The sequence below is a fragment of the Streptomyces dioscori genome (genome assembly GCF_003024195.1).
Taxonomy (GTDB): domain Bacteria; phylum Actinomycetota; class Actinomycetes; order Streptomycetales; family Streptomycetaceae; genus Streptomyces; species Streptomyces dioscori.
Genome location: NZ_KZ679040.1, coordinates 230,687 through 345,602 on the forward strand (window position 1 = coordinate 230,687; position 114,916 = coordinate 345,602).

Sequence of the window (114,916 nt, forward strand, 5' to 3'; positions counted from 1 at the left end):
GCCGAGGCGGACAACGTGGACGTGGTGCGTTCCTGGTGGGCGGACGAGGACACCGTCAGGAGCCTGCATCTCGATCGAGAGAGTGACGACCCCGGTACCTCTTTCCTCATCGTCGGGGCGCACGATGTCGCGAGCCTCGCGGGCGCCCGGTCCGACGGCGACCCGGGCGACGACGAGGACAGCCTGGAACGCATGCACAGACGGCTGGTCCAGGCTCTCGGTCGTAACTTCTGGGCGGCGATGACGACGGGCGGTGACCGACAGCCGCTCCTGGAGGCGTCGGTCCGTACCCAGCGCAACGGCGACGAGTTCCTCAAGGAGGAGCGGGTCGACCCGGTGATCTACCAACCGGCGCGCTCCCGGGCCCTGCAGGCTTTCCTCGGGGGGAACACGGTGGAGCGGATCACCGAAGTGGGCCAGGTGGCCGCTGTCACCGTGCCGCTGAAGGTGCCGGACATCGAGGGGCGTCCCGGCTCGGGCGGTGAACACCGAGCCGTGCTGCTCGTCACCGACGCCTCGGACGCCGACGGCAGGCCGAACCAGGTGACGGCGATGCGCGGCAACCGGATGACGGTCAAAACCAGCAGGGTCCCCGACCTTCCCCTGGGGACCGACCCGTTCCAGGCGGTCCTCCTCGCGGGGCGCGCCGCTGGCGACGGCGCCCCGTTCGCCGCGGAAGCCGAGGAGTTCCTGCGTACGTCGGAGCCCCCCGAACACAACAAATGGAGTCAGACGGAGGAGTTGCGTATGCGCTACTCGCCGTCGGCCCACCGCCGGATCGCGGCGCTGACGACGGCGACGAACAAGGCCGTCAAGGAACTGGTCGCCGTTCAGAAGGAGAAGAAGGACAGCAACGGCACGGGGAAGGTCCGCAAACGGCTGAAGGTCTCCGGTAAGGCTGCCGCCAAGGGCAACACGGCCGTGGCGCTGCCGAAGCTCGACGATCTCGATGCCACGGTCGGCGCCGACGGAGCGTGGCAGGTCACCGCCGAGGTGAAGGTGCCCACGGGCGGAGATACCTGGCACATGAGCCCGGTCGCGAAGTTGGACGTCAGGTCCGGTCCGCGACCTGTGGTGCGATGGGCAGAACTCGTCGCGGTCAGCAACTGTGAAGTGGTGGACGGCGTCCTGCACTTCGCGCCCGGCGCGCGCCGCGCCTCCTTCCGGGGAGTCACCGACGTGTCCACGCACACCGTACGGGCCGCGCTGACCGGTCTCGTCGTCGAGCTCCACACGGGTAGGGGAGACAGCGCATGAGGGCCTATCCGTACCCCCGGCCGTCCGGCCCCGTGACCATGCGGGTCACGGCCGTACGGCTGAGCGGGCCCGACGAGGCACGGGAGGATCTGGACACCAAGGGTTACTCGGTCGTCGAGCAGGTCGTGGCCCTGGGGCGGGCCGAACGCTCGGACTGGGAGACGGCTCGGTTGAAGCTGTCGGCGACCGTGCCGGCCCGGGAGATGGAGACCAAGGGGCACTGGTCCGAGGTGACGGTCGTCGCCGTCCTGGCTGAGAAGGCCACCAACGCCCGGACCGTCGCCCGGCTGGAGCCGGAGGGACCGGCCAACCGGGAGTGGACGGGAAGCATCATGCTTGTTCGGCCCGACCACCTGGACAGGGCGACGCTCTCCGTCCACGTGGTGGCCACCGTCGACGGCGTACCGGGTCGGATCATCGCCTCCTCGGAGCGGGACTGGATGGTCGACGTGACGGCCGACGTTCCGCTGCGGGACCGGCAGTTGGACGTCGTGACGGTCAGCTTCGCGCGTGCGGCCGAGTGGCTGCGCCCCTTCCGGGACGCTCCATGGATGGTGGACACGTCGGGCCGGATGCCGACCGTCCGTCTGAACACCGACTTCGACGGCCTCACCGCGTTGGTGCAGGGAGCGGGGACCAAGGTCGAGAGTCTGGTGGGCGAGATGCTGCTCTCCCAGTTGTGCACCGACGTATGGACCGCCGTTTTCCATACCGCCATCGGCGACTTGGAGATCGAGGACGACGGGACGCCGCTGCTTCCACCCGATTGGCGGGGCGAGGTGCTGCGCGAGATGCTGCCGGACGTCGTGCCCGGGCGCTCCGTCGAGGACGCGCTGCGCGAGGTGCACGCCCGACGTACCGGGGACGGGACCTGGGCCGAACTCCAGCCGCGCATCCACTACGCCGCCACGCGCCGTGCCGAGGTGCCCAAGGCGCTGGGCGAGACCGTCCGGGGCATCGAACGACTCGACCAGGAGGCCACCGCGTGACCGCAAGACCCGAGCACCTGCCGGAGCGGCTGGCGCTGCTCGCCGACATGCAGGCCGCCACGTACATCACCGAGGGTCTGCTGACGGGCCGTGAGGACGTGCCGTCGATCGCGTTGAACAAGACCACGGAGGAACTGCCCGTCGACGATGCCCGATTCCGCCTGCGGCGGGTGCGGGACCTGATCGACGACGTCATGTACAAGGTGCAGGCGGAGGAGAGACCCGTCACAGCGGCGGACGCCTGGTTGGCTCCCCGCTTGCACGCCACGCTCCGGCTGACCCGCCGGGAGGCGGCGGACGCACGGCTGTGGAACTACCTGGCACTCGGAGTGGCACCGGACTACGTCGTCCGGCGCCACCTGCCGACGACACCGAAGAAGGACGGCGGCGCGCCGAGCGTGGCCCGGGCCAGGTTCCGTGGCGTCCACTACACGCAGGCGTTCGCTCGGCTGTGGTGGACGGCGGAACTGTTCCGCAACGGCCCTGACTACACACCCGTCGTGGTCGCGTGCGGGAACCAGGACATGCTCAACACCGCCCTACGGATGGACGTCGTCGACCACCGTCCGACGGCTCTGGCGCTCGTCCGCCTCATCGAACGCGAGGTGATACGTACCGGCCGTGAGGCCAACGCGTTGGCCTCCGCGGTCAACGCGTCGGCAGCCACGCTGATGTACGACGTGGTCGCGCAGGACTCCGAGCGGGACGCGGAGCCTCTGCGCGACTGGATCGCAGCAGCGGAGGGAGCCTCCCCTGTCAGTCGGAACGCGCTGCCCGAGGGGCCGGAGGAGGAGCGGGCGCCGGAGACCTCGGTGGATGTGCTCACCGACTACTTCGAGGGACTCTTCGCGGATGCTCCGGTGCGGGGGCGTGAGGTTGTGGAGGAGTCCTCGGCAGGCTGATCGTAAGGGTGCCCGGTCGGACAGGCTCGCTCCGGCGGACACCCTCCGAGCCGGAGATCTGCGCTGCGTAGGGCATCGACGGAGCCGCCCCATTCGAGGTTCAGCCCGTCCGGGAAAGAGGGGGCCAGACCGAGCGCCGCCCCGAGGACGTGCATGCCGAACACAGGTGGCACCGCATTACCGACCTGCTGCGCCTGGTCTTTACCGCACCATGGAAAATCTCCGGGGAACGACTGGAGGACGCCGGCCTCGTGAATGGTGAAACGAGATAGCGGTTTCCCGCTCGCGTTCATCGGTCGGTTGCGAGAAATCTTTCCCGTGACTGTGAATGAAGGTTGGTCCCAGTGTCGGATTCCCCGATTCTTTGGATCCCCACCGGAACCGTAGTTGGAGACCACGTAGAATTTCGAATCACGCGAAATCGAATGGTGGGAGGCGTCCAGCTCCTTCTTTGCGGCGAACAATGCAGTGTGCATAGAGCGCCACGGCTTCTTTGAATTTGTTTCGGGTTCCTTTGATTCGACGGGAAACAACGTCGCGTCGTTCCCGGTAGATTTCTGCCTGAGCGTGATGAAACGGTCATGTGTAGGGTCGGGCAGCTTCAAGGGCTCATCAGGGTGCTGCTCCCCGTCGATGAGGCGAGCGACGAGGACTGCTCGTTTACGCGTCTGTGGGACGCCGTACTCCTCGGTACGCAGTACCTCGTAATCCACCTCGTACCTCACCTCGTCGTTCTGGACCTGTCCGGAACTGTCGAGGCGTGGCCGCTTGATCGCGCCGCCGGCGAGCACCCTTGCGTAAGCATCCCAGACCGCGTAGACCGCGGGTACCTGCTCCAGGACGATGTATCGGTACGGTCCCCTGCCGGAGTTTATTGCCTTCAGCAGGTAGCGCAGCGGCTCCAATACCAGGCCGGTACGCGCATCGAGGTCTTCGAGCTTCTTGTCGACGAGCTGACCTTCTGGGTCTTCGATCAGCTCGTCGATGAGTTCCGTGACCGTATCCAGAGCTTCTCGCCCGGCACCTTTCCCCGCGATGGAGAATGACTGGCAGGGCGGTCCACCTGCCAGAACCCTTGTGTGCGGGACCTCGTCATAACGCTCCTTGCGCATGACGGTCACATCGGCATGAATGGTCGGCAGGCCGGCCCGGTAACGCGTTTCACATGCGTTGCCGTCCAACTCGATACCGACGCTGGTGAGACCCAGGAAGTGCGCTGCGACATCCAATCCACCAGGGCCGGCGAAGAGGTCGAGGACGTCGTAGTCAAATGATCTGTCCTCGGAGTCGTGCGTCTGCGGTTCCGGGTTGCTCATGTGGCCGAAGTGTAGCCGGCCGGTGGGTGTGATCGTCGCCCCAGTGCCTCGGCCACCGCACGCCCCAGAGCCTCACCGACCGCAGGTGGGGCGGCGTTGCCCACCTGCCGGTAGCGAGCGGTCTTTCCACCGGCGAAACGCCAGTCCTCGGGAAAGTCCTGGAGCAGTGCCGCCTGCGCCACGGTGATCTTCACCAGCCCTTCGTCCCCCAGAGCCGGGTCCCACCTGAAGTCGTGATCGGGGATCTCGTCACCGAAGGACTTCGTGTAGACCCCCATCCGTTCCCACCGGGCCTTGGTGCCGCGCGGCCCGAAGTCCGCGCCTCCTCGCGCCTTGGAGCCGCCCACCAGCGTCGGTGCGACATGTACGGCTTGTGCTGCCCAACGGTCGGCGTCCGACCAGCCCCGGGACCGCATCGACCGTGCCAGCGCCTGCCCCACCGATACATGTCGGCGAACGGTGGGCGCAGGTGGCTGAAACGCCGCGGCCCACCGGCGCTTCACAGCCACGAGGACACCCGACTCGCGGTCCTGTGGCACTCCGAAAGCCGCGGCGTTCAGGACGAACCAGCGTAATTCGTAGCCGAGGTGCTCCAGTTCGCCGCGCAAGAAGTCCCGTACGGGTGCGAAGGAATCCTTGTCGACCAAGGTGCGCATGTTCTCGATGACCAAGGCCCGCGGTTGTACGGCGTGGGTGAGGTACGCGGTGGCCTCGATGAGCCGGATCTCTTCGTCGGACGAGTCGCGTGTCACTGTCGCGCTCGACTTCACCCGGGGAAGCCCGGCCGTGAGCACGTCCACGTCGTACGCTTCCGGGTGCTCCGAAGGGTCGAATTCCAACAGGTCTTCTTGCACCACATTCCAGTGCGGGCGGTTCATCAGGAGTGTCTCGCACGCATGTGGGTCGATGTCCAGGACCAGCTTCGGCTCGAAGCCGGCTCTCTCCAGCCCGAGCGCGAGACCCCCCGCGCCCGAGCAGACATCGACGAACGTCAGCTCATCCATCCTTCCGCACCCCCCTGTTGCCGTGCCGCTGCCGGTCCACTGCCGCCGCCACCCGCTCCGCCACGTCCCCCGGCGCCTCGTGCTCCCAGAACCGCAATACCGTCCATCCCGACGACACCAGGTGCCGTGTCGTCTCCGCGTCCCGGGCCATGTTGCGGTCCAGCTTCTCGCGCCACCACTCTGCGTTCGCCTTCGGCCGGGTCGCGTGCTGCGGGCAACCGTGCCAGAAGCAGCCGTCCATGAAGACGGCCACCTTGGCACGGGTGAAGGCGATGTCGATCGTGCGCCGGGACATCCCCGGGACCCGGACGTTGAGGCGGTACCGACGACCTGCGGCATGGAGCAGTTTCCGCACGGCCACCTCGGGTGCGGTGTCCCGTCTCGCCTGCTTGCTCATCCTCGCGGAGACGGCGGACGAGGACGGTTTCGCGGTGTTCATGGACGTTTCCCGTGCTCAGCTGTCCTGGAGATCGACGATCGCGTGGCCGCTCCTGCCGTTGTCCCGGGCCCGGAAGCGCAGCAGGCCGCGTCCCGCCCGTGCGGAGTCACCCGGTGCGACCAGGGTAAAGGCCATGACCAGACGACGGGGGTCGATCGAGCCGTCGGTGGAGAGCACTGGATCGCCCTCCACGACCGGGTACAGCACGACGGCGCCGCGTCGGGGACGGACGAGTGACTCCACGGTTTCGTTGCCGTGTGGTGCCTCGCCGGACCCCGCGATGCGTAGCACGGAGGGACGGTGCTTGGGCTCGCTGATCGCACCGAACAAATCGTTCCTGCGCCGCGTACGACGGGCCAGCGACAGCGGCCGTGATCCCAGCACACGCCCTTCGGTACGGCGGCCCGACGTCTGCTGCGGAGCGATCACGACCCAGTCGTCGATGGGCGCGTTGAGGTTACCCGCCTCGACAAGGGATTCCAGGTGGGGCGAGAACTGACGCGGCTCCGACCAGCGCAGCTCGCACAGCACCTTGAGGAGCGTGTCGTGGTCGACGGTGGAGACGAGTGCCTCGTACGTGGTTCCGCCACCGGCGAGGGTGACCGGCGGAGCGTCGAGGCGGTCGAGTACCGGCTTCCACATCTCGACGTTGTGACGCAGGTCGGCCGCCGCGCCGGCAGCCGGGTAGGCCGACGGCTCCACCCACTCGCCCGGCGACCTGATCTCCACCAGCTCCGCGTTGAACATCTTGTTCCGCGCCGACGGCTTGAGCCACGGCAGGTGCTGGGCGACCAGGGGCGGCACCTGCGAAGGCGTCAACTGCGGACGGCCGTCCACCAACTCCGCGTACCGCGCCAACTGCCCGCGGAACAGTTCCTCGTCCCGGCACACCGCCTCGAACGCCTCGTACAGGTCCGCCGTCTCGTTGCGTCTGTACGCCTCCTCGCGGCCGATGTACAGGCGTACGAGGTCGCGGTAGCCGGGGCGGAAGCCGAACCAGCGACCCATCTGCATCAGGGTGTCCGCCTGCTGGGTGGTGCGGCGGTAGTAGGTGACCGTCAGGCCCTCCACCGTGAAGCCGCGCGAGAGCTTCGTGCCGCCGACGAGGATCTTCCAGACGTTCGGCGTGCGGTCGAAGTCCAGGTCGAGCTGGTCGAAGTAGCTGTCCGAGTCGCCGTTCACGACGATGACGGGTCGGCTTCCGGAACCGATGAGCTGGCGGGCGCGGCTGACGTGCGAGCGCAGTTCCTCGTACGAGGCCGGCACGGGCAGGCCGGCCGCGCGGGCCTCGCTGACCTTCGCGTGGTCCGACTCCCACAGCGCGGCGAGCCGCGTGTGACCCGCTGTGGACGCGTAACCCGCCTCGTGCCACATGGAGTTGATGCGCAGCGCGAGCTCCGCGTGGTCGTCCTTCTTCACCGACTCGTGCACCAGCATCGTGTGGTGGCGGAACGGGCCTTCCGGCACACCGTGCGCCGCCCGGTACAGCTTGAGCGCGCCGGACAGGACGAACGCGTCCATCGCCTCCTGGAGGCGGTCGCCCGTGGAGTCGTAGATGCCGCGGACGTGTGCCTTCTCCTGCGAGTCGGTGTACGTCCGCTCCTCGTGCGGCACCGCCGAGTCCAGGTCGTGGAAGTCCTGCACGCCCATGTAACCGGCCGGGCGGGGGAGGGAGATGAGGAAGTCGGAGGGGAAGATGTCGTCGCCGTCGCTCGGGTCCACGAAGACGTTGGCGAACGGGGTCGCCGTGTAGCCGACGTACTGGGCGCGCGGCAGCAGGCCGAGGAGCTCGGATATGAGCTTGTTGATCGCGGTGCGATCGGTGCGGCCCTGCTCCCACTTCTTCGGGTTCGACGTGTTCACGGACGCCTGGTCGGACTCGTCGTCGATGATCAGGGCGGGCAGCTCGCCGAGGATGCCGTGGATCTGCTTGAGGTCCTTGACCAGTTTCTCCAGGACGCCCTTGTTCTTCTTGACCACCATCACGCGGGCAGCCGCGTGGTGGAGGTTCGACGGGTCGTGCAGCGGGCGGGTCGGTTCGCGCTTCTCGAACTCCAGGGCGCGGATGCCCTGCGCGAGGCTCTTGTAGTCGTTGTCGCGTGTGGTGAGGCGTTCGATGTCGAAGGCGCCGCGGGTCGAGGGGCGCCCACCGTGCCGGACGAACTCAGGCCACTCCTCGTCGTCGCCCACGTAGTCCACGCCGACCAGGCTGTCCACGTCGTCGGGGTCCGCGCCGCGCAGGATGTTCTCCTGCCCGATCAGCTCCATGTCGAGGCGACGCTGCGTCTGAGCGCGCAGCATGTTCAGGGTGCCGCCGAGAACGATGACCAGGCGGTATCCCGCGTCGACGGCCTTCGCGGCCACACCGGTGAAGTTCGCGGTCTTGCCGGACTGCACGTAACCGACGACCAGGCCCTTCGCCTTCCGCGCGGCAGTCTGCTCCGGGTCGGACAGGCGCTCGACCACCGCGCGGCTCGCCTCGTCGAGACCGGCGACCGCCTCCGGCGACCAGCCCTTTGCGCGCAGCTTGCGTTCGTACGCCCGCCAGTAGAACGAGCGGGCCTCCGCACGCTCCGGGGTGTACCAGGGGGTGAACTCCCGGGTGATGACCGTCGCGCCGGGCACCTCGGACACCCGTACCAACTCGTCGAGCACCTTGCGCAGGTCCTCACCGAGCCGCAGCCGGTCGTACGCGGCCGCGCGCCGCTGCGGGGTGCGCGGCGGGACGTCGGGAGCCCAGGGGGCGGACTCGGCGAAGTCCCAGTCGTTGAGGTGACGGCTCCACAGGGCGAGGAGCGCCTCGTCGCCGGTGGTGAGCCGGACGCGGAACGTCTCCTCGGTCAGATCGGCGTCGGGGTGGTCCTCGTCGGCGGCCAGCGCCGCCCACTTGGCGAAGTGCTTCGGGCCGCCCGTCATGCCGGACAGGGCGGAGGTGTGGATGGCGAGGAGGTCGTCGTCGCTCACGGAGGTCCTTAGACGATCGGGGTGGTGGTCACGGTGACGGGCACGGTGGCGGGAGGATCAGGAGACGCCGCGTTCGCGGCGCTCGCGCTGGACCCGTACCGACGCCAGCAGGATCGTGTTCCAGTAGTCGACGCGGTCCTGGCGCGTCTTCTCCCAGCGGCCGAGGCCGAAGCAGTCCTCAAGGAGGAGATAGAGGAGCGTTTTCGTGACCGGGGCGTCGTTCGAGCCGCCGCGCCGGCCGTCGTTGAAGTCCTCCCGGAACGATCTGTTGAGGAGGACGGCGTTCGCCTCGCGGTCGAGGTCGAAGAAGCGGTCGTGCGGCAGAGGGGCCCAGCGGAACTCGATGGGCTCCTCGCCGGGCTTCTCCGGCAGCTCCTCCTTGACGACCCGTTTGACCTTCGGGTCGAAACCCTTGCCGGGCGGCGTCACCGGCTTGCGGGTGATCTCGGCGCGCTTCGAGCCGTCGCGGTACGCCGCCTCCGCGTCCGAGAGGTAGGCGAGGAAGGTGTGGCCCGCCGCGTCCACCGCCTCCTCCACGCCGAGCGTGAAGGCGGGGGTCACGGTGACGCCCTCCTTCTTCACGTCGAGGCTGAAGACACCGTTCGGCGTGGTCGGCAGGTCCACCTCCACGCGAGCCAGGACGAGGTGGCCCTCCGGACTGCGGAGGCCGTTCCACCCGCCCGCCTGCACGAGCCGGTCGTTGCGGTAGAAGTAGAAGCCCTGCCGCTCGGCCAGGGCACCGATCTGCCGGAAGCCCGCCTGCTTGGACTTGGCGGCCCAGATGTGCGCGGTGAGCGTCACCTCGCCGGCGCCCTCGACCGTGGCCGTGAACGATCGGGGGTAACCCGCCCGCCCCGGCACCTTGTAGCCGAACGGGTCGAGTGGCTCGACACTGATGTGGTCCAGCTCCTCCCACTGCCCGCCGTCGCCGTCGCCGACGTCCCACACGGCGATGTCCAGCTTCAGGCCCTTGCGCAGGAACCGGTGGAAGTAGAGGCCGAGGTGGGTCTCCAGGCGGGATATCGCCTTCGACAGGTACTGGTCGCTCTGTCCGCGCGCGACCGTCTCGAAGGTCCGCACCTGGTCCCAGCGGACCACCGTGCCCTGCCACTCGATGACGCCGTCGTAGCGGTCGACGAGGTCCTGCGCGTAGCGCGGGTCGACGGTGTCGCAGCGGAAGCCGTCCTCGATGCCCTCGGCCGTGAGGCGGCGGCCCGCGGCACGGGTGCGCCGGGTGCGGCTGACGACGGTGAGCGAGGAGGCGTGGGAGAGGGAGGCGGCCTTCAGGCCGGTGCCGTACATGCCGAGGGAGTCGTCGTCGTAGTCGCGGAGCTTGCCGACCGTCATCGCGGCGTCCAGGCCGGCGTCGTCCATGCCGCGGCCGTTGTCGATGATCAGAAGCGTCAGGATGCGCTCGGCGTCCCGCAGGAAGTGCACCACCATCTCGTCGGCGCCCGCGTCGAGGGAGTTGTCGATCAGGTCGGCGACGGCGACCTCGAAGCCGTACCCCTGGTTGGTGAGCGCCTTGCCGTATCCGGAGTTCGGGGGCAGGTGCGTACTGCCGGTGGTGGGGACGTCGTACTGCCAGGCTGCGCTTGATTCGTAGGGCATGAGCTTCCTCGCGCACACAGGTCGGAGCCTGCGTGGGGGGAGGAGCAGCCCGACATACCGATCGATGATGTGACGGTACTGCAAAGGTCGGACACCGGAACCGTCTGTACCGAAATCGAGACGGAGAGTTCCCTGTGGCCCTTGTCCGGGCGGCCGAGGGCTCCGGTCTGAGCCCTCGTCGCCGGGGACGGGCGTACGGCGCAAGGCCGCCTACAGGTCCGCCCCATGACAGTCCCCATACCCCCGCCCCGACCCACACCAACAACCCGCCCCCCGCTCCGGCGGCCAAGCCACAGCCCGTCCCCTCGCCGCCAAGGTCGTCGCATACTGCGGTAGCAGCGACGCGTCGCCCGGTGAAGCCAGTTCCGAGGCTGCGAAGGCCTCGTACGACGGGACCGTGCCTGTCACGATGCCCAGGTTCGGGGTGCCCGAGGACGACAGTTCGCGCAGCGACGCTTCTATCGTCGACAGGTGTTCCTCGTGGGACGGGTATTCCGCGGTCAGGGTCGGGTACGCCGTCAGGAGTTCGGTCAGTTCGGGGGCCGGCCAGTGGAGGACCGCCACCGGGAACGGGCGTGACAACGCCTCGCGGAACGTGCCCAGTTCGGCGCGCAGGCGGCTGATCTCCGCCTGCAGTTCCGCCGGGTTGTCCGAGCCCAGCGACCACACCCGCTTCGGGTCGTGCAGCTCGTCCAGGGTGACCGGGGAGGAGTTGAGCGTGTCCGCGAGGGAGTCCCAGTCGTCGTGGGACAGGCCCAGCATGCGACGTACGCGATGGCGGCCGAAGAGGACGGGGTGCGTCGCGTACGGCGGCTCCGGGACGTCCGTCAGGAGGTGGACCGCCGCCTCCGTGAACGTCTCCTGCGCCGCCTCCAGCTCGTCGTGGGACTCCAGGGACTCGGCGACGATCACCCAGGGGGCCGGATCGCGCGGTGCCGCCACGCGGACGCCCTCGATGATCGCCCTGGCCTCCGCCTCGTGGCCGTACTCCCAGAGGTTGGCCGCCTTCAGGGCCCGTACCAGGAACGGGTTCTCCAGCGGGGTCGTGCCGGAGAGCAGGCTGTCGTAGAGAGAGGTGGCTCGCGGGCGGTCGTCGGCCAGTTCGAGGTGGGCCGCCGCCTGCACGAGCAGGTGTTCGGCGTCCTCGGGATACAGGCCGGCTGTCCGCTCCAGGCGTGCTGCTTCGGCGTTGTGGTCGACGTACTCGGCAGACGTGTCGGGGCGCATGAGTGACACCGTACTGCCGACCGCCGACAGAGGTGAGGTATGTGCAGGCCAGGGGTCGGATCGGCGTGCAGTGTTCAACTGCTTGTCCAGCCGCCTGTCCCGCCGCTTGTCCAGCCGCTCGTTCAGCTGGGCGCACGTGGGGATGGTGAGTTGAGGGCCCAGCCCTTATCGTGCGGGGCCGGTCCCGGCCCCGGTCCTTGGGAGGAGGCGCGCGCGTGCGCGTTCCCGTCGTCCATCAGCAGGGTCGGCGGCGGCGTGCGCGGTACGCCCGGCTCCTCTGGAACAGCGCCGAAGTCGTCGTCACCCTCGGTGTCGTCCTTCTCCTCCTCGTCGCCCATCAACTGTGGTGGACCAACCGCCAGGCCCGGGAGGGCGCCGAGCGCAAGGTCCAGGCCCTGGAGCGGCAGTGGGAGGGAGAGGGAGAGGGGGACGGGGATGGGGAGAGCGGCGGGGCTCCTTCCGTGGCGCGTTCCGGCTCCGGGGGCGGGGCGGGGTCCCAGTCCGGCTCCGGTGAGCGTCATACCGGCTCCGGCACCGTCACCGGCACCGACTCCCGGCCCCGCTGGGACCAGGCCTACGCCGTCCTCGGCATCCCCCGGCTCGGGCTCCGCGTGCCCGTCGCCGAAGGGGTGAGCAAGTCCGGTGTGCTGAACAAGGGGTACGTCGGGCACTATCCGGGCACCGCCCAGCCCGGCCGTGTCGGGAACTTCGCTCTCGCCGGGCATCGGAACACCCATGGCGAGCCGTTCCGGTATCTCGACCGGCTGCGGCGCGGGGACCGGGTCGTGGTAGAGACCCGGGACGCCGTCTACACGTACGTCGTCGACCGGACGCTGCCGCGGACCTCGCCCGGGGACGGCGGGACGATCCGGGCGATTCCGCGCAGTACGGTCAAGCCCGCGTACGGGTACACCGCACCCGCGCACTATCTGACGCTCACCACCTGCACACCCCAGTACACCTCCAAGTACCGCCTGGTCGTCTGGGGCAAGCTCCGTTCCGTAAAGCCCCGTTGACCCTCAACCCCTAGACCTCTCACCCCCTCAACCCCCCAACCCCCAACCCCCGATCAGGGCTTCCTCACCTTGTCGTAGTGGCCCAGGAACACCGGCGCGCCGTTCTCCACGCGGTGCAGGAACAGGCTGTTGACCCAGCGGAACTGCTGGGTCACCGGGTCGAACTCGATCGTCTTGGCGAGGCCCCGGTGGGTGGTCCCGCGGAGTCTGCGGACCAGGGCGCCCCGTTCGGGCTCGACGCCGCCCAGCTCGCGCATGGCCTGGGCGACGAAGAGCAGCGCGTCGTACGCCTCCACCGCGTACCGCTCGACCGTGCGTACCCCGAAGCGTTTCCGGTACGTCTCCACGAAGCGCGCCGCGGCCGGCACCTCGGCCGGGTCCACATAGGTCGTGGTGATCACCCAGCCCTCGGCCGCCGGGCCCGCCTCCTCGATGAACGCGGTCTGCAGTACGGGTTCCGGGGCCATGCGCGTACCCCGGAACCCGGCCCGTGCCAGGGCGCGGGCGCAGCGTGCGGCCCGGTGCGGGGAGGTGCCGGCGTAGACGACGGCCTGGGCGTCCGCGGCGAGCACGGCGGCGGCCACCGGGTCGAAGTCCTCGCTGTCCGCGGGGACGGGGTGAGTCGTGGTCGTGCCCTGGGAGGGTGGGTACGCGCTCACGTCCTTGACGATCTGCCAGCTGGTCCTGCTCGCCGCCCGGTCGTCGATCAGGGCGGTCCTGCGGCTCTTCTCGACGTGGGTGAGGTAGTGGATGAAGGGCGTCGCCAGGGCGTACTCGTCGGGTCTGAGGTGGAAGTACGCGCGGGTGGCTGTCGTGGAGAACAGGTCGGCGCCGGAGGAGACGGACACGAGGGGCAGCAGGGCCTTCTCGTAGCGGGACACGGCGACCGCGGTCGCGGCGGCGCCGGTCGCGGCGATGACGGCGTACACGTCACGGTCCGCGACGAGGTCGCCGGCCACCTCCTCGGCCCGCTTCGCCTTCCCGGCGTCGTCCAGGACCTTCAGCGCGAGATCGAAAGGGCGGTCTTGGCGGCCGTCGCGGCTGTCATGAGGGGAACGGGTTCCACGGGAGCCGGATCCGACAGCGGATCCGCTGCCGGACCCGTTGGGCCGGGAGTCGTCGGGGCCGGATTCGAAAGCGCCCGAGTTGAAGTCCGACACGGCGATCCGCGCGCCCCGTTCCTGCGCCCGGCCCGTCGCCCTGTCCGGTCCTGACAGGTCGGCGTGCAGGCCGATGACGTACCGGGGGAGCGGTCCCGAGCCGGCCGAGCCGTCGCGGCCGGCCGCGGATCTGGCGGCTGCCCAGGCCGCGAGGCCGCCGCCGGTCAGTACGACCCCGGCTGCCGAGCCCAGCGTCAGCACGCGGCGCCGGGAGAGGGCGGGGCGGGACGGCTCCCGTACGACGTCGGGCTGTACGAGCGTGCCGGAGCCGGAGCCGGAGCCGGAGCCGGAGCCCTGCCCCTTTCCCGGTCCCAGGCCGGGGTCGGGGTCGGGGTCGGGCAGGGACAGGACGGCCGACGAGCGTTCCGCGATCAGGCGGGGGAGCGAGGGCGGCAGCCAGTCGGGCTCACGGCCGCTCCCGCTGTCCCCGTTGCCCCCCTCTCCCCCCTCTCCCCCCTCTCCCTCGTCGACCCCGTCGGTCAAGGCGTCCCGCACCTCCTGCGCGGTCGGCCTGGCCTGCGGGTCCTTGGCGAGGCAGGCGGACAGCAGCGGGACCAGGGTCCACGGCACGGCGTCCAGGTCCGGTTCCTCGTGGACCGTACGGAAGATGACGGCGGCCACGGTGCCGGTGCCGAACGGGCGGCGGCCGGTCGCCGCGTACGCCAGCACGCAGCCCAGCGAGAAGACGTCGCTCGGCGGGCCGACCCCGCCGCCACCGGCCCGTACCCGCGCCTGTTCGGGCGAGAGATAGCCGGGCGAACCGATCACCACGTCGCTCGCGGTCAGCGCGGTGGCGCCGGTGGAGAGTGCGATGCCGAAATCGATCAGGCGGGGTCCGTCGAGGGCGAGCAGGACGTTGCCCGGCTTGACGTCCCGGTGCACCAGGCCCGCCGCGTGCACCTCGGTGAGCGCCTCGGCCAGCCGTGCGCCCAGGGCCCGTACCGTACGGTCCGGCAGCGGGCCGTGCAGGGTGACGGCCTCGGCCAGCGAGGGGCCCGGTACGAAGGCGGTCGCCAGCCAGGGTTCGCGGGCCGCCGGTTCCGCCGCGGTGACCGGCACCACCCACCGCCCGGTGAGCCCGCCCGCCGCCTCGGCCTCGCGGCGGAAACGGGTCCGGAAGTCGTGGTCGGCCGCGTACTCGGCGCGGATCACCTTCAGGGCGACCAGCGTCCCGCCCGCCGAACGGGCCAGGTAGACCACGCCCATGCCGCCCGCGCCGAGCCGGCCGAGCAGCCGGTGACCGCCGACGGAGAGCGGGTCGCCCGGCCTGAGCGGGCGCAGTCCCGCGAACCCCTCCGCCTGCGGTCCGCCCACCGTCACACCTCGGAGGGGGCTTCGCCGAGGTAGCGGAACCTGCCGCCCTCGACCTGGTGCAGGAAGATGCCCCAGCCGGCGAACGTGCCGTCCTCCGGCTTGAAGGAGAACTCCTTGGTGATGCCCTTGTAGCGGCTCGCGCGCAGCAGCTCCACGAGCTTGCGGCGGGTCGGGGGACGGGCGGCCGCCGTACTCGCCGTGCTTCCCGTACCACCAGTGCCACGCGTGGTCTTCAACAGCTCCTGGATGACGAGGTTGACGGTGTCGTACGCCTCGGCGGCGTAGTAGCCGGGCGCGGCGTCGTAGCGCTTGCGGTACGCGGCGGTGAAGGCCTTCGCGGCCGGCACGGAGGCCGGGTCGACGAAGGACGCCGTCATCAGCCAGCCCTCGGCGGCCTCCCCGGCGCTCTTCAGGAACGCCGGGTCGATCACTGCCTGCGAGGCGAGCCGCGGCCCGTCGAAACCGGCCGCCGCCAGTTCGCGGGCCACCCGGGCCGCGCCCGGCGCGTATCCGGCGTAGACGAACGAGCCGATCCCGGCCCGCAGCATGTCGGTGACGACGGGCCCCATGTCCCGCGTGCCCGCCGGGACCACCCGGGGGTAGGCCGGGCGGCCCAGACTGCGCATCATGGTGGCGTTGATCCCGGCGGACTCCTGGGCGTACGTCTGCGCGGTGCGGTCCTGGAGCAGACCGGCACGCAGTGCCGGTGCCCGCTCTGTGGTCTTCGTGTGCTTCATGAGATAGACGCTCATGGGCAGGGAGAGGGCCGCGTCGCTGGGGCGGCAGTGCACGAAGGAGCGGTACTCCTTCGAGGTCAGGAGCAGTCCTCCGGCCGACACCGACAGCAACGGCAGCAGCGCCTCGTCGTACGTGCCGAGGACCGCGCGGGCCGCCTCGTCGGTGGTGGGGCCGAGCACGGCGAGCACCTCGGTGTCCTGGATCAGCTTCTTGGCCGCGCCCGGCGCCCGCCCCGCGCTGCCGCCGTCGTCCACGGCCTTCAGAGTGAGCTCGAAGGGCTTGTTCTTACGGGAGTTGTACTGCTCGACCGCCAGCCGGGCGCCCCGCACCTGCGCCTCGCCCGCCGTCCGGGAGGAACCGCTCAGATCCGCCTGTACGCCGATGGCCCAGCGGCGGGTCCCCGACGTGCCCGGGTTGTCGTCGCGCAGGGCCGCCCAGGCCGCGGTTCCGCCCGCCGCCATGAGGAGCGCCGCGCCGGAGGCGAGGAGCAGCCGTCGGCGGCCGGGGGAGGCCGGCTCCGCGTCCTCGGGGCCTGCGCCCGGGTCCGGGGCCGTGTCCGCTTCCGTGTCGGGGGCCTGGGTTCCGGCGACCGTCGGCTCGATGTCGGGCAGCGCCAGCATCTCGGCGGAACGGTCGGCGATACCGCGTACGACGTCCTCGGGCAGCCAGGCGAGCTGCTCGCCCCGGGGGACCGCGTCCTCGACCAGCAGGACCGTGCCGATCTGGTCGGCCGTCGGACGGTCCGCCGGGTCCTTCGCCAGGCACAGGCGCAGCAGCGTCAGCAGGTCGACACCGCCGTCACCATCGTCACCGCCGTCACCGCCGTCACCGCCGTCACCGCCGACGGGACCGGCGGAGGCGTCGGATTCAGTGGACGCGGTGGACGCGGTGGACGCGGTGGAGTCGGTCGAGTCGGTGGGGATGCCGGACAGGTCGGGTTCGTCGTGGACCGTGCGGTAGAGCAGGGCGTCCGCCGTACCGGAGCCGAACGGCGGTCGGCCGCTCGCCGCGTACGCCAGCAGACAGCCCAGCGAGAAGATGTCGCTCGCCGGGCCCACCGCCGCGCCGCGCGCCTCGGCCTGCTCGGGCGAGAGGAAACCGGGCGTGCCGACGACCAGATCGGTGGAGGTGATCGCCGTCCCGTCGGTCGCGCGGGCGATCCCGAAGTCGATCAGGCGGGGGCCGTCCATGGCGAGCAGGACGTTGGCGGGCTTGACGTCGCGGTGGACCAGCCCGGCCGCGTGCACCTCGCGCAGCGCGGCGGCGAGCATCCTGGCCAGGGCGAGCACGCTGCGGGCGGGCAGCGGGCCGTGCCGGACGACCGACTCCTCGATCGAGGGGCCCGGTACGAAGGCGGTGGCCAGCCACGGCTCGTCCGCGTCCGGGTCCGCACCGGTGACCGGGACCGCCCAGGGGCTGCTCACCCGGCGGGCCGTCTCGACCTCGCGGCGGAAGCGGGCGCGGAAGTCGGGATCGTCCGCGTACTCGGACCGGACGACCTTGACGGCGGCCAGGGCGCCGGCCTCGGTGCGGCCGAGGTAGACCACGCCCATGCCGCCCGCGCCGAGCCGGGCCAGCAGCCGGTGACCGCCGATCCGTGCGGGGTCGGTGGGCAGCAGCGGCCCGCTCATGACGCCGCCTCCAGTTCGGTCTCGACGCGGCTCAGCATCTGGCCCGCCCCCTGTCGCAGCGCGGCGTCGACGTCGTCGCTGGAGCGGCCCTTCGCGCCCCGGCCGACGACGGCCACGGTGACCTGGCCCAGGCGGCTCTGCACCCAGTAGTAGTAGTGGGGGCCGCCGAGTGCGTCGCTGTAGTACTTGCCGCCCTCCGTGAGCGAGTCCTCGGAGGTGAAGTTGGCGAGCAGCCCGTAGGCCGCGCCCTGCGAGAGCAGTCCGGTGATCCGCTCGCCCTGGCGGAGCTGCTGGTCGGGACAGCGCAGCGCTTCCTCCAGCGTGCCGGCCATCTCCCAGTCGGCGTCGTCGGTGGTTCGGTGCACGGTGACCACGGCGGTGACGCGGATCGGGCCCTTGCCGCCCTCCGCGGGCAGTTCGCTGTTGCGGGTGAGGCTGGCGAGCACCGACGCGGGCTGCGGCTCGCGCTCCCACACGCAGTCGGAGTCGAGTACGGGCCAGGAGCCGGGGTCGCTCTCGTACGGGCTGCGCCGTACGTAGCCGGGACCCCAGTCGATGGGCGCCGCCGCGACCGTACGGGCCAGGCGCAGGCCCTCGGCGCGGGTCTTCGGCGCGCGGCCGGGATCGGGGGCGAACCCCAGGGTGGAGGCGCTCGCGCTGGGGGCGGTGCCGGTGCCGGCACCCGTGCCTGTGTCGGTATCGGTGGTGGTGGGGGCGGTGCTCGGGGGTGGGCCGGAGCGGGTGGGTCCGGCGGAACCGTCACCTCCGGTTCCCGAACAACCTCCCAAGCCCCCCATTAACAACCCGGTGGCCAAGACACCCGTGAACAGCCGCACGGGTCTCCGATATCCCATCAACGCCCCCATCCGCACACGCGTTCCCCGCGTTCCCCGTTGGGAGGGTACCGACTATGCCCCCGGGGTACTACGGGCGTGCTGGAGTCCGTCCGGTGGCTCCCCGGGGCGGATCCTGTATAACGGCAGGAGGCCATGGAGCGCGGCGAATCCGCCGATCCTGGAGGAACAGAGGGGAGGGAGCAGCCGATGACACGGACCTGGGCGCAGCTGAAGCCCGCCGTCCTGCTGCTCGTCCTCGTTCTGCAGGTGGCGTTCCTGGACACCGGCAGCCTCTCCGGAGCCGTCGCCGTCACGTTCGCGGCGACCGCCGCGGCCGGCTCCGCGCTCGCCGCCTGTTCCCTGATCTCCTCGCGCCTCGCGCCCGCCGTGCCCCGGACCCGGATCCGTACGGCCCTGCGCGACCGTGAGCAGCGCACGGCGTTCCTGCCGCAGCGAGATCCCGACGCCAGGGGGCGCAGGCGTCCCCGAGCCCCGGGCCGGTCCCTCCCGACGGCCGCGTAGGGACCTCGCAGCAGGGTTCACCTGATCTTCCTGATCGTTCTCTTCTGCTCCTGCTGCTCCTCCTGCTTGCGCAGTGCCCCTCGCGGGCCGTCATGCCGACGCACGTCACGTCCCACTCCGACGCACGTGCCGTCTCACGTTGACGCACGTCACGTCATATCTCCTCGGCATCGACGCAGCACGAGACCCACGGAGGGCTCACCCATGTTCGCCACCTTCATGTCCGCTTTCGCGAGTCTCGTGGAAGGGCTCGCCGATCTGCTCGGCCCGCTCTTCCACGACTCGGCGACGGCCGCCGCGATCGTCCTGTTCACCGCGTTCGTACGGCTCCTCGTGCACCCCCTGTCGCGGGCCTCGGCGCGCGGGCAGCGGGCGCGGGCCGCGTTGCAGCCACGCATCGCCGAGCTGCGCAAGAAGCACGGCAAGAACCCCGAGAAGCTGCAGAAGGCGGTGATGGAACTGCACGCGGCGGAGAAGGTGTCCCCGCTCTCCGGATGCCTGCCGAGCCTCTTCCAGCTGCCGGCCTTCTTCCTCCTCTACCACCTGTTCTCCAACTCCCGGATCGGCGACGAGGCGAACTCCCTGCTCGACCACCAGCTCTTCGCGGCGCCGCTGGGGGACCGGTGGGCGGACGCGCTGGGGGACGGCGGGGTCTTCGGAGCACAGGGGCTGGTGTACGTCGGACTGTTCGTGATCGTCGCCGTCGTCGCGACCTTCAACTACCGCCGGACCAAGCGGACGATGGCGGCCGGGGCGGCGGCGAACGCGGTCGCCTCGGCATCCGGCGACGGGCAGCCGCAGGTGCCGGGGATGGGCGCGATCACCAAGGTCATGCCGCTGATGTCCTTCTTCACACTGCTCACCGTGGCGTTCGTGCCGCTGGCCGCCGCGTTGTACGTCGTGACCAGCACGACGTGGAGCGCGGTCGAGCGGGCGGTGCTGTACCGGGACATGCCGGGGGCCTTGCCGGCCGCCGCGGTGATGGGCTGACCCTGGCTGGTGCTGGTGCTGGTGCTGGTGCTGGTGCTGGTGCTGGTGCTCGTGCTCGTGCTGGCGCCGGTACCGACGCCCGTGGTTACGGTCCAGTCCGTGAACCGGGTATTGCGGACTGGACGCCGACCTTGGAGGATCGACCAGTCCTCCGATGGCTGCACCCGTCGGTCGGCCGCCCGCGATCAAGGGAGACACTGCTCATGAAGCTGCTGCGAGTCGGTACGGCGGGGGCCGAGCGTCCCGCGCTGCTCGATGCCGACGGAGTCCTGCGGGACCTGTCGGACGTCGTGCCGGACATCGACGGGGCGCTGCTCGCCGACGACGTGGCGCTCGGCCGGATCCGTACCGCCGCCGAGGCCGGGGAACTGCCCGCGCTCGACGCGGACGGACTGCGGGTCGGGCCGCCGGTCGCCCGGATAGGCAAAGTCGTCTGCATCGGCCTCAACTACCACGACCATGCGCGCGAGACGGGGGCCGAGCCGCCCGCCGAGCCGGTCATCTTCTTCAAGGCCGCGGACACGGTGGTCGGGCCGCACGACACGGTGCTTGTGCCGCGTGGTTCGGTCAAGACCGACTGGGAGGTCGAACTGGCCGTCGTCATCGGGCGTACGGCGCGCTACCTCGGCTCGCGCGAGGAGGCGCTCGCGCATGTCGCCGGGTACGCAGTGGCGCACGACGTGTCCGAGCGGGAGTTCCAGATCGAGCGCGGCGGGACCTGGGACAAGGGGAAGAACTGCGAGACGTTCAACCCGCTGGGGCCGTGGCTCGTGACCGCCGACGAGGTGCCGGATCCGCAGGCGCTCGGACTGAAGCTGTGGGTGAACGGGGAGTTGCGGCAGGACGGCAGCACGGGCGATCAGATCTTTTCCGTGGCGGAAGTCGTGCGGTATGTGAGTCAGTTCATGACTCTCTATCCGGGGGATGTCATCAATACCGGGACGCCTGCGGGGGTTGCGCTCGGGATGCCCGAACCCAAGCCGTTCCTTCGGGCGGGGGATGTTGTGGAGTTGGAGATTGGGGGGTTGGGGCGGCAGCGGCAGGTTTTTGCTTCCGCGTAGCCGTTCCATCAGGGGGCGGGGAACATCGGCGCGTTGTTGTCTGCGGCGCCGTTGTGGCTGGTCGCGCAGTTCCCCGCGCCCCCGAAAAGATTGCGCCGTTCCCCGCGCCCCGAAGGGCAAAGGCAAGAGGCTGCGCCGTTCCCCCCGCCCCTTGGGGGCTGTGCCCCCTGAAAGATTGCGCCGTTCCCCGCGCCCCCTATGGGGTCAGGAAGCGGGTCAGGGCTTCCACCACCATCGCGTGGTCCTCCAGTTGGGGGAGGCCCGAGACCACCACCGTGCCGACTACGCCCGTGTCCTTCACCGTGATCGGGAAAGCGCCGCCGTGGGCCGCGTACGTGTCGGGGTCCAGGCGGGAGGAGGCCTCGAACGTCGTGTTCTTGGCGCGGAAGCGGGTGCCGACCAGGAGGGACGAGGCGGCGTAGCGCTCGACCACCCGGCGCTTGCGGTCGATCCAGGCGTCGTTGTCCTGGGTCGAGCCGGGGAGCGCGGCGTGGAAGAGCTGCTGGCCGCCGCGGCGGATGTCGATGGCGACGGGCGCCTCGCGCTCGCGGGCCAGTTCGACGAGGAGCGAACCGAGGGTCCACGCGTCGTCGTGGGTGAAGCGGGGGAGCGTCAGGCGGCGCTCCTGCTCCTCCAACTCGGCGACCGTCGGGGCCGTGGAGGGTGTGGAGGGCGTGGAAGTGCTCACAGGGTCACCGTCACGTTCTCGTGGGCCGAGCGGTACGCGGCTTCCAGGACGTCCAGGGCCGCGGCCGCCTCCAGCGCGGTGACCGGGTTCTCGCCGGTGCCGCGCAGGGCCTCGGCGACCGCCGCGTAGTACGCGGGGTACGCGCCCGGCACGGTCGGGACCGGGGTGCCGCCGCCGGTCAACGGGGACTCGCCGGAGCCGACACGGCCCCACAGCTCCTCCGGCTCCACGCCCCACTCCTTCTCGCCGCCCGCGACCGGGCGTCCGCCGTCGCGCAGGGTGGCTTCCTGCGGGTCGAGGCCGTACTTCACGTAGCCGGCCTTCGAGCCCAGCGTCCGGAAGCGTGGGCCGAGCTGGGCCGTCGTGGCGGAGGCGTACAGGTGGGAGCGGACGCCGTTCGTGTGCGTGATCGCGATGAACGTGTCGTCGTCGGCCTCGGCGCCGGCGCGGCGGACGACCGACTCCGCGTACACGGTGGCCGCCGGGCCGAAGAGGACCAGCGCCTGGTCGACCACGTGGCTGCCGAGGTCGTACAGCAGACCTCCGATCTCTGCGGGATCGCCGGACTCGCGCCAGCCGCCCTTGAGTTCGGGGCGCCAGCGCTCGAAGCGGGACTCGAAGCGGTACACGTCGCCGAGTTCGCCGTCCGTGATCAGCTTCTGGAGCGTCAGGAAGTCGTTGTCCCAGCGGCGGTTCTGGAAAACGGAGAGCAGCAGACCGCGTTCGTCGGCGAGGGCGGCCAGCTCGCGGGCCTCGGCCGCCGCGCCCGCGATCGGCTTGTCGACGACGACCGGCAGGCCCGCTTCGAGGGCGGCCCTGGCGATCGGGACGTGCGTCTTGTTCGGGGACGCGATGACGATCAGGTCCAGCTCGTCCGCGCGCTGCCAGAGCTCGTCCGGGGACGTCGCGAAGCGCACGTCGGGGAACTCGTCCCTCGCCTGTGCCTGCCGGTCCGGGTTCGCCGTGACGACCGTGTCGAGGACGAGGCCCTCGGTGGCGGCGATCAGCGGGGCGTGGAAGACGGAGCCCGCGAGGCCGTAGCCGACGAGACCCACGCGGAAGGGGCCTTCGCGGCGGGGGTCCGGGAGGAGGGAGGTGTCAGCACCTGTGCCAGTCATGCCCTCCACTTAAACAACGCTGTTGCCAAAGTGCAAGCGCGAGAGACAATGGGGTGTGGGACGCGAAGAGCGCACGGGCGCCGGGAGCGGTGCGGCGCGGCGAGGCGAGCAGTGTGTCGAGTGCGAGTGCCAGTGCGAATGCGGAGGAGTGGCGAGTGGCTGGGATCAGGGCCGCGGGATCCAGCGGTGCGGTCAGCGGGGTGAATCTGCTCTCGCTGCGCAGCCACAACGCCGCGCTGCTGCTCGACCTGCTGCGCGGCGCCGGGCGGGCCGGGATGAGCCGCCTCGAACTCGCCGAGCGCACAGGGCTGACCCCCCAGGCCGTCAGCAAGATCACCGCTCGGCTGCGCGAGGACGGCCTGATCGCCGAGGCGGGCCGGCAGGCCTCCACCGGCGGCAAGCCCCGGACCGCGCTGCGGCTGGTGCCGGAAGCCGGGCACGCGGTGGGACTCCAGGTCGACCGCGACGAACTGCGCGCCGTCCTCGTCGACCTCACGGGCGAGGTCGTGGCCGAGCGCCGGGCCGCACTCGACCTGGGAGCCGGCGCGGAGGCCGTGCTGGACGTGGTCGTCGACGAGGCCCAAGTGCTGGTGGAGGGGCCCTCCAGCACGGCCGTCCTCGGGGTCGGCGTCGCCATGCCGGGGCCGCTCGACCACACGCACGGCGTGCTGCACCGGGTGACCGGGTTCCCCGAGTGGGACGGGTTCCCGCTGCGGGACGCCCTGGCGCGGCGGCTGGGGGTGCCCGTGGTGCTGGACAAGGACACGAACGCCGCGGCGCTCGGACTGGCCGTCGGGGGCGAGGTCGGAGCTTTCGCGTATCTGCATCTCGGTACGGGGCTGGGGGCGGGCCTCGTCCTGGGCGGGGCCGTGCACCGCGGGGCCCGTACCGGGGCGGGGGAGTTCGGGCATCAGGTCGTCCAGCTGGACGGACCGCCCTGCCCGTGCGGCAACCGGGGCTGCGTCGAGGCGCTCTGCCTCGCGGCGGTCGCCCGGGACGACATCGACGAGGCGGCCCGTGTCCTCGGCGAGGGCGCCGCGAACCTCGTCGGGCTGCTCGACATCGACCTCGTCCTGCTCGGCGGCCGTACGGTCACCGCGGACCCCGAACGCTTCGTACGCGGCGTCGGCGCCGTCCTCGACACCCGCGCCCGCCGCGAGGGCGCGAGCAGCCCCGTACCGGTGCGGATCGCACCCGGCGGCGCGCGGGCGGTCGCGGAGGGCGCGGCCCAACTGCTGCTGGCCCCCCTGTTCGGACGGACACAGGACTGAACTCCGGGCCGAACGGCCGGGCTGCACGGCTGGGCCGAACGGCCGGGCTGAACGGCCGGGCTGAACAGCGGGGCTGAACAGCGGGGGTCGACCTGCGGAGGGTCGACCTGCGGAGGCCGACCGGCGGAGGCCGACCGGCGGAGGCCGACCGGCCGGGGACGAGTCGCGGGAGCCGTCGGCCCCCCGGCCGCGCACCGGGCAGGCATCGGCCGAAGAACGGCCGGAGAACGGCCGGGCATCGGCCGCAGACTGGTCCGTCCGGACGCAACGTCGCCCCCGTCCGGACGAACCCCCGCCCTCCAACGGCCGCCACGCCCGCGCGCCGCGGCCGGTCGGCCGCACCCCCGTGGCAGGCTCCCGTGTCCATGCGACTGAGCAAGCCCTTGTCTCTTGCCGTGACCGCTGCAGCCGCCCTCACCTCCGTGCCCGCCGCACAGGCGTCAGCGCCGGTCTCCGCCCAGGCCCTGCCCGGGGCCGGGCCCGCCTGCGCCGCGTCCGGGAAGCGGGACTTCCCCGTCCGTACCCGGATCCACGGCGGCCCCGACGCCTACGAGGCCGGCGGCGGATTCCGGATCTGGTACATCGACCTCACCAACACCACCGACGCCCCCTGCGAGAACGTCCACCCGGTCGTCGTCCTCGTGGACAAGGAGCGGGCGCTGCGGCCGGAGCAGCCGCGCCTGGAGTTCTACGACGGGGAGCGGCCCCGTCCCGTGACCTTCGAACGGACCGACGAGGACGAGCACATCGGCGTGCTCGGTGCCGCCGGGCCCGGCTCCTTCGCACCGGATTCCTCCGCACCGGATTCCTCTGAGCCGGATTCCTCCGCGCCGGACTCCGCCGGGGAGGGCGACTTCCCGGGGTTCACCGTTCCGCCCGGCAAGACCCTCTCCGTCAAGGTGCGGCTCGCGGTCACCTCGGACGCGGTGGCCAACGACATCGTCGCCAACGCGGCCGTCGTGCAGCGGCACCAGGACGACGGCGCCTGGGTGGGCCAGTCGAACGACTACCGGTTCCGCATCGTCGAGGGCGTGGCCGGAGGGAAGGAGACCGGCGAGCCGCGCGGTGACACGGGCGTCCGGGACCGGGAGCGGCAGGGCGCCGCCGACGGCGTACCGGACGGGCTGCCGTTCGCCGACGAACTGGCCGGCACCGGGCTGTCCTCGCCCCGCGCCCTCCTCGCCGCGGCCGGTGGCTCGCTGCTGCTCCTGGCCGCCGGGGCCGCCGCGCTGCTCGTGGCCCGCCGCAGACGCTGAGCGGGCGACCCCCTCCGCCAAGATCCAGCGGATGGCTAGGCTGGGGGCGTCGGCACACGGCGGTGACCGGCGGCGCCGGCGCACCCGCACGGCGCGTCCGCACGGCTCACGCAGAACGCGTACGGCAGGAGACGGCACATGGCAGAGCGCAAGCCCATCGAATCGTGGCTCACCGACATGGACGGGGTGCTCATCCACGAGGGTGTGCCCATCCCCGGCGCCGACGCGTTCATAAGGAAGCTCCGGGACTCCGGGAAGCCTTTCCTGGTCCTCACCAACAACTCCATCTACACGGCCCGCGACCTGCACGCCCGCCTGCGCCGGATGGGCCTCGACGTGCCCGTCGAGAACATCTGGACGTCCGCCCTGGCCACCGCGCAGTTCCTGGAGGACCAGCGGCCCGAGGGCTCCGCGTACGTCATCGGCGAGGCCGGTCTGACCACCGCGCTGCACGACATCGGGTACGTGCTGACCGACCACGACCCCGACTACGTGGTCCTCGGCGAGACCCGTACGTACTCCTTCGAGGCGATGACCAAGGCGGTGCGGCTGATCAACGACGGCGCCCGTTTCATCGCCACGAACCCCGACGAGACCGGCCCGTCCGCCGAGGGCGCGCTGCCCGCCACCGGCGCGGTCGCCGCGCTGATCACCAAGGCGACCGGCAAGCAGCCGTACTTCGCGGGCAAGCCGAACCCGCTGATGATGCGCACGGGGCTCAACACCATCGGCGCGCACTCCGAGACCAGCGCGATGATCGGCGACCGCATGGACACCGACGTGCTGGCCGGTCTGGAGGCGGGCATGGAGACCTTCCTCGTCCTCACCGGCCTCACCACGAAGGCGGAGATCGAGAAGTACCCGTACCGCCCGTCCACGATCGTCGACTCCATCGCGGACCTCGTCGACCGCGTCTGAGCCTGCCGTACGGGCCACGCGCACGCGCCACCCGTACGGAGCAGTGGGCCCCCTCCCCAGATGCGCCCGTCCGGCCCGCGGAGGACGCTCCAGATGTCTGGAGGTTCACGATGGGTTCACTGCGACTCGCTCTCTGTGCCGGTGCGGCGGCTGCCGCCGCACTCGCCCCCATGGCGTACGCCCCCTCTGTGTCCGCGGCCGACGGAGGTGTCCGGGTGACCCCGGGGTCACCGGCTCCCGGCGGCGACATCCGGCTGCGGGTCCAGGGGTGCACCGGGATGACCGGCACCGCCGCGTCCCCGGCGTTCGTCGCCGACGCGCGGCTCGCCGGGGCCCAGGGGGACCTCACCGGCGAGACCCGCGTCCGCTCGACGCTCGACCCCGGCACGTACGACATCAAGGTCACCTGCGACGGCTTCGAGCACAAGCTCAAGGGCACGTTCACCGTCGCCGACAAGAAGCAGCGCGAGAAGCAGGAACAGAAGGAGAAGCAGGAGCGGGAGGAGAAGCAGAGGCGGCAGCAGAAGCAGCCGGACGGCTCGGCAGCCGCTTCGCCCGCCGCCCCCGCGTCCCCCGTCGCCCCCGTGCACGCGGGCGGTGGCGGTACCTCACGGCTCGCCGCCGCCGAGGCAAGGTCGGACGGGCCCGGTACCCGGCACGCGGTCGTCGGTCTCGTGCTGGCCGGGGTCGCCGCCGTCGCCGTGGCCGTCAGCAGCGCCCGGCGGGGCCGCCGCCGTACGGACTGAGGGGCCATGTCACCACGCACGCACACGGAACAACGGGACCGCACGGCGGGACGCGGCCGGCTCCTGATGGGGGTCGCCTGGGCGCTGCTGCTGCTCGGACTGTGGCTGTGGGGCCGCGAGGTCACCGACGTACGGCAGGGCATCTCCTCGCCGACCACCGGTGACGTGGCGGCGGTCGGCCGCCCGCTCGGCGTCGAACTGCCGCCCGCGGTCCGGCCCCTGGGCAACGCGCGCCCCCAGCGCGTGGACGTCCCCGCACTGGGCGTACGGGCACCCGTGGTGAGCCGCGGCCTCGACCCGGGCGGGGCGGTCGATCCGCCGCCGTACGGGCAGCCGGGGACGGTCGGCTGGTACGAGGACGGGGTACGGCCCGGGGCGGCCGGGACCGCGCTGCTCGTCGGGCACGTGGACACCGAGACCCGGCCCGCGGTCTTCTACCACCTCAGCGAGATACGGCCCGGCGCGGCGGTCCGGGTGGTCCGGGACGACGGCACGGTCGCCGAGTTCACCGTCGAGGACGTACAGGTCTTCGCCCGCGACCGCTTCGACGCCCGGAAGGTGTACGGGGTCCGGCAGACCGGGCGCGCCGAGCTGCGGCTCATCACGTGCGGCGGCTCCTTCGACCGCGGCACCCGCACCTACACGGCGAACGTGGTCGTCTCCGCGTACCTCAGCGGGACCCGGCACGGATGAGCGTCAGCACCTGGCCCGGTCGACGACCCGCTCCCCCCGGAGCCGTCGACCGGGCTGGTCCTCGACCGTGCGCGCACGGGCTGCGGGAGTAACCCGGCGACCGGCACGGGAGGTTCAGGGTCCCATCCGCGAACGGGCGGATGCCCGGACAGCCGGGGGCCGGGGCCGTCTGGGACGACTCTAGAACGGATGAGCGTTCCGGCCTAGGGTCTGAATGACGCCAAGTCCCAGCGCGGTGGCACTGCGTTATCCGCGCAGGTGGCCGTGGTGTCCGGGCAGGTCCGCCAGGCTCCGCGACCGCCCGGTCGTCCAGCGCTGTAACAGCTGGCCGCCAAGGCGTGACTGTGCCCGTGGGCGGCCCGACACGTATGTCAGGATTGGTACTTCGGACGGTGCACCCGAGGGGGAGTTTTTCGATGTACGGGAGCAGGGGGGCCGGGGCAAGGGCGTCCGTGGCGGTGGCCGGAGCTGTGCTGCTGCTCGCAGGATGTTCGTCCTCGGACGACGGCGGCGACAAGGACACGTCGGGCGCCAGGATGAGCCAGCAGCCCAAGGAGAAGGACCCGTTCTGGGTCAACCCGGACGGGAACGCGGCCGAACAGGTCGCCACCTATGTGAAGGACGGCAAGGACGAGGACGCCGAACTGATCCGCAGGATCGCCGAGCAGCCCACCGGTGAGTGGCTGACCCCGGAGAACGCCGAGCAGGAGGCGCGCGGCTTCACCGAGGCCGCCGCGAAGGCCGACCGGGACGCGCTGCTCGTGGTCTACAACATCCCGCACCGCGACTGCGGCCAGTTCTCCAGCGGCGGCGCCGCCGACGGCAACGCGTACCGGACCTTCATCGACCAGGTCGCCAAGGGCATCGGCGACCGGGCGACCACGGTGATCCTGGAGCCGGACGCGGTGCTGCACATGGTGGACGGCTGCACCCCGGACGAGTTCCACGAGGAGCGCTACGACCTGCTCCGCGGCGCGGTGGAGAAGTTCAAGTCCCTGAAGAACACCAAGGTCTACCTGGACGCAGGCAACGCGGGCTGGGGCAAGCCCGACGACATCGCCGAGCCGCTGAAACTGGCGGGCGTCGAGACCGCCGACGGATTCGCGGTCAACGTCTCCAACTTCTACAAGACGCCCGACAGCACGAAGTACGGCAAGGAACTGTCGTCGAAGGTCGGCAACAAGCCGTTCGTGATCGACACCAGCCGCAACGGCAACGGCCCCTACACGGACGGCGACCCGGAGGAGAACTGGTGCAACCCGCCCGGACGCGCACTGGGCGAGACACCCACCACGGACACCGGTGACGACCTCGTCGACGCCTATGTGTGGGTCAAGCGGCCCGGCGAGTCCGACGGCACCTGCAAGGGCGGCCCGAAGGCGGGCCAGTGGTGGCCGGAGTACGCGCTGAAGCTCGCGAAGGCGAGCAAGCAGTGACTGCTTGTAGATGATTCTCACGGTTCGTACGTGACTGGGGGCGCCCTCCGCATGAGGAGGGCGCCCCCAGTCACGTACGAACCGGGTCCGTCAGGGGATCTTCACCCACTGGGCCTTGCTCGGGGTGCCCTGGTCGTCCGTCACGAACAGCATGTACCAGCCGGACTCGACCAGGTTGCGGCTCTTGGGGACGGTGACCTCGATGCCGTTCTTCGTCTTCTCGAAGTCCAGCGCGATCGACCGCTGGTCGACGTCGGTGACGTGCGTCGAGGCGCTCGGCCGGATCAGCCGGGCCGACTTGATCGACGAGGAGTGCTTCGACGTGAACGCCGCCGTCCCGCCGCGCTCGACGGTCTTCGGACCGCCGGAGAGCGTCGGCCGCGACCCCTGGAAGAGGTACGGCGGCGTGTAGATCTCCACGCGCTGCTCGAACTTGCCCGGCTTCGTGTTGGCCTTGTCGGCGTAGAGCGAGTCCGAGCCGAAGAACATCACGCGGCCGTCGGGCAGCAGGATCGAGCCCGAGTGGTAGTTGCGGCCCACCAGCGGGTCGGCGACCCGCTTGAACTCGTTGGTCTTCGAGTCGTACATCCGCGCCTGGAGGATGTTGGTGTCGCCGCGCCCGCGGTAGTCCTCCGAGCCGCCCGAGACCAGCACGTCGTCGTCCGGGAGGATCGAGTACTGCGGGTAGCGCGTGCCCTTCTCCATCTCGGGGCCGTCGACGAACTTCGGGTTGTCGGCCAGCAGGTCGATGATGCGGGTCTTCTTGCTGGACAGCTTGGACTCGCCGACCCCGCCGCCGCCGATCACCATGTACTTCTCGTCCTGCGCGGGCGGCAGCAGGACCGTGCCCGCGGTCTCCAGGAGCTTCGGGTCGGACATGCCCTTGAGCTTCTTGAACTTGTTCGTCTCCAGGTCCCAGACGCCCGGGTCACGCCCGACGTCGTCGGGTCCGTAGCCCGCGTTCGCGCCCGAGTAGAACAGCTTGCCGTTCTGCATGAGCGAGATCGCCGGGTAGGTCGGGAACTGGCGGACGCCGTCGGTGTACGTCCACTTCTTGGTCTTCGGGTCGTACACCTCGTTCTTGCCAGGCACCAGCTGGCCGATCTCGTCCAGGCCGGAGAGGCTGAGGATCTTGCCGTCCGAGAGCGTGGTGAGCGTCGGGTACCAGCGCGCCTCGTTCATCGGGTCGACCTTGATGTACTTCTCGGCGACCGGGTCGAACTCGTAGGCGTCCTTGATGCCCTGGAAGTCCTTCTTGTCCAGGGCGAGCTTCTGCGCGATGCCGTACGTGTTGCGGGCGTCGGCGCCCGAGAGGCCCTGCACGCGGTAGTTGTCCTGCGTGCCCGTCGCGTACTTGGTGCCGCTCTTCTGCGCCTCGACGTAGATCCGGCCGAGGCCCGGTTCGTTGCGCAGGAACCTGCCGGTCGCCTTGTCGAAGACCTTCTTGGCGCGCTCGACGACGACCGGGTCCTTCGACACGAAGGTCTTGCCGTTCTCCTTGCCCGAGAAGCGGGTGCCCGCGGGCAGGGTGATCGGCTCGTCCGGGTTCTCGTTGTGGACGACCATCAGGCCGCCCGCCTTGGTGATGTCGCCCTTGAGCTTCTCGTAGCGCTTGGTGCCGCCGGCGATCAGCAGATTGCCGTTGGGCAGCTGGGTGTGGCCCGTGCAGAACAGGTCGGCCGGCGTCGGGACCTTCTTGATCGTCTTCTTGACCGGGTCCCAGATGCGGGTGTCGAACTTCTTCGCGTCGAAGTTGTCCTGGTTGTTTCCCGAACCGGCGATGAGCAGGATCTTGCCGGTGTGCAGCAGCGCGGCGTGAATGGTGTTCAGCCGGTACTTCTCGGGGAACTCGACGATGTCCCACTTGCCGTTCTCGGCCTTGTACTCAGGTCTGTTGATCTTGTACTCGTGGTACTGCTCCGACCCGAAGCGGTAGAGCGCGGGTCCGTTCATCCCGGCCAGCGCAAGCACCACCGCCGCACCTATCGCGATGCGGCGGGCACGGCGGCGGCTGGAACCGTCTTTCACTTCATTTCCCGTCTAACTCGACTGACTTGGCCGGCGCGGACCGGGCCCCCTGCCCGGTCCGGCCTCTGGGGTGGATACGCGGCGCGGTGGCCGCGCCTCTCATTCCCCGGACGAACGGTGCCGGCCCCCGAGGGAGATCTGCACGGTCTGGTCGTTGCCCCCGCCCGACGCCCAGCTCGGCTTGTGCTGGGGTGCGTGCTGCGGCGGGTGCTGCTGCCCGTGCGGGGCCGCGTGCGCGGGCACCTGGGACTGCTGCGGCTGGAGGGGGATCCGGCTGTCGTACACGGGTGCCGGGGCGGCCGGGGGCTCCTGGGGGGAACCGTGCCGGTGCTTTCTCCCCTTCTTGTCCTGCCGCATCATCCAGCGCCAGGCGAACATCGGCGAGGCCGTGATGAGCAGCGCGAACGTCGCCCAGATGATCATCGCCGGGTGGGCATGACCGTAGACGAAGCCCGCGGTGATCGAACCGCTGAAGATCGCGATGAAGTACCAGTGGTACCGGAACGTGCCGAACCAGGTGTCCGGGCTCGCGGAGTCGCCCTTCGGGGTCACCACGAACTTGCTCTTGCGGCGCAGCATCGAGTCGATGAGAGCCTTCGCGTACAGCGGCGCCGACAGCGCGGACATGATCATGCCCGCCACACCGCCGGAGCCCTCGGGCTCGTGCGGCGAGACGTTGTGGCGGCGGTTCCAGACGTAGAGGCCGATCTGCAGCGCCGAGGCGTTGCCGTAGAGCATCAGCCAGATCGCCGGGTCGATGTTCACACCCGAGGCGCCGAGACCCAGGAACAGGGCGCAGCTCAGCGCGGCCAGGATCCAGTTGAGCGCCGACATCGGGTAGAAGATGATCATCATCGTGTAGTTGAAGAACTTGCTCGGCGGCAGCGAGTAGGCGCCCTTCCAGTACTGCTTGAGGATCGTCTCGTACGTACCCCGTGACCAGCGCATCTGCTGGGTGAAGAAGTCCGTCCAGGCGTTCGGGCCCTCACCGACCGCGAGGACGTCCGGGGTGTAGACCGAGCGCCACTTCTTGCCCGTCACCGGGTTCTTGTGGCGGTGGATCTCGAAGCCGGTCGCCATGTCCTCGGTGATCGAGTCGTACAGGCCGCCGATCTGCTTCAGCGCCTTGATGCGCACGGCGTTCGACGTGCCCACGAACATCGGCGAGCCGTACGCGTTGCCCGCGCGCTGGATCAGCGCGTGGAACAGGAACTGCTGCGACTCGGCGGCCTTGGTGATCGGGTTGTCGTAGTTGCCGTAGACCTGCGGGCCGATCACGAAGCCGATGTTCGGGTCGCGGAAGAAGCCCAGCATCCGCTCCAGGTAGTTCGGCAGCGGTACGTGGTCGGTGTCGACGCTGGCGAAGAAGTCGTAGTGGTCACCGTGCGCGTCGAGCCAGGCGTTGTAGTTGCCGTGCTTGGTCTTGGCGCGGTGCGGGCCCTTCTTCTGGTTCCACTTCGCGACGCCCTTGCGGGAGAAGTGGTGCACACCGAGGCGCTCGCAGACCGCCTTCACCTCGGGGTCGTCGCCCTCGTCGAGCAGCCAGACATGCATGAGGCCGCGGTGCCGGATCCGCACCGCGGCTTCCAGGGTCTTCGTCACCATCTCCAGCGGCTCCTTGCCGGGCACGAAGGAGGTGAGGAAGGCCACTCTGGTGCCGGTCTCGGGCACCACCGGGATCGGGTCGCGGGCGACCAGCGTGGCGTGCGCGTTCGACAACACGTTCATGCAGCGGAACAGCTCGATCAGACCGATCGAGACGAGCATCACCATGTCGAGCGCGGGCAGGAAGTCGTACGCGGGATAGTCCCGTTCGGTCCAGTGCGTGGGCTGCAGCAGCCAGGCCAGCAGCACGAGCGAGAGGAGCGGGGCCGCGCCCAGCATCAGGGCGGCGCGCAGCCGGTGCGGCTCCTGCGAGAGCAGCGTGCGGTACTGCACCTTGTACGGCTTGGTCGGGTCCGGCTGTGTGAGAGGACCCGCGAGCCGGCTGTAGTGCTCGTAGTCGTATCTCGGCAGGTTCTTCTTGATTCTGCGGAAAGTGCCGGTCCGCGTCTGTGACGGCACCCTCAGCTGGGTGGTCTCGGACGGGTCGGAGTTCTGCCGGGCGCCCGTCGGCGTCGACGTCATGAGTCATCCCCCCACACGCGAGTTTCCACGTGCTCGTTGTTCCCTTCGCCGGCCGGTCCCCCTGAACCCGCACAGGCGTATCAACAGCAGGCCCCCGTCACCACATCATCCACACACCTTATAGACATGGCTGAGCGGCCTTCCGGTTGCATGATGCCCCCCTCGACATCCGTTCATTGACAGGGCCCCAATCCCCGCCTTCGTACGCAACCGCTTTCATGCCCCCAACTGCTCTGTAACCGCAGCCTCTTGTTGCCCAGGGTTCTATGCGGTTCGTCATGATCGCAAGATGCGAAACACGGTGTTTACCGGTCATACGCGCTCATTGGGGAGCCTGCTGGTCTCGTTCGGTACCGTTGCTGTCAACCGCGTACGGATGTTGCCGAAGTGTTCTCTTATCGCGTCCTCGGCCCGCCCCGAGTCACCCGAGCGCACCGCGTCGAGAATCTCCCGGTGCTGCCGGCAGGTGACCTTCGGATCCTGCGGAAGCTCCACGAGGTCCGTGCGTACGCGGTGGAAGGCGTCCCAGAACGCCTCCAGCAGTTCACTCAGCAGAAGGTTGCCCAGACCCCGGTAGAGAGTGGCGTGAAACGCGCGGTCGGTCTCGGCGAGACCCGCTCCGGCGGTGGCCTCCGCCTCCATGCGCGCGACCAGTGCGTCCAGAACGGCCAGATCGTCCGGCGGGACGTTGCCCGCCACGCGCGAGACCAGGCCGGTCTCCACGGCCTCGCGCAGCTGCAGGAGCTGCAGGAGGCTGTCCTCGCCGCGGTAGTGCCCGGCGACCGTGCGGAAGGCCAGGCCCTCGATCATCGGTGCCATGGACATCGGTCCGACGTAGGTGCCGAAGCCGTGCCGGATCTCCACGATGCCCATCGCCTGGAGGGCCTTGAGGGCCTCGCGCACGGAGTTACGGCTGGCGCCGAGCAGCTCCATGAGGTCGGGCTCGGTCGGCAGTACGGCGCCCGAGGGCAGCCGACGGTCGATGATGAGCTTCTTGATCTGCTCCTGGAGGTCGCGCGCCATGGCGAGAGGGTAGCGGGCCGTAAGGGTTCGGCCATACGCGAAGAGACTCCCCGCTTGTTGCGGGGAGCCTCTTCGTTGCTTCTTGTACGTCTTCTTGTACGTCTTCTTGCTTCTTGTGCGCCGCCAGGGACTCGAACCCCGGACCCGCTGATTAAGAGTCAGCTGCTCTAACCAACTGAGCTAGCGGCGCGGGTGGCTGTCGCCGACGAGAACTCTACCGGACCTTCGCGGGGCGGTTGACCGGGGGATTTCGGCTGCGGGTCCGGTGGGGGCGGGCCGCGCAGTTCCCCGCGCCCCTGAAGGGCGGGGCTGCGCCCCTGCCCGCCTAGGGGCGCGGGGAACTGCGCGAGCAACCCCCACCGGACCCGCAGCCGAAATCGAAGCCACCCGCCGGAGGAAGTCGTACATCATTCGGACCGTCAACATGCGGTCCATGCGACACGTTGCGAAACTTACGGACGTGCAGACGCGCGGAAATCTTCAACAGGACGACGACGGGAAAAGCATGCCCGCTCCGGCATTCGAGGAATTCGATCCCGAGAGCGACTGCGACTGCCCCGGATGTACCCACTGGCGGCGCGTACTGCCGCATTCCAGAACCGGCGGCCACGGCGGCCACCCGGCGGCCCACGCCCCGGCGCACGCCCTCGCCCGGGCTGGACGGACCCCCGTGGCGCTGGCCCTGGCGGCAGCCACCGGCACGGTGCTCGGCGCGGCCGGCGTCACCCCCGCCGTGGCCGCCGCACACGCCCCACAGCGGCCCGGCGCCCCCGCGGCCGACGACCCCGGCACACCGCAGGGCGGCGCGGCCCCGCTGCACGGCCCCTCGGGTGTGCCGGCCAGGATCAAGGCGCCGCAGACCACCCGGGCCGAGATCATCAACCGGGCCAGGCAGTGGGTCGTCGCGCAGGTGCCGTACAACATGGGCGCGTACTGGTCCGACGGCTACCGCCAGGACTGTTCCGGCTTCGTCTCGATGGCCTGGAACCTCGGCGGCAACGAATGGACGGGCAGCCTCGACACGTACGGCGTCAGGGTCTCCAAGGGGGATCTCCAGCCGGGCGACATGCTGCTCTTCCACAATCCGTCCGACCCCGAGAAAGGGTCCCACGTCGTGATTTTCGGCGGCTGGACGGATTACACGCAGAGCCATTACATCGCGTACGAGCTGGCGCGTCCGCACGCCCGCAGGCAGGCCACTCCTTACGCCTACTGGAGCAATTCGGCCCGCTATCTCGCGTATCGCTACAAGGGGCTCAAGCCGGAGCCGGGCAAGGGCGGCACGGGGGCCGGTACCGGTACGCCCGTCACCTCTCCGGCCGGGGCCGGCTATCCCGGCGCCGCCTCCTTCGGGCCCGGTGCGAACAACGCGTACGTCACCCGGCTGGGACGGATGCTCGTCGCGCGGGGCGCGGGGAGTTTCTACGCCTCGGGTCCCGGGCCGCGCTGGTCGGACGCCGACCGGCGGGCGACCCGGGCGTTCCAGCAGGCGCAGGGCTGGACCGGGGCCGACGCGGACGGGCTGCCGGGGCCGACGACCTGGTCGTACCTGGTGAACGGGAAGGGCCGGGACGTCCGGCCCGCGAGCGCCGGCAGCCCAGGAACCCCCGCGAAGCCACCGGCCGGCGGTGTCGCCTCGCACGGCGTGCCCGGCTATCCCGGACGGGCGAAGTTCCGGCCCGGCGCGGACAACGACCACGTCACCCGGCTGGGGAGGCAACTGGTGAAGAAGGGGTTCGGCACGTACTACACGCGAGGCCCGGGACCGCGCTGGGGTGAGGGCGACCGGCGCAACGTCGAGGCGTTCCAGCGCGCGCAGGGGTGGCGCGGCGGGGCGGCGGACGGCTACCCGGGGCCGGAGACCTGGCGACGGCTCTTCGCCGAAGCCCCTTAGGGCGGTTGTCGCACTAGGGCGGTTGTTCCACGGCACGGCGGTTCTTCCTGGCGCGGAGGCACGGAGGCACGTATGAGTACGACGACCACTTCACACTCGCCCGAGTCCGAGGGGCCGCCGGAGGCGGTCGACCGGGACAGCGGCGGCCGGGACACCGGTGGACGTGGCACCGGGGGACGCGACACCGGCGGTCGGGAGGCGGGTGGCCGCGGGGCGCGGGTCATCCACAACGAGGCGACCACCGAGATCCCGGTCCATCTGCTCTTCCGCGACGAACCCGAACCGGTGTCCGTGGCGCTGGCGCCCGCGGTGGTGAGCCGTCGGCGGGGTACGGGCGAGCAGCCGCGGATCGCGCGGCGCCCGCCCGCCCCGCTGCGGCCGAGGCCCACGCCGGAGGTCGACCCCGATCTCGTCGAGCGGCCCGCGCGGGTGCTGCCGGGCCTGGCCGGAGTGCTGGCGGGCGCCGTCGGTACGACCGGCTGCGTCCTGGCGTCCTGGTGGGCGGGTGTCCTGCCGCCGCTCGCCGTGGACGCGCTGGGCCTGCCCGCGCACACCGGCGCCGGGCTCGGCGGACCGCAGTGGGCGGCGCTCGCGGGAAGCGGGGCGCTCGCGCTGTTCGGGTTCGGCGGGCTGGCGCGCGGCCGTACCGGACGGGCCTGGGTGCTGGGCCTCTTCGGCCGCTACCGGGGCACGGTCCGGCGTACCGGGCTGATGTGGGTGAACCCGCTGGTGCTGCGCCGCCGGATCGACGTACGGCTGCGGCACTGGCGGAGCGAGGCGATTCCCGCGGTCGACGCGAACGGGGTCGCGCTGCGGGTCGTCGTGCTCGTCGTCTGGCGGGTGCGGGACACCGCCCGTGCCGCGCTCGGCGTCGAGGACCACGAGCTGTATCTGCGCGAGTGCGTGGAGGCGGCGCTCGCCCGGGTGCTCGCGCAGCTGCCGGCCGATCTGTCACCGAACTCGCCCTACGGGCCCGACACCTCGGGCGCGGCGGACTTGGCGACCCTGCGCAACACGGAGGCCGTCAGCGACTCGCTGACCCGGCTGGTGGCGGCGGAGGCGGCGGCGGCCGGCCTCCAGGTGTACTCGGCGCAGCCGCTCGGGGTGGAGTACGCGCCCGAGATCGCCGCCGTGATGCAGCGCCGCCGGATCGCGGCCCTGGACGCCCGGCACCGCGACAAGGTCCTCACCTCCGTCGTCGACTCCGTCGAGGACACGGTGACCCGGCTGACCCTGCGCGGTCTCGTCGAGCTGGACGACTACGAGCGCAAGGCCCTGGTGAAGGACCTGACGGTGGCGTTCTATACGGGGCATGGAGATCGATGACCCCCGCACCCCCCTCCCCGCCGCCGGCCCCGGAGTCTCCGCCGCCGACCCCGAAGGCTCCGCCGGCGGCCCCCGCGACCTCACCGGCCCGCACACCCCCGCCCGTCCCCACACCCTCGACGGCCTCGCCGCGGACGCCTGGAACCTGACCGAGGACACCCCGCGGGCCGTGCTGGGCCTGGCGGGGCCGCCCGGCGCCGGCAAGTCCACCTTCGCCCGCGCCCTGGTCGCACACCTCGGTGAGGGCGCCGCCTATCTGCCGCTCGACGGCTTCCATCTCTCCAACGCCCAGCTGGAACGCCTCGGCCTGACCGCCCGCAAGGGCTCCGAGCCGAGCTTCGACGTGTGGGGATACGTCGATCTGCTGCGCCGGGTCCTCGACGAGACCGTCCGCGACATCTACGTACCGGACTACGACCGCACGCTCCACGAGCCCGTCGCCGCGCGGCACCTGGTGCCCGGGGCCGCCCGGCTCGTCGTCACCGAGGGGAACTACCTCGCCTGCGATCTGCCGGGATGGCGGGACGCGTATGTGCTCATGGGGGAGTGCTGGTACGTGGAGGCGCCGGGGGGCGTGCGGCACGAGAGGCTGGTGGAGCGGCAGTTGGCGGGTGGGAGGGACGAGGCGCAGGCGCGGGACTGGGTGGCCACCAACGACGATCCGAACGGGCAGCTGGTGGAGAAGTCGCGGGACCGGTGCCACCGGGTCGTATCCACGATCGGCCTCCCTGTCGGCCTGCCCGGCGGCGACCTCCCCGGCGGCCTCCCCGGCGGTCCCTCCGGCGGTCCCTTGGGAATTGGTATGGACCCATCCCGCTTTTGACGTGGACTTGATATGGACACAGCCAAGTCCTGGCAATAATCTGGTACTTGGTCTAGACCTGAATCATCGCTTTACGCATCGCGATGCGCACGCACGGCTCACGGAACTTCCCCCACGTTCTCCAGGAGCGGCAGCATGCGAGAGACACCCCCACCCCGTAAGCGGCTGAAGTGGTACGCCGCCGCCGTCGGACTCGCCACCACCGGAGCGATCGTCCTTTCCAGCGGCGGTGCCACCGGCCACGGCTACACCGATCTCCCCGTCAGCCGGCAGAAGCTCTGCCAGAACGGCGGCGTGGCCAACTGCGGTGCCATCCAGTGGGAGCCGCAGAGCGTCGAGGGCCCCAAGGGCTTCCCGGCGGGCGGGCCCTCGGACGGCCAGATCTGTTCCGCGAACCACACGAACTTCGGCGCGCTCGACAAGGCGACGACGCCCTCGGGCGGTGCCTGGCCGACGACGAAGGTCAGCGGCGGGCAGAGCTACACCTTCCGCTGGCAGTTCACGGCACGGCACTCGACGACCGACTTCAAGTACTACATCACCAAGAACGGCTGGAACCAGAACGCTCCGCTGACCCGGTCCGCGCTGGACACCACCCCGTTCCTCACCGTCCCCTACAGCGGTCAGCCCCCGGCGACGCTCTCGCACAGCGGCGCCCTGCCGTCGGGCCGGAGCGGACACCACGTGATCCTCGCGGTGTGGACGATCGCCGACACGGGGAACGCGTTCTACGCCTGCTCGGACGTCACCTTCTGAGCGACCGGCCCGCCACCCCCCACGGGTAGGTTCCACGCACGTCGGCATGGAGTGACGGCGTGCGTGGAGCTGTACCGCCCCTGTCCCTCCCCATCTGACGCTCCGTCAATTATGGTGCGCCCCCATGGGAGCCAGGAGCGTGGGCACAGGCACGCGTACCGTTGCCGAACTCGTACAGGAGCGGTGGGACGACCACCGGCCGGGGCTGTGGTGCGAGGGACGGGCACTGACACACCACGAGGTGGCCGCGGGTGCGGCGGCGCGCGCCGCGCTGTTCGCCGAACTGCTGTCGCCCCGGGCGGAACCGCACATCGGCGTGCTGCTCGACAACACCCCCGAGTTCCCGCTCTGGCTGGGCGCCGCGGCCCTCGCCGGCGCGGCCGTCGCGGGGATCAACCCCACCCGCCGCGGCCCCGAACTCGCCCGCGACATCCTGCACACCGAATGCCGCGTCCTCATCACCGAGCGGACCCACCTCCCGCTCCTCGACGGCCTCGAACTCCCGGGCGTACGCGTCCTGGTGACCGACACCCAGGCGTACGAGGACCTGCTCGCGCCGTACGCGGACGCGCGACCCGAGCCGGGACCGGCGACCCCGCGCAGCCGCTACCTCCTCTACTTCACCTCCGGCTCGACCGGTGCCCCCAAGGCGGCGATCTGCTCGCAGGGGCGGCTCGCGGCGGCCGGGCGGTCGCTGGCCGGTCACTTCGGGGTGCGCGCGGACGACGTGCACTACGTCTGCATGCCGATGTTCCACGGCAACGCGGTGATCGCCGACTGGGCACCCGCCCTCACGGCCGGCGCGGGCGTGGCCCTGCGGCGCCGCTTCTCCGCCTCTGCCTTCCTGCCGGACGTACGGGCCTACGGAGCCACGTACTTCACCTATGTGGGACGCGCCGTCCAGTACATCCTGCAGACCCCGGCCCGAGCCGACGACCGCGACAACCCGCTGCGCACGGGCTTCGGGACGGAGGCGGGGGCGGTGGACGCGGCGGCCTTCGAGGAGCGGTTCGGGGTGCGCCTGGTGGAGGGCTACGGGTCGTCGGAGGGCGGGGCGGCGATCCAGTGGTCGCCCGGGACGCCGAAGGGCGCGACCGGACGGGCGGCACCCGGCGACGACCTCGCGGTGCTGGATCCGCTGACCCGCGCCGAGTGCCCCGCCGCGGTCTTCGGCCCCGACGGGCTGCTCCTCAACGGGCACGAGGCGATAGGAGAGCTGGTGAACCGCGGCCCCAACCCCTTCGAGGGCTACTGGCGCAACCCGGCGGCGGACGCGGCCCGGGGCAGGGGCGGCTGGTACTGGACCGGCGACCTCTTCTACCGGGACGCCGACGGGTTCCTGTACTTCGCGGGCCGCACCGACGACAGGCTCCGCGTCGACAGCGAGAACCTGGCCGCCGCCGTCATCGAGAACATCCTCGCCCGCTACGAGGGCGCGGACGCCGTGGCCGTGTACGCCGTCCCCGACCCGGTGGCCGGCGACCAGGTCATGGCCGCCGTGGCCGGCACCTTCGACCCGCTCGCCTTCGAGGCCTTCCTGGACGCCCAGCCGGACCTGGGCACCAAGATGGCGCCCCGCTTCGTACGGGTCCTCGACCGTATGCCGGTCACCGCCACCAACAAGATCCACCGGGCCCGGCTGCGCCGCGAGGGCTTCCGGTGCGCGGACCCGGTGTGGTGGCGGCCGGTGGGGGAAGCGGGGTGCGCCGGGTACCGGCCGCTGAGCGGGGCCGACGTCGAGGGGCTGGTGGAGCGGTACCGGGCGCGGGGGCGTGAGGAGCTGCTGCTGAGGTGAGGCGGGGCGTAGGCGGGCATGGGCCGGTGCGGGCAACGCAGAAGGCCCCCGCTCTCGCGGAGGCCCTCTGCTGTGTTGCTCTGGTGCGCCGCCAGGGACTCGAACCCCGGACCCGCTGATTAAGAGTCAGCTGCTCTAACCAACTGAGCTAGCGGCGCGTGACTCTCGCCGACCGCTTTCGCGGCTGGCGACAGGGAAAATACTACCCGGTCCTCAGGGGTGCTCCGGACCACCTGAAGGGCGCGGGGTGGACCGCCGGCGGATGCCGTGATGTCGGCGGACGGCCTGCTCAGATGGCCAGCGAGAGGAGTACCGGCGCCGCGCCCCGGTTCAGGGTGTCGGCGGCCTCGCGCAGCCGGTGGGCGTGCTCCACCGGGAGGGAGAGGGCGAGGCAGCCCACCGCAGAACCGGCCGTGATGGGGACCGCCGCGCAGACCGTGCCGATCGCGTACTCCTGGAGGTCGAGCACGGGCACCGTGGGCGCCTGGGCGTCGAGCCGGGACAGCAGGACCCGCTCGTTCGTGATGGTGCGCGAGGTGAGCCGGGCCATCCGGTGGCGGGAGAGGTGGTCGCGCCGGCCGTTGAGGTCGAGCTGGCCGAGCAGGCTCTTGCCGATGGCGCTGGCGTGCGCCGCGGACCGGAAGTCCACCCATTCGTTGACCGCAGGGGTGGCCGGGCCCTCCGCGCACTGGGTGACGTGGATCTCACCGTCCACGTACCGGCTCATGTAGACGGCGGCGCCGACCGAGTCGCGCAGCCGGTCGAGGGTGCGCTGGAGCTGGACGCGCAGTGCCTCGTCCCGCTCGCGCGCGGAACCCAGCCGGCCGAAGGCCTCCCCGGTCACGTACGCCCCGTCCGCGAGCTGCTCCACGTACCCCTCGCGGCGCAGCATGCGCAGCAGGGCGGTGAGGCGCTCGGTGCCAAGGCCGGTGTGCCGGGCGAGTTCGATGTCGGTGATGCCGGTGGTGTGCCGTGCCACGGTCTCCAGGACGCGCAGGGCGTCCTGGGCCGAGTGGTACGGCGCGGTCGACTCGCGCTTCAGCGCCACGGTGATCCCCCTGCGCTTTTCGGCCCGGCGCGCGGGCCGACGTCACGCGCATCGACCCGCACATCAACGCAGCCCGGACGGCCGGGCCCCCTCCACGATAGCCGTCGGGCCGGGGGCGTGGAGGGGCTGTTGGCGGGATTGATGGCGTGATCCGATCCCCTCAACAGTGGCTCACCCGTACAGCATATGCCGGCGGCTTGAGCCGGTGCCCCGGCCTCTCCGGCCGGGGCGGGCGATCACAGCACCGCGCCGAGGAACTCCCTGGTCCTGTCGTGTTCCGGGTCACCGAAGATCTTCTCCGGCGGCCCCGACTCCAGGACTCGCCCGGAGTCGAACATCAGTACCTGGTCGGAGATGTCCCGGGCGAAGCTCATCTCGTGGGTCACGCACAGCATCGTGATGTCGGTGCTGCGGGCGATGTCCCGCAGCACGTCGAGGACGCCCACGACCAGCTCGGGGTCGAGCGCGGACGTCACCTCGTCGAGGAGCAGCACCTGCGGCCGCATGGCGAGCGCCCGCGCGATCGCGACACGCTGCTGCTGCCCGCCGGAGAGCTGGCTCGGGTACTTGTCGATGTGCTCGGCCAGACCCACCATGTCGAGCAGCTCGCGGGCCCGCTCCTCGGCCGCGTCCTTGGACATGCCGAGCACGGTGACCGGCGCCTCGGTGATGTTGCGCAGCACCTTCATGTTGGGGAAGAGGTTGAACTGCTGGAAGACCATCCCGATGTTCTTGCGGACCTCGCGGATGTGCTTCTCACCGGCCGGGACCAGCTTGCCGTTCTTCTCCTCGTGGGTGAGGTAGTCGCCGCCCACCTTGATCGTGCCCTCGTCGGGCTTGAGCAGGGTCATCAGCAGCCGCAGGATCGTCGTCTTGCCGGACCCGGACGGGCCGATCAACGTGACGTGCTTGCCGGACGCGACCGAGAAGTCGAGGTCGTCGAGGACCGTGTTGTCGCCGAAGCGCTTGGTGACCTTGTCGAACCGGATCAGCTCGCTGCCGTCCACGGCCGGGTTGGCGGCGGAGTCTTCTGTCAGGGGGGTGTCAGCGGACAAGACGTCGCTCCAGGGCTCGCATGAGGAGGGAAGCCGGATAGGAAATGAGGATGAAGGCCACACCGATGACCGTCAGCGGCTCGGTGAACTGGAAGTTCTGCTGGGAGAACAGCCGCGCCTCACCGAGCATGTCGAGGACGGTGATCGCCATCAGCAGCGGCGTGTCCTTGAGCATCGAGATGACGTAGTTGCCCAGCGCGGGCACCACCCGGCGGATCGCCTGCGGCAGGATCACCGCGGTCCACGTCCGGGTCAGGGGCAGGTTCAGTGCCGTGGCCGCTTCCCATTGGCCGGCCGGCACGCCCTCGATACCGGCCCGGTAGACCTGCATCGTGTACGTCGAGTAGTGCAGCCCGATGGCGACGACACCGGTGGTCATCGCGGAGAACGTGATGTTCCACTCGGGCAGCACGTAGAAGAGGAAGAACAGCTGCACCAGCAGCGGGGTGTTGCGGATGAACTCCGTGACGACCCCGACCGGCCAGCGCACCCAGCGGGTCGGCGTGCGCATCAGCAGCGCCCACACGAGCCCGAGGGCGAAGGAGATCAGCGAGCCGAGCACCAGGGCCTGCAGGGTGACCAGCAGTCCGTCCCAGAAGTGCGGCATGAAGTCGCCGACGGCACTCCAGTCCCATGTCATACGGCACCTCCGCCCACTCCGGTGGTCTCCGGGCGGTGCAGCTCTGCCTGGGTCACACCCTTCTCAGGAACCTCTCCGACTCCGGCCTTGAGCCGCTTCTCCAGTCCGCGCATGAGCCGTGTGAGCACGAAGGCGATCACGAAGTAGATCAGCAGGATGTACGTGTAGATCTCCGCGCTCTGCTGCAGCGCGAGCCGCACGAGGTTCCCGCTGAAGGCCAGGTCGCCCATGCCCATCACGGACACCAGGGCGGTGCCCTTGAGCAGCTCGATCAGCAGGTTGGAGAAGGACGGGATCATCTCCGGCACGGCCTGCGGCAGCATGATCAGCCGCAGTCGCTGCCAGGGCGTGAAGCTGAGCGCGATACCGCCCTCGACCTGCGCCTTGTCGACGGAGTTCAGGGCGCCGCGCACGATCTCGGAGCCGTACGCCCCGTACGTCAGACCCAGCGCGAGGGTGCCCGCCCACATCGGGACCAGCTGCCAGCCGAAGGCGATCGGCAGCACGAAGAACACCCAGAAGATCATGATCAGTGCCGAGGTGCCGCGGAACACCTCGGTGTAGAAGCCCGCGAGGAAGCGGACGATCCACAGCCGGTGGACGCGCGCGATGCCCACCACGAAGGAGACGGCCCCGGCCAGCAGCGCGCTGAACACCAGCAGCTGGACGGTGACCCAGATCCCCTTGAGTACGAGTTCCCAGAGTCCCGATGTCATCCGCCGCACAACTCCTTCGCGGTCAAATCGGTCATCTCGTTCTTCGTGAAGCCGAAGGGCCGCAGGATACGCAGCAGCTCACCGCTGTCCTTCATCTTCTTCAGCTCCACGTTGAAGGCGTCCCGCAGCCTCGTCTCCGTCGGACGGAACGCGAAGCCGCCGCCGTCCGTGTGCGGCTTGCCGTCCACGAGTGGCGCGAACGGTTCGGTCGACTCCACCTTGCCGGACTTCTTGACGACCTCCCGGGTGGTCAGCGCCGTCCCCGCGAAGACGTCGACACGGCCCGCCTCGACGGCGTTCATGCCCGCGACCTGGTCCTGGACGATCAGGATGTCGCTCTCCTTGTACCCGGCCTCGACCGCGTACTGGATCTCCGCGTAACCCGTTCCGGTCGCGAACTTCGCCCCCGACTTCACGACGTCCTTGTAGTCGCGCAGGTTCTTCGGGTTGCCCTTGCGGACGATGAAGGCGTCGAGCATCTGGTAGTCGGGGTCGGAGAAGATCACCTGGGCGCAGCGCTCGGCGTTGATGTACATCCCCGCGGCGACCACGTCGAACTGCTGGGACTTCAGACCGGGAATGAGCGAGCCGAACTCCGTCGGCACGGGCTGTACGCGGTCCACCCCCAGCCGCTTGAAGATGACCCTCGCGAGTTCCGGGGCCTCACCCGTGAGCTCGCCGTCCTTGTCGATGTAACCGAAGGGGATCTCGCCGGCGATACCGAGGCGGACGACGCCCTGCGCCTTCAGCCGGTCCAGGAGGTCACCGCCGTTCTCGCCCGACGCGGTGGCCACCCGGCTGCAGCCGGCGGCACCGAGCGCGCCGAACGCGCCGAGTGCCGTGACACCCGCCAGCAGTGACCGGCGGCTCGGGCCGCGGTTTCCGACGTCCGGCGAAGCTTCCTTCGAGTCGTTCCCAATTGGTGGAGCCATGGGCGCGCGGCTACCCCATGCGATGCAAATTATTCGGATTAATTTGCGCCCCTCTCCTTCCGGCGGGGGTATTGACCCCGGGTGGACCATGGAACGCATGGCTGACCGTTACATCGACGTGTCCCTGTCCGAGCGCGGAGTCCACTGCACGGCGAAGCTCCTCGACGACCGTGCGCCGATCACCTGCGAGGCCGTCTGGAACGCGTTGCCGCTCGGCGGTGACGTGTACCACGCCAAGTACGCCCGCAACGAGATCTACGCCCTGTTCCCGGCGTTCGCGCCCGCGGAACCGCCCCTGGAGAACCCGACCGTCACGCCCATCCCGGGCGACCTCTGCTACTTCTCGTTCTCCGGCACGCAGCTGGGGTCGCAGGCGTACGGGTACGGGGGCGCGTCCGGCGTCCGCGCGGGCGCCCCCGTCATCGACCTGGCCCTGTTCTACGAACGCAACAACCTGCTGCTCAACGGTGACGTGGGGTGGGTGCCGGGGATCGTGTGGGGCCAGGTGGTGGACGGCCTCGACGCGATGGCTGCGGCATGCAACGACTTGTGGCGGGCGGGCGCGCTGGGCGAATCCTTGACGTTCCGCCGCGCGTAGGCCCGGGAGCTGCCCGGTGGATGAGTCCCTGCGGCCCCGGTGGGGGCTGATCGCGCAGTTCCCCGCGCCCCTAAAAGATTGCGCAGTTCCCCGCGCCCCTGATGGGGCGCAGCCCCTCCTAGGGGCGCGGGGAACTGCGCGGCCAGCCCCCACCGGGCCGCAGGTTGCAACGGACCTGTCCGCCCCTACGGGCGCGGCGGCGCAAGCCCCGCGATGCCCGCCGCGTACAGCGCATGCGCCGTCCGCAGGACCAGCCCGTCCTGATGACGTGCACCGACCACCTGCAACCCCACAGGCAGCCCGCCCGAGTCCACCCCCACCGGCACCGTCGCAGCCGGCTGCTGCGTCATGTTGAACGGGTACGTGAACGGCGTCCACCCCGTCCACCGGCGAAGCCCGGACCCACCCGGCACCTCCACCCCCGCCTCGAACGCGGTGATCGGCAGAGTCGGCGTCACCAGCACGTCGTACGTGTCGTGGAAGCGCCCCATCCGCCGCCCCAGCTCCATCCGGACGTCCACCGCAGCGAGATAGTCCAGCGCGCTGAACCGCTCACCCAGCCCGACGATCTCCCGCAGGCCCGGATCGAGCAGCTCCCGCTGCCGCGGCCCGAGCCGCTGTGTCACGCGCGCCGCCCCGCTGAACCACAGCACGTGGAACGCCTCGACGGGATCCGTGAAGTCGGGGTCGGCCTCCTCGACGTACGCGCCGAGGGCCGCCAGCCCCTCCACCCCGCGCCGTACGGCCGCCGCGACCCCGGGCCGTACCGCGACCTGCCCGCCGAGGGAGGGCGAGTAGGCGACCCGCAGCCCCCGCACGCCCTCGCCCAGACCGTCCGTGTACGGGCCCGCCGGCGGCCCGAGGCCCGACCAGTCCCGGGTGTCGGGGCCGCTGATGACGTCCATCATCAGCGCCGCGTCCGCCGCGTCACGCGCCATGGGCCCCACGTGCGAGAGCGTCCCGAACGCGCTCGCGGGATACAGCGGCACCCTCCCGTACGTCGGCTTCAGCGCGAAGATCCCGCAGAAGGAGCCGGGGATACGGACACTGCCGCCCCCGTCCGTGCCGAGCGACAGCGGACCCGCGCCCAGCGCCACAGCCGCCGCGCTCCCGCCGCTCGACCCGCCGGAGGTGCGGGAGAGGTCGTACGGGTTGCGCGTCACCCCCGACACCGGTGAGTCGGTGACGCCCTTCCAGCCGAACTCGGGGGTGGTCGTCCGGCCCAGGAACACCGCCCCGTGCTCGCGCAGCCGCGCCACCGACGGCGCGTCCTCGTCCCAGGCGCCGGCCGCGGACACGGTCCGCGAACCCCGCAGGGTCGGCCCGCCCCGCATCAGCAGGATGTCCTTCACCGAGACCGGCACGCCGTCCACGAGCCCGGCGGGCTCACCGCGCCGCCATCGCTCGGCGGACTCCGCGGCCTGAGCGAGAGCCGTCTCCTCGTCGAGGCGTACGAACGCGTTCACCGCGGGCTGGATCTCCGCGGCCCTGCGCAGCGCGGCCCGCACCGCGTCCACGGGGCTGAATTCGCCCTTGCGGTACCCCTCGACGAGTCGTACGGCCGTCAGTTCGGTGAGCTCGGTCTCGGTCATCCGGTCATCCGCCCCTCCCACGTGTGCCCCAGACGTGCCCCCGACGGGTGTCAGGGACCGGGTACGTATCCGCGCCGCTTGTCGACCACGTTCGGCAGGGGTTCACCCGCCTCCCACAGCTCGTACAACTCCACGAACTGCATGCCCAGTTCGTCCCGCCAGCCCACCGTGTCGCCGCTCATGTGCGGGGACACGATCAGGCCGGGGACCTCCCACAACGGGCTGTCGGGACCCAGCGGTTCGTGCGCGAAGACATCGAGCGCGGCCCCCGCGATCCACCGGTCCCGAAGGGCCCGCACGAGCGCGTCCTCCACGACGAGCTGCCCACGGCCGACGTTCACGAAGTACGCCGACGGCTGCATCAGCCCCAGGCGGCGCGCGTCGAACATCCCGGACGTCTCCCCGGTGAGCGGCGCCGCCGACACCACCCAGTCGGCCCGCGCCATCAGCCGGTCCAGCTCCTCGGGACCGTGCACGCCGTCGCGCGCGGTACGCCCCACGAGCGCCGTCGTGATACCGAGCGCCCCCAGAGTCCGCTCGACGGCCCGCCCGATCGGCCCGGAACCGACCACGCACGCGCGCGTACCTGCGACTCTCCGCGTTTCGCGGTGCCGCCACTCGCGCGCCCCCTGGAGCTCCAGAGTGCGGGGCAGATCCTTCGCCAGGGCGAGGACGAGCGCGGCCACGTACTCGGCGATCGGCTGGTCGAAGACGCCGCGCGCGTTCGTCACCAGCGTGTCGGAGGCGGCCAGTTCGGGGCACATCACGTGATCCACCCCCGCGCTCGCCGTGTGCACCCAGCGCGGTCGCGGGCCCTCGCCCGGCCAGGCCCCGCGCAGGGCGCGCGAGTGGAAGTCCCAGATCAGGAGCGCGTCGGCGGTGGGCAGCAGCGCGGCGAGCGTCCTGTCGTCCGCGTACTCGACGCGCACCCGCCCGGTCAGCCGGCCGAGCCGGGGAGGCGGATCGGAGCCCAGCACCAGCAGCGTCGGCTTTTCGGCCATGTTCGGGGAGAGGGGCGCGGTCGAGGGAGTGGTCATCGGGGGGAAACCGTTTCGCAACGAGGGTCCGCTTCTCTGAGTCCGAAGCACTGCTCCGAGCACTGCGGCGGGACATCGGCCAAGTCGTCTGAGATGGGCGGATTGACCACGCTCGCACCCGAACCTACCTTCGTCAACACGGGCTTGTCCCCCACGGGTTCCGGGGTGCCGTCCGTCTCTGTCCCGACGTCCCGGCCCAGGCGCCGGCATGTGTCCCCCCGGCCCGCGGCCGGTCTCCACCACTCGCCCGATCCGAGTCTGGGGCTGCTCATGGACGTCTCCTTCCTTGGTGGGCCGCACCCTCAACGGGGTGTCGGCGTCGTCGCTCCCTTCGACTTCGCACTCGACCGCGAACTGTGGCGCTGGGTGCCCGACGAGGTGTCGCTGCACCTCACCCGTACACCGTTCGTGCCCGTCGAGGTCAGCCTCGACCTGGCACGCCTGGTCAGCGAGCACGAGACACTCGGCGACGCGGTGCGCGCGCTGAACGCCGTCCAGCCCGAGATCGTCGCCTACGCCTGCACGTCCGGCAGTTTCGTCGGCGGGATCGCCGGCGAGCGCGCCATGTGCGAGGCCATGACCCGGGCCGGCGAGCTGCCGTCCGTGACCACGTCCGGCGCCCTCCTGGAGGCACTGGAGGAACTGGGCGTACGCCGGATCGCACTCGTCACCCCGTACACCGTCTCCGTCACCCAGTCCCTGGAGGAGTACGTCGCCGAGGCGGGCATCACCGTCACCGGCCGCGCCTACATGGGCTTGACCAGGCACATCTGGAAGGTCCCGTACCGCGATGTCGTCGACATGGCCCGCGGCGCGGTGCGCGGGGCCGCCGACGCGCTCTTCATCAGCTGCACCAACCTTCCGACGTACGACGTCATCCCACAGCTGGAGGCCGAGCTGCGCATCCCGGTGATCTCGGCCAACCAGGTCACGATGTGGGCGGCGCTGCGTCACCTGGGTACCCGGGCCGTGGGGCCGTACCAGGCGCTGATCGACGCGACGGCGCGAGCGCGGCCCGTACCGCCCGCACTACCGGTGGAACAGCCGGAAGAACAGGAAGGTTGGGCATGACGGCTCTCGGATTCCTCTACCCGGGTCACTCGGCCGAGGACGACTACCCGCGCATCGAGCAACTCCTCGGCAGCGACATCCGCCTCCAGGTGGTCCACACCGACATCGGCGAGGACGCCCACCGCGTGGACGCCCTCCGGGAGATGGGCTCGGCCGGCCGGCTCGCCGCCGGGGTCGAGGAGCTGCGGCTGTCCGGAGCCGAGGCGGTGGTCTGGGCCTGCACCAGCGGCAGCTTCGTGTACGGCCGGCAGGGCGCCCAGGACCAGGTCCGCACCCTCGCCCTGGCGGCGGGGCTGCCCGCCTCCTCCACGTCCTTCGCGTTCGCCCACGCGGTGGGGGAGCTGGGGGTGAAGCGGGTCGCGATCGGGGCGACGTATCCGGACGACGTGGCGGGACTCTTCTCCTCGTTCCTGACGGACGCGGGGTTCGAGGTGCTCTCCGTGCGGGGCTCCGGGATCATCACGGCCGCGGAGGTCGGGACGTGGGGGGAGGCCGAGGTGCTGGCTCTTGCCCGTGCGGCCGATCACCCCGAGGCGGAGGTGGTGCTGCTGCCCGACACCGCGCTGCACACGGCCTCCTTCCTCCCCTCGCTGGAGGCGGCGCTCGGCAAGCCGGTCCTGACCGCCAACCAGGTCACGGTCTGGGAGGCCCTGCGCCTCACCGACCGCCGGGCGAACGCGCCGGGGTTGGGCGCGCTGTTCACGAGGGCCCGCCCGGTGCAGGCGTAGGGGCTCTTCCTCGCCCCCGCCGCCCCTACCCTCCCGTCACTGCATGGGGGCTGCGCCCCCTCGCCCCCCTTTGTCCTCAAACGCCGGACGGGCTGAGAGTTGCGGCTGCGCCGACATCTCTCAGCCCGCCCGCGACGTATTCAGCCCGTCCGGCGTTTGAGGACCGGGGGTTCGGGGGCGGAGCCCCTGAGGCAGGTACGGGAACGGGTAGGGGCGGCGGGGGCGAGGGAATAAGCGGAGACAACCTCCTGTTAGGGATTCGCGGACATCGCGAGCAACAACAGGAGGAACCACCGTGGCGGACCACACGCCCACCGAGACCAGCGACATCCGAGCGGAAGCGAAGGGCACCGCCCCCGTCCCCCTCTCCGTCCTGGACCTGGTCACAGTCGGCGCAGGCCACACCGCGACCGAGTCCCTGCGGACAGCGGTGGAGCTGTCCCGCCTGGCGGAAGCCCGCGGCTTCCACCGCTACTGGGTGGCCGAGCACCACTCCATGCCGGGCGTGGCCTCCAGTTCGCCGGCCGTGATCCTCGCCCACCTGGCCGCCCACACGACCCGTATCCGCCTGGGTTCCGGCGGCGTGATGCTGCCGAACCACGCCCCCTTGGTCATCGCGGAGCAGTTCGGCACGCTCGAAGCGATGGCCCCGGGCCGTATCGACCTGGGTCTGGGCCGGGCCCCGGGCACGGACGGTGCCACGGCCGCGGCCCTGCGCCGCTCGGACCGCCTGAACGAGGGCGCCGACGATTTCCCCCAGCAGCTCGCGGAACTGACCCGATTCCTGGACGACGACTTCCCGGACGGTCACCCGTATGCCCGGATCCACGCGGTCCCGGGCCCGGTCCAGGCGACCTCGCCGGGCGGTGTCCAGTCCCCGCACCGGCCGCCCGTGTGGCTGCTCGGCTCCTCCGGCTTCAGTGCCCGCCTCGCCGGCACCCTCGGTCTGCCCTTCGCCTTCGCGCACCACTTCTCGGCGCAGAACACCGTCCCGGCGCTCGACCTCTACCGGGAGTCCTTCCGGCCCTCGGGCGTCCTCGACGAGCCCTACGCCCTCATCGGCGTCTCCGCGCTCGCGACGGACGACGAGAAGGAGGCCCGCCGGCAGGTGGAGGCCGCCGCGCTGAACATGGTCCGTCTGCGCACCGGCCGCCCCGGCCTGGTCCCCACTCCGGAGGAGGCGGCGGCGTACGACTTCAGTCCGATGGAGCGGGAGTTCGTCGACTCGTGGAACGCGAACGTCGTCCACGGCACGGCCGACGAGGTCCGCTCCGGCCTGGACGACCTGCAGAAGCGCACGGGCGCCGACGAGCTGATGCTCACCGCCAACGCCCACAGCGGCGCCGTACGCCTGCGTTCGTACGAGCTCATCGCGGACGCGTACGGACTGCCCGTATAGGACCCGTCCGGTCGGGCACGATCACGACCCCGCGCTCTACGGGACGGCCGCCGCCGACAGGAGCGCGGAGATACGATCCGGCGCCACCGGCCGGGAGTACAGCCAGCCCTGGCCGGTGTCGCAGCCGATGCGCCGCAGCCGGGTCGCCTGGCCCGCCGTCTCCACGCACTCGGCGGTGACGGTGAGGCCGAGCCGGTGCGCCAGCTGGATCATCGCCTCGACGACGACCTCGTCGGCCGGGTTGGGCGGTGTGCCGGTGCCGTCCGCGCCCTCGTACTCCCCGTTCTCGTACTGGAAGCCCCGGACGAACGACCCGTCGAGCTTCAGCACCGAGACGGGCAGCCGGCTGAGGTAGGCGAGGTTCGAGTACCCCGTGCCGAAGTCGTCGATGGCGATGCCCACGCCCATGTCGCTGAGCGCCTGGAGGGCCTGGAGGGGCCGGCCCGCGGAGCCCATCACGGCGGACTCGGTGAGTTCCAGCTGGAGCAGGTGCGGGGCGAGCCCGGTCTCCGCGAGGATGGCCGCCACGTCGGACACCAGGTCGGAGTCCCAGACCTGCCGCACCGCCACGTTGACGCTGACGAAGATCGGCTCCGCGTCCGGGTGGTCCAGCTGCCAGCGGCGGGCCTGGCGGCAGGCGGTGGCCAGCACCCAGCGGCCGAGCTGGACGATCGAACCGTCCTCCTCGGCCAGTCCGATGAACCGATTCGGCGTCAGTGTGCCGAACTGAGGATGGTTCCATCGCACCAGTGCCTCGACGCCGCGCACCACGCCGTCCTCCATGCAGACCAGCGGCTGGTACTCCAGGGTGAACTCCCCGCGTTCGACCGCGGGACGCAGCGTGGAGGAGAGCGCCTGGCGGGTCATGCGGTGGGCGTTGCGCTCCGGGTCGAAGAGCGTCCAGCGGGCCTTGCCGTCGGCCTTCGCCCAGTACAGCGTCGTGTCGGCGGCCTGCATCAGACCGGTCGCGGTGGTACCGGCCGCGTGCCGCTCCACGACACCGATCGAGGCCGAGACCGACAGCCGCTGCCCGGACAGGTCGAAGGGCACCTGCAAGGACTTGAGCACGGAATCGGCCAGGTCCGCGAGCTGTTCCGTACCCGTCGAGTCCTCGACCAGCAGCGCGAACTCGTCGCCGCCGAGCCGGGCGACCAGCGGGGTGGCCGTTCTCGCGTACCCGGCCTCGTTCGCGCAGCGGGTCAGCCGTTCGGCGACGGCCGCCAGCAGCCGGTCGCCGACGCGGTGGCCGAGCGTGTCGTTGACGGCCTTGAATCCGTCCAGGTCCAGGTAGCACAGCCCGATCCGGCCGGTGCCCGACTCCTCGTACGCCTCGGCCTCCAGCGCGGCCGAGAGCCGCTCGAAGAACAGGGTGCGGTTGGGCAGCCGGGTCACCGGATCGTGCATCTGCAGATGCCGCAGCCGCGCCTGGAGCTCCCGGCGGCCGCTGATGTCGGAGACCGAGATCAGCACTGCCCGCTCCTCCTCGGGCAGCGGACTGACCGTCACCTGCGCCCACAGCGAGTGACCGTCGGGATGCTTGAGGCGCCGGGTGCAGCGCAGCCGGGCCTGCCGCCCGCGGAGCACCTCGCGGTACGCGTGCCACGTACGGGCGTCCGAGGCGAGGTCGACCAGGTCGGCGGCGATGCGGCCGACCAGGCCCTCCCCGTCGGAGCCCGTGCCGAGCAGCGCGGCCAGGGTGTCGTTGGCCGTGACGACCCGGCCCTCGCGGTCCACGACGGCCATCGCGAGGGGTGCGGCGGCGAAGGTGGCTCGAAACGTACGGCCGTCGACGCCCGTACCGCCCCCTGACCCGCCCTCCGGGCGCGCAGGGGGTCCGGCCGGGGCGGCGGCCGACAGCCTCGCCGGAAGTCCCGCGGCCAGACCGACCGGGAACTTCGACGAGAGGCCGACCGGAAGCCCGGCCGACAGATCGACGGGGGTGTCGATCAGGGGCTCCACCAGGGGGTCCACCAGGGGCTCGACACGTCGAGCCCGTTCCTCATGGGAAAGGGTCCCGGCACGAAGAGAGCTCGTGGCATGACTCTCTGTGACGGCCGACCGCACGAGGTCTGCCGTGGGCGCCGGTCCATCGGACGTTCCGCTCACCGTTCGCTCCCGCTGTGCACTCGTTCGTCGTACAGGTCTCGTCGGGGGTCGGCCGGTGATGGACGGCCGCTCCAGCCGTGCCCGCGCAGGAAAGTGTGCCGATCATAGAGGCTGGCCGTTAGGCCTTCCAGCTACCGTCCAGTGTCCCGGAAGGGCACCCCTTTCTGACAGATCGTTTCTGCCCGCACCTGGACAGGTTCCTTCACCGGCCGATCACTTGTGACGTTCCGTGAGTGCTCGGGGTGTCGGCGCGTCCTGGCGCCCCCCTGGTGCTCCCCGATGTTCTCGGTCGGGTGTCGGCCCGCTCACTCCTTTGGATCAGATAAACAGGACGTAGAAGAACAAATCGTCACAGGCTGGTTGCGGTATCCCGAATTCCGCATCCGGAGGTCGACGTGCCGCGTCTGCTCCCCCTCAAGGGGCTCACCCGTGGCGGGGTCCGACCCCGTTGGTACGGGCAGGTGTGGACCGGACACGGATGGCGGATGCCCGCGGCCGTGTTCACCTCCATGGCGGCGCTCGCGGCCACCTCCCTCGCGGTCCCCACCGCCGCCGTGCCGCTCTCCATGCCGTGCGCGCTGAAACGGACCGCGGCCCACCACTCCGAGGGCGTGGACACCTGGAACGCCGCCTATCCGCGGCCCGCCCGCCGCCTGGACGCGGTGATGGTCTTCCTCTCCTTCCCCGACGCCACCCCACTGACCAGGCCCGCCGAACTGACGGCCGACCACTTCCCGGCCACCAGCCGCTTCTTCGAACGGGCCTCGTACGGAAAGTTCGAGCTGCGCCCGCACCCGCTGCGCGAATGGATCCGGATGCCGCGGCCGTCGACCGCGTACGCCATACAGCGCGACTGGAACGCGGCGTCGCGCTCCGCGTATCTGCGGGACGCCCTCGCGGCGGCGGACAGCCGGGTCGACTTCTCCCGCTACGACGTCGTCTACTTCGTCGCCGATCCCGACGCCCCCGGAGTCGACTCGGACGCCACGAAGGTCGTGAACATGGACGTCCCGCTGCGCGCCGACGGGACGGACATCCGCCGGGTCGTCACGGTGTTCGAGAAGCACCCGCCGGACCGGCTGGTCCTCGCCCACGAGACCGGCCACGTCTTCGACCTGCCCGACCTCTACCACCGGCCCGTCGACGGCAAGGGCGACTGGGACACGTACGTCGGCGACTGGGACCTCATGGGCAGCCAGTTCGGACTCGCCCCCGACCTCTTCGGCTGGCACAAATGGAAACTCGGGTGGTTGGAACCACGTCAGGTGGCGTGCGTACGGGATGCCGGCGGACGGGGTACGCGACTGACGCTGGAGCCGCTGGCGGCGGGGGCGGCGGGGGTCGCGGCGGGCGGTACCGCGGCGCACGGTACCGCGGCCGGCGCGCCGGGATCCGAGCTGTCGTCCGGGCCCGGATGGGCGGGGCTCGGGACGGCGGGCGGGACGAAGCTGGCGGTGGTGCGGACCGCACGCGACAGCGCCATCGCCTTCGAGGTACGGGGACCGGCCGGCAACGACGAGGAGGCCTGTTCACAGGGAGTGCTCGTCTACCGCGTGCGCGGCGGGGCGGAGTCCGGCCGCGGGCCCATCGAGGTGGTCGACGCGCACCCCGGTTCCGGGACCTGCTGGGACGACTCGGTCTACGCCCCCCTCGCGGACGCGCCGGTCGGCCTCGGAGAGAGCTTTACCGTGCCCGGGGAGGGCGTACGGGTCGAGGTGTCGGACCGGACGGCGTCGGGCGCGTGGACGGTGACGATCTCGACCGGCCGCGACGACCACAGGCCGTAGACGGCCCGAAGGGGCCGGTCGGTGCGGACATGCGAAAAGCCCCCCGCTTCCGCGAGGGGCTTCCCACCGTCTGTGCGCCGCCAGGGACTCGAACCCCGGACCCGCTGATTAAGAGTCAGCTGCTCTAACCAACTGAGCTAGCGGCGCCTGCTGACGTCGTAGACCTTAGCATCCTGATCGGCGGGAGGAAAAATCGATATCGGCGCCGCGGGAAAGGGCTCCGAGAGCCGTCGCCGGGCCGCTGACCGGGCCGCTCGCAGTGCCGCCCACAGCATGATCTCCGGCCCCGGCAGCCAGGGAGCGCGGGTGTCGGGGGCGACCAGCCAGCGGGAACCGAGGTGCGTGGCGGCGGCCGGCTCCGGCGGCGCGAAGGGGGCCGGGGCGGGGACGGTCACCGCGTCACCGGTGCCGTGACACAGGAGCGGCGGGATGGCCCGGCCCCGCGCCGAGGCGCCGCCCGACCCCCACTCCTCCCACTCCAGCAGTGAGGGCAGGCGCTGCGCCGTGCCGGGGGCGGCGAACAGGAGCATCCGGCCCCGGTGGGCGGCCACGGGACCCGAGCCCGGCCCCTCGTCCCAGAGCCCGTCGAGCATGAGGCGGCCGAACAGGGCGGGGGCGTTGACGACGTCGAAGGCGGACCCGCAGGCGAGGACCACCGGGGCGGTGGGCCGGTCCTCCCACAGGACGCGGGTGCTACGCGGATACGTTCCTGCCGAGGCGAGCCAGGCAGCGCCCTCGGGAGTGACCCCGGTGACCCCGCCCCCGCCGTAGTTCCCATCGATGCTCATACCACCCAGGTCTACCCGCCGTGATCACCCGCTCCCACAGAGTTGCGAGAACCCAGGACAGGAGAGGACAGGTTGGAGTATCTTGCCCACCTGGCATATGCCAGGCCACCTCTCAGAGGCGCGGGGAACGGCGCAATATTTTGTCTTTGAGGGGCGCGGGGAACGGCGCAATCTTTTTGTCTTGAGGGGGCGCAGCCCCTGGGGGCGCGGGGAACGGCGCGGTCTTTGGCCTTCAAGGGGCGCGGGGAACTGCGCGATCAGCCCCCACCGGACCCGCACCCGACGACCAACCCCCGCCCGGAAGGGCGATCACACCGGATCCGCATACCCCTCCGCGTCAGCCCCCCGCAACAACTCCCGCCCGAACTCCACCATCTTCATCGCATAGTCCTCGGTCCACTCGGCCCGCGCAGCGACCTCCGCCGGGGTCAGCCGATCGAACCGCCGAGGATCCGCAAGCTGCGCCGCGGCCATCGCCTGGAACTCCACGGCCCGATCGGTCGCCGCACGGAACGCGAGCGCCAGCTCCGTGGAGCGCGCCAGCAACGCCAGCGGATCGTCTATCGACTCCAGGTCGAAGAAGTGCTCCGGATCGGTCGCCGCCTCCGCCGGCTCGAAGAGCAGCGGCGCGGGGCGAAGCCGCGGCTCGTTCCGACGCGGCGTGGGCTCCGCCATGACTTCTCCTCCTCGTACAGCGGTCGGCCCGTCCTTGTGGGCGGGCCACCGTCCATTGTCCCTTGACCGCGCAAGAGGGCCACCGGCCTCCATGCACGCCCCCGAACCCCCGAACACCCCCGCACACGCTTACGCGCTCCCTTACGACTCCCACACCACCCGGTGTTCAGACAGATGCGAGAACACCGCGTGGTTCGCCTCCCACCCGTCCGGGAACTTCACCGTGACGCCCAGCTGCACCGGCTCCGTGGAGGGATGGTCGTCCAGGAGGTCGGTGACACCGGCGCGGCACACGACGATGCAGGCGTGCCGGTGGCGTGAGGCCAGCACGCACAGGCGGCCCGTCTCCAGATGGAAGGCCGTCGCGTCGGGGCGGCCCGACAGGGGGTGCAGGACGACGGTCACGTCGAACTCGCGGCCCTGCAGCCGGTTCGCCGTGTCGACCGTCACCTCCGGGACGCCCAGCTCGGCCAGCGCCGCGCGCACGGCCGCCGCCTGGTCACGGTGGGCCGTGCCGACGGCGATGCGGTCGGCCGTCAGCGGGGCCGCGTCGGGGGACCGCTCCGAGGTCGCCGCGCCGCCCCGGTCCAGCAGCCGGCGTACGACCAGGGCGAGGGCCCGGACCGCCTCCGGGTCCGTACGCGGGGTGTGCCGGGCGGGCAGCTCCAGCAGGCCCCAGCCCGACTCGGCAGCCTCGTCGATGACGCGGTCGGGGGCCGAACCGTCCGACGGCACGGCGAAGGCGAGCCGCCGGTCGCCGTGGCCGGTGCCGCTGCGGAACGGCGTGAAGGGGTAGAAGGCGGCCGAGACCAGCGGCGCCGCGGAGGCGGGGAGCCGCCAGGAGACCGGCAGCCGGTGCTGCGGCAGCTCCGGATTGTGCGCGAGGAGGGTCGTCACGGCCGAGGCGGAGGGGTCGTACGACAGGCCCGCCCACTGCTCCGAGCCGACGATCGCGAACGGGTCCAGCTGGCCCGGGTCGCCCACGAACAGCGCCCGTTCGAACAGCCCCGCCACGGCGAGCAGCGCGTCCGACCGCATCTGGTACGCCTCGTCGACGATCGCGTGCCGCCACGGCTCGACCCCCTTGACGTGCGCCCACTTCGCGGCCGTCGAGATCACCACGTCGAGCCCGGCGAGGTCGCCCGCCTTCGCCGACTTGCGGACGTTCGGCAGCTCGTCGAGCGCCTTGTCGTACGGGTCGGAGTCGCTGCTGTGCAGTCGGCCGACGGGCAGCTCCGGGTTCTTCTCGGCGAGCCGCACCACCAGGTCGTCCACCTGCGCGTTCGTCTGGGCGATGACCATCAACGGGCGCCCGGCCTGGGCCAGTTCGAGCGCGGCCCGGACGACGAGCGTGGACTTGCCCGCGCCGGGCGGTGAGTCGACCACGACCCCGCGGTGCGCCCCGTGCAGGGTGTCGCGCAGGATCGCGTCGGTGGCGCGGGCGGCCTCGGCCCCCGGGTCGAACACGGTGGTCACAGAACGTCCTCCGGGGTCACGGCGTCGGGCGGCGGGGCGGCTTCGGTCTCTCCGGGCGGCCCGCCGTGCGTCCACGGCGTGTCCTCCGGCTCGGGCAGCTTCGCGCCGCCCCGCTGCTCGTGCTCGAAGAGCGTGAAGCAGAGCGGTTCGCCCTTCTCCGGTACGGATCCGGGCTCGGGCTCCTTGCCGCGGCCCATCTTGTCGAGGATCCGCAGCACGACGAGGACGCCGCCGTTGTCGGAGACACCGGCCGAACCGTCCGCCTCGTACCCCACGAATTCCGCCGACTGCGGCTTCCCGCCGAGCGAGCGGTAGACCTTCGCGCGCTCGCCGAGATGCGGCCGGTCGTCCGTCCGTACGGTCACCAGGGGGCGCGGGGCGGCCCGCTTCCCCTCGCTGTACGCCATCACGACATCGATGACCTCACCCGCGAAGGCCTCACCCCCGAGCCGGCGCCCGGCCATGACCAGCGGGTCGTCTAGGGCCTCCTGCGCCTCCAGCCGGGCCTGTTCGCGCTCGCGCGTGGCCAGCTTGTTCGCCGCCGTGACCGCGTCGTCGCGGCGCGGCTGCGGCGGCTCACCGGCGAGGACCCGGTCCCGGTGGCCGGTGAACGACCAGCGGTCGCGGGTCCACCGGTCGGCCGCGCGCGGGCCCTCGGGCAGGGTCCGCAGCAGGTCCAGGCCGTGCCACACCGCGTCCCAGGTGGGCCGGGTGCGGCTGGCCACCAGCTCGTGGATCTGCCGCTCCGCGGCGGTGAGTTCACCGAGCCGGTCGTCCGCCTCGACACCGTCCTCGGCGGCGGCGAACGCCGTACGCGCGCGGTCGTAGCGCTCGATCGCCGGGGCGAGCAGCTTGTTGTCGAAGGCCGGGTCGGTGGCCGGTCCCGCGGGCGGGCAGACGAGCTGGCCCTGGGCGTCCCGCTCCAACTCGGCCCGCAGCGCCGCCTCGGCGCCCGACTCGCCCCGCGGCGGGTCGATCCAGGCGAGCAGCGCGCCGAGGTGCTGGTCCTCCAGGGAGGACTGGCCGGTGGCCCAGTGCCGGGACAGGGCGTCGGTGAGGGCCGTCAGGAGCGACGAGCCCGGCACCCGCGCGCGCTCCCCGTAGTGCGTGAGCCACCGCCCGAGCAGCGGCACGCGTGGCGGCGCGGGGTACGGGGTCTCCGGGTCCTGCTCGGCGGTGCGCCGGAACCGCATGGAACGCCCCAGCAGCCGTACGAGTTCGATGCCGGCCCGGCCCGGAACGATCAACTGCGGTGCGTCCGCGCACAGTTCGACCTCGACCTTGACCCGCTTGCCGGTCTCCGGGTCGGTCTCGTTGCGCTCGGCGGCCTCGACGTCGTCCGCGTAGGCGTCGATGTACGGAAGGACGATGTCCGCGAGCTCGGTGAGGAACGCGAAGCGGAGGTCGCGGTCGCGGGGCTGCGGCACGACGAGGAGGCGTGGTGCGTCGCGGTCCGTGCCGACCAGTGCGCCCAGGGGGGCGCCGGCCTCGCCCGCCGTGGTGAGCGGGACGAGGACCAGGGGGTGGTCGGTGAGGTGGCGGTGGCGGACGGTGGTGAGGGGCTGGGCTCGGCCGGTGCTCACGGCTTCCAGCCTGGCGAGGGTGGTGATCAGGGTCATTTCGACCCCTGGGGTTCATTGTCGGGTGCCGCTGCGTCGTGGCTGGTCGCGCCGTTCCCCGCGCCCCTGGAGGGGCCTGGGACCTGGGGTTCGTTGTCGGGTGCCGCGCCGTCGTGGCCGGCCGCGCCGTTCCCCGCGCCCCTTGCGGGGCCGGGTGCGGCGTCGCCCTTGCCCATGGCGGGGCTTGGTGTGCCCAGTGCTTCCATGCGGAGCTTTGCCGCTCTGCGGAGGGCTTCGACCGTGGGGTCCTCGGGGTCGCCCGTGTGGCCGTGGGCCGCCGAGAGGACGTCGGTGACCGTGGTCAGGGCGCCGAGTTCGGCTCGGAGGGAGCGGCCGAGCGAGGTGACCGCGCCCTCGGCGCGGGAGCGGGCGCGGCAGTGGAAGGCCAGCTCGCAGGCGGCGAGGCACTCGGGGACGTAGGTCGCCGGGACCGACTCCACCGCGGCCGTCAGCTCGGCGGCGGGGAGGTCGGGGGAGAAGCAGGTGCCCTCCGGGAGCGCGTCGGCGATGTCCTCGACACGAGTGAGGCGCTCCAGCTGGCGGCGGGTCACCGAGCACTGCTTGCGGACGTCCACGGCCGACGCGGTGGGCAGGTTCGAGAAGTCCTTCGGGCAGACCAGCAGCACCGTGTGGTGAACCTCGGGCGCGGGGTCGAGCCGGGCCGCGACCTGCTCCAGCGCCAGGACGTACACCGCGGACTGGCGGGCCGCCGCGCCCACCTTGGCGGGGTCCGCCGAACCGTCCAGCATCGGGAAGGACTTGATCTCGACGACCGTCCAGGCGCCGTCGGGGTGCACGACCACCGCGTCCGGCTCCAGGAAGGCGGGGGAGCCCGCCACCTCCAGGGCGAGCAGCGGGTGGTCGAGCAGCGTCCAGCCGCCCGCCGCGGTGGCCTCGCGCAGCGCCAGCGCCGTACGGGCGGTGCGCCCCTCGGGGCCGCTGGCGCCGAGGTCGGGCACCGCGCCGCCGACGGGCGGTTCGGCCTCCGCGTCCAGCTTCTCGTGCACGAGCCGCAGCAGCTCCGCGCCCCCGTCGGCCTTGACCCGCGCCTCGAAGGCGTTGCCCCGCATGAACGCGAACTGCGACTGCCCGAAGGCCGACGGCGAACCGAGCGCGCTCGCCAGCACCGCCTTGTTCACGCCCGCGCCGTCGAGGATCGCGCGCCGGCGGCACCCCGGATTCGCCGCGAGCGCCGCGAGGGCGCGCGCGTCCAGCGGCTGCGGCGGGACGGCCGGGCCGCGCAGCTCAGCGAGCCGGTGCCGGAGTCTCGTCCTCCGAGTCGACGGGACTGGCTGCCGGTTCGGCTCCCGGCTCGGCGGCACCCGGGGTGGCTGGGACCTTGCGTTGTCGGGGAAGTCGCTCACCCGGCGAAGTCTGGCACCCTGCACTGACAATTGAGGAACCTGCGTCGTGCGAGGCGATCGGAGGCGCGGCCGGGGGACCCCCGAGGGCCGGTGCGAAGGGACGGATCCCGAACCGTGCCCGGAAGGTGTCCGCGAGCCGCAGCACCGGCCGGGTGAGCAGGAATCCGATGCCCATGACGGCGAAGCCCGCGACCGCGTCCAGGAAGTAGTGGTTGGCGGTGCCCATCACCACGATCGTCGTGATCAGCGGATACAGGACGCCCGCGATCTTGGTGAGCCGCGTGCCGCCGTACATCCAGAGCATCACACCGCACCACAGGGCCCAGCCGCAGTGCAGGCTCGGCATCGCCGCGTACTGGTTCGTCATGCCGCCGAGTCCGCGGGGCGCGCTCGCCTCGCCGCCCCACCAGCCGTAGTCGCTGTACTGGGCCATCGTGTCGACGAACCCGTGGCTCGCCGACAGCAGCCGCGGCGGGCAGGTCGGCAGCAGGGTGAAACCGATCAGGCCCATGAACGTGGACGTCATCAGCCAGGTCCGGGCGGCCCGGTAGCGCACCGCGCGGGACCGGAAGAGCCAGATGAGGACGGCGGGCGTCACCATGTAGTGCAGTGACGCGTACCAGAAGTCCGCCGGGATGCCGAGCCAGGGCTCACGCGTGAACAGGCGGTTCAGCGGGTGCTCGGCGTTCAGGAAGAAGAACTTCTCCACCCGCAGGATCGCCAGGCCGTGGTCGACGGCATGGGTCACATCCCCGCGCGCGAGGAGCCGTCCCGCCGAGTAGGCCCCGTAGACCAGCAGGATCAGGGGCAGCTCGGTCCACCAGCGGAGGCGGATTCGTGGTGCCGCCTCGCTGACTGGTGCATCGGTCCGCAGCATCCGATTCCTCCCCCTCCTGCTCCCCCGCGCGCAGTGCCGCGGACCAATGTACGGTCTGTGCGCTTCCCCTGTGGGGGCGCCCCCGGTGCTCAAAGACGCGTAGATCGCCCGCCGGGTTGCTTCTCGCGCGCGTGCGCCATGATTGAAGTGATCCATCCCTCGTTCTTCTGCGGTTCACCCGCCCGAGTTTCCCCGAAAGGCCCTTTCATGGCACCGCGCATCCTGCTGGCCCGGCACGGACAGACGCAATGGTCGCTGTCCGGCAAGCACACCGGCAGGACCGACATCCCTCTCCTGGACGAGGGCAGACGCGGTGCGAAACTGCTCGGCGAGCGTCTGCACAGGGCGCCGCTGGACGGGCTCTCCGGAGCGGAGGTCCTCACCAGCCCGCTGGCACGCGCGCGTGAGACCTGCGAGATCGCCGGCTTCGGCGGCCGGGCGACCCCCTGGGACGCGCTCATGGAGTGGGACTACGGCGCGTACGAGGGTCTGACCCCCGACGAGATCAGGGCCGACCGCCCCGACTGGCTGATCTGGCGGGACGGTGTGCCCGGGGGCGAGACCCTCGCGGAGGTCTCCGCGCGCGCGGACGAGGTCGTCGAACGGGTCCGCGCCGGGGAGCGTGACGTGCTGATCTTCGCCCACGGCCACATCCTGCGGTCGATCGGCGCCCGCTGGCTCGGCTTCGACATCGACTTCGCGGCCCGCGTCCGCCTCAACCCCACGTCCCTCTCGGTCCTGGGCTGGGCCTACGGAGAGCCCGCGATCGAGACCTGGAACGACTGCGGCCACCTGATCCCGTAGCCCGGTCATGGCTTGGCCCCGGAACGGCCCGGCCTTGGTACGGCTCGGCCCCGGCACGGTCTAGGCCGGTCGCGGCAGGGCCCCGTGCCGTTCCAGGAAGTCCGACACCCCCGACGCGCGGCGGTGCGGCAGCAGGACCCTGGCCGTGCCCGCCAGCATGGTCTGCACCCGGGACGACTGGACCTCGTCCAGCAGGTCCAGGACGCGCAGCCCGGCCGCGGCGGCCTCGTCCGGGTGCCCGGCGCGGGCCAGGTCGTCGGCGAGTTCGGCCGTGTACAGCGCGAGGTTGCGGGTGAAGTGCGGGTCCTGGAGCCGGGTCGCCCGGCGGGCCTGGTGGGCGGCGCGCTGCCAGTCGCCGAGCGTCGACCAGCACTGCGCCTCCAGGCCGGCCAGTTCGGCGTCTCCGTAGAAGCTCATCCACTCCGGGTCGGCGTCGCAGGGGCCACGCCCGTACAGGGCCTGCGCCCGGGTCAGTGCCTGCTCGCAGCCCCTCCGGTCGGCCAGCCCCGCCCAGCCGCCCGCCTCGCGCAGCGCGAGCAGCGACAGGAGCCGGGCCGAGCCGAGGGGACGCGCCGCGTACTGGGCGGCCTGGGCCGCCCGTACCGCCTCGCGGGGCCGTCCCGCGTCCCGGGCGAGGAAGGACGTGTTGCAGAAGGCGTGCGCCTCCAGGGCCGGGTCCCTGGCCACCCGGGCCGTCGCGAGCGCCTCCGCGTAGTGCGAGCGGGCGTCGTCGAACCGCCCCGAGTCGTGCGCCAGCCAGCCCACCGAGATGGCCAGCTCACCGGCGCCCGTGTGCAGCCGATCGGCGGTCGCCTGCCGTGCGGCGCCGGCGTCCAGCAGGGCGTACGCGGCCCGCAGCGGAGCCGCCGCCCTCCGGTACAGCCCGTCGGCGCCGTGCCGGTCGTCCAGCAGGCGGATCTTGCGGACGGCCTCTTCCAGCGCCCCCGCCTCGGCTTCGCCGGCGCGGCGCACGGAACGCGGCGCGGCCTCGGCCGTACCGCCGAACGCGAGCCCCCAGGGGCCCAGCGAGGCGGCCGCCACCGTGGCGGTACCGCCGCTCATGAATGCGCGACGTTGCACGTCGCTCTCCTCGTGGTTCTGATCGTCGATCTCGTGCGGGTCGTACGGGGCGTGCGGGTCGTACGACGTGTACGGGTCGTGTGTCGTTACATACGGCTCGTACGCCCCGTCCGTCTCATGCGGGGCGGACAGCGGGCTCGTGGTGCGTGCAACGGGCGCCACCTCGGCGGTACGCGCCCCCCGTCCACGTACCGCCGAACGGGGTACGAAGCCCAGGTCGGTCAGTGTCCGGCCGGGGAACATGTGCAGGAAAACCCGTTCGTACGCGTAGTTGGGACAGCGGATCTCGCCAGCCTCGACCCGCCCGATGTAGCGCGCGTCGCAGCTGACCCGTTCGTCGATCTCCCGGGCCGCCCGCCGCACGGCGGCGGCGAACTCGCCCGGCGAGCGCTGTCCGCGCAGGCGCCGGAAGGCGAGATTCGGCCGTGGCGGCCGAGGTGGCCGAGGTGACTGGGACGACGAGGTCGTCGGTGACGACGCCATGGCCGGGCCCTCTCTCGCGAACCGTCGAACCATGCCGGAACCGGCACGAGTTGATCATGTGAGTGATCGAGCCGCTCCTGTGGTTCCGGCGGGCTCGAACGTACCCGCTGTGACGAGCCGACCACACGGGGTTTGGCTACAAAACGGATATCTCATCCCTGATCTGCCATGAACTGCCATCCTTTGCGGCCGAGTTTCGCCGTAGCCGTTGACGCTGTGCAGCGTTGAACCATGTGGTGTGCTCGATGGAGGAGGGGTTCCGTGGTGGAGGCCAGGATGGAGACCAGGCAGAGCGAAGGCCGCGGGGATCCTTGCGACCTCGTCACCGTGCCCGCCCGGCAGGGACTGGAGGCCGTCGACATCCTGCGGCGGGGCGCTCCCGCCGAGGCGGTCGGGCCCGTACTGCACGACGACAACTGCGACACTCTGGGGTTCCTGGTGCCGCCCGGTACGGCGTCCGCGTGGGACGTTCCCGGCAGTACGTGTACGCGGACCGACGGGCGGGGGGTGCGGTTGGCGCCGCCCGAGCCGCCCGTCGAGGGGTCGGACTGGCTGCTGCCGCCGGGGGAGGCGGAGCTGGCGACGGATCCTGCGGTGTTGCGGGCGGCGTTGGGGGAGGCGGCTCGGTTGATCGAGGCCGCGGACAACTGCCGTTGAGGGTGGCAGGGGGTGCGTTGGGCTTGGCGTCTCGTTGTCGGGTGCGGGTGCGGGTGTGTTGTGGCTGGTCGCGCAGTTCCCCGCGCCCCTTACAGGCAAAGGATTGCGCCGTTCCCCGCGCCCCTTGGGGCTGCGCCCCCTGAAGGCGAAAGATTGCGCCGTTCCCCGCGCCCCTCTTGGCTGGTCGATAATGGGGGGATGGGTAAGGGGAAGAATCGGCGTGCGGTGAGTGCGGCCCTTGTCGAGGAGGTCGACGGGGGGCTTGCCGAGTTGTTGCCCGATCGGGAGCGGGCGCGGGCGTGGACCCTGCTCATCGACGGGGCCCCGCAGTCGCATGTCGACCTCGACGATCCGGCGTATCTGAGCTTCGAGTACCAGCGCCGCCTCGGGCACGTCATCGACCTCGTCGCCCCGCCCGGCCGGCCCGTGCACGCCGTGCACCTCGGCGGTGGTGCCCTCACCCTCGCCCGGTACGTGGCAGCCACCCGCCCCCGCTCCACCCAGCAGGTCGTCGAACGCGACGCGGCGCTCGTCCAACTGGTCAGGCGTGAACTGCCGTTGGACCCGAACGCCCGGATCCGGGTGCGGTCCGTCGACGCGCGCGACGGGCTCGCCAAGGTGCCGGACGGCTGGGCGGACCTGGTCATCGCGGATGTGTTCAGCGGGGCGCGCACGCCCGCGCATCTGACGTCCGGAGAGTTCCTCACCGAGGTGCGCAGGGTCGTGAAGGCCGGTGGTCTGTACGCCGCCAACCTCGCCGACGGCCCGCCCCTGGCGCACCTGCGCGGCCAGATCGCCACCGCGGCCGGCGTCTTCCCCGAACTCGCCCTCGTCGCCGACCCCACGGTCCTGCGCGGCAAACGCTTCGGCAACGCGGTCCTGGTCGCCTCCGACCAGCCCCTCCCGGTCGCGGAACTGACCCGCCGAGCGGCCTCCGACCCCCACCCGGCCAGGGTCGAACACGGCAAGCAACTGAGGGACTTCAGCGGCGGAGCGACCCCGGTGACGGACGCGGTGGCGGTCCCCTCCCCGGCTCCTCCACCATCCGCTTTCCAGTAGGGGCCCACCATGGCGCCCCCTCAGGGGCGCGGGGAACTGCGCGACCAGCCCCCACCGGACCCGCAGCCGGAGTCAGAACCCTCGAAACCCGCAGAACCCTCAGTAGGTGTTCACTTCGACCCGCGGCGCGGAGTCGTGCCACGTACAGAACACCGACACCCGATCCGCCCCGGACGAGAACTCCACCCGGATCCACGTCTCGGTCTTCCAGACCTGCATCGACCACCCGGACGCGGGCGTCGCAGACACCAGCGACGCCGACGCCGTCCCGAGGTCGAAGACGGCCCGCCCCCCGTCGGTGTCGTAACTCTTCACCTCACCGGAGGCCCCCGCGCTGGGCGAAGCCGCACCCGCGGACTTCGAACGCGACGCCGACGGCGACGGTGACGACGAAGTCGAGGGCGCGGCCGAGGAAGAACCGCTCGCACGCGGCGACCGGCTCTTCGACGGCGAGGCCGCCGACCCCGCCGGGGACTCCGCCCGACTCGTCGAGGACGACAGCGGTTTCGCTCCCTGCGTGGCCGCGTCCGCCGCGATCGGCAGCGCCCGCGGCGGGTCGTAGGCCGTCCCGGTCATGACCGTGTGCACACCCCACCACGACAGCGTGACCGCCACGCCCGTGGCGAGCGACCAAGCCAGTACGTGTACGAGTCCTCTGCGCATCGCGGGCCATCCTGCCCCACGAGCCCCGTCCGTGTCCCGTCCGTGTGCCGTCCGTCCACAGGCCCGGGAGTTGTCCACAGGCCCAGGACCCGGTCCGCCGGATTGGCGTACGGTGCGGCTCATGGCAAGTGTGCTCGTGGTCGAGGACGACCAGTTCGTACGCTCCGCCCTCATCCGGCATCTGACCGAGGCCGCGCACACGGTGCGCAGTGTCGGTACGGCCCTTGAGGCGTTGCGCGAGGTCGCCCATTTCCGTTTCGACGTCGTGATCCTGGATCTCGGCCTGCCCGACCTGGACGGGTCGGAGGCGCTGAAGATGCTGCGCGGCATCACCGACGTGCCCGTGATCGTGGCGACCGCGCGGGACGACGAGACGGAGATCGTCCGGCTGTTGAACGACGGCGCGGACGACTACCTGACCAAGCCGTTCTCGGTGGAGCACCTGTCCGCGAGGATGGCGGCGGTGCTGCGCCGGGCCCGGTCCTCGGCCGCGGAGCCGCCGCCCTCGCCCCAGCTCCGGGTCGGCGGTCTCGCCATCGACCCGCTGCGCCGCCAGGCCGAACTGGACGGCGTACGACTGGATCTGACGCGGCGCGAGTTCGACCTGCTGGCCTTCCTGGCGGGGCGGCCCGGTGTCGTCGTGGCGCGCAAGGAACTGCTGGCCGAGGTGTGGCAGCAGTCCTACGGGGACGACCAGACGATCGACGTCCATCTGTCCTGGCTGCGGCGGAAGCTGGGCGAGACGGCGGCCCGGCCGCGCTATCTGCACACCCTGCGCGGGGTCGGCGTGAAGCTGGAGCCGCCGGGCCAGGGCGGGCTGCGCGGTCCGGCGGGCACGGAGCCGGCGCGATGAGGTGGGCGCTGGTGAAGGTCTGTGTGGCCGTCACCACGATGGTCGTGGTGGCCTTCGCGGTCCCGCTGGGCCTGGTGATCAGGGAGATGGCGAGGGACCGCGCGTTCTCGAACGCCGAGCGGGAGGCGGCGGCCGTCGCCCCCGCGCTCTCGATCACCACCGACCGGGCCGAGTTGGAGAAGGTCGTCGCCTCGGCCGCGTCGGACGCGGGCATGGCCGTGCACATACCCGCGGGCGGCGGCACCACCGACACCAGCGGCAGCACGACCGACGCCAACGGCACGACCGACGCCGGCGGCGGTACCGATGGCGCCGGCGGGAAGCAGCAGGCCGTCGACATCGGGCGGCAGCGGGCCGCCGACAAGGACATCGCCACGACCCGGAGGCTGGGCCGGGCCTCCACCACCGAAGTGCCAGGCGGCTCCACGCTGCTGCAGCCCGTCGCGCTCAGTTCGGGCGAGATCGCGGTCGTCGAGGTCTACGTCCCCGAGGCGGAGGTCACCAACGGCCTGGGCACGGCTTGGGCGGTCCTCGCCGGGGTCGGGGTCGCGCTGATCGTCGGTTCGGTCGCGGTGGCCGACCGGCTCGGCGTACGGATGGTGCAGCCCGCGCAGCGCCTGGTGGAGAGCGCGCACGAACTGGGGGAGGGGAAGCTGGGCGCGCGGGTGCCCGAGGAGGGGCCGACCGAACTGCGGCTCGCCGCGGTCGCGTTCAACTCGATGGCCGACCAGGTCGTTCAACTGCTGGCCAATGAGCGGGAGTTGGCGGCCGACCTCTCGCACCGGCTGCGTACACCGCTGACCGTGCTGCGACTCAACGCGGCCTCGCTCGGTGACGGGCCCGCCGCCGAGCAGACCCGGGCCGCCGTCGCCCAGCTGGAGCGCGAGGTCGACACGATCATCCGCACGGCCCGGGAAGCCAAGCCGCAGACCGCCGCGATCGGCGTCGGCGTCGGCTGCGACGCGGCCGAGGTCGTCCGCGAGCGGATGGACTTCTGGTCGGCGCTCGCCGAGGACGAGGGCCGCAAGGTCCGGGTGGCCGGGGTCGACCGGCCCGTACGGATACCCGTGGCCCGCGCCGATCTCGTCGCCGCGCTCGACGCGCTGCTCGGGAACGTGTTCCGGCACACCGCCGAGGGCACGGCCTTCGCGGTCGACGTGCACAACGGCGAGGACGCGGTGATCGTCCTCGTCTCGGACGCGGGCCCGGGGATAGCCGACCCGCAGGCCGCGATGGCCCGTGGCCGCGGCTCCGGCGCCGACGGCTCGACCGGGCTCGGTCTGGACATCGTGAGCCGGCTCGCGGAGTCGACCGGCGGGGACGTGCGGATCGGCCGTTCCGTCCTGGGCGGCACCGAGGTCAGGATCTGGATCCAGCTGGACGGGCGCGAGCCCGAGCGGCGCGGGCACCGGGGTTCGGTGCGACGGCGCAGGACCACCCCATTGGTCTCGACCTTTAACCGTTCCCGATCCCTTCCTTAAGCGCACCCTAAGAACCACGAGCCCCGTCCGGATCAGGCGTTTTGCCGGTTTCCGGCTCGCTAGCGTGCTGGCGCACCCCCACCCTCGGTCCCGTTCACGGGAGACCGGGGCCCGTACGGCGAAGGCAGGCACGCGATGAGCACGCACCGGCGCATGGCCAGTGGCAGGAACAAGGCGATAGGCGGCGTGGTCGCCGCGGCCGTGGTCGGCGGCGGAGCACTCATGTTCTCCGGCACGGCACAGGCGGCGGGTGTCGGTGCCGCGTACACGAAGACCAGCGACTGGTCGACGGGCTACACCGCCCAGTACGTCGTGGCCAACGACAGTGCCGGGGCGAAGACGGACTGGACACTGGAGTTCGACCTGCCGTCGGGCGCCGAGCTCAGCTCGCTGTGGAACGCCGAGTCCAAGGTGAGCGGCCGGCACGTCACGGTGAAGCCGCCGTCCTGGGACAAGGACGGCCTCGCCAAGGGCGAGTCGGTGACCGTCGGCTTCGTGGTGCGCGGCTCCGGCGACCCGACCGGCTGTCTCGTCGACGGTGCCAAGTGCTCGGTGGACGACGGCGCGACACCGGAGCCCACCGGCCGCCCGACGCAGACATCGACCGCGTCTGCGTCGCCGGAACCGACGAAGGCCACCTCGACCCCGACGGCCACACCGACCGCCACGGCCACCACGACCAAGAACCCGACCGCCACCCCCACGCCCTCCGGCACCACCGGCAGCGGCACGGCCGCCGGCGCCGGCTTCGCGCCCTACGTCGACACCTCCCTCTACCCCGCCTTCGACCTGCTGGCCCACTCCGCGGCCACCGGGGTGAAGGAGTACAACCTCGCCTTCGTCACGGACGGCGGCGGCTGCACCCCCAAGTGGGGCGGGGTGACGGACCTCGGCGGTGACGCGGTCGCCGCGCAGATCGGCGCGCTCCGCGGCAAGGGCGGTGACGTCCGCGTCTCGTTCGGCGGCGCCTCCGGCTCCGAGCTGGCGCTGAACTGCTCGTCGGCGGACGCCCTCGCGGCGGCGTACGGCAAGGCCGTGGACGCGTACGACCTGACGAAGGTCGACTTCGACGTGGAGGGCGGTGCGCTCCCGGACAAGGCGGCCAACACCCGCCGCGCGCAGGCGATCGCGAAGCTGCAGGCCCAGCACCCCGGCCTGGACGTCTCGTTCACCCTGCCCGTCATGCCGGAGGGCCTGACCCAGGACGGTGTGAGCCTGCTCGCCGACGCCAAGGCGAACGGTGTCGGCATCGACACGGTCAACATCATGGCGATGGACTACGGACCGGCCTACAGCGACGACATGGGCACCTACGCCGAGCAGGCCGCCACCGCGACCCAGGCGCAGATCAAGGGGGTCCTCGGGCTCTCCGACGCCGCCGCCTGGAAGGCGGTCGCCGTCACCCCGATGATCGGCGTCAACGACGTCGCGTCGGAGATCTTCAAGGTCGAGGACGCCACCCAGCTCGTGAACTTCGCCGAGTCGAAGGGGCTCGGCTGGCTCTCCCTGTGGTCCGCCACCCGCGACAAGCAGTGCGCGGGCGGCACCAAGCCCACCGCCGACGCCACCTGCAGCTCGGTCCTCCAGGACGCGAACGCCTTCTCGAAGGCCTTCGCCGCCTACAAGTAGCCGCTCGCGAAAACCCCCTGAGCGGTACCCCTGAACGCCCCCGCAGGAGGTCATGCCCGCGCGGGGGCCGCGCGCCCCGGCCGGCCTTCCCCCCACCCGGCCGGGGCGCGCGTACACACGTACGCGGGGCGCGGCACTCCCCTCGCCGTGTGCCGCGCCCCGCCCCCCGCCCGCTTCCCTCCCAGGAGCGGCGTCTACGTGGTCACTCGACCGGGCTCACCGGCGGCAGCTCGCCGGTGCGGGCCGCCTCGCGGTACCACAGGGCGCTCGACTTCGGGGTGCGCGCCTGGGTCGCGTAGTCCACGTACACCGCGCCGAAGCGCTTGCCGTAGCCGTACGCCCACTCGAAGTTGTCCATCAGAGACCACAGGTAGTAGCCGCGTACGTCCGCGCCCTCGGCGATCGCGCGGCGGACCGCGCGCAGGTGTCCGTGCAGGTAGGCGATGCGCTCCGGGTCGTGGACGCGGCCGTCCGGGTCCGGCTTGTCGTCGTAGGCGGCGCCGTTCTCCGTGATGTACAGCGGCAGGCCCGGCACCTCCCGCGTGTAGCGCATGATCAGGTCCTGGAGGCCCGACGGGTCGATCGTCCAGCCCATCTCGGTGCGCTCACCGGGCGTCTGGTGGAAGGCAACGTCGTCCGCGCCCGGCCAGGGGGAGGACGAACTCGCCCCGTGGCCGTCCGCGCGCGGGCCGGAGGCGTCCGCCGGGGCGGCCGAGACCAGCGTCGGCGTGTAGTAGTTCAGGCCGAGCGCGTCCAACGGCTGCCTGATCAGGGCGAGATCGCCGTCGCGCACGTACGACCAGTCCGTGACCGAGGCCGTCGCCGCGAGCAGGGTCTCCGGGTACGCGCCGTGCAGCATCGGGCCGTGGAAGATGCCGTTGGCCAGGTCGTCGATCCGCTGGACCGCCGCCAGGTCGGCCGGGTCCTGGGTCAGCGGCCTGACCACCGAGGAGTTGAGGCTCACCGCGATGCTGTTGCGGGCGGGCATCGCGGTGCGCAGGGCCTTCGTGCCCAGGCCGTGCGCGAGGTTGAGGTGGTGCGCCGCCCGCAGGGAGGCCTCGTGGTCGGTGCGGCCCGGGGCGTGCACACCGGACGCGTACCCGAGGAACGCGCTGCACCAGGGCTCGTTGAGCGTGATCCACTGCTCGACGCGGTCCCCGAGTGCCTCGCCGACGATCTGCGCGTACTCGGCGAAGCGCAGCGCGGTGTCGCGCTCGGGCCAGCCGCCCGCGTCCTCCAGCTCCTGGGGGAGGTCCCAGTGGTAGAGGGTGATCGCGGGCTTGATGCCGTGCGAGAGCAGCTCGTCGACCAGCCGGCGGTAGAAGTCGAGGCCGCGCTGCACGGCGGGCCCGCGGCCCGTCGGCTGCACGCGCGACCAGGACACCGAGAAGCGGTACGCGGTCAGGCCGAGGTCCGCCATCATCGCCACGTCGTCGCGGTAGCGGTGGTAGTGGTCGTTGGCGATGTCGCCGTTCTCGCCGCCCGCCGTCTTGCCGGGCGTATGGCTGAAGGTGTCCCAGATCGAGGGCGTACGGCCGTCCTCCCGCACCGCCCCCTCGATCTGGTACGCGGAGGTCGCGGAGCCCCAGAGGAAGGCGGGCGGGAAGGTCACGGGCGTTTCGGGCTCGGGCATGGAAGCGCTCCCATGGGAGGAAGGTCGTAGGAGACCGGGGAATGTGAGGTCGAGGAGAGGACCGGGGGCGAGTCGGCGGCTCGCCCCCGTCGGCGCGGGGCGGCGGGTCAGCCCTTGATCGCGCCCTGCATGATCCCGCCCACGATCTGCTTGCCGAACAGCAGGAAGGCGATGAGCAGCGGCAGGGTGCCGAGGAGCGCGCCCGCCATGATCACCGCTTGGTCGGGGATGTAGCCCGTGCCGAGCGAGTTGAGGGCGACCTGCACGGTGGGGTTCTGCTGGTTGAGCGCGATGATCGGCCACAGGAAGTCGTTCCAGGCCATCACGAAGGTCAGCAGTCCGAGCACGGCCATCGCCGGCCGCGCCGCCGGGAAGACGACGTGCCACACGACGCGCAGACTGCTCGCGCCGTCGACCCGCGCCGCCTCGATCAGCTCGCTGGGCAGCGCCTGCATCAGGTACTGCCGCATGAAGAACGTACCGAAGGCGCTGACCACGGTCGGCAGGATGACCGTCTGCAGCTGGTTGGACCAGCCCAGCTCGCTCATCCACAGGTACAGCGGGACGATCGCCAGCTGCGGCGGGATCATCATCGTGCCGATGGTCAGCAGCAGCAGGACGTTGGAGAACTTGAAGCGCAGTTTGGCGAAGGCGAACCCGGCGAGCGTGGAGAACAGGACCGTGCCGACGGTGATGGTCCCGGCGACGATCACGCTGTTGAGCATCGCGGTGCCGAGGCTGACCTCGGTCCATGCGGTCTCAAGGTTCTTGAACAGGTTCCCGCCGACCCACAGGGGCGGTGGCGTCTCGGCGAGCCGCTGGTTGGTGCGTGAGGCCGCGACCACCGTCCACAGCAGGGGCGCCACGGAGATGAAGGCGAGGACGGACAGGACGACATAGGTGAGCGGCCCCGCGTGCAGCTGCTTGCCCGCGCCCATCAGCCGGCGGCGCCCGGAACCGGTCCGGCCGACCTTCTCCGCCGCGCTCGCCTGTGCCTGAGGAGGCGTCAGTTCACGTGTGGTCATTGGGTCTTCCTCAGCCGTCGGGTGATCAGCAGGTTGATCGCGGCGACGATCAGCAGGATCAGGAACATCGTCCAGGCGATGGCGGACGCCTTGCCGAGGTTGCCGATGATCCAGCCCTGGTCGTACATGTACAGGCCGAGCGTCTGGTAATCGTGGTCGGAGCCGCCCTTGGAGCCGCTGACCCCGCCGAACAGCAGCGGTTCACCGAACAGCTGCGTTGCGCCGATCGTGGAGACGACCACCGTGAACAGGATCGTCGGCCGCAGCATCGGGATCGTCACATGGCGGAACTGCTGCCAGCGGCCCGCGCCGTCCAGGGACGCCGACTCGTACAGGTCGGCGGGGATCGCCTGCATCGCCGCGAGGTAGATCAGGGCGTTGTAGCCGGTCCACCGCCAGATCACGATCGAGGAGACGGCGAACTGCGAACCCCAGGTCGACTCACGCCAGTTGATCGGGTCCACCCCGACGAAGTGCAGCAGCCAGTTGATCATGCCGCCGTCCCACGAGTAGAGCAGGACGAACACCAGGGTCGCGGCCGCCACCGAGGTGGCGTACGGGGTGAGCATCACGACGCGCCAGATGGTCGAGCCGCGCAGTTTGTAGTTGAGCAGGTGCGCGATCCCGATCGCCATCATCAGCTGCGGCACGGTCGAGATCAGACCGATGGTGAAGGTGTTCTGCAGCGCGTTCCAGAAGAAGTCCGAGGACAGCAGGTTCTGGTAGTTGTCCAGGCCCACCCAGGTCTGCTGGTCCAGGTTGTTCAGCTGCACGTTGTGCAGTGAGTACCAGGCCGTGTACAGCAGCGGGATGAGCCCGAAGGCACCGAAGAAGATGAAGAAGGGGGCGATGAACGCGTAAGGCGACGCCTTCATGTCCCAGCGGTACAGCCGGCTGCGCCAGGAGCCGGGGCCCGGGGGCGGTGTACCGCGACCGTGAGCACGGCGCGCCGCGCCCGGCTGGGAGCCGGGCGCGGCGTCGGCGCTCGACGCGGATCGCGCGAGAGCCTGCTTGGAGCTGGTCACTGGCCGAGCACGTCCTTGATCTCCGAGGTGGCCGCGTCCCAGCCCTGGTCCGGGGTCTTGCCCTTCTGCTCGACCTGGAGGATGCCGATGTCCGAGATGGCCGTGTTGATCGGCTGGTCCTTGATACCGAAGATCTGCGTCGGGATGGTCTTCGCCGAGTCGGAGAAGATCTGGGTGATCGGCGCGTCCGAGAAGAAGGCCGTGGTGGCGGCCTGCGGCTTCAGGCTCGCGTACGCCGACGGGGTGGACGGGAAGCTGGCCTGCTTGGCGAAGACCTTCGCCTGCTGCTCGGGGGCGGTCAGCCACTTCGCCAGCGCGATGGCCTCCTTCTGGTGCTTGCCCGCCGTGGGCACACCGATGAACGAGCCGCCCCAGTTGGCCGCGGTGGGCGCCGCCGCCACGTCCCAGTTGCCCTTGCCGGAGTCACCGGACTTCTCCTGGATGTAGCCCAGCATCCACGCGGGGCAGGCGACCGTGGCGAAGCCGCCGTTGGCGAAGGCCTGGTCCCACGGCTTGTCGAACTGCTTCAGCTTCGCCGACATGTTGCTGGTCGCCACCTCCATCGAGGTGTCCCAGGCCTTCTCGACCCCTGCGGACTTGTCCCAGATGACGTTGCCGTCCTTGTCGTAGTACCGCTCGCTCTCGCCACCGAGCGCCGCGTTGTAGACCGAGGCGGCGGAGTCCACGAACTTGGTGCCCTTGGGCGCCTTCTTCATGTAGTCCTTGCCGACGTCGACGTACTTCGACCAGTCGCCCTTCCACTGCTCGGCGAGCTTGACGCGGTCCGTCTCAAGGCCCGCCTTCTTGAAGAGGTCCTTGCGGTAGCAGACCGCCATCGGGCCGACGTCCGTGCCGAGTCCGATGGTCTTGCCGTCCTTGGTGGTGGCCTGTGCCGTCTTCCAGTCCAGCCACTGGGACTTGTCGACGTCCTTGCCCAGGTCGACGAACTTGTCGGCCTGCGTCTGGACGGCCTCGGCGACGTTGCCGACCTCGATCGCCTGGATGTCGTCGGTGCCGGCACCGGCCTGCAGACGGGTGAGCGTCTTCGGCCAGTAGACGTCCGTACGAGTGGTGACGTTCTCCTTGATGGTGATGTCGGGGTTCTGCTTCATGTACTCGTCGTAGAGGCCGGCCTGCTTGTAGCCGAAGACCCCGAAAGTGCCGATGGTCAGCGTGGTCTTGCCACCGCCGCTGCCACCGTCCGAGTCCGACGACCCGTCGTCCGAGTCCTCGGCGCAGCCGGCGAGCAGCCCCGTCGTCAGCGCGGCCACGGCCGCGAGGGCCATCAGCCTGCGGGACCCGCGGGTACTCGTGCGCATTGCGTCCTCCTGTTGCCTGACGTGCCGACCCCCCGGCCAACTGCGTTGTTGGGCCCGTTAGTTCATGCTGCGGCTCGGGCGGGGAACGTGCGGGATGTGTATGTGTCAGGTACTGTGGGAGCGCTCCCACAGGTGATGTGTTGAAGGTTCGTCGCTCGGCGCGGGGGTGTCAAGGGAGAGGACGCAGAGACGTGTCTTCAGTTATCGGGCTGTTAGCTAACGTCGGCGGAGACGGCGAGAGTAGGTCTCCGACGGTTGCGGGACGGCCTCGGGGAGGCTCCGGATCGGCTTCGGAGTGGCCCCGGGGACCCCGGGGGAGGGCGTGCGGAAAGTGGAGGCACCGTCTCCGCGGGCCCGGCCCCGATCACGGCTGTTAGATTCCAGGCCAAGCGCGGTGTGAGCCGTGTCGGACGGGAGGCGGACCATGGCAGTCCACGGAGCGCGGAGCCGGAGCGGCGGGCGACCGACCCTCGAAGAGGTCGCCGCGCGCGCCGGGGTGGGCCGCGGCACGGTCTCCCGCGTGATCAACGGCTCCCCGCGGGTCAGCGACGCCACCCGGGCGGCCGTGGAGGCGGCGGTCGCGGAACTGGGGTACGTGCCGAACACGGCCGCCCGGGCCCTCGCGGCCAACCGCACCGACGCGATCGCCCTGGTCGTCCCCGAGCCCGAGACCCGCTTCTTCGCCGAGCCGTACTTCTCCGACATGCTCCGGGGTGTGGGCGCGGCCCTCTCCGACACCGAGATGCAGCTGCTGCTGATCTTCGCGGGCAGCGACCGGGAGCGGGCCCGGCTGGCCCAGTACCTGGCGGCGCACCGCGTGGACGGCGTCCTGCTGGTCTCGGTCCACGCGGACGACCCGCTGCCCGACCTGCTGGCCCAGCTGGAGATCCCGGCCGTGATCAGCGGACGCAGGTCGGCGGACGAGACGCTGCCGTCCGTGGACTCGGACAACTTCGGCGGCGGCCGGTTCGCCGTCGAGCACCTGCTGGCCCAGGGCCGCCGGACCATAGCCCACCTGGCCGGACGCCTCGACGTGTTCGGTGCCCAGCGCCGCGTCGACGGCTACCGCGCCGCGCTGCGTGACGCGGGCCACGAGGTCGACGAACGCCTCATCGTGCCGGGGGACTTCACCGAGGAGGGCGGCCGTCGCGCGATGACGGAACTGCTCGCCGTCTGCCCGACCCTGGACGCGGTCTTCGCCGGATCGGACGTCATGGCGGCCGGCGCCCGGCAGGTCCTGCGCGAGGTGGGGCGCCGCATACCCGACGACGTGGCCCTGGTCGGTTACGACGACTCGGCGATCGCCCGCCACATGGACCCGCCCCTGACGAGTGTGCGCCAGCCGATCGAGGACATGGGCCGCGCGATGCTCGACCTGCTGATGGACGAGATCGCGGACCGCCGCCCGGCGGTCTCCCGAGGCCTTGAGCGACGGCAGCTGGTGCTTCCCACGGAGCTGGTGGCGCGGCACTCGTCGTGACCCGCACGGGGGAGGGGAACGCCAGAGGGCCGGACCGCTTTCGCGGTCCGGCCCTCTGATCATCAGGGTGAGTGACGGGACTTGAACCCGCGGCATCCTGGACCACAACCAGGTGCTCTACCAGCTGAGCTACACCCACCATGACCGGCGATCCTGCGCTTGGTTCACCTGAAGTGGTTCACCGACCGGCCGAGAAAAAGTGTACAGGGTCCGAAGGGGTGCTCGCTCCCGCCTTTACGGCGGGGGCTACTGCGCGGGCAGGACGTGCTTCGCGGCGATGGAACGGGCCGTGTCCGAGTCCGGTCCGGGCTGCGGGACGAAGATCGCCTCGCGGTAGTAGCGCAGCTCGGCGATCGACTCGCGGATGTCGGCCAGCGCCCGGTGGTTGCCGTTCTTGTCGGGACTGTTGAAGTACGCCCGGGGATACCAGCGGCGGGCCAGCTCCTTCACGGAGGAGACGTCCACGATCCGGTAGTGGAGGTACGCCTCCAGGGTCGCCATGTCCCTCAGCAGGAAGCCGCGGTCCGTGCCCACCGAGTTCCCGCACAGCGGGGCCTTGCCCGGTTCCTTGACGTGCTCACGGATGTAGGAGAGGACCTCCTCCTCCGCGGCGGCCAGGGTGGTGCCCGCGGCCAGCTCGTCGAGGAGACCGGAGGACGTGTGCATCGTGCGCACCACCTCCGGCATCGTCTCCAGCGCGGCGTCCGGCGGACGGATCACGATGTCCACCCCCTCACCGAGCACGTTGAGCTCCGAGTCGGTCACCAGCGCGGCCACCTCGATGAGCGCGTCCTCCGACAGCGAGAGACCGGTCATCTCGCAGTCGATCCACACCATGCGATCGTTCATGGGCTCACCCTACGGCCCGCTCACCCGCCCGGGCAGGCCCGGGACCTCGGCAGTCGTGACCGGTGGGGCGGCGAGCGGCGGGGCCGGCGGTGCCGGGGCGCGGGAACGGCACCGGCCCCGGACCGTGAAAGGTCCGGGGCCGGTGTACGACGTCGCCGCTCGGCTAGGGCGCGCTCCGCTGGCCCGGCAGGCTGTGCCGCCCGGCCGCGTACAGCTCCGCGCCCGGCCGGCCCGCGTCCGCGGAGAGGGACGAGGCCGCCGCGCCGACCGCGTGGGCGGCCGCCGTGCGACGGGTCTGGAACGGCACGGGTGACTCCTGCTGGAGCACCGGCGGCACCGGTGGCGGCGAGCCGTCCGGATCGCTCTGCTTCTCACCCTGCGGGCGACGCGCCCGGTACGCGGCCCGGTACGCCGCCGGGGAGGAGCCGAGCTGGCGGCGGAAGTGCCCGCGCAGCGCCACCGGCGAACGGAAGCCGCAACGGCCCGCGACCTCGTCCACCGAGTAGTCGGACGTCTCCAGGAGCCGCTGCGCCTGGAGCACCCGCTGCGTGATCAGCCACTGCAGGGGAGCGCTCCCGGTGAGCGAGCGGAACCGGCGGTCGAACGTACGCCTGCTCATGTACGCGCGTGCCGCCAGCGTCTCCACGTCGAACTGTTCGTGGAGGTGCTCCAGTGCCCAGGCGACGACCTCCGCGAGCGGGTCGGCGCCGATCTCCTCCGGTAAAGACCGATCGAGATAGCGCTCCTGGCCGCCGCTGCGCCGGGGCGGGACCACCAGACGGCGGGCCAGCGCACCGGCCGCCTCGTTCCCGTGGTCCGTCCGCACTATGTGCAGACACAGGTCGATCCCCGCCGCGGTGCCCGCCGACGTCAGCACGTCGCCGTCGTCCACGAACAGCTCGCGGGGATCGACATGCACCGACGGGTAGCGCTTGGCCAGCGTCGGTGCGTACATCCAGTGTGTGGTCGCCGGACGGCCGTCCAGCAGTCCTGCCGCGGCGAGCACGAAGGCGCCGGTGCACAGCCCGACTATGCGGGCGCCCTCCTCATGTGCCCGGCGCAGCGCGTCGAGCGCCTCCTCCGGTGGCGGTGAGGTGATCGACCGCCAGGCGGGCACGACAACGGTGCCCGCGCGGGAGATCGCCTCCAGCCCGTTGGGCGCGGTGAGTTCCAGGCCACCTGTGGTCCGCAGTGGGCCTTCCTCACCGGCGCACACCAGTAGTCGATACCGCGGCACGCCGGCGTCCTGGCGGTCGATGCCGAACACCGACAGCGGTATGGAACTCTCGAAGATGGGGCCGCCGCTGAACAGCAGCACCGCGACGATCTCCTTGCGGCGTCGCCCGGATAGTTTCCGGACAGCGGCTTCCGGCGCGGCAGTGGAGTCGTGGCTCATCCTGCTAAGCCCCCCTCGGTGGTCGCGGCTCCTCGGTTGTGTCGCTCCTGCACGTTTCCCCTCGGTCCTGCACGAGTCCCCCGCCGTAAGACGTCAAGATCGAATCTACTGTGTCGTGTGGTGCCGAGGTGGCCAGTTCAGCACTCGGCAGATTGTCGACATGGCAACTTGGCGTGAAGCATTCGATCACGAAGCGTTGCACTCGTGGGCCGCACAGGGAAGTGCGCCTCGTCCCCGTGGCCGGTCCCAGTAGGGTGCGGGCACCCTACTGGACCCTTTCGGTGCAGGTCGAACGGGGGTTGGGGGGTGGTTCGGCCAAGGGGTACGCAGGGTATGGAAGTTGGCTGAAAAGCAGCGGGCGCGTGCGCACAAACCGGTCAGTCAACCGGCGTATTTCCACCGGCGTGCCGGGCTTCGTGGCGGTCGCTGTGACGGACGCCGTGGTGGTCACCGTTACGGACGCCGTACCGGGCGTCCTGGCTGTCATCGTCGTGTGCCCTGTCGTGGTGCACATGATGCGGGGTTCGCTCCGCCGCGCGCAGTTGCGCCGCGCCGTGCTCGGAGCGGCGCAGCAGTACGCGGCAGGCGGCCGTCACCGCGGCGAGGCCCAGGGCCGTGCCGGCCGCGCCCGCCAGTGAGGTGCCGTACCCGACCAGGACGACCGGGACCAGGACGCAGCTGAAGGCCGCCCAGCGGACCACGTCCGTGGCGGTGTCCTGCGCGGTGCCCCTGTCTTTGCCGGCGGGAGGGTGGGGGGCGGTCGTGTGGTGGCCGGGCACGGTGGGCTCCTCCCTGGGGGATGTGGGGTACCTGGGTTCAACGCTTGTTCGAGCGGGCGGTCACGGGGCTTTCCCCAGGGTTCCCTGGGATGCCTCGGCTCCGCCGCGGGGTGCGTCCCGTCGGGTGCGGGTCCGGTGGGGCTGGTCGCGCAGTTCCCCGCGCCCCTTGAGGGGCTGCGCCCCCTGGGGTGGAGGGTCGGGTGCGGGTCCGTGGAGGCTGGTCGCGCCGTTCCCCGCGCCCCTGACGGTCGGGGCTGCGCCCCTTGCCCCGGGGAGGGGTGGCTGAGGGGGTGCTGTGTAAAACGGCTGTACGGGGCAGCAACCATTGCGTTACGGGCATGCTCTCGGGCATGCTCCGGGGAACCCTCCCGCGGCGAGAGCGGGATATGGGCAGAGGAGGCGTGCCGCCGTACCCTGGGGGGTATGGGGTTGGGAAGATGATTCCCGGACACAGCTCCGCAGCTCCTGTCGGCCCACCCAAGAGGATCCGAACGCCGAGACACCCATGGCCGGTCACGAATTCGAACCCGCGGACCGCAAGCGCCCCGTCGCCGATCACACGGCGGCCGAGCCCTTGGCGGCGGAAGAGACACGCCAGTCCTGCGACCCAGCCTTCAAGCACGGTGTCGTCGTGGGCTTCGACGGCTCGACATCCAGCGAGCGCGCCCTCGCGTACGCGATCGGCATGGCCTGCCGCTCCGGATCCGGCCTGATCATCGTGCACGTCGCGAACCGGCTGCCCACCACGGTGTGGGCCGGCTGTGAGCCCCCCGTCTTCGTCGACGTGCCGGACCACCGCACCGAGGTGCTCGGCCTTGAGCTGGCCTGCGCGGAATATCTGGCCGAGGTGCCGTGGATCCTCGTCGAGCGCGGTGGCGACATCTGCCACGAACTCGAAGAGGTGGGGCGGGAGTACGAGGCCGACGCGATCGTGGTGGGGTCGACCCACGGGATCGTCGGGCGCATCTTCGGGTCGGTCGCGGGGCGGCTGGCCAAGCGGGCGCAGCGGCCCGTGGTGGTCATTCCGTAACTCGGCCCGCAACTCGGCTCGTTCCCAGGTGACATGCGTCCCGGGGCGTGGCAACTCCCTTGCGGGGCACGGCAAAACTACTCATGCGTAGATGTGTTTGTGTGCTTGTGAAGGGCATATAGGCAGCAGGTTTGCCGCCGTTGTGCGGCACCGGTGAGCGTGTACGTGCTGCCGGCCGGAGCGTGACGGTTACCGGTGGTGGGCAGCCAGCCGGGGTTTTGGGCGGCCCCGGCGCGTGAACGGACCCCCGCGTGTCTGGTGGCGACACGTGGGGGTCCGTTCTGTTGTGGTGCGGTGCGGTGTGGTGCGTTGCTTCTGCGGGCCCGGTGGGGGTTGGTCGCGCCGTTCCCCGCGCCCCTTAGGGGCGAAGGCGAAAGATTGCGCCGTTCCCCGCGCCCCTTGGGGGCCCCTCGGTGGCTACTCGACCGTTACCGACTTTGCCAGGTTCCTGGGCTTGTCGATGTCTCGGCCGAGGGCCAAAGCTGTGTGGTAGGCGAGGAGTTGGAGGGGGATGCCCATCAGGATGGGGTCCAGTTCGTCCTCGTTCTTGGGGACGAGGATCGTCTGGTCGGCCTTCTCCTGGTGCTGGTGGGCCACGGCGAGGATCTTGCCGCTGCGGGCCTTGATCTCCTCCAGGGCCGCGCGGTTCTTCTCCAGCAGGTCGTCGTTCGGGACGATCGCGACCGTCGGCAGCGCGGGCTCGATCAGCGCGAGCGGGCCGTGCTTCAACTCCGAGGCGGGGTAGGCCTCGGCGTGGATGTACGAGACCTCCTTCAGCTTCAGCGAGGCCTCGCGGGCCACCGGATAGCCGCGTACGCGACCGATGAAGAGCATCGAGCGGGCCTCGGCGTACTGCTCGGCCAGCTTCTTGATCTCGTCCTCCTGGTCGAGGATCTCCGTGATCTGGCCGGGCAGCCTGCGCAGGCCCTCGATGATCCGCTTGCCGTCGGAGACCGACAGGTCACGGGTGCGGCCCAGGTGCAGGGCGAGCAGCGCGAAGGCGACCGTGGTGTTGGTGAAGCACTTGGTGGAGACCACGCAGACCTCGGGGCCGGCGTGCACGTACATGCCGCCGTCGGCCTCGCGGGCGATGGCCGAACCGACCACGTTCACGATGCCGAGGACCCGGGCGCCCTTGCGCTTCAGCTCCTGCACGGCGGCCAGCACGTCGTACGTCTCGCCGGACTGGGACACCGCCACGTACAGCGTGTCGGGGTCGACGACGGCGTTGCGGTAGCGGAACTCCGAGGCGGGCTCGGCGTCCGCGGGGATACGGGCCAGTTCCTCTATCATCTGGGCGCCGATCATGCCCGCGTGGTACGAGGTGCCGCAGCCCAGGATCTTCACGCGGCGGATCTTGCGCGCCTCGCGGGCGTCCAGGTTCAGCCCGCCCAGGTGAACGGTCGAGAACCGGTCGTCGATCCGGCCGCGCAGCACCCGGTCCACGGCCTCGGCCTGCTCGTGGATCTCCTTGTGCATGTACGTGTCGTGGCCGCCCATGTCGTAGGAGGCGGCCTCCCACTCCACGGTGGTCGGCTCGGCCGTCGTACGGGTGCCCTCGGTGGTGTACGTACGGAAGTCGTCGGCCTTCAGCGTCGCCATCTCGCCGTCGTCGAGCGTGACGATCTGGCGGGTGTGGGTGACCAGCGCGGCGATGTCCGAGGCGACGAACATCTCCTTCTCGCCGATGCCGAGGACGACCGGGGAGCCGTTGCGGGCGACCACGATGCGGTCCGCGTGGTCGGCGTGCATGACCGCGATGCCGTACGTGCCCTCGATCAGCCGGAGGGTCTCGCGGACCTTGTCCTCCAGCTTCTCGGCGGAGGAGCGGGCGATGAGGTGCGTGAGGACCTCGGTGTCGGTCTCCGAGAGGAACTCGACGCCCTCCGCCTCCAGCTTCTTGCGCAGGTCGGAGGCGTTGTCGATGATGCCGTTGTGGACGACCGCGACCTTGTTGTCGGCCGACATGTGCGGGTGCGCGTTCTCGTCGGAGGGGGCGCCGTGGGTGGCCCAGCGGGTGTGTGCGATGCCCGTGGTGCCGGCGAAGCGCTTGGGGACGCGGGCCTCCAGGTCACGTACGCGGCCCTTGGCCTTGACCATCTTCAGACCGGCCGTCTTCGGTGACGTCACGACGAGACCGGCCGAGTCGTAGCCCCGGTACTCCAGGCGCTGCAGGCCCTCCAGGAGGAGCGGCGCCACGTCGCGCCTGCCGATGTATCCCACGATTCCGCACATACAGAGAAGTTCCTAGCCGTAGACGATGCGGCGCACCTGCCGGAGCGTGAGCTCCGGCGGTGCGACCGCGCGGTATTCGAGGTCCGCCGTGATCCGTTCGAAGATCGCCGAGTTGACCAGGCCCTGTGCCTGGAGCTCCCGGTGGCGGCGACGGACGTAGTCCTCCGTCGTCTCGTCGAAGTAGGCGAGCACGTCCTGGATCACCCGCAGTGCCTCGCCCCGGCTGAGGGGTGAGGAGCGCGTCAGGTGATCAACAAGGTCGTCGTGCACTCGTTGATCCTGGGGTAAAGCGCGGGCGATCGCAAGGATCCTGCCCGATTTCGGGCAAGGGGCTGTTGTTCGGCTGTGGGTGCGGGCCGGTGGGGGCTGGCCGCGCAGTTCCCCGCGCCCCTGAAAAGCGGGGCTGCGCCCCTGCTTTTCCCCTTGGCGGGCAGGGCGCAGCCCGCCCCGAGGGGCGCGGGGAACTGCGCGCTCAGCCCCCACCGGCCCGCACCCGGCGTTTAGGGGCGCGGGGAACTGCGCGGCCAGCCCCCACCGGCCCGCACCCGGCCGACAGGGGCGCGGGGAACTGCGCAGCCGCCCCTGCCCCCGTCGCTACATCCCCCGCAGGATCGCCTGCTTCGCCAGGGTGAATTCCTCGTCCGTCAGGACGCCCGCATCGCGCAGGTCGCCCAGTTCGCGGAGGCGGCGGAGGAGGGCGTCGTGGTCGACCTCCGGCGGGGCGAGTTGCTTCGCGGGAGTGGGCGGCGGAGCCGACGGGTGGGGGAGGCGTGCCTGGACCGCCGCCGCCACCAGCGCCATCAGGGGGTCCTTCTTGAAGCCCCACAGTTCGACCGCGTTGGGGTCGTACTTCGGCGGGGCCTTCGTCGGGGCGCCTCGGACAGTGAAGCGGAGATGCCCGTTCTCCAGGCCGACCGACGGCTGCCACTCCACCCCCTGGATGTCGGCCAGCGCGAGCGTACGCGCGCCCGCGGCCGACTTCGCCTCCTCGGTCTTCCAGTTCCATTCCAGCCGCACCTGTTCCCCGTCGAAGCTCGCGGTGCCGTCCCCGGCGGAGACCGACAGCGGCACGGCCGGCCCCGGCAGCAGGTAGCGGTCGACGGCGCCGCTCGGCACCTCGTCCAGGAGCAGCGCGTTGCGGATCTCGTCCACGAAGTACTCGGCGACGCCGTAGCGGTCCGACTCGACGGTCAGCTGGTAGGGGTCGGAGGCCTCCGTGAGTCTGCCCCCGGTCGCGTGCAGCAGCGGGTCCGCGCCGTCCCGCAGCCGCAGCCTGAGCCGGCCGGACTTCTTGCCCTGTTCGAACGAGATCCCCGCCAACGCGCCCAGCGGCACCGCCAGTTCACCCAGGGACTTGCGCAGTACGCCCACGTTCTTGTCGCGGCCCGGGACCAGCCGCAGGGCGTCGCCGTCGAAGGTCCACGTGCCGTCCCGCTGGATGATTTCCGCCATGAGGGGGATTGTTTCACCGCCTCTGCGGGAGAGTGGTCTATACCCATTCGAAGGGAGCGCATGTGAGACAGCACAGAACGCCCCGTCTGCTCGGTACGCTGCTGCTCGTGGCAGCCGCCGGTATCTCCGTGGTCGGCGCGGCACCGTCCGCGCCCGGCCGCACAGTCGACCGCACCGTCACTCCGCTGAGCCGGGTCGTCCCGGCACCCGCCTCGGTCGACCCGGGCGGCTCCCCGTACCGGATCACCAGCGGTACGCGCATCCGCGTCGACCGGTCGAGGGGGGTCCATGACGTCGGCGCGTATCTCGCCGGTGTGCTGCGGCCGTCGACCGGTTACCGGCTTCCCGTCACCGACGACCCGGGCGGCGATGGCATCCGGCTCAGGATCAGTCAGAAGGGCACCGGTGGCCTCGGCGCCGAGGGCTACCGTCTGACCAGCGGGAAGGGTGCTGTCACGATCACCGCCCGCAGGGCCGCCGGGCTGTTCCACGGTGTGCAGACCCTGCGGCAGCTGCTGCCCGCCGCGATCGAGAAGGACTCGAAGCAGCCGGGGCCCTGGGCCGTCGCCGGCGGCACCATCACCGACACCCCCCGCTACGGCTACCGCGGCGCGATGCTGGACGTCTCCCGGCACTTCTTCACCGTGGACCAGGTCAAGCGCTACATCGACCAGCTCGCGCTCTACAAGATCAACACGCTGCATCTGCACCTCAGCGACGACCAGGGCTGGCGCATCGCCATCGACTCCTGGCCGCGCCTCGCCACGTACGGCGGCTCCACGCAGGTCGGCGGCGGCGGGCCCGGCGGCTACTACACGAAGGCCCAGTACAAGGACCTCGTGCGGTACGCCGCCTCGCGGCATCTGGAGGTCGTGCCCGAGATCGACATGCCCGGTCACACCAACGCGGCGCTCGCCTCGTACGCCGAGCTGAACTGTGCCGGTGTCGCCCCGCCGCTCTACACCGGCACCGAGGTCGGCTTCAGTTCGCTGTGCGTCGACAAGCCGGTGACGTACGACTTCGTGGACGACGTGGTGCGTGAACTGGCCGCGCTCACACCGGGCAAGTACCTGCACATCGGCGGTGACGAGGCGCATTCCACGAGTCATGAGGACTACGTCGCCTTCATGGAGAAGGTCCAGCCGATCGTCGCCAAGTACGGGAAGAGCGTGATGGGTTGGCATCAGCTGACCGGGGCCACTCCCGCCAAGGGTGCGCTCGCCCAGTACTGGGGTCTCGACGGTACGAGCGCCGCCGAGAAGGAGCAGGTCGCGGCGGCGGCCAGGAACGGCACCGGGATCGTCCTCTCGCCCGCCGACCGCGTGTATCTGGATATGAAATACACCGCCGACACGCCCCTCGGGCAGGCCTGGGCCGGGCTCGTGGAGGTGCGGCGGTCGTACGACTGGGACCCAGGCAACTACCTGCCGGGTACGCCGAGTTCGGCCGTACGCGGCGTCGAGGCGCCGCTGTGGACCGAGACGCTCTCGACCTCGTCGAACATCGAGTACATGGCGTTCCCGCGGCTGCCCGGTGTGGCCGAGCTGGGCTGGTCGCCCGCCTCGACGCACGACTGGGACACCTACAAGGTGCGGCTCGCCGCGCAGGCGCCCCGCTGGGACGCGCTGGGCATCGACTACTACCGGTCGCCGCAAGTTCCCTGGCCGACGCATTAGTTACTGATCACGGCTGAGTACGACGGCGGGCGCCCCTGGGACCGTACATGGGGGCGCCCGCCTGCTTGTGGGGCTGAGTGACCGGTTTTCGTGCGAACCGGTGGCTACAGCCCGGCTATGGGGTTCTTCAGGGTGCCGACGAGCTGGAGGGCCCCGGCCGGGTCGGAGAGGTCGACCATCTGCTCGTTGTTCCGCAGTTGCAGCCGGTTGAGGCAGGACAGCGCGAACTCGGGCGCGAACATGTCGTACTGCCGGAACTTGTCCGCGAGTTCGGGCGCCGACGCCTGGTAGTCGCGTACGCAGTCGGCGACCGTCCGCCAGAAGTCGTCCTCCTCGATGACGCCCTCGGCCGCGAGGTTCGCCGCCAGGAAGCGGAAGAAGCAGTCGAAGACGTCGGTGAAGATCGACAGGAGTTTCTTGTCCTCGGGGACGTCCACGCGCAGCCGCTCGACCGTCGGCGGGAGTACCGCGTCCGGGTCCATGACGGCGATCTCCTCGGCGATGTCCTTGTAGATCGCCCGCTCGACCACCCCGTCCTTGAGGACGAGGATGACGTTCTCGCCGTGCGGCATGAACACCAGGTCGTACGCGTAGAAACTGTGCAGCAGCGGGGTGAAGTAGGCGTGGAGGTAGCGGCGCAGCCACTCCACCGGCGTCAGGCCCGAGCGTTCGATCAGCGCGGCGGCGATCGAGGCGCCCTCGTGGTCCACGTGGACCAGCGAGGCCATGGTGGCCAGGGACTCGCCGTCCCGGAGCGAGGGGACCGGGCTCTCGCGCCACAGGGCGGCGAGCATTTTCCGGTACGGGGAGTAGCGGTCGGTGGCGGCCTCGTACTCCAGGTGCCGGTAGCCGACGGCCGCGCGCTCGCGGATGATCGACAGGCCGGTCGAGCGCAGCACCGGGTCGTTGTCGATGAGCTGCGCCAGCCAGTCGTTGATGGCCGGGGTCGCCTCCATGTACGCGGCGGACAGGCCGCGCATGAAGCCCATGTTGATGACCGACAGGGCGGTCTTCACATAGTGCTTCTCCGGCTCGCTCTTGTTGAAGAACGTCCGGATCGACTGCTGGGCCAGGTACTCGTCGTCGCCCTCGCCCAGGCACACCAGGTGCTGCCGGGCGATCTCCGCGGCGAAGGTCACCGTCAGTTTGTTCCACCACTGCCAGGGGTGGACCGGGATGAAGAGGTAGTCGGCCGGGTCGAGGTCCTGTTCGCGGAGCACACCGTGGAAGCGGTCCACGGTCTCCTTGCCCAGCTCGCCCTGGAGGAACGACTCGTACTCGATGCCCACGCCCGCCGTGAACGCGGCCCGCGAGCGGTGCGCGGCCAGCCAGACCAGCCGTACGGGGCTCGCGGTCTCCGGCGCGTACGACAGGTACTCGTGGATGCCGAAGCCGAGCCGGCCGTTGTTGGCGACGAAGCAGGGGTGGCCCTCCGTCATCCCCGTCTCGATCTCCTGGAAGCCGCTTTTCGCCAGCTCGGGGGAGGTGAGCTGGGGCTTGGTGAGCTTGTAGCAGGTGCCGGAGAGGGTGGAGGAGATCTCCTCCAGGTAGACCGGCAGCACCTCGTCGCTCAGGCCGAGAGATTTTTTCAGCTCGATGAAGAAGTCCAGCGCGGCGAGCGGGAGTTCACCGCCGTCACGGCTGCGGGTGATCGAGTCGGCGTCGACCTGCCAGTGGTCGAGGGCGCGGCGGGTGGCGGTGAAGCGGTAGCGGGTCAGACCGTCGTCGCTGCGGACGGCGTACTCGGCTTTTTTGCCGGTGCCACCCTCGTCGAGGGGCTCGGGGGTGATCAGGCGCTCGTGGGCGAACTCGGCGAGGGCTTTGCGGATGAGGAGGCGATCGGCCCGGGCCCAGCGGTGGGGGGACAGATGCGCCACGGCGTCGGACAGGGTCACAGGGAAACTCCTCGGCTGGCCGGGCTGCGCCGGTTCAGGAACTGGTCGCGTGTGCAGAAGGACAGCAGCGCGCGTTTCTCCGGCTTCTCGATCTCGCGCTCCGCGACGAAGCCGACGGTCTCGTTGAGCGCGTGGACCGCCTTGTTGGTGACATCGGGCTCGACGACGACCCGGCGGGTGCGCGGGTCGGCGAACAGCTCGTCCATGACGGCGGTGATGACGGCCCGGGTGAAGCCGTGCACGGGCCGGTCGGTGGGGGCGACCAGGAAGTGCATGCCGACGTCACCGGGTTCGGGCTCGTACAGCCCGACGAGTTCGATGTACCGGGGGTCGTACTTCTCCATCAGGAACGCGGGCAGGCCGTCGTGCAGGCCGAGATACGCGTGGTGGTGCTCGCTGGCCGCGATGGCCATGTACTCGCGCTCCACGTCCTGCAGTTTCGCGTCCTGCATCATCCAGTACGCCGCCTTGGGGTCGGTCACCCAGGAGTGCAGCAGCCCGGTGTCCTTGAGGGGGTCGAGGGGGCGCAGACTCAGTACGCCCACGGTGCTGCTGGTTCCGGCGGCGCTCATACGGCGAACTCCTGGAACGCGATGGACTTCTCCACCGGGTAGTACTCGGTGCCGAGCAGTTCCCGGATGATGTACGCGTTGCGGTACGCGCCCATGCCGAGGTCCGGGGACGTCACCGAGTGGGTGTGGACGCCGGCGTTCTGCAGGAAGATGCCGCGGCCCGTCGTGTCGATGGCGTAGTTGCGGGCCACGTCGTGGTTGCCGTGCTCGTCGTAGCGGATCCGGTCACGCACGGGCCTCAGGAACTCCGGCTCCACGTATTTGTAACCGGTCGCCAGGATCAGGCCCTCGGACTGCAGCTCGTAGTCCGTCTCCTGCTCCTCCTGGCGCAGCCCCAGGGTGTACGTGCCGTTCTCGTGACGCGCTTCCTTCAGCGCCGAGTTGGTGAGCAGCCGGGTGGGGACCGGGCCGCCGAGGTTCTTCTGGTAGAGCAGGTCGAAGATCGAGTCGATCAGTTCCCCGTCGATCCCCTTGAACAGGCCCTTCTGCTCCGTCTGGAGGCGGTAGCGGGTCCGCTCGGGCAGCGCGTGGAAGTAGTCGATGTACTCCGGGGAGGTCATCTCCAGCGTGAGCTTGGTGTACTCCAGCGGGAAGAACCGCGGGGAGCGCGTGACCCAGTTCAGCCGGTAGCCGTGGACGTCGATCTCGCTCAGCAGGTCGTAGTAGATCTCGGCGGCGGACTGCCCGCTGCCGACCAGCGTGATCGACTTCTTGGCCTGCAGCTCCCGCTTGTGCTGCCGGTAGCGGGAGTTGTGGATGAAGTCCCCGCCGAGGTCCGCGCAGGCCTCGGGCACGTACGGGGGAGTGCCGGTGCCGAGGACGAGATGCCGGGCACGGTACTCGTCACCGGCGCTGGTCCGCACCACGTACACCTCGTGCGCGTCCTCGTACGTCACCTCCGCGACCGTCGTGCTGAAACGGACGCAGGAGAGTTTCGAGGCGGCCCAGCGGCAGTAGTCGTCGTACTCGACGCGCAGCGGGTAGAAGTTCTCGCGTATGTAGAACGAGTACAGACGGCCCGACTCCTTGAGGTAGTTCAGGAAGGAGTACGGGGACGTCGGGTCGGCCAGGGTGACCAGGTCCGACATGAACGGCGTCTGGAGGTGCGCGCCCTCCAGGAACATCCCGGAGTGCCACTCGAAGTCCGGCTTGGACTCCAGGAAGACACCGTCGAGTTCGTCGATCGGCTCGGTGAGGCAGGCGAGGCCGAGGTTGAAGGGGCCAAGACCGATGCCGATGAAGTCGTGCGTGCGCACGGCGGATTCAGCGGGTTCAGGAAGCGCGGTCAAGGGACTCTCCAAGGTACTGCTCGGCGTGGCCGGCGATCAGGTCGAGCACGGCGGAGATGTCGTCCGTCGTGGTCTCGGGGTTGAGCAGGGTGAACTTCAGGAAGTGACGGCCGCCGACCTTCGTCCCCGCGACCACCGCGTCACCGGAGGCGAACAGGGCCTTGCGGGCGTACAGGTTGGCGCGGTCGATCTCGGCCGGGTCGGTGACGGCCGCCGGGATGTAACGGAAGACCAGGGTGGAGAGGGAGGGGGCGACCACCACGTCGTACCGCGGGTCGGCGGCGAGCAGCTTCCAGCCCTCCTCCGCCAGGTCGCAGACCTCGTCGAAGAGCTGGCCGATGCCGTCGGCGCCCATGGTCCGCAGCGTCATCCACAGTTTGAGGGCGTCGAACCTGCGGGTGGTCTGCAGGGACTTGTCGACCTGGTTGGGGATGCGCTCCTGCACCGCGCGCTGCGGGTTGAGGTACTCCGCGTGGTAGGTGGCGTGGCGCAGGGTGGCCGCGTCGCGGACCAGCACGGCGGACGAACTCACCGGCTGGAAGAAGGACTTGTGATAGTCCACGGTGACGGAGTCGGCGCGCTCGATACCGTCGATGCGGTGCCGGTTCCTGAGCGAGGCGAGCAGTCCGCAGCCGTACGCGGCGTCCACGTGCAGCCAGGCGCCGAACTGCTCGCACAGCTCCGCGATCTCGGGCAGCGGGTCGATGGAGCCGAAGTCGGTGGTGCCGGCGGTCGCGACGACGGCCATCGGGACCAGTCCGTCGCGCCTGCAGCGCTCCAGCTCGTGGGCGAGCGCCACGGTCTGCATGCGCTTGTCGTTGCCGGTGGGCACGGTGACCACGGCGTCCGCGCCGAGCCCGAGGAGTTTCGCGGACTTCTTGACGCTGAAGTGGCTCGCCTCGGAGGCGAAGATACGCAGTTTGCCGTACGAGGCGGACGCCTCCCATCCTGCCTGCCCCGGCTTGGCCTCCTCGCGGGCGAGCAGCAGCGCCTGGAGGTTGGACTGCGAGCCGCCGGAGGTGAACACGCCGTCGGCGGAGCAGCCGAACCCGATGCGCTCGTTGGTCCAGTCGATGAGCCTGCGCTCGATGAGGGTGCCGCCGGCCGACTGGTCCCAGGTGTCCAGGGAGGAGTTGACGGCGGACAGGACCGCTTCACCGACCACCGCGGGGATGACCACCGGGCAGTTGAGGTGCGCGAGGTAGCGGGGGTGGTGGAAGTAGACCGCGTCCCGGAGGTAGACGTCCTCCAGTTCGTCGAGCACCGCGGTGGTGTCGTGCAGCGGCTTGTCGAGGTCGATCCGGTCGATGCGGGGGGCGAGGGTGTCGACCGTGACACCCGTGAACGGTCGTTCGGTGGTGGCGAGTTTGGCCGCCACCCGCTCTATTCCTTCGGTCACGGAACGGCGGTACCGGTCCGCGGTCGTGTCGTTGAGCAGGTGCGAGCGCATGGGGGAGTCCTCCGGGGGCGGGAGAGGGACGGGCGCATGGGAATGCCGTGGGGGGCGGCGCTTAACTTAGGTTAGCCTAACCTAAGTTCCTGTGCTTGAGGGTGCCCCTTGCTACTCCTGTGACGCACGACTCTCAACTGGCTTGCCTGCGGGCCCGGTGGGGGCGGGCCGCGCAGTTCCCCGCGCCCCTGAAGGGGCTATGCGACCTTCTTGGCCTTTTCGATGGCCTCGGCGAGGTTGTTGAGCATGGGGGTGCACTTGGCGTAGGAGAGGATCGGCTCGGGGGTGCGGCCGATGACCTGGCCGGCCTTGACGGCGGGCAGCTTCTTCCAGGTCGCCTCGGTGATGTCGGCGGGCTGGATGGTCGCGGTGCGGTCGTCCATGATGATGATGTCGGCCGGGTACTTGTCGACGTTCTCCCAGCTGAGGTTCTCGAACCAGCCGCCGCTCGCCTTCAGGACCTTGGCGGGCGGCTCGACGAGGTTCACGCCGAGGGCCTTGAAGTACTCCAGGTCGATGGAGAGGTTCGAGCCGGACACGTAGAAGATGTCCTGGCTGGCGGAACCGGCGAGGACCTTGATCTCCGGGCGGGCCTTCGCGGCGGCGCGCAGACGCTCGGCCGCCGCCTCGAAGTTCTTCTTCGCCTCGACGGTCTTGGCGGCCTGCACGTCCGCGCCCAGCGACTCGGCGAGCGCGAGCATGCGCTCCAGCGGCTTGGGCAGCTGCCGGTCGTAGACGGAGATGCCGACGCTCGGGGCGAGCTTGGAGATCTTGTCCTTGGACTCCGCGGGGACGTACCAGAGGGTGCCGGCGTCGTCGAACATCGTGGAGATCAGCACGTCCGGGGCGAGCGTGGCGTACTTCTCCACGTTGAACTGGCCGTACACGTTGCCGAGGACCGTCACCTTGCTGACGTCCATGTCGCCGGCCTGGACGTCGGCCTTGCCGTCCTTCGTCTTCGTCGGGCCGAAGACGCCCTTGACCTCGATGCCGTAGTCGAAGAGGGCGGCGGCGACACCGGTGAACGCGACGATGTTCGCCGGGACCTTGTCGAGCTTCACGGTCTCGTCGCGGTCGTCCTTGAACGTCCAGGGGCCGGAAGCGGCGGCCTTCGACTTGTCCGCCGAGCCACCGCTTTTCGGGTCGTCGTCACCGCAGGCGGCCAGCACGGCACCGAGGCCGACGGCTCCGCCGGCGGCGAGAATGCCGCGTCGGGTGAGGTGGGTGGCGCGGGCGTTGGACATGTCGTGACTGCTTTCGAACAGGGCGGATGGCCCGCCGGACAGATGCGAAGGTAGGTTAGCCTAACCTCAGCTTGTGTCCAGGAGGCGGGCTTCACCTGCTGAAACGCCCGCGACGGCCGCTCGGGCCCGCTGTGAGCGGGCTGTGCGACTGCCCGCGCGAGTGCCGCCCGTGAGGCAAAGAAAGCCGGGTTTCCTCGCCTCACGGCTTGCCGCCGCCCTACGAGTGGCCGTGCGCAGGCCCGCGCCGGTGGCTCACTACGGCGCGAACAGTTCCTCCACGTCGACGGTGGTGACCGCCCGGTCGAACCAGACGCCCAGGGTCTCCAGATCGGTGCAGCCGGTGATGCGCTCCCGGGCGGCTTCGGGGACGTCGATGCCGCGGAGGGTGAGGAGACGGAGGATGTCCTCGGCCCGACTGCGCGTCTGGCCTTCGGCCAGGCCCTTGTTGATGGACTCCTCGATGATGGTTCCGCTGCCGGGGAAGCGACTGGTGTATGTGGCCATCAAGTTCCTCCAGTGCGCGCGTCCGGGGGCCACCCAGACCGATCTCAGTGAATTCCGCCCAGTCCTTCGCGATCTCGCCGCCGGTGTCGACGAGTGCCGTCGCCAGTGCGTCCAGTATCGCAGGGAGGGCCGGATCCTTGGCGTGGGTGAGTGCCGAGAAGACGGAGAGGCCCAGGTCCTGCGCCGCCTCGTCCGGATCGATGATCGGGGGAAGATTGTCGGGCCCCAGGACCAGGGGGAAGACGGCGATGCTGGTGTGGGTGGACGTGCCGATACGGATGGGCTCGGCCGCCCAGGATGCGGTGGACTTGTCCTGGCAGACGACGAGGAGGACCGGGGGTAGCTCGTACTTGGCGTAGAGGTGTGCCAGGTAGTACGTCCAGCTGTTGAGCTTGTCCGGGTCCCGTCGTCCCTGCATCTCGATGGCGAGCAGGTAGCTTCCGCTGTTCGCCGTGTCGACCCGTAACAGGGTGTCCACGCGTCGTTCGAGAGTGAAGGGCATGCGTTCAGTCGTACGAGTGATTTTGCCTCTGGCCTATGCCAAGGATGCGTATCAGGGCCGCGAGCTGGCGTGGGCCGGTGGTGAGGATGATTTCCGGGGCGTCGCTCTCCCGGAGGAGGATCGTTCCGGTGGTGGGGGTGGCGATGTAGACGCAGGCGGACCCCGACTGGCTCGACAAGCTGGACACGGCCGGGTTCTCCGTCCGCGTGGCCGACGGGAACGCGGAGGGCGCGCGGGGCGCGTGAAGGCCGGGTGCCGGCGGTCCGCGTGGGAGGTTCACGCGGACCGGGTGGGGCGGGTCAGCCCGGCAGGCCCAGTTCCCTTGCGATCAGCATGCGTTGGACCTCGCTCGTGCCCTCGCCGATTTCCAGGATCTTGGAGTCCCGCCACATGCGGGCCACCGGGTACTCGTTCATGAAGCCGTAGCCGCCGTGGATCTGGGTGGCGTCGCGGGCGTTGTCGACGGCGATCGTGGAGGAGTGGAGTTTGGCCAGGGCCGCCTCCTTCTTGAACGGTTCGCCCGCCACCAGGCGGGACGCCGCGTCGCGCCAGGCCAGGCGGGCCGTGTGGGCCCGCATCTCCATGTCGGCGATCTTGAACTGGATCGCCTGGTTCGCGCCGATCGGGCGGCCGAAAGCGTGGCGTTCCTTTGCGTACTTGAGTGATTCGTCCACGCAGCCCTGGGCCAGGCCCGTTGCCAGCGCCGCGATCGCGATGCGGCCCTCGTCCAGGATGCGGAGGAACTGCGCGTACCCGCGGCCCTCGGCGCCGAGCAGGTTCGCGGCCGGGACGCGGACGTCCGCGAAGGACAGTTCGCGGGTGTCCGAGGCGTTCCAGCCGACCTTGGAGTACGGGGCGGCGACCGTGAAACCCGGGGTGCCGGACGGGACGATGATCGAGGAGATCAGCGGCCCGCCGTCCGGCTTGCGGCCCGTCACCGCCGTGACCGTCACCAGGCCCGTGATGTCCGTGCCCGAGTTGGTGATGAAGCACTTGCTGCCGTTGATCACCCATTCGTTCGTCGCCTCGTCCAGGCGGGCCGTCGTCCGCGTCGCGCCCGCGTCCGAGCCGCCGTCCGGCTCGGTCAGGCCGAACGCGCCCAGCAGCTCGCCCGAACAGAGCCGGGGCAGCCACTCCGCCTTCTGCTCCGGGGTTCCGAAGAGGTGGATCGGCATCGCGCCGAGTGAGACGCCTGCTTCCAGGGTGATCGCCACCGAGGAGTCCACGCGGGCGAGTTCTTCCAGGACGATGCCCAGCGCCAGGTAGTCGCCGCCCATGCCCCCGTACTCCTCCGGGAACGGCAACCCGAACAGGCCCATGCGGCCCATCTCGCGGACGATCTCGTACGGGAACTCGTGCCGCTCGTAGAAGTCGCCGATCTTCGGCGCCACGACGTCGCGGGCGAACTCGGCGACCGTGCGCCGCAGTTCGTCGAGTTCGGGGGAGAGGCGGTGGTCCAGAGGCATGGTGGTCACTCCTTGTGGGAGAGGGCGCGGACGGTGCGGGACGGGCTGGGTCGGCCCAGTTGTCCGGCCATCCACACGCTTGTGGCGGTGAGGAGGCCGAGGTCGACCCCGGTGTCGATGCCGAGGCCCGTCAGCATCCATACGAGGTCTTCGGTGGCGAGGTTGCCGGTGGCGCTCTTCGCGTACGGGCAACCGCCGAGGCCGCCCGCCGACGCGTCCACGGTCGTCACGCCGTGCTGGAGCGCGGCCAGGGTGTTGGAGAGGGCCTGGCCGTACGTGTCGTGGAAGTGCACGCCGAGGGAGGGGGTGGGGATGTTCTCCTCGTTGAGCGCCGTCAGGAGCGCGGTCACGTGGCCCGGTGTCGCCACGCCGATCGTGTCGCCGAGGCTCAGCTCGTCGCAGCCCATGTCGCGCAGGGCCCGGCACACGCGGACGACCTGGGGGAGCGGGACCGGGCCCTCCCACGGGTCGCCGAAGCACATGGAGAGGTAGCCGCGTACGTGGGCGTCCTGCGCCTTGGCCCGTGCGACCACCGGCTCGAACATCGCCAGTGCCTCGTCCACGGTGCGGTTGAGGTTGGCCTTGGCGAAGGACTCCGTGGCGCTGGCGAACACGGCGATGCGCGTTGCGCCGAGGTCCAGGGCGCGGTCGAGGCCGCGTTCGTTCGGGACGAGGACGGGCAGGGCCGTGCCGCCTTGGGCGCCCAGTTCCCGTACGAGCGGGAACAGGTGCTCCGCGTCCGCCAGTTGCGGCACCCACTTGGGGTGGACGAAGCTCGTCGCCTCGATGGTGGTGAGGCCCGCGGCGGCGAGGCGGTGGATGAACTCCGCCTTCGTCTCCGTAGGGACGGTGGCCTTCTCGTTCTGCAGGCCGTCGCGGGCGCCCACCTCGTGGATACGGACCTTCCGCGGGAGGCCTTCGGCCGGTACGGCCATGGGCAGGCCGAGCTCGGGGGTCGTCATGCCTGCTCCTCCTGCGGTGCCGTCGGTTCCTGGGGCGCGATCACGGCCAGGACCTGGTCCATGGCCACTGTCGTGCCCGGGGTGACGTCCAGCTCGGTGACGGTGCCGGCGTGCGGGGCGGAGATGACGTGCTCCATCTTCATCGCCTCCACGACCAGCAGGCTTTGGCCTGCGGTCACTTCGTCCCCGACCGTCACCTTCACGACGGTGACCGTGCCGGGCATGGGGGCGGTGAGGGAGTCCGCGCCGGCGTGTGCCGCGCCGGTGAGGGAGGCGGTGACGGGGTCGTGGTCCTGCACGTTCCAGGCTTCGCCTTCGCGGGCCAGCCAGGTGCCGGAGTGGTGGAAGGTGTGGGTGATGCCGTCCAGGTGGAGGGTGAAGGTGGAGGCTGCTTCTTCCCCAGCCCCGCCCCTTCCCGAAACCGGGGGCAGGCCCCCGGACCCCCACACGATGACGGCCTCCTCGTTCAACCTGACCTCAGTGCCCCGCACCCGGACTGTCACGGCGTCGTGGCCGGGTACCCGCAGATGGTGCACCGTCCAAGCCGGCTCGCCGCCCATGCGCCACCCGCTCGGGACCGAGAACGGATCCGTCCACCCACCCAGCCCGTCCGGCGTTTGAGGACGAGGCCGTTCAGGCCGATCGGGGGTCTGGGGGCGGAGCCCCCAGGGGGTGAGAGCCGCTTGGCGCAGGACGCCCGCCGCCACGTACACCTCCCCGGGGACCGAATCCGACACCAGCCCCTCCACCTCCCGCTCCACCAGCCCGGTGTCCAGTTCCCCCGCCACCACCGCCGGATGTGCCAGCAGCTTCCGGAGGAACCCCGCGTTCGTCTGGACCCCCAGCGTCACCGTCCGGGCCAGGGCTCCGCGCAGGCGGCGCAGGGCCGTCGCGCGGTCGGGGCCGTACGCGATCACCTTCGACAGCATCGGGTCGTACAGCGAGCCGACCTCCGTGCCCTCGGTGAGGCCGGAGTCGGTGCGGATGCCGTCGCCCTGGGGCTCGTACAGGCTCAGGATCGTGCCGCCGGACGGCAGGAAGCCCCGTGCCGGGTCCTCGGCGCACACCCGGGCCTCGACAGCGTGCCCGGTGAACGTCACGTCCTCCTGGGCGAAGCCGAGCCGCTCGCCCGCCGCCACCCGTAGCTGCCACTCCACCAGGTCGATGCCCGTGATCAGTTCGGTCACCGGGTGCTCGACCTGGAGGCGGGTGTTCATCTCCATGAAGTAGTAGGAGGCCGGGTCGTCGCCGGGGACGATGAACTCGACCGTGCCCGCGCCCGAGTAGCCGCAGGAACGGGCCGCCTGGACCGCCGCCTCGCCCATCGCGGCCCGTGTCTTCTCGTCGAGGAACACGCTCGGCGCCTCTTCGATGATCTTCTGGTGCCGGCGCTGGAGGGAGCACTCGCGTTCGCCGAGGTGCACCACGTTCCCGTGGTCGTCCGCCAGGATCTGGATCTCGATGTGCCGGGGGCGGTCGACCCACCGCTCCACGAGGAGGGTGTCGTCGCCGAAGGAGGCGCGGGCCTCACGGCGGGCTGCGGCGATCTCCTCCGAGAGCACGGACGCGTCCCGCACCAGGCGCATGCCCTTGCCGCCGCCGCCCGCCGAGGGCTTCAGGAGCACCGGAGTGCCGATCTCGCGGGCGGAGGAGGCCAGTTCGGCGTCCGTCAGGCCGCTGCCCGATGAGCCCGGTACCACCGGGACCCCGGCCGCCTGCACCGTCTCCTTGGCGCGGATCTTGTCGCCCATCAGGGAGATCGCCGATGCCGGCGGGCCGATGAAGATCAGGCCCGCTTCCGTGCACGCCTGCGCGAACGCCGCGTTCTCGGCGAGGAAGCCGTAGCCCGGGTGCACCGCCTGTGCTCCCGTCCGCGCCGCCGCCTCCAGCAGGCGCTCCGCCGAGAGGTAGCTCTCGGCGGCCGGGGCCGGACCGATGCGTACCGCCGTGTCCGCCTCGCGCACGTGCCGGGCGTCGGCGTCCGCGTCGGAGTACACGGCCACCGAGCGCACGCCCAGCGACCGCAGTGTCCGGATGACCCGGACGGCGATCTCGCCCCGGTTGGCCACCAGTACCGTGTCGAACATCGTCGCGGGTCCCCTCATGTCCGTACCCATCCCTGCCGTCGTCCCCTTCACATCCGGAAGACGCCGAACTGGGGGTCGCCCAGCGGCGCGTTCGCACAGGCGGTCAGGGCCAGACCCAGGACCTGCCGGGTCTCCATCGGGTCGATCACGCCGTCGTCCCAGAGCCGGGCCGTGGCGTAGTAGGCGTTGCCCTGGGTCTCGTACTGGGTGCGGATCGGGGCCTTGAAGTCTTCCTCCGCGTCTGGTGGCCAGGACTCGCCGCGGCCCTCCAGCTGGTCGCGCTTGACCGTCGCCAGGACCGACGCGGCCTGCTCGCCGCCCATCACGGAGATCTTGGCGTTCGGCCACATCCACAGGAAGCGCGGGGAGTACGCCCGGCCGCACATCGAGTAGTTGCCGGCCCCGTACGAGCCGCCGACCACCACCGTCAGCTTCGGTACGCGGGTGCAGGCCACCGCGGTGACCATTTTCGCGCCGTGCTTGGCGATGCCCCCCGCCTCGTACTGGCGGCCCACCATGAAGCCCGAGATGTTCTGCAGAAAGACGAGAGGGATGCCTCGCTGGTCGCACAGTTCGATGAAGTGGGCGCCCTTCTGGGCCGATTCGGAGAACAGGATGCCGTTGTTGGCGACGATCCCGACCGGGTGGCCGTGGATGTGCGCGAAGCCGGTGACGAGGGTCTGGCCGAACTCGGACTTGAACTCCGCGAAGCGCGAGCCGTCCACCACGCGCGCGATGACCTCGCGTACGTCGTAGGGGGTGCGGGAGTCGACCGGTACCGCGCCGTACAGCCCGGCCGGGTCCACCTTCGGCTCCACGCCCTGCGTGACCGACCAGGGCAGGGGGGCGCGGTCGGGGAGCGTCGAGACGATCGTGCGGACGATCCGCAGGGCGTGGGCGTCGTCCTCGGCGAGGTGGTCCGTGACACCGGAGATCCGGGAGTGGACCTCGCCGCCGCCCAGCTCCTCCGCCGTCACCACCTCGCCGGTCGCGGCTTTCACGAGAGGGGGGCCGCCGAGGAAGATCGTGCCCTGGCCGCGCACGATGACCGCCTCGTCGCTCATCGCGGGGACGTACGCCCCACCGGCCGTGCACGAGCCGAGGACCGCCGCGATCTGGGGGATCCCGGCCCCGGACATCCGGGCCTGGTTGTAGAAGATCCGGCCGAAGTGGTCGCGGTCCGGGAAGACCTCGTCCTGCATCGGGAGGAACGCGCCGCCCGAGTCCACGAGGTACACGCAGGGGAGGCGGTTCTCCAGCGCCACCTCCTGGGCGCGCAGGTGCTTCTTCACCGTCATGGGGTAGTACGTGCCGCCCTTGACCGTGGCGTCGTTGGCGACCACCACGCACTCGCGGCCCGCGACCCGGCCGACGCCCGCGATGACACCCGCCGCCGGGGCCTGTCCCTCGTACAGCCCGTCGGCCGCCAGCGGGGCCAGCTCCAGGAACGGTGAGCCGGGGTCGAGCAGCGTGTCCACGCGGTCGCGCGGCAGCAGCTTGCCGCGGGCGGTGTGCCGGGCGCGGGCCCGCTCGCCGCCGCCGAGGCGGGCCGCGGCGAGCTTGCGCCGCAGTTCGCCGACGAGGGCGTGGTGTGCCGCCTCGTTGTTCCGCCAGGCCTCCGACGCGGGATCGGCCGCGCTGTGGAGCTCCGGTGCCTCGTGCATCCTGCGGTCCCCTCACCCGGTGTCACCGGTCAATGAACCAAGTCGCCGAACGTGATCACTGCAATGCGGTTAATGAGCGTTAACGCGTTTCGTTCAGGTTAACGAGCGCTAACCATCCTGTCTAGAATTGCTTCCATGGCCACCAGAACCGACGCCCCCACCCGCCGCGAGCAGATCCTCAAGGAAGCCGCCCGGCTCTTCGCCGAACGCGGCTTCCACGGGGTCGGCGTCGATGAGATAGGCGCCGCGGTCGGCATCAGCGGGCCCGGCCTGTACCGCCACTTCGCCGGCAAGGACGCGATGCTCGCCGAGCTGCTGGTGGGGATCAGCGAGCAGCTGCTGACCGGCGGCAAACTCCGTGTGGCGGAGTCCGGCGGGAGCCCGGAGGCGCTCCTCGACTCGCTCATCGAGGGGCACATCGACTTCGCGCTCGACGACCGCCCGCTGATCACCCTGCACGACCGCGAGCTGGACCGCCTGCGCGACACCGACCGCAAGCTCGTACGGCAGCTGCAGCGCCAGTACGTCGAGCTGTGGGTGACGGTCGTACGCGAGATCCATCCCGCGCTGGCCGAGCCGAGCGCCCGTTCGGCCGTGCACTCGGTCTTCGGCCTGCTGAACTCCACACCGCACCTGGGGCGCCCCGGCTCGCTGCCCGGACGGGCGGGCACGGCGGAACTGTTGCACCGTATGGCGAGGGGCGCGTTCGCGGCGGCCGGGGAGCCCGGGGCGCCGGAGGCGTCCTGAGCGGCCGGGCGTGACGAGCGTCTCGGGATGCCTGCGGGGTCCGGTCTGGACGATGGTCGTGACCGGCCGGTAACGTAGGCCTGAGCAAGCGCTTAGGTATGCGCTCGGACATGGAAACTTGAGCCAGGCGGAGGTGGCGGCGGTGCGCCGTACGGTGTTCAGCGAGGATCACGAGGCGTTCCGGGAGACCCTGCGCGCCTTCATCGAGGCCGAGGTCGTCCCCGTCTACGACGAGTGGTTCGCGGCGGGCCAGGCGCCCCGCGACTTCTACTACAAGCTCGCCGAGCTGGGCGTCTTCGGTATCCGGGTCGACGAGGAGTTCGGCGGCGCCGGCATCGACTCGTACAAGTTCGAGGCCGTGATGTACGAGGAGACCGCCCGCGCGGGCGTCTCCTTCGGCGGCTCCGGTGTACACGTGCTGCTCGGCCTGCCCTACATCAAGGCGCTCGCCACCGACGAGCAGAAGAAGCGCTTCCTGCCGAAGTTCGTCTCCGGTGAGGAGATGTGGGCCCTCGCGATGACCGAGCCGGGCACCGGCTCCGACCTCGCGGGCATGAAGACCACCGCGAAGCTCAGCGAGGACGGCACGCACTACGTCCTCAACGGCGCCAAGACCTTCATCACGGGCGGTGTGCACGCCGACCGCGTGATCGTCTGCGCCCGCACCTCCCCGTCCACGGCCGAGGACCGCCGCTTCGGCATCTCCCTCTTCGCCGTCGACACCAAGTCCGAGGGCTACTCGGTCGGCCGCAAGCTCGACAAGCTCGGGCTGAAGACCTCCGACACCGCCGAGCTGGCGTTCGTCGACGTCAAGGTGCCCGTCGAGGACCTGCTCGGCGAGGAGAACAAGGGCTTCTACTACCTCGGCGGCAACCTGCCCTCCGAGCGCTGGGGCATCGCGTTCGGCGCGTACGCCCAGGCCGCGGCGGCCGTCCGCTTCGCCAAGGAGTACGTGCTTGAGCGCACGGTCTTCGGCAAGCCGGTCTCGCACTTCCAGAACACCAAGTTCGAGCTGGCCGCCTGCCAGGCCGAGGTGGACGCCGCCCAGGCGGTCGCCGACCGCGCCCTGGAGGCCCTCGACCAGGGCGAACTGTCGGCCGCCGAGGCCGCGTCCGCGAAGCTGTTCTGCACCGAGGTCGCGCACCGCGTCATCGACCGCTGCCTCCAGCTGCACGGCGGCTACGGCTTCATGAACGAGTACCCGATCGCCCGCCTGTACGCGGACAACCGCGTCAACCGCATCTACGGCGGCACCAGCGAGATCATGAAGTCGATCATCGCCAAGAACATGGGCCTGTAGGGCCCGGGCCCGCGAACACACTCGCGAAACATCCGAGACATCCGAGACATCCGATGCACGGTACAACTGACCTATGAGTCAGGCACTTGAAGGTCTGCTCGATCTGCTCGACCTTGAGCGGATCGAGCAGGACATCTTCCGCGGTCAGTCGCGCTTCGCCGTCGTCCCGCGCGTCTTCGGCGGGCAGGTCGCGGCGCAGGCCCTGGTCGCCGCGGGGCGCACGGTCCCCGCGGACCGGCTCGCCCACTCCCTGCACGCCTACTTCCTGCGCGCGGGGGACCCGGGCGCGCCCATCGTCTACACCGTCGACCGCATCCGCGACGGGCGGTCCTTCACGACCCGCCGGGTGGTCGCCGTCCAGCACGGACAGCCGATCTTCCATCTCTCCGCGTCGTTCCAGACGTACGAGGAGGGCATGGACCACCAGGCCGACATGCCGCCCGCGCCCGACCCGGAGACCCTGGAGACCGCGGCCGAGATGCTGCCGCGGTACCTGGAGGTGTACGGGGACCAGGGCGTCGCCCAGCGGATGCTGGAGGCGCGGGCCGCCGTCGACCTCCGTTACGTGGACGCGCCGCCGTTCGCCAGCGTGGGCAAGCCGCGCGAACCGCGCTCGCAGGTCTGGTTCCGCACCAACGGCAAGCTCGACGGCGTCATCGACGAGCCGCTGCTGCACGTCTGCCTCGCCACGTACGTCTCCGACATGACGCTCCTCGACTCCGTGCTGCTCGCCCACGGGCGCGGCGGCTGGGTCACCGGGGACGTCGTCGGGGCCTCCCTGGACCACGCGATGTGGTTCCACCGCCCGTTCCGCGCCGACGAATGGCTCCTGTACGACCAGGAGTCGCCGTCCGCGTCCGGCGGGCGGGGCCTCGGGCAGGCCCGTATCTACACGCGGGACGGGCAACTGGCGATCACGGTGATCCAGGAGGGCGTGGTCCGCATCCCGCGGGACTAGCCACTCAGTCGTTGCCGGACAGGCCCGCCGCGTCCAGCAGGTACGCCGTCATCGGGTCGTAGTGGCGGGGGCTCGTGACATGGTCGTCCAGGGGGACGGTCACCTGGACCGTGCCCTCCGCCTCCGCGAGGAACAGGGCCGGGTCGTTGCAGTCCGCGTAGCCCACGGAGTCCACGCCCAGCTGGCCCGCGCAGCCCGCCCAGCCGTGGTCCGCGACGACCAGGTCGGGCAGGGGGCGGCCCTCGCCCTCCAGGGCCTTCAGGATCGCCCGCATCGGCTCGCCCGAGTGGGTGTGCCACAGGGTCGCGCCGTGCTCCAGTACGGCGACGTCGGCGAACTGGAAGACGTAACCCTCGTCCGTCGTCAGGCCGTCCGGGATGACGACGATCTCGCAGCCGGCCGCGCGCAGGGCGGCGGCGGTGGCGCGGTGCACGTCGAGCAGGCCGCCGGGGTGGCCGGTGGCGAACAGCACGCGCTGCCCGCCCGCCGCGGCCTTGCGCAGCCGGCCCGCCATGCGCTCCAGCGCGTCGACCGTCAGTTCCGGGTCGATGGTGTCCTGGCCGTACCGGTACTCCGGGTCGTCGTTCACGCCGCACCGCTCCGCCATCACCGCGAGGACGTCCTGCTCGTCGGTCCAGCGGTCGCCGAGCTCCAGGCCGAGCCAGTAGTTGCGGTCTCCGTTGGCGAGCTTGCGGTAGTGGGAGAGGTTGTTCTCGCGGGGGGTGGCCACGTTGCCCGCGATACGCGTCTGTACGAGGTGGTCGAGGAGGTCGGCGCGGCTGGGGGTCACGGGTATCGGCATACCCCCCATTCTGCCGGTGCGCTCCGCTGGGTGGTGCCGGGTATCGAACCGTGGGATTTGAGTCACTCGGGGGTTTGGGGGTGGGGTGGGTTGTTTGTCGGGTGCGGGTGGGCGGGGGCTGGCCGCGCAGTTCCCCGCGCCCCTGAGGGGGCGGGGCTTCGCCCCGGGCCCCGGGCGTTCTGTTGTCGGGTGCGGCCCGGTGGGGGCTTGTCGCGCAGTTCCCCGCGCCCCTCGGGACGGGCTGCGCCCTGTCCTCGGCCGTATGACGGCTGCGGGGCGGTGGGGGCTGGTCGCGCAGTTCCCCGCGCCCCTGAAAAAGCGGGGCTGCGCCCCGGCTTTTTTCCCGGTCCCGCCCGGCGTTGTCGTCTTTCAGCCCGTCCGGCGTTTGAGGGCCGGGGGTCCGGGGGCGAGGAAAGTGGTCAGGCGTCGCGCAGGGCGAACCACAGCTCCATGCGGACGTCCGGGTCGTCCAGGTCCGTGTTCAGGAGGGTCGCCGCGCGAGCGATCCGCTGGCGGACCGTGTTGCGGTGGACGGAGAGCGCCACCGCCGTACGGTCCCAGCTGCCGTGCAGGGACAGCCACGTGCGGAGCGTCTCCGTCAGGGCGGCGTTCCCGGCGATGGGCATCAGGACCGCGCGGGCGTGCGCCGCGGCCTCGGCCGGCGCGACGAGCCCGGCCAGCCCCGGCCGGTCACCGTGCCGCACCATCGGCTCCCGCGTGGCCCGCGCCCGCGAAAGCGCACGAGCGGCCTGCGTATCGGCCACCCCCCACTCGCGCGGCGGGACGGCCGCGCTCACCCCGCACGTCCAGCCGGGCTGGGCGACGAGTTCACTGTGCCCCGCGGGGACGAGGACCCGTACGACGTCACCGGCCACGTCGACCAGCGCGGACCCCAGCGCCGCCCCGAGCGCCGACGCGGTCACGGCGTCCGGTGCGGGACCGTCGGGCCGCGCGTGCACGACGATCCACCGTTCGCCGGGGTCCAGCAGCGGAGCGACCTCCTCCGGCGCGGCCCCCAGCAGCATGCGGACGAGTGCCGAGGAGCGGGCCGCGCCCGTGCCGCTCTGGTGCTCCCCGGTGAGGAGGGAGAGGAGCACCGCGCCGACGGATGCGATCGTGTGGTCGCCGGGGTCGCGGCGGGCGGCGGCGACACCCAGGACGAACCCCCGGCCGGTGCCGGTGCCGAGGGCGTACGCGGCGAGATGGACACCGGCCACCGTGTCACTCGCGGAGGACGGAGTCGGACCGGTACTGGTACTGGTGCCGGTGCCCGAGCCGCCGTCGCCGCCGGGCCGCACCACCCCCGCCAGCCCCGCCAGAGCAGTGCTCACCTCCGCTCCCGCCCCCGGCAGCCGCCCCGCCGAAGCCACCTCCGCGCCGTCCGGGGCGTACAGCGCGGCGCGGCCCCCGGTCCGCTGGGCGAGCTGCCGGAGCACCGACGGGACCGGGTCCGGGCGTGCCGCGGCGGCGGCGAGGCTCTGCTGGGCCTCCGTGACGCGGCGCAGTTCGGTGGTCCGGGCCTGGGCCATGAGCTGCCAGACGGCCCGCGCCACGCCGGAGAAGGTGGTGCGCGGCGGCACCTCGACCAGCGGCAGCCCGTACTGGTCGCAGGCCTCCACCAGGGCCCGTGGGACCGTGTCGTGCACCGGCGCCACCCCGAAGCCGAGCGCCGAACCCCCCGCCTCGACGATCCGCGACACGTACGCGTCGAAGTAGGTGCCCGGCCGCGTACCCGATCCCGCCGCCTCCGGAATGTGCACCCCGGCCGTCAGCAGCAGTTCGCCGCCGAGCAGGTACGGGTACGGGTCCGCCATCTCTGAGGTGTGCGCCCAGTGGATCACCGTGGCCGGATCGCTCGGGCCCGCGATCTGCCGGAGTCCGAGATCCTCCCGGGCCAGCAGGGCGGCCAGGGGGACGGGCGGGGTGGGCGGGACTGCGGGTACGGCGGTGTCCGGCATGGTGGACGTTTCCTCCATCGGATCCGGTGGCAGTGGATGAAACGTACACTTCAGCGTTGCTTTCCGGCCACCTAGTGTCGTGGCGACCGGAGACCGCGGGTGAGGGCAGCTGCTCCCCCCCGGCGCCCACGAACGATCAGCCAGCCAGGAGGGCCCCATGGCCGTCGACTACACCGTGATCGTCGTCTATCTCGCCGGGATGCTGGCCATGGGCTGGTGGGGCATGCGCCGCGCCAAGTCCAAGAGCGACTTCCTGGTCGCCGGCCGGCGGCTCGGCCCGACGATGTACTCGGGCACGATGGCCGCGATCGTCCTCGGCGGCGCGTCCACCATCGGCGGCGTCGGCCTCGGCTACCAGTACGGGCTCTCCGGCGCCTGGATGGTCTTCACCATCGGTCTCGGGCTCCTCGCCCTGTCCCTCTTCTTCTCGGCGCGCATCGCCCGGCTGAAGGTCTACACGGTCTCCGAGATGCTCGACCTGCGCTACGGCGGCCGGGCCGGCGTGATCTCGGGCCTGGTCATGTGGGCGTACACCCTCATGCTCGCGGTGACGTCGACCATCGCGTACGCCACCATCTTCGACGTCCTCTTCGACATGAACCGGACGGTCGCGATCATCCTCGGCGGTTCGATCGTCGTCGCGTACTCGACGCTCGGCGGCATGTGGTCGATCACCCTCACCGACATGGTGCAGTTCGTCGTGAAGACCATCGGTGTGCTGCTCCTGCTCCTGCCCATCGCCGTGGTCAAGGCGGGCGGGTTCAGCGAGATGAAGGCGCAGCTGCCCACCGAGTACTTCGACCCGCTCGGCATCGGCGGCGAGACGATCTTCACGTACGTGCTCATCTACACGTTCGGCATGCTCATCGGGCAGGACATCTGGCAGCGCGTCTTCACCGCGGGCAGCGACAGGACCGCCAAGTGGGGCGGCACCGTCGCGGGCACCTACTGCCTGGTGTACGCCCTCGCGGGCGCCGTCATCGGCACGGCCGCCAAGGTCCTCTACCCGAAGCTGGCCAGCCCGGACGACGCCTTCGCCACCATCGTCAAGGACGAACTGCCCGTCGGGGTACGGGGACTCGTGCTCGCCGCCGCCCTCGCGGCCGTGATGTCCACGTCCTCCGGAGCCCTCATCGCCTGCGCGACCGTCGCCAACAACGACATCTGGTCGCGGCTGCGCGGCGCCGTCCGGCCGGGGGGTGACGGGGGCGAGGAACACGACGAGGTCAAGGGCAACCGCATCTTCATCCTCGTCATGGGCATCGCCGTGATCTGTACGGCCATCGCGCTCAACAACGTCGTCGAGGCCCTGACCGTCGCCTACAACCTCCTCGTCGGCGGCCTCCTCGTGCCCATCCTCGGCGGCCTGCTCTGGAAGCGCGGCACCGCCCAGGGCGCCCTCGCCGCCGTCGCGGTCGGCGGCCTCGCGGTCGTCGGGCTGATGGCCACCTACGGAATCCTCGCGAACGAGCCGATCTACTACGGACTCCTCGCCTCCCTCGCCGTGTACGTGATCGTCTCCCTCGCCACGCCCGCCACCGACGCGGCCGTGCTCGCCGCCTGGCGCGAACGCCTCGCGGGCCGCGGCTCCGAGCCCGCCGCCGAACCCAAGGAAGAGAGTGTCACCCGATGAACAGCAACGAGACACCCCGCGGGCCCGTCGACTCGTCCCGTATACCGCGGTACGCGGGACCGGCGACCTTCGCCCGGCTGCCCCGCCTCGACGAGGTCGGCACCACCGATGTCGCCGTGGTCGGCGTGCCGTTCGACGCGGGCGTCTCCTACCGGCCGGGCGCCCGCTTCGGCGGGAACGCGATCCGTGAGGCGAGCCGGCTGCTTCGGCCCTACAACCCGGCGCAGGACGCCTCGCCGTTCGCCCTCGCGCAGGTCGCGGACGCCGGTGACATCGCCGCGAACCCCTTCGACATCAACGAGGCCGTGGAGACCATCGAGGGCGCCGCCGACGAACTCCTCGGCACCGGCGCCCGGCTGATGACCCTCGGCGGCGACCACACCATCGCGCTGCCGCTGCTGCGCGCGGTCGCCCGCAAGCACGGCCCGGTCGCGCTGCTGCACTTCGACGCGCACCTCGACACCTGGGACACCTACTTCGGCGCCGAGTACACGCACGGCACCCCGTTCCGGCGGGCCGTCGAGGAGGGCATCCTCGACACCGAGGCGCTCTCCCACGTCGGTACGCGCGGGCCGCTGTACGGCCGGCAGGACCTGACCGACGACGAGAAGATGGGCTTCGGCATCGTCACCTCCGCCGACATCTACCGGCGCGGCGCCGACGAGGTCGCCGACCAGCTGCGCCAGCGCATCGGCGACCGCCCGCTCTACATCTCCATCGACATCGACTGCCTCGACCCGGCCCACGCGCCCGGCACCGGCACGCCCGAGGCCGGCGGCATGACCTCCCGCGAACTCCTGGAGATCCTGCGCGGCCTCGCCTCCTGCCGGCTGGTCTCCGCGGACGTCGTCGAGGTCGCCCCCGCGTACGATCACGCCGAGATCACCTCGGTCGCCGCGTCCCACACGGCGTACGAACTCACCACCATCATGTCCCGCCAGATTGCAGAGGCCCGAGCGCAGTGACCCACGACCACGACCTGGTGCTCCGCCCGACCCCGGAGCAGACGGAGGCCGCGCTCAGTCCGCCGCCCGGCCGCAACGGCGGTGACCTGGTCGTGGAGACCCTCACCGGTCTCGGCGCGACCACCGTCTTCGGGCTCCCCGGCCAGCACGCGCTCGGCATGTTCGACGCGCTGCGCCGCTCCGACCTCGCGTACATCGGGCTGCGGGTCGAGAACAACGCCGGATTCGCGGCGGACGCGTACGGCCGCATCACCGGCGAGGCCGCCCCGCTGCTCCTGTCGACCGGACCCGGTGCCCTGACGTCGCTGGCCGCGCTCCAGGAGGCCGCGGCGGCATCGGCCCCCGTCCTCGCCATCAGCAGCCAGATCCCCGGCGCGGGACTCGGCGGCGGCCGGCACGGCTACCTCCACGAACTCCCCGACCAGCAGGCCTCGTTCCGGGGCGTCGTGAAGTCCGTCCACACGGTCCGTACGCAGTCGCAGATCCCGTCCGCCATCGCCGAGGCCTGGGAATCGGCGCTCACCGCCCCGCACGGGCCCGTATGGGTGGAGATCCCGCAGGACGTGCTGCTCGCCGAGACGGCCCTGCCCGTCGTGACCGCCGTCGACGCGGCACCCCACGACCTGCCACCGCGCCCCGAACTGACCGCCGTGGCCGCCGACCTGCTCGCGAACGCGGCCCGCCCGGTGATCATCGCGGGCGGCGGAGTCGTACGCTCCGACGCGTCGGGCAAGCTGAAGCAGCTCGCCGAGCGGCTGAACGCGCCCGTCGTCACCACCTTCGGCGGCAAGGGCGCCTTCCCCTGGAACCATCCGCTCTCGCTCCAGTCCTGGCTGGAGGACCGGCACACCACGGACTTCCTGGAGGACGCCGACGTCCTGCTCGTGGTCGGCTCGGGGCTGGGGGAACTGTCCTCCAACTACTACACGTTCAAGCCCCGCGGACGGGTGATCCAGATCGAGGCCGACCTCGGGAAACTGGAGTCCAACCACCCGGCCCTCGGCATCCACGCGGACGCCCGCCTCGCCCTGTCGGCGCTGCTCGAAACCATCACGGAGCCGCGACAGGACGCGACGGCCGCGGACCGCGTACGGACCGTGCTCGACCTCGTCCGCGAGCGGATCGACGCGCAGGAACTCACCCTGGAACAGCGGGTGCTGGCCGCCGTGCGGGAAGCCCTCCCCGACCGGTCGGCCAGCTTCTGGGACATGACGATCCTCGCCTACTGGGCCTGGTCCGCCTTCGACGCCCGGCGCCCCAACACGATGCACTCCGCCCAGGGCGCGGGCGGCCTCGGCTACGCCTTCCCCGCGGCGATCGGCGGTGCGGTCGCCGACCCCACCCACCCCGTCCTCGCGGTCTCCGGCGACGGCGGCGCGCTCTACTCCATCGCCGAACTGGCCACCGCCAGGCAGCACGACCTCGACGTGACCTGGCTGATCGTCGACGACGGCGGGTACGGCATCCTGCGCGAGTACATGACGGACGCCTTCGGGCAGTCCACGGCCACGGAACTGACCCGGCCGGACTATGTGGCGCTCGCGGAGTCCTTCGGCGTCCCCGGCGTACGGACCACCCCGGACACCCTCGCCGCCGACCTCGCCAAGGCCCTCGCCACGCCCGGCCCCTCGGTGGTCGTGCTGCCGGCGCTGCTGCGGATGTTCGCACCGACGCACCTGGGCTGAAGCACCTGGGCTGAGCAATCCCCTTTTTCCGGGGCGGACATGACGGTGGGGCGGCACCTGGCCGCCCCACCCTCATGTCCGTGGACCCATTGCTCAGCGCAGGTACGCGCCGAAGTGGGCGGCCGTGGCGGGGGCGCCGAGCTTGCCGGGGCCGAACGCGAACGACGAGGTGGCGGTGAGGCCGCTCGCCGTGCCGTTCAGGATCCAGACCGCGCCGTTCTGCTCGTTCTCGGCGGTGGAACCGGCCGCGAGGTCGCGGTGGCCGTCACCGTTGAGGTCCAGCAGGGCCGTGCTCACACCGAACTCGTCGCTGTTCTCGGCGACTCCGGGAATTCCGGCGGTGTTCTGGTGGAAGACCTGCGTCCCGGCACCCGTGGCACCGGCGGCGCTGCCGGGGACCAGGGCGACCGAACCGGTGTCGTAGATGTCGCCGACGTCCTCGCCCGGGATGCCGAGCGCGATGTCGGCGTAGCCGTCACCGTTGACGTCCCCGACCGAGACCGACCCGCCGATCTCGTCCTCTTCCTCCTCGGCGCCGGGGAACCCGGGCGAGTCCTGGTTGAAGGTCTGGACGCGGTCCTCGGACAGGCCGGTGGCCGAACCGAGGGCGACCTTGACCTTGCCGCTGCCCCAGTCGTTGCCGACCACGACGTCGTCGAAGCCGTCCTTGTTGACGTCCCCGACGCCGGTGCCGGTCCTGTTGCCGGCGGCCTCACCGGGGACCCAGCCGCTCTTGAAGCCGGTGCTGCCGCCGCCGAGGAGCAGGCGGTTGCCGTAGACACCGTCGCCCTTGTACTCCCAGACGACGATGTCGTCCTTGCCGTCACCGTTGACGTCACCGGTCTCGGCGGAGGTGTAGGGACCGCTGATGGAGTCGGCGTCCTCCTCGCAGCCGCCGTTGGTGGCGCACGAGGCGTCGTTCGCGTCGTAGCCCCACCACAGGGACTTGTCCAGGACGGGCAGGACGGCGGCGGGCGTGCCGGTCCGCGAGATCGGGCCCTTCCACACGGCGGCGGCGCTGCTGGGGGCCTCGTCGCCGAAGGAGGTGACCTGCTCGAACAGCGCGAGGTCCGTCTTGCCGTCGCCGTCGAAGTCACCGGTGGTGGGAGTCTGGCCGTATCCGGGTATCGCCGTGCCGCCGGTGAGTCCGGAGGTGGAGCCCCACAGGATGACGGAGCCGGCCTTGCCGCCCGAGATGACCAGGTCGGTGAAGCCGTCGCCGTCCAGGTCGCCCTTGGAGAAGTTGGCCCCGAAGTACTGGCTCGCGGTGGCGGAGCCGGGAACGCCGCTGGTGGAGCGGCTGATGAGCTTCTTGTTGGAGGTGGAGACGCCGCTGGCGGAGCCGTACGTGACGGCCACGTAGCCCGCCTTGGCCTTGCTGGAGATCGTGGCGTTCGGGGCTCCCACGACCAGGTCGGCGTAGCCGTCGCCGTTGAAGTCGTCCTGCGCGTCCGCCGCCGCGGGGGCCGCCTTGGGGGCCGCCTGGGCGGAGGCCCCGGTCAGGGCCATCGCGCCGAATCCGCCGGCGAGCAGCACGGCCGCTGCCAGGGGAGCGCTGAGCGCGGTACGAGTTCGACGGTGTGCTCGGGACATGCGTGAGCCTTTCGAGTCGGTCGACGTCCATCTGTCGACGTTCGTCGGTCGTCGGATTCCGCTTCTGCGTGCGGAATGCCGCGTTCACTGAGTTCGACTCGATCGGGGCGCCACCGGTTGTGCGCTTCAATGTCATGGATTCGTAACCGCAGAGACAGATGTGGCGCTGAACTCCCGCTTGGTGACCGGGGGTTCAGCGCCACTCACTTTCGGTTCAGTGCGGCCCGTTTCGGGCTACCAGATCGACTCGACCCACTCCGGGTGGTCGATGAACGGGTTCCGGTTGTGCTGGTAGTTGCTGTAGATCAGCTCGTTGCGGCGCTCTTCGGAGGTGCTGGGCGGGTCCTCGTCGTTCCACTGCTTCAGCACCGAGAGGCGGCCGTGGTACGGGACGCTGCCGTTGGTGACGGCGTCGTTGGGCTCCAGGTCGGCCCAGGAGTCGTCGCCCTCGTACCGGACGGCCATGTAGAGGATCATCCGGGCCACATCGCCCTTGACGGCGTCGCGCGGCTCGAAGGAGTTCGAGTCGGTGAGGCTGCCGCCGCTGTTGGTGAAGCTGCTGCCGCCGTTGTCGAAGTCCTTGTTGCCGCGGATGCTGTTGACCTGGACGTCCTCGGGCCGCAGGTGGTGCAGGTCGGTGCCGGGGCCCGCGGAGGTGCCGAAGTCGCCGTGGGACTGGGCCCAGGTGTGCTCGCGGTTCCAGTTGCCCGTGTTGCCGCCGTTGAGTGTCTTGCTGCGGGAGATGCCGGAGTAGAGCAGGACCACGTTGCTGCTGTTGTTCGGGTCCTGGTCGGTGACCTTGAGCGCCTCCCAGACCGCGGAGTACGAGATCTTCGTCTGGCTGCTGATGATCGTGTGGAGCGAGCCCTTGAGGGCCGTGCCGGTCTTGCCGATCGCGTTCGCGTAGTACGTGTCGTCGTACGCGGTGGTGGTGGCCGCGGCGGGGGTCGCGGCGACCGTCGGGAGGGTGAGGCCGACGAGGACGGCGGAGACGCCTGCTGCCAGCGCCTTCCACTTGCCAATCTGCACAGCGGACATATGGGGTGCCCTTTCCCGAGAACGGCACGCGCCGGTACGCGGGGCCCGGAGTGATGAGGGGCAACGGACCCGCGTTCTACGCGTGTTGACAGTTCGGTCAATCGGGAGAGTGGCATGGACATGAGGTCGGGCTGGTAACGGGGGAGAGTCGGTTGTGTGACGTTCTCGCATACGACGCAACCCCTGGCCGTTTCCGGTCCAGGGGCTGCGAAGTGTCAGGGTTTTCCCCAACTGGCTTAGGGGAGGCCCTAGTTGACGTCCGAAACGTCGAGGCGGTAGAGGGACTGGGTGTTCTGGGAGCCGGCGGATTCGGAGGAGTCGGTCGATGACGAACCGGTCGATGCCGAGTCGGACGCGTCGGCTGATGAGTCGGTGCTGTACTCGCTCGCCTTCACCGCGGTCGCGTGCTTCTGCACCCAGGCGGTCACCTCGGCGCTGACGCTGTCGGAGTCGCCTCCGCCCATGCCGCCGCCTCCGCCCATGCCACCGCCGCCGAGCACGATGTAGTGCAGCTCGCCCTTCTTCACGAGTTCCTTCAGCTTGGCGAGGGTCATGGCCTTGTCGCTGCCGGACCAGCCCCACATGGAGATGACGGGCTGCTTCGTGCTGACGATCATCTGCGCGGCGCTCTGCGAACTGGACACGGCGACCAGCCACTTGGCGCCGTCGCGGTGCTTCTCCAGGTAGGAGGTCATGGCGCTGTCGGCGCCGCCCATTCCGCCGCCGCCCATGCCGCCACCGCCGCCGCCCGCGCCACCGGGCTGGGCGGTGCCGCCGCTGCCCTGCTCGCCGGTTTCGGCGGTGCCGCCGGTGCTGTTCGGCGGGGTGCCGCCCTGCTGCTGGCCGTCACCCTGCTGACCGCTCGGGGCGCCACTGGGGGCTCCGTTGGGAGGCGTACCCATCTGGCCGCCGCCGGGGGCCTCACCACCGGCTTGCTGACCACCTTGCTGCTGGCCGTTCTGCTGGCCGCCGGGGGCCTGACCGCCGCCGGGGAAGCCGCCCTGGCCGCCACGGCCACCGCCCCCACCACCGCCGGGTCCGCCGCCCATGCCGCCACCGGTGGTGGGGCCGGCGGTCGGGTTCGTACCGTTCATGCCGCCGCCGGAACTCGCGGTCACCGAGGCCGCGTAGGCCGTGGGCCCGGCGAGGGAGGCGACGACGGCCGCGGCCACGGCGCCGGTGAGGAAGCGCGTGCGGTTCCCCGAGCGGAAGAGGAACAGGCCCGCGATCGCCAGGACCATCACCACCGCGACGGCCGGCCACAGCCAGGTGTTCCAGCCGGAGGCGCGCCGCAGCAGGACGACGGCCCAGACGCCGGTGGCGGCGAACGCCACGGGCAGCACCCAGGACCAGACCCCGGACCAGCGCTTGGCGTCACCCGTGCGGAAGGCGCGCAGCAGCATCGCCCCGCCGCCTCCGCACAGCGCCGCGATGCCGGGCGCGAGGGCCGTCGTGTAGTACGGGTGCATGGTGCCTTCGGCGAGGCTGAACGTGAAGTAGTGCAGCACGGTCCAGCCGCCCCACAGGATCAGCGCGGCGCGCGTGAGATCCGTACGGGGGGCGCGGCCGCGCAGGACGAGGCCGCCGACGAGGGCGATCGCGGAGAAGGGG

At 70.9% G+C, this 114,916-nt stretch carries 94 protein-coding genes and 4 tRNA genes (2 of these 98 cut by a window edge); 38 read left to right on the top strand and 60 right to left on the bottom strand.

The features are described 5' to 3' along the window. The 3 genes in view from C6Y14_RS09010 to C6Y14_RS09020 are tightly spaced (each overlapping or abutting the next) and all read left to right on the top strand, a layout consistent with a single transcriptional unit that may run on beyond the window. Positions 1-1,257, top strand: partial view of a helix-turn-helix domain-containing protein gene (locus tag C6Y14_RS09010; RefSeq protein WP_225890978.1) — the 3' portion only. It extends 867 nt beyond the left edge of the window; the window shows 1,257 of its 2,124 coding nt (coding positions 868-2,124); its start codon lies beyond the left edge, outside the window; the stop codon is at positions 1,255-1,257. Then, positions 1,254-2,246 carry a hypothetical protein gene (locus C6Y14_RS09015; protein WP_107016015.1) on the top strand — a complete coding sequence of 331 codons (993 nt, stop codon included), beginning with the start codon at positions 1,254-1,256 and terminating at the stop codon, positions 2,244-2,246. Before C6Y14_RS09010 ends, C6Y14_RS09015 begins: the two co-directional genes overlap by 4 nt. Further along, entirely contained in the window at positions 2,243-3,148 is a 906-nt protein-coding gene (locus C6Y14_RS09020; RefSeq protein WP_107016016.1) for a DUF6339 family protein, read from the top strand. The genes C6Y14_RS09015 and C6Y14_RS09020 overlap by 4 nt, the downstream gene beginning before the upstream one ends. On the opposite strand, the gene C6Y14_RS09025 is transcribed toward C6Y14_RS09020, so the two are convergent. From C6Y14_RS09025 to C6Y14_RS09050, 6 genes are all read right to left on the bottom strand, one after another. After that, complete coding sequence (locus C6Y14_RS09025; protein WP_107016017.1) at positions 3,076-4,464, bottom strand: DNA cytosine methyltransferase; 1,389 nt, start codon at positions 4,462-4,464, stop codon at positions 3,076-3,078. The genes C6Y14_RS09020 and C6Y14_RS09025 overlap by 73 nt on opposite strands. Further along, entirely contained in the window at positions 4,461-5,468 is a 1,008-nt protein-coding gene (locus C6Y14_RS09030) for a DNA cytosine methyltransferase (protein ID WP_107016018.1), read from the bottom strand. Before C6Y14_RS09030 ends, C6Y14_RS09025 begins: the two co-directional genes overlap by 4 nt. Further along, positions 5,461-5,907, bottom strand: a complete 447-nt coding sequence (locus C6Y14_RS09035; protein ID WP_107016019.1) for a very short patch repair endonuclease — start codon at positions 5,905-5,907, stop codon at positions 5,461-5,463. The genes C6Y14_RS09030 and C6Y14_RS09035 overlap by 8 nt, the downstream gene beginning before the upstream one ends. Positions 5,908-5,922: 15 nt before the next feature. Further along, positions 5,923-8,823 carry a Z1 domain-containing protein gene (locus C6Y14_RS09040; RefSeq protein WP_107016423.1) on the bottom strand — a complete coding sequence of 967 codons (2,901 nt, stop codon included), beginning with the start codon at positions 8,821-8,823 and terminating at the stop codon, positions 5,923-5,925. 105 nt (positions 8,824-8,928) lie between these two features. Next, the gene (locus C6Y14_RS09045; protein WP_107016020.1) at positions 8,929-10,482 is read right to left on the bottom strand and encodes an ATP-binding protein; all 1,554 of its coding nucleotides are present in this window, start codon (positions 10,480-10,482) and stop codon (positions 8,929-8,931) included. A 210-nt stretch (positions 10,483-10,692) separates the two neighbouring features. Continuing rightward, on the bottom strand, positions 10,693-11,709 hold the full coding sequence (locus C6Y14_RS09050) for an SEC-C domain-containing protein (protein WP_107016021.1): 1,017 nt from the start codon (positions 11,707-11,709) through the stop codon (positions 10,693-10,695). A 215-nt stretch (positions 11,710-11,924) separates the two neighbouring features. Here C6Y14_RS09050 and C6Y14_RS09055 point away from each other — a divergent pair, with 215 nt between their 5' ends. Beyond that, on the top strand, positions 11,925-12,725 hold the full coding sequence (locus tag C6Y14_RS09055; RefSeq protein WP_107016022.1) for a class E sortase: 801 nt from the start codon (positions 11,925-11,927) through the stop codon (positions 12,723-12,725). Between the two features lie 53 nt (positions 12,726-12,778). On the opposite strand, the gene C6Y14_RS09060 is transcribed toward C6Y14_RS09055, so the two are convergent. From C6Y14_RS09060 to C6Y14_RS09070, 3 genes are read right to left on the bottom strand one after another with little or no spacing between them, the layout of a single operon-like run. Further along, on the bottom strand, positions 12,779-15,166 hold the full coding sequence (locus C6Y14_RS09060; protein ID WP_107016424.1) for a bifunctional serine/threonine-protein kinase/ABC transporter substrate-binding protein: 2,388 nt from the start codon (positions 15,164-15,166) through the stop codon (positions 12,779-12,781). 35 nt (positions 15,167-15,201) lie between these two features. Beyond that, positions 15,202-17,568 carry a bifunctional serine/threonine-protein kinase/ABC transporter substrate-binding protein gene (locus C6Y14_RS09065; RefSeq protein ID WP_107016023.1) on the bottom strand — a complete coding sequence of 789 codons (2,367 nt, stop codon included), beginning with the start codon at positions 17,566-17,568 and terminating at the stop codon, positions 15,202-15,204. Continuing rightward, positions 17,565-18,365, bottom strand: a complete 801-nt coding sequence (locus C6Y14_RS09070) for a hypothetical protein (RefSeq protein WP_107016024.1) — start codon at positions 18,363-18,365, stop codon at positions 17,565-17,567. Before C6Y14_RS09070 ends, C6Y14_RS09065 begins: the two co-directional genes overlap by 4 nt. A 246-nt stretch (positions 18,366-18,611) precedes the next feature. Here C6Y14_RS09070 and C6Y14_RS09075 point away from each other — a divergent pair, with 246 nt between their 5' ends. The 3 genes from C6Y14_RS09075 (at position 18,612) to C6Y14_RS09090 (ending at position 20,977) form a co-directional block, all read left to right on the top strand. Then, positions 18,612-18,926, top strand: a complete 315-nt coding sequence (locus C6Y14_RS09075; protein WP_107016025.1) for a DUF6412 domain-containing protein — start codon at positions 18,612-18,614, stop codon at positions 18,924-18,926. Positions 18,927-19,130: 204 nt separating this feature from the next. Next, positions 19,131-19,916 (top strand): YidC/Oxa1 family membrane protein insertase, encoded by a 786-nt coding sequence (locus tag C6Y14_RS09080; RefSeq protein WP_107016026.1) that lies wholly within the window; start codon positions 19,131-19,133, stop codon positions 19,914-19,916. A gap of 203 nt (positions 19,917-20,119) precedes the next feature. Beyond that, on the top strand, positions 20,120-20,977 hold the full coding sequence (locus tag C6Y14_RS09090; protein WP_107016028.1) for a fumarylacetoacetate hydrolase family protein: 858 nt from the start codon (positions 20,120-20,122) through the stop codon (positions 20,975-20,977). A gap of 196 nt (positions 20,978-21,173) precedes the next feature. On the opposite strand, the gene C6Y14_RS09095 is transcribed toward C6Y14_RS09090, so the two are convergent. Next, positions 21,174-21,665 (bottom strand): heme-degrading domain-containing protein, encoded by a 492-nt coding sequence (locus C6Y14_RS09095; RefSeq protein ID WP_107016029.1) that lies wholly within the window; start codon positions 21,663-21,665, stop codon positions 21,174-21,176. Continuing rightward, the gene (locus C6Y14_RS09100) at positions 21,662-22,783 is read right to left on the bottom strand and encodes a Gfo/Idh/MocA family oxidoreductase (protein ID WP_107016030.1); all 1,122 of its coding nucleotides are present in this window, start codon (positions 22,781-22,783) and stop codon (positions 21,662-21,664) included. The genes C6Y14_RS09095 and C6Y14_RS09100 overlap by 4 nt, the downstream gene beginning before the upstream one ends. Positions 22,784-22,938: 155 nt before the next feature. Between C6Y14_RS09100 and C6Y14_RS09105 the strand changes: the two genes are divergently transcribed. The 6 genes from C6Y14_RS09105 (at position 22,939) to C6Y14_RS09130 (ending at position 29,103) form a co-directional block, all read left to right on the top strand. After that, positions 22,939-24,054 carry an ROK family transcriptional regulator gene (locus C6Y14_RS09105; protein ID WP_225890979.1) on the top strand — a complete coding sequence of 372 codons (1,116 nt, stop codon included), beginning with the start codon at positions 22,939-22,941 and terminating at the stop codon, positions 24,052-24,054. Positions 24,055-24,449: 395 nt separating this feature from the next. After that, positions 24,450-25,310: a hypothetical protein gene (locus C6Y14_RS09110; RefSeq protein WP_318658052.1), complete on the top strand. Its 861-nt coding sequence runs from the start codon at positions 24,450-24,452 to the stop codon at positions 25,308-25,310. 138 nt (positions 25,311-25,448) lie between these two features. Continuing rightward, the gene (locus C6Y14_RS09115; RefSeq protein ID WP_107016032.1) at positions 25,449-26,228 is read left to right on the top strand and encodes an HAD-IIA family hydrolase; all 780 of its coding nucleotides are present in this window, start codon (positions 25,449-25,451) and stop codon (positions 26,226-26,228) included. A gap of 110 nt (positions 26,229-26,338) precedes the next feature. Then, entirely contained in the window at positions 26,339-26,974 is a 636-nt protein-coding gene (locus C6Y14_RS09120; protein WP_107016033.1) for a hypothetical protein, read from the top strand. A 6-nt stretch (positions 26,975-26,980) separates the two neighbouring features. Next, complete coding sequence (locus C6Y14_RS09125) at positions 26,981-27,667, top strand: class F sortase (protein WP_107016034.1); 687 nt, start codon at positions 26,981-26,983, stop codon at positions 27,665-27,667. A gap of 416 nt (positions 27,668-28,083) precedes the next feature. Next, positions 28,084-29,103, top strand: a complete 1,020-nt coding sequence (locus tag C6Y14_RS09130; RefSeq protein ID WP_107016035.1) for a glycoside hydrolase family 6 protein — start codon at positions 28,084-28,086, stop codon at positions 29,101-29,103. Between the two features lie 90 nt (positions 29,104-29,193). Here the strand turns inward: C6Y14_RS09130 and C6Y14_RS09135 are convergent, their stop codons facing one another. The 4 genes from C6Y14_RS09135 to C6Y14_RS09150 form a co-directional block, all read right to left on the bottom strand. Beyond that, a complete protein-coding gene (locus C6Y14_RS09135; protein WP_107016036.1) occupies positions 29,194-31,131 on the bottom strand; it encodes a radical copper oxidase GlxA in 1,938 nt (645 codons plus the stop codon). Positions 31,132-31,230: 99 nt separating this feature from the next. Next, entirely contained in the window at positions 31,231-33,258 is a 2,028-nt protein-coding gene (locus tag C6Y14_RS09140) for a glycosyltransferase family 2 protein (protein ID WP_107016037.1), read from the bottom strand. 312 nt (positions 33,259-33,570) lie between these two features. Next, positions 33,571-34,281: a FadR/GntR family transcriptional regulator gene (locus C6Y14_RS09145; protein ID WP_107016038.1), complete on the bottom strand. Its 711-nt coding sequence runs from the start codon at positions 34,279-34,281 to the stop codon at positions 33,571-33,573. Positions 34,282-34,397: 116 nt separating this feature from the next. Further along, positions 34,398-34,471: transfer RNA gene (locus C6Y14_RS09150), tRNA-Lys, on the bottom strand. 315 nt (positions 34,472-34,786) lie between these two features. On the opposite strand from C6Y14_RS09150, the gene C6Y14_RS09155 reads away from it, so the two are divergent. The 5 genes from C6Y14_RS09155 (at position 34,787) to C6Y14_RS09175 (ending at position 40,875) form a co-directional block, all read left to right on the top strand. Next, a complete protein-coding gene (locus tag C6Y14_RS09155; protein ID WP_107016039.1) occupies positions 34,787-36,175 on the top strand; it encodes a peptidoglycan-binding protein in 1,389 nt (462 codons plus the stop codon). Positions 36,176-36,247: 72 nt separating this feature from the next. Continuing rightward, the gene (locus C6Y14_RS09160; protein ID WP_107016040.1) at positions 36,248-37,501 is read left to right on the top strand and encodes an SPFH domain-containing protein; all 1,254 of its coding nucleotides are present in this window, start codon (positions 36,248-36,250) and stop codon (positions 37,499-37,501) included. Then, the gene (locus tag C6Y14_RS09165) at positions 37,488-38,324 is read left to right on the top strand and encodes a nucleoside/nucleotide kinase family protein (RefSeq protein WP_199854681.1); all 837 of its coding nucleotides are present in this window, start codon (positions 37,488-37,490) and stop codon (positions 38,322-38,324) included. Before C6Y14_RS09160 ends, C6Y14_RS09165 begins: the two co-directional genes overlap by 14 nt. 135 nt (positions 38,325-38,459) lie before the next feature. After that, positions 38,460-39,080: a lytic polysaccharide monooxygenase auxiliary activity family 9 protein gene (locus C6Y14_RS09170; protein WP_107016041.1), complete on the top strand. Its 621-nt coding sequence runs from the start codon at positions 38,460-38,462 to the stop codon at positions 39,078-39,080. Between the two features lie 124 nt (positions 39,081-39,204). Next, positions 39,205-40,875, top strand: a complete 1,671-nt coding sequence (locus tag C6Y14_RS09175; RefSeq protein WP_107016042.1) for a long-chain-fatty-acid--CoA ligase — start codon at positions 39,205-39,207, stop codon at positions 40,873-40,875. 81 nt (positions 40,876-40,956) lie between these two features. Here the strand turns inward: C6Y14_RS09175 and C6Y14_RS09180 are convergent. The 6 genes from C6Y14_RS09180 to ehuB all read right to left on the bottom strand — a co-directional run bounded on the left by C6Y14_RS09180 (position 40,957) and on the right by ehuB (position 45,266). Continuing rightward, positions 40,957-41,033: transfer RNA gene (locus C6Y14_RS09180), tRNA-Lys, on the bottom strand. Positions 41,034-41,164: 131 nt separating this feature from the next. After that, positions 41,165-41,923 carry an IclR family transcriptional regulator gene (locus C6Y14_RS09185; RefSeq protein WP_107016043.1) on the bottom strand — a complete coding sequence of 253 codons (759 nt, stop codon included), beginning with the start codon at positions 41,921-41,923 and terminating at the stop codon, positions 41,165-41,167. A 236-nt stretch (positions 41,924-42,159) separates the two neighbouring features. Then, positions 42,160-42,978, bottom strand: a complete 819-nt coding sequence (gene ehuA, locus C6Y14_RS09190; RefSeq protein WP_107016044.1) for an ectoine/hydroxyectoine ABC transporter ATP-binding protein EhuA — start codon at positions 42,976-42,978, stop codon at positions 42,160-42,162. Beyond that, positions 42,968-43,618 carry an ectoine/hydroxyectoine ABC transporter permease subunit EhuD gene (gene ehuD, locus C6Y14_RS09195; protein ID WP_107016045.1) on the bottom strand — a complete coding sequence of 217 codons (651 nt, stop codon included), beginning with the start codon at positions 43,616-43,618 and terminating at the stop codon, positions 42,968-42,970. Before ehuD ends, ehuA begins: the two co-directional genes overlap by 11 nt. Next, positions 43,615-44,334: an ectoine/hydroxyectoine ABC transporter permease subunit EhuC gene (ehuC, locus tag C6Y14_RS09200; RefSeq protein WP_107016046.1), complete on the bottom strand. Its 720-nt coding sequence runs from the start codon at positions 44,332-44,334 to the stop codon at positions 43,615-43,617. Before ehuC ends, ehuD begins: the two co-directional genes overlap by 4 nt. Then, entirely contained in the window at positions 44,331-45,266 is a 936-nt protein-coding gene (ehuB, locus tag C6Y14_RS09205; RefSeq protein ID WP_107016047.1) for an ectoine/hydroxyectoine ABC transporter substrate-binding protein EhuB, read from the bottom strand. The genes ehuC and ehuB overlap by 4 nt, the downstream gene beginning before the upstream one ends. Before the next feature lie 97 nt (positions 45,267-45,363). Here ehuB and C6Y14_RS09210 point away from each other — a divergent pair, with 97 nt between their 5' ends. Continuing rightward, positions 45,364-45,864, top strand: a complete 501-nt coding sequence (locus C6Y14_RS09210) for a DUF3830 family protein (protein WP_199854682.1) — start codon at positions 45,364-45,366, stop codon at positions 45,862-45,864. Between the two features lie 185 nt (positions 45,865-46,049). On the opposite strand, the gene C6Y14_RS09215 is transcribed toward C6Y14_RS09210, so the two are convergent. Beyond that, positions 46,050-47,456: an amidase gene (locus C6Y14_RS09215; RefSeq protein ID WP_107016049.1), complete on the bottom strand. Its 1,407-nt coding sequence runs from the start codon at positions 47,454-47,456 to the stop codon at positions 46,050-46,052. A gap of 50 nt (positions 47,457-47,506) precedes the next feature. Beyond that, positions 47,507-48,493, bottom strand: a complete 987-nt coding sequence (locus tag C6Y14_RS09220; protein ID WP_225890980.1) for a D-2-hydroxyacid dehydrogenase — start codon at positions 48,491-48,493, stop codon at positions 47,507-47,509. 270 nt (positions 48,494-48,763) lie between these two features. Between C6Y14_RS09220 and C6Y14_RS09225 the strand changes: the two genes are divergently transcribed. The 3 genes from C6Y14_RS09225 to C6Y14_RS09235 all read left to right on the top strand — a co-directional run bounded on the left by C6Y14_RS09225 (position 48,764) and on the right by C6Y14_RS09235 (position 51,691). Then, positions 48,764-49,564, top strand: coding sequence for a maleate cis-trans isomerase family protein (locus C6Y14_RS09225; protein WP_199854707.1), 801 nt, complete (start codon positions 48,764-48,766; stop codon positions 49,562-49,564). Further along, positions 49,561-50,292, top strand: a complete 732-nt coding sequence (locus tag C6Y14_RS09230; RefSeq protein ID WP_107016051.1) for a maleate cis-trans isomerase family protein — start codon at positions 49,561-49,563, stop codon at positions 50,290-50,292. Before C6Y14_RS09225 ends, C6Y14_RS09230 begins: the two co-directional genes overlap by 4 nt. 295 nt (positions 50,293-50,587) lie before the next feature. Beyond that, entirely contained in the window at positions 50,588-51,691 is a 1,104-nt protein-coding gene (locus C6Y14_RS09235; protein WP_107016052.1) for an LLM class flavin-dependent oxidoreductase, read from the top strand. Between the two features lie 36 nt (positions 51,692-51,727). On the opposite strand, the gene C6Y14_RS09240 is transcribed toward C6Y14_RS09235, so the two are convergent. Then, positions 51,728-53,572, bottom strand: coding sequence for a putative bifunctional diguanylate cyclase/phosphodiesterase (locus tag C6Y14_RS09240; protein WP_404828762.1), 1,845 nt, complete (start codon positions 53,570-53,572; stop codon positions 51,728-51,730). A 620-nt stretch (positions 53,573-54,192) separates the two neighbouring features. On the opposite strand from C6Y14_RS09240, the gene C6Y14_RS09245 reads away from it, so the two are divergent. Beyond that, positions 54,193-55,584, top strand: a complete 1,392-nt coding sequence (locus C6Y14_RS09245; protein ID WP_199854683.1) for a M6 family metalloprotease domain-containing protein — start codon at positions 54,193-54,195, stop codon at positions 55,582-55,584. A 73-nt stretch (positions 55,585-55,657) separates the two neighbouring features. Here C6Y14_RS09245 and C6Y14_RS09250 read toward each other — a convergent pair. From C6Y14_RS09250 to C6Y14_RS09280, 7 genes are all read right to left on the bottom strand, one after another. Further along, a tRNA-Lys gene (locus tag C6Y14_RS09250) sits at positions 55,658-55,731 on the bottom strand. Further along, positions 55,722-56,372 carry a bifunctional DNA primase/polymerase gene (locus C6Y14_RS09255; protein WP_107016055.1) on the bottom strand — a complete coding sequence of 217 codons (651 nt, stop codon included), beginning with the start codon at positions 56,370-56,372 and terminating at the stop codon, positions 55,722-55,724. The genes C6Y14_RS09250 and C6Y14_RS09255 overlap by 10 nt, the downstream gene beginning before the upstream one ends. 309 nt (positions 56,373-56,681) lie before the next feature. Beyond that, complete coding sequence (locus C6Y14_RS09260) at positions 56,682-57,047, bottom strand: hypothetical protein (RefSeq protein WP_107016056.1); 366 nt, start codon at positions 57,045-57,047, stop codon at positions 56,682-56,684. A 141-nt stretch (positions 57,048-57,188) separates the two neighbouring features. Next, positions 57,189-58,523 carry an AAA domain-containing protein gene (locus C6Y14_RS09265; RefSeq protein ID WP_107016057.1) on the bottom strand — a complete coding sequence of 445 codons (1,335 nt, stop codon included), beginning with the start codon at positions 58,521-58,523 and terminating at the stop codon, positions 57,189-57,191. Next, positions 58,520-60,142 (bottom strand): hypothetical protein, encoded by a 1,623-nt coding sequence (locus C6Y14_RS09270; RefSeq protein ID WP_107016058.1) that lies wholly within the window; start codon positions 60,140-60,142, stop codon positions 58,520-58,522. Before C6Y14_RS09270 ends, C6Y14_RS09265 begins: the two co-directional genes overlap by 4 nt. Continuing rightward, complete coding sequence (locus tag C6Y14_RS09275; protein WP_225891006.1) at positions 60,139-61,464, bottom strand: hypothetical protein; 1,326 nt, start codon at positions 61,462-61,464, stop codon at positions 60,139-60,141. The genes C6Y14_RS09270 and C6Y14_RS09275 overlap by 4 nt, the downstream gene beginning before the upstream one ends. Then, a complete protein-coding gene (locus C6Y14_RS09280) occupies positions 61,388-62,383 on the bottom strand; it encodes a phosphatase PAP2 family protein (RefSeq protein WP_107016059.1) in 996 nt (331 codons plus the stop codon). The genes C6Y14_RS09275 and C6Y14_RS09280 overlap by 77 nt, the downstream gene beginning before the upstream one ends. Positions 62,384-62,590: 207 nt before the next feature. Between C6Y14_RS09280 and C6Y14_RS09285 the strand changes: the two genes are divergently transcribed. After that, on the top strand, positions 62,591-63,187 hold the full coding sequence (locus tag C6Y14_RS09285) for a histidine phosphatase family protein (protein WP_107016060.1): 597 nt from the start codon (positions 62,591-62,593) through the stop codon (positions 63,185-63,187). A gap of 60 nt (positions 63,188-63,247) precedes the next feature. On the opposite strand, the gene C6Y14_RS09290 is transcribed toward C6Y14_RS09285, so the two are convergent. Continuing rightward, positions 63,248-64,750: a hypothetical protein gene (locus C6Y14_RS09290; RefSeq protein WP_107016061.1), complete on the bottom strand. Its 1,503-nt coding sequence runs from the start codon at positions 64,748-64,750 to the stop codon at positions 63,248-63,250. A 276-nt stretch (positions 64,751-65,026) separates the two neighbouring features. On the opposite strand from C6Y14_RS09290, the gene C6Y14_RS09295 reads away from it, so the two are divergent. Then, positions 65,027-65,407: a hypothetical protein gene (locus C6Y14_RS09295; protein WP_199854708.1), complete on the top strand. Its 381-nt coding sequence runs from the start codon at positions 65,027-65,029 to the stop codon at positions 65,405-65,407. A 198-nt stretch (positions 65,408-65,605) separates the two neighbouring features. Beyond that, entirely contained in the window at positions 65,606-66,466 is an 861-nt protein-coding gene (locus C6Y14_RS09300; RefSeq protein ID WP_107016063.1) for a spermidine synthase, read from the top strand. A 99-nt stretch (positions 66,467-66,565) separates the two neighbouring features. Here C6Y14_RS09300 and C6Y14_RS44885 read toward each other — a convergent pair whose 3' ends face one another. After that, positions 66,566-67,129 carry a hypothetical protein gene (locus tag C6Y14_RS44885; RefSeq protein WP_107016064.1) on the bottom strand — a complete coding sequence of 188 codons (564 nt, stop codon included), beginning with the start codon at positions 67,127-67,129 and terminating at the stop codon, positions 66,566-66,568. Between the two features lie 121 nt (positions 67,130-67,250). Here C6Y14_RS44885 and C6Y14_RS09310 point away from each other — a divergent pair, with 121 nt between their 5' ends. From C6Y14_RS09310 to C6Y14_RS09320, 3 genes are all read left to right on the top strand, one after another. Next, complete coding sequence (locus C6Y14_RS09310) at positions 67,251-67,982, top strand: response regulator transcription factor (protein ID WP_107016065.1); 732 nt, start codon at positions 67,251-67,253, stop codon at positions 67,980-67,982. Continuing rightward, the gene (locus C6Y14_RS09315; RefSeq protein ID WP_107016066.1) at positions 67,979-69,463 is read left to right on the top strand and encodes a sensor histidine kinase; all 1,485 of its coding nucleotides are present in this window, start codon (positions 67,979-67,981) and stop codon (positions 69,461-69,463) included. Before C6Y14_RS09310 ends, C6Y14_RS09315 begins: the two co-directional genes overlap by 4 nt. A 135-nt stretch (positions 69,464-69,598) precedes the next feature. Next, the gene (locus C6Y14_RS09320) at positions 69,599-71,092 is read left to right on the top strand and encodes a glycoside hydrolase family 18 protein (RefSeq protein ID WP_107016067.1); all 1,494 of its coding nucleotides are present in this window, start codon (positions 69,599-69,601) and stop codon (positions 71,090-71,092) included. 202 nt (positions 71,093-71,294) lie between these two features. On the opposite strand, the gene C6Y14_RS09325 is transcribed toward C6Y14_RS09320, so the two are convergent. The 4 genes from C6Y14_RS09325 to C6Y14_RS09340 all read right to left on the bottom strand — a co-directional run bounded on the left by C6Y14_RS09325 (position 71,295) and on the right by C6Y14_RS09340 (position 76,094). Beyond that, positions 71,295-72,725: a GH1 family beta-glucosidase gene (locus C6Y14_RS09325; protein WP_107016068.1), complete on the bottom strand. Its 1,431-nt coding sequence runs from the start codon at positions 72,723-72,725 to the stop codon at positions 71,295-71,297. Positions 72,726-72,832: 107 nt separating this feature from the next. Continuing rightward, the gene (locus tag C6Y14_RS09330; protein WP_107016069.1) at positions 72,833-73,750 is read right to left on the bottom strand and encodes a carbohydrate ABC transporter permease; all 918 of its coding nucleotides are present in this window, start codon (positions 73,748-73,750) and stop codon (positions 72,833-72,835) included. Continuing rightward, a complete protein-coding gene (locus C6Y14_RS09335; RefSeq protein WP_107016070.1) occupies positions 73,747-74,775 on the bottom strand; it encodes a carbohydrate ABC transporter permease in 1,029 nt (342 codons plus the stop codon). The genes C6Y14_RS09330 and C6Y14_RS09335 overlap by 4 nt, the downstream gene beginning before the upstream one ends. After that, a complete protein-coding gene (locus C6Y14_RS09340) occupies positions 74,772-76,094 on the bottom strand; it encodes an ABC transporter substrate-binding protein (protein ID WP_107016071.1) in 1,323 nt (440 codons plus the stop codon). Before C6Y14_RS09340 ends, C6Y14_RS09335 begins: the two co-directional genes overlap by 4 nt. A gap of 424 nt (positions 76,095-76,518) precedes the next feature. On the opposite strand from C6Y14_RS09340, the gene C6Y14_RS09345 reads away from it, so the two are divergent. Then, positions 76,519-77,574, top strand: a complete 1,056-nt coding sequence (locus tag C6Y14_RS09345) for a LacI family DNA-binding transcriptional regulator (protein ID WP_107016072.1) — start codon at positions 76,519-76,521, stop codon at positions 77,572-77,574. A gap of 66 nt (positions 77,575-77,640) precedes the next feature. On the opposite strand, the gene C6Y14_RS09350 is transcribed toward C6Y14_RS09345, so the two are convergent. The 4 genes from C6Y14_RS09350 to C6Y14_RS44890 all read right to left on the bottom strand — a co-directional run bounded on the left by C6Y14_RS09350 (position 77,641) and on the right by C6Y14_RS44890 (position 80,598). Next, positions 77,641-77,713: transfer RNA gene (locus tag C6Y14_RS09350), tRNA-His, on the bottom strand. A 107-nt stretch (positions 77,714-77,820) separates the two neighbouring features. Next, on the bottom strand, positions 77,821-78,423 hold the full coding sequence (gene orn / locus C6Y14_RS09355) for an oligoribonuclease (RefSeq protein WP_107016073.1): 603 nt from the start codon (positions 78,421-78,423) through the stop codon (positions 77,821-77,823). Between the two features lie 163 nt (positions 78,424-78,586). Further along, the gene (locus C6Y14_RS09360; RefSeq protein ID WP_107016074.1) at positions 78,587-79,819 is read right to left on the bottom strand and encodes a helix-turn-helix domain-containing protein; all 1,233 of its coding nucleotides are present in this window, start codon (positions 79,817-79,819) and stop codon (positions 78,587-78,589) included. Between the two features lie 377 nt (positions 79,820-80,196). After that, positions 80,197-80,598, bottom strand: a complete 402-nt coding sequence (locus tag C6Y14_RS44890) for a hypothetical protein (protein ID WP_404828743.1) — start codon at positions 80,596-80,598, stop codon at positions 80,197-80,199. A 505-nt stretch (positions 80,599-81,103) separates the two neighbouring features. Between C6Y14_RS44890 and C6Y14_RS09375 the strand changes: the two genes are divergently transcribed. Continuing rightward, positions 81,104-81,628, top strand: a complete 525-nt coding sequence (locus C6Y14_RS09375) for a universal stress protein (protein WP_107016076.1) — start codon at positions 81,104-81,106, stop codon at positions 81,626-81,628. A 417-nt stretch (positions 81,629-82,045) separates the two neighbouring features. On the opposite strand, the gene glmS is transcribed toward C6Y14_RS09375, so the two are convergent. The 3 genes from glmS to C6Y14_RS09390 form a co-directional block, all read right to left on the bottom strand. Further along, positions 82,046-83,863: a glutamine--fructose-6-phosphate transaminase (isomerizing) gene (glmS, locus tag C6Y14_RS09380; protein ID WP_107016077.1), complete on the bottom strand. Its 1,818-nt coding sequence runs from the start codon at positions 83,861-83,863 to the stop codon at positions 82,046-82,048. Positions 83,864-83,875: 12 nt separating this feature from the next. Next, positions 83,876-84,133, bottom strand: coding sequence for a hypothetical protein (locus C6Y14_RS09385; protein ID WP_107016078.1), 258 nt, complete (start codon positions 84,131-84,133; stop codon positions 83,876-83,878). 324 nt (positions 84,134-84,457) lie between these two features. After that, positions 84,458-85,315 carry a DUF4429 domain-containing protein gene (locus tag C6Y14_RS09390; protein WP_107016079.1) on the bottom strand — a complete coding sequence of 286 codons (858 nt, stop codon included), beginning with the start codon at positions 85,313-85,315 and terminating at the stop codon, positions 84,458-84,460. A gap of 62 nt (positions 85,316-85,377) precedes the next feature. Between C6Y14_RS09390 and C6Y14_RS09395 the strand changes: the two genes are divergently transcribed. Further along, a complete protein-coding gene (locus tag C6Y14_RS09395) occupies positions 85,378-86,991 on the top strand; it encodes a beta-N-acetylhexosaminidase (protein WP_107016080.1) in 1,614 nt (537 codons plus the stop codon). A 104-nt stretch (positions 86,992-87,095) separates the two neighbouring features. On the opposite strand, the gene C6Y14_RS09400 is transcribed toward C6Y14_RS09395, so the two are convergent. The 11 genes from C6Y14_RS09400 to C6Y14_RS09455 form a co-directional block, all read right to left on the bottom strand. After that, positions 87,096-88,886: an IucA/IucC family protein gene (locus tag C6Y14_RS09400; RefSeq protein WP_107016081.1), complete on the bottom strand. Its 1,791-nt coding sequence runs from the start codon at positions 88,884-88,886 to the stop codon at positions 87,096-87,098. Beyond that, the gene (locus C6Y14_RS09405) at positions 88,883-89,458 is read right to left on the bottom strand and encodes a GNAT family N-acetyltransferase (protein ID WP_107016082.1); all 576 of its coding nucleotides are present in this window, start codon (positions 89,456-89,458) and stop codon (positions 88,883-88,885) included. Before C6Y14_RS09405 ends, C6Y14_RS09400 begins: the two co-directional genes overlap by 4 nt. Beyond that, a complete protein-coding gene (locus C6Y14_RS09410) occupies positions 89,455-90,747 on the bottom strand; it encodes a lysine N(6)-hydroxylase/L-ornithine N(5)-oxygenase family protein (protein ID WP_107016083.1) in 1,293 nt (430 codons plus the stop codon). Before C6Y14_RS09410 ends, C6Y14_RS09405 begins: the two co-directional genes overlap by 4 nt. Next, complete coding sequence (gene desA, locus C6Y14_RS09415) at positions 90,731-92,197, bottom strand: lysine decarboxylase DesA (protein ID WP_107016084.1); 1,467 nt, start codon at positions 92,195-92,197, stop codon at positions 90,731-90,733. Before desA ends, C6Y14_RS09410 begins: the two co-directional genes overlap by 17 nt. Positions 92,198-92,394: 197 nt before the next feature. Further along, the gene (locus C6Y14_RS09420; protein ID WP_107016085.1) at positions 92,395-93,441 is read right to left on the bottom strand and encodes an ABC transporter substrate-binding protein; all 1,047 of its coding nucleotides are present in this window, start codon (positions 93,439-93,441) and stop codon (positions 92,395-92,397) included. 255 nt (positions 93,442-93,696) lie between these two features. After that, positions 93,697-93,945 (bottom strand): hypothetical protein, encoded by a 249-nt coding sequence (locus C6Y14_RS09425; protein ID WP_107016086.1) that lies wholly within the window; start codon positions 93,943-93,945, stop codon positions 93,697-93,699. A 506-nt stretch (positions 93,946-94,451) separates the two neighbouring features. Beyond that, entirely contained in the window at positions 94,452-94,634 is a 183-nt protein-coding gene (locus tag C6Y14_RS09435) for a DUF397 domain-containing protein (protein WP_107016088.1), read from the bottom strand. A 112-nt stretch (positions 94,635-94,746) separates the two neighbouring features. Then, positions 94,747-95,907 (bottom strand): acyl-CoA dehydrogenase family protein, encoded by a 1,161-nt coding sequence (locus tag C6Y14_RS09440; protein ID WP_107016427.1) that lies wholly within the window; start codon positions 95,905-95,907, stop codon positions 94,747-94,749. Positions 95,908-95,918: 11 nt separating this feature from the next. Then, on the bottom strand, positions 95,919-96,875 hold the full coding sequence (locus tag C6Y14_RS09445; protein WP_107016089.1) for a hydroxymethylglutaryl-CoA lyase: 957 nt from the start codon (positions 96,873-96,875) through the stop codon (positions 95,919-95,921). Then, positions 96,872-98,962 (bottom strand): acetyl/propionyl/methylcrotonyl-CoA carboxylase subunit alpha, encoded by a 2,091-nt coding sequence (locus tag C6Y14_RS09450; RefSeq protein WP_107016090.1) that lies wholly within the window; start codon positions 98,960-98,962, stop codon positions 96,872-96,874. Before C6Y14_RS09450 ends, C6Y14_RS09445 begins: the two co-directional genes overlap by 4 nt. A gap of 47 nt (positions 98,963-99,009) precedes the next feature. Next, positions 99,010-100,626 carry a carboxyl transferase domain-containing protein gene (locus C6Y14_RS09455; RefSeq protein WP_107016091.1) on the bottom strand — a complete coding sequence of 539 codons (1,617 nt, stop codon included), beginning with the start codon at positions 100,624-100,626 and terminating at the stop codon, positions 99,010-99,012. 135 nt (positions 100,627-100,761) lie between these two features. Between C6Y14_RS09455 and C6Y14_RS09460 the strand changes: the two genes are divergently transcribed. From C6Y14_RS09460 to C6Y14_RS09470, 3 genes are all read left to right on the top strand, one after another. After that, on the top strand, positions 100,762-101,373 hold the full coding sequence (locus C6Y14_RS09460; protein WP_107016092.1) for an SACE_7040 family transcriptional regulator: 612 nt from the start codon (positions 100,762-100,764) through the stop codon (positions 101,371-101,373). A 142-nt stretch (positions 101,374-101,515) separates the two neighbouring features. Next, positions 101,516-102,673: an acyl-CoA dehydrogenase family protein gene (locus C6Y14_RS09465; protein ID WP_107016428.1), complete on the top strand. Its 1,158-nt coding sequence runs from the start codon at positions 101,516-101,518 to the stop codon at positions 102,671-102,673. A 73-nt stretch (positions 102,674-102,746) separates the two neighbouring features. Continuing rightward, a complete protein-coding gene (locus C6Y14_RS09470) occupies positions 102,747-103,631 on the top strand; it encodes an acyl-CoA thioesterase (RefSeq protein ID WP_107016093.1) in 885 nt (294 codons plus the stop codon). A 4-nt stretch (positions 103,632-103,635) separates the two neighbouring features. Here the strand turns inward: C6Y14_RS09470 and C6Y14_RS09475 are convergent, their stop codons facing one another. Both C6Y14_RS09475 and C6Y14_RS09480 read right to left on the bottom strand, forming a co-directional pair. Continuing rightward, positions 103,636-104,433: a phosphatase gene (locus C6Y14_RS09475; protein ID WP_107016094.1), complete on the bottom strand. Its 798-nt coding sequence runs from the start codon at positions 104,431-104,433 to the stop codon at positions 103,636-103,638. A 419-nt stretch (positions 104,434-104,852) separates the two neighbouring features. Next, positions 104,853-106,391, bottom strand: a complete 1,539-nt coding sequence (locus tag C6Y14_RS09480; protein ID WP_199854684.1) for a PucR family transcriptional regulator — start codon at positions 106,389-106,391, stop codon at positions 104,853-104,855. Positions 106,392-106,548: 157 nt separating this feature from the next. On the opposite strand from C6Y14_RS09480, the gene C6Y14_RS09485 reads away from it, so the two are divergent. The 3 genes from C6Y14_RS09485 to C6Y14_RS09495 are packed head-to-tail and all read left to right on the top strand — an operon-like array spanning position 106,549 to position 110,674. Next, positions 106,549-108,024 (top strand): sodium:solute symporter, encoded by a 1,476-nt coding sequence (locus C6Y14_RS09485; protein ID WP_107016096.1) that lies wholly within the window; start codon positions 106,549-106,551, stop codon positions 108,022-108,024. Beyond that, the gene (gene speB, locus C6Y14_RS09490) at positions 108,021-108,989 is read left to right on the top strand and encodes an agmatinase (protein ID WP_107016097.1); all 969 of its coding nucleotides are present in this window, start codon (positions 108,021-108,023) and stop codon (positions 108,987-108,989) included. Before C6Y14_RS09485 ends, speB begins: the two co-directional genes overlap by 4 nt. Beyond that, a complete protein-coding gene (locus C6Y14_RS09495; RefSeq protein WP_107016098.1) occupies positions 108,986-110,674 on the top strand; it encodes a thiamine pyrophosphate-binding protein in 1,689 nt (562 codons plus the stop codon). The genes speB and C6Y14_RS09495 overlap by 4 nt, the downstream gene beginning before the upstream one ends. Positions 110,675-110,767: 93 nt before the next feature. On the opposite strand, the gene C6Y14_RS09500 is transcribed toward C6Y14_RS09495, so the two are convergent. From C6Y14_RS09500 to C6Y14_RS09510, 3 genes are all read right to left on the bottom strand, one after another. After that, entirely contained in the window at positions 110,768-112,267 is a 1,500-nt protein-coding gene (locus C6Y14_RS09500) for an FG-GAP and VCBS repeat-containing protein (RefSeq protein ID WP_107016099.1), read from the bottom strand. Between the two features lie 234 nt (positions 112,268-112,501). Continuing rightward, positions 112,502-113,305, bottom strand: a complete 804-nt coding sequence (locus tag C6Y14_RS09505) for an endonuclease I family protein (RefSeq protein WP_107016100.1) — start codon at positions 113,303-113,305, stop codon at positions 112,502-112,504. 248 nt (positions 113,306-113,553) lie between these two features. Continuing rightward, a protein-coding gene (locus C6Y14_RS09510; protein WP_107016101.1) for an ArnT family glycosyltransferase crosses the window boundary here: on the bottom strand, positions 113,554-114,916 show its 3' portion. 971 nt of this gene lie beyond the right edge of the window; 1,363 of the gene's 2,334 nt are visible here — the last part of the coding sequence; the start codon falls outside the window, past its right edge; it ends in the stop codon at positions 113,554-113,556.

Coding starts and splice junctions, on each gene's coding strand:
- C6Y14_RS09475 (WP_107016094.1), bottom strand. CDS start 104,433: ATGCCGATACCCGTGACCCCCAGCCGCGCCGACCTCCTCGACCACCTC.
- C6Y14_RS09215 (WP_107016049.1), bottom strand. CDS start 47,456: ATGACCGAGACCGAGCTCACCGAACTGACGGCCGTACGACTCGTCGAG.
- C6Y14_RS09035 (WP_107016019.1), bottom strand. CDS start 5,907: ATGAACACCGCGAAACCGTCCTCGTCCGCCGTCTCCGCGAGGATGAGC.
- C6Y14_RS09390 (WP_107016079.1), bottom strand. CDS start 85,315: ATGGCGGAAATCATCCAGCGGGACGGCACGTGGACCTTCGACGGCGAC.
- C6Y14_RS09260 (WP_107016056.1), bottom strand. CDS start 57,047: ATGGCGGAGCCCACGCCGCGTCGGAACGAGCCGCGGCTTCGCCCCGCG.
- C6Y14_RS09210 (WP_199854682.1), top strand. CDS start 45,364: ATGGCTGACCGTTACATCGACGTGTCCCTGTCCGAGCGCGGAGTCCAC.
- C6Y14_RS09290 (WP_107016061.1), bottom strand. CDS start 64,750: ATGGCGTCGTCACCGACGACCTCGTCGTCCCAGTCACCTCGGCCACCT.
- C6Y14_RS09230 (WP_107016051.1), top strand. CDS start 49,561: ATGACGGCTCTCGGATTCCTCTACCCGGGTCACTCGGCCGAGGACGAC.
- C6Y14_RS09285 (WP_107016060.1), top strand. CDS start 62,591: ATGGCACCGCGCATCCTGCTGGCCCGGCACGGACAGACGCAATGGTCG.
- C6Y14_RS09040 (WP_107016423.1), bottom strand. CDS start 8,823: ATGACGGGCGGCCCGAAGCACTTCGCCAAGTGGGCGGCGCTGGCCGCC.
- C6Y14_RS09030 (WP_107016018.1), bottom strand. CDS start 5,468: ATGGATGAGCTGACGTTCGTCGATGTCTGCTCGGGCGCGGGGGGTCTC.
- C6Y14_RS09360 (WP_107016074.1), bottom strand. CDS start 79,819: ATGAGCCACGACTCCACTGCCGCGCCGGAAGCCGCTGTCCGGAAACTA.
- C6Y14_RS09120 (WP_107016033.1), top strand. CDS start 26,339: ATGGGTTCACTGCGACTCGCTCTCTGTGCCGGTGCGGCGGCTGCCGCC.
- C6Y14_RS09470 (WP_107016093.1), top strand. CDS start 102,747: ATGAGTCAGGCACTTGAAGGTCTGCTCGATCTGCTCGACCTTGAGCGG.
- C6Y14_RS09325 (WP_107016068.1), bottom strand. CDS start 72,725: ATGCCCGAGCCCGAAACGCCCGTGACCTTCCCGCCCGCCTTCCTCTGG.
- C6Y14_RS09450 (WP_107016090.1), bottom strand. CDS start 98,962: ATGTTCGACACGGTACTGGTGGCCAACCGGGGCGAGATCGCCGTCCGG.
- speB (WP_107016097.1), top strand. CDS start 108,021: ATGAACAGCAACGAGACACCCCGCGGGCCCGTCGACTCGTCCCGTATA.
- C6Y14_RS09175 (WP_107016042.1), top strand. CDS start 39,205: ATGGGAGCCAGGAGCGTGGGCACAGGCACGCGTACCGTTGCCGAACTC.
- C6Y14_RS09140 (WP_107016037.1), bottom strand. CDS start 33,258: ATGACGTCGACGCCGACGGGCGCCCGGCAGAACTCCGACCCGTCCGAG.
- C6Y14_RS09100 (WP_107016030.1), bottom strand. CDS start 22,783: ATGACTGGCACAGGTGCTGACACCTCCCTCCTCCCGGACCCCCGCCGC.
- orn (WP_107016073.1), bottom strand. CDS start 78,423: ATGAACGATCGCATGGTGTGGATCGACTGCGAGATGACCGGTCTCTCG.
- C6Y14_RS44885 (WP_107016064.1), bottom strand. CDS start 67,129: ATGCGCAGAGGACTCGTACACGTACTGGCTTGGTCGCTCGCCACGGGC.
- C6Y14_RS09090 (WP_107016028.1), top strand. CDS start 20,120: ATGAAGCTGCTGCGAGTCGGTACGGCGGGGGCCGAGCGTCCCGCGCTG.
- C6Y14_RS09375 (WP_107016076.1), top strand. CDS start 81,104: ATGGCCGGTCACGAATTCGAACCCGCGGACCGCAAGCGCCCCGTCGCC.
- C6Y14_RS09160 (WP_107016040.1), top strand. CDS start 36,248: ATGAGTACGACGACCACTTCACACTCGCCCGAGTCCGAGGGGCCGCCG.
- ehuC (WP_107016046.1), bottom strand. CDS start 44,334: ATGACATCGGGACTCTGGGAACTCGTACTCAAGGGGATCTGGGTCACC.
- C6Y14_RS09015 (WP_107016015.1), top strand. CDS start 1,254: ATGAGGGCCTATCCGTACCCCCGGCCGTCCGGCCCCGTGACCATGCGG.
- C6Y14_RS09320 (WP_107016067.1), top strand. CDS start 69,599: ATGAGCACGCACCGGCGCATGGCCAGTGGCAGGAACAAGGCGATAGGC.
- C6Y14_RS09170 (WP_107016041.1), top strand. CDS start 38,460: ATGCGAGAGACACCCCCACCCCGTAAGCGGCTGAAGTGGTACGCCGCC.
- C6Y14_RS09255 (WP_107016055.1), bottom strand. CDS start 56,372: ATGAGCATCGATGGGAACTACGGCGGGGGCGGGGTCACCGGGGTCACT.
- C6Y14_RS09165 (WP_199854681.1), top strand. CDS start 37,488: ATGGAGATCGATGACCCCCGCACCCCCCTCCCCGCCGCCGGCCCCGGA.
- C6Y14_RS09075 (WP_107016025.1), top strand. CDS start 18,612: ATGACACGGACCTGGGCGCAGCTGAAGCCCGCCGTCCTGCTGCTCGTC.
- C6Y14_RS09315 (WP_107016066.1), top strand. CDS start 67,979: ATGAGGTGGGCGCTGGTGAAGGTCTGTGTGGCCGTCACCACGATGGTC.
- C6Y14_RS09045 (WP_107016020.1), bottom strand. CDS start 10,482: ATGCCCTACGAATCAAGCGCAGCCTGGCAGTACGACGTCCCCACCACC.
- C6Y14_RS09080 (WP_107016026.1), top strand. CDS start 19,131: ATGTTCGCCACCTTCATGTCCGCTTTCGCGAGTCTCGTGGAAGGGCTC.
- C6Y14_RS09130 (WP_107016035.1), top strand. CDS start 28,084: ATGTACGGGAGCAGGGGGGCCGGGGCAAGGGCGTCCGTGGCGGTGGCC.
- C6Y14_RS09070 (WP_107016024.1), bottom strand. CDS start 18,365: ATGGGGGGCTTGGGAGGTTGTTCGGGAACCGGAGGTGACGGTTCCGCC.
- ehuD (WP_107016045.1), bottom strand. CDS start 43,618: ATGACATGGGACTGGAGTGCCGTCGGCGACTTCATGCCGCACTTCTGG.
- C6Y14_RS09330 (WP_107016069.1), bottom strand. CDS start 73,750: ATGACCACACGTGAACTGACGCCTCCTCAGGCACAGGCGAGCGCGGCG.
- C6Y14_RS09340 (WP_107016071.1), bottom strand. CDS start 76,094: ATGCGCACGAGTACCCGCGGGTCCCGCAGGCTGATGGCCCTCGCGGCC.
- C6Y14_RS09405 (WP_107016082.1), bottom strand. CDS start 89,458: ATGAGCGCCGCCGGAACCAGCAGCACCGTGGGCGTACTGAGTCTGCGC.
- C6Y14_RS09025 (WP_107016017.1), bottom strand. CDS start 4,464: ATGAGCAACCCGGAACCGCAGACGCACGACTCCGAGGACAGATCATTT.
- C6Y14_RS09505 (WP_107016100.1), bottom strand. CDS start 113,305: ATGTCCGCTGTGCAGATTGGCAAGTGGAAGGCGCTGGCAGCAGGCGTC.
- glmS (WP_107016077.1), bottom strand. CDS start 83,863: ATGTGCGGAATCGTGGGATACATCGGCAGGCGCGACGTGGCGCCGCTC.
- C6Y14_RS09310 (WP_107016065.1), top strand. CDS start 67,251: ATGGCAAGTGTGCTCGTGGTCGAGGACGACCAGTTCGTACGCTCCGCC.
- C6Y14_RS09125 (WP_107016034.1), top strand. CDS start 26,981: ATGTCACCACGCACGCACACGGAACAACGGGACCGCACGGCGGGACGC.
- C6Y14_RS09225 (WP_199854707.1), top strand. CDS start 48,764: ATGGACGTCTCCTTCCTTGGTGGGCCGCACCCTCAACGGGGTGTCGGC.
- C6Y14_RS09220 (WP_225890980.1), bottom strand. CDS start 48,493: ATGACCACTCCCTCGACCGCGCCCCTCTCCCCGAACATGGCCGAAAAG.
- ehuB (WP_107016047.1), bottom strand. CDS start 45,266: ATGGCTCCACCAATTGGGAACGACTCGAAGGAAGCTTCGCCGGACGTC.
- desA (WP_107016084.1), bottom strand. CDS start 92,197: ATGCGCTCGCACCTGCTCAACGACACGACCGCGGACCGGTACCGCCGT.
- C6Y14_RS09155 (WP_107016039.1), top strand. CDS start 34,787: ATGCCCGCTCCGGCATTCGAGGAATTCGATCCCGAGAGCGACTGCGAC.
- C6Y14_RS09295 (WP_199854708.1), top strand. CDS start 65,027: ATGGAGACCAGGCAGAGCGAAGGCCGCGGGGATCCTTGCGACCTCGTC.
- C6Y14_RS09065 (WP_107016023.1), bottom strand. CDS start 17,568: ATGAGCGGGCCGCTGCTGCCCACCGACCCCGCACGGATCGGCGGTCAC.
- C6Y14_RS09420 (WP_107016085.1), bottom strand. CDS start 93,441: ATGTCCAACGCCCGCGCCACCCACCTCACCCGACGCGGCATTCTCGCC.
- C6Y14_RS09145 (WP_107016038.1), bottom strand. CDS start 34,281: ATGGCGCGCGACCTCCAGGAGCAGATCAAGAAGCTCATCATCGACCGT.
- C6Y14_RS09480 (WP_199854684.1), bottom strand. CDS start 106,391: ATGCCGGACACCGCCGTACCCGCAGTCCCGCCCACCCCGCCCGTCCCC.
- C6Y14_RS09455 (WP_107016091.1), bottom strand. CDS start 100,626: ATGCACGAGGCACCGGAGCTCCACAGCGCGGCCGATCCCGCGTCGGAG.
- C6Y14_RS09425 (WP_107016086.1), bottom strand. CDS start 93,945: ATGGCCACATACACCAGTCGCTTCCCCGGCAGCGGAACCATCATCGAG.
- C6Y14_RS09485 (WP_107016096.1), top strand. CDS start 106,549: ATGGCCGTCGACTACACCGTGATCGTCGTCTATCTCGCCGGGATGCTG.
- C6Y14_RS09280 (WP_107016059.1), bottom strand. CDS start 62,383: ATGCTGCGGACCGATGCACCAGTCAGCGAGGCGGCACCACGAATCCGC.
- C6Y14_RS09345 (WP_107016072.1), top strand. CDS start 76,519: ATGGCAGTCCACGGAGCGCGGAGCCGGAGCGGCGGGCGACCGACCCTC.
- C6Y14_RS09300 (WP_107016063.1), top strand. CDS start 65,606: ATGGGTAAGGGGAAGAATCGGCGTGCGGTGAGTGCGGCCCTTGTCGAG.
- C6Y14_RS09500 (WP_107016099.1), bottom strand. CDS start 112,267: ATGTCCCGAGCACACCGTCGAACTCGTACCGCGCTCAGCGCTCCCCTG.
- C6Y14_RS09445 (WP_107016089.1), bottom strand. CDS start 96,875: ATGACGACCCCCGAGCTCGGCCTGCCCATGGCCGTACCGGCCGAAGGC.
- C6Y14_RS09115 (WP_107016032.1), top strand. CDS start 25,449: ATGGCAGAGCGCAAGCCCATCGAATCGTGGCTCACCGACATGGACGGG.
- C6Y14_RS09460 (WP_107016092.1), top strand. CDS start 100,762: ATGGCCACCAGAACCGACGCCCCCACCCGCCGCGAGCAGATCCTCAAG.
- C6Y14_RS09270 (WP_107016058.1), bottom strand. CDS start 60,142: ATGACCCTGATCACCACCCTCGCCAGGCTGGAAGCCGTGAGCACCGGC.
- C6Y14_RS09050 (WP_107016021.1), bottom strand. CDS start 11,709: ATGCGCCCCGACACGTCTGCCGAGTACGTCGACCACAACGCCGAAGCA.